This window comes from uncultured Microbacterium sp., assembly GCF_900078385.1.
In the GTDB taxonomy this organism is placed as follows: domain Bacteria; phylum Actinomycetota; class Actinomycetes; order Actinomycetales; family Microbacteriaceae; genus Microbacterium.
In genome coordinates this window covers 393,466-504,303 of the sequence record NZ_FLQR01000001.1, presented here as the reverse complement: position 1 = coordinate 504,303, position 110,838 = coordinate 393,466, and the positions used below count along the sequence as shown (strand labels likewise).

The window sequence follows — 110,838 nt, the reverse complement described above, 5'->3', positions numbered from 1 at the left end:
CCTGGACGGGCCGGACGGGCGCCGCGGGCCCGATCTTGGCGGGGACGGCGGCCTCGACCTCGGTCGTGCCGAGGAGCGCGACGGGCGGACGGACGGCGAGTCGGCGGAGCGCCTCGGAGGCGACCCCGACGTATTCGTCCTCGACGAGGACGAGCGCGGGGTCGGAGCGTTCGAGGGCCTCGCCGAGCTCCCGCGGCGCGAGCCGCCAGGACAGCGGGACGAAGGCGATGCCGGTGCGGGCGCACGCGAAGAACGCGACGACGTGCTCGATCGAGTTGCCGGAGACCGTCGCCAGGCGATCGCCCGGGCCGTACCCCGCGCGGCGCAGGCGGAGGGCGAGCTCGCGCGCGCGGTCGTCGAGTTCGGCATAGCCGATCGTGACGCCGCGGTCGTCGATGGCGGTCCGGTCGGGCGTCGCGGCGGCACGGTCGGCGAGCCATCGCCCGACCGTGTGCGGGCCGTCGCCGCCCTGATCCATCCCCAGGTCGGTCACGCGCGCACCTCCACGGGTGCGTCGGCCTCGGCGGGGGTGTCGCCGAGCTGGCGCAGCTGGGTCCGCGTCCGCTCGCCGCGGCGCCGGCGGATCGCGGCGTCGACGGTGCCCGCGATGCCGCCGGGCAGGAACATCACGACGAGGATGAACAGCACGCCGAGGAGGAACAGCGGCTCGGAGAGCGGGATGCGCAGGACGTCCGGCAACGTCCCGATCCACTCCGCCCGCGCCAGCGCCGTGAGTCGCTGGTCGAGGATCGTGTAGAGCACGCCTCCCACAATCGCACCCCAGCGGAACCCGACGCCACCGAGCACGACCATGACGAGCACCGTGATCGTCAGATCGGCCCCGACCGCGCTCGGCTGCGTCCCGGATTGCAGGAGCATGTAGGCGACGCCGGCCAGAGCGGCGCACCCCGCCGCGACGACGAAGACGATGAGCTTGGCGGTGTACGGGCGCAGCCCCAGCACCTGCACACGCAGCTCGTTCTCCCGCGTCGCCTCGGCGAGGTGTCCCAGGCGCGACCGGTCCACCCACAGCACGACGAGGTAGACGATCACGAGCACGATGAGCGCGAACCAGTACAGGTTCCGCGTGTTCACGACTCCGACGAGCCACTCCGGCACCTGGGCGATGGGAAGCCGCATCCCCTCCTCGCCGCCGGTGACCTGCTGATTGCGCCGGACCAGCACGGAGCCCGCCTGCGCGAAGGCGAGGGTCACCATCGCGAAGGGGATGCCGGCCACGCGCATCGACACGGCGCCCGTGACGACGGCGATGAGGAGGCCCCCCACGAGGGCGATGAGGATGCCGGGCCAGAGCGGCACGTCGAGGTAGCGGAGGGCGATGCCGAGCCCGTACGCACCCGCTCCGAAGTACAGCGCGTGGCCGAACGACAGCATCCCCGCCGTCCCCAGGAGCAGGTTGTACGACAGCGCGAGAGCCGCGAACACCATGCACAGCGACAGCAGCGCGAGGCTCCCGGGCGTGTAGGTCGGGCCCGGGAGGATCCCCGGGAGCGAGATGTTCAGGAGCGGCAGCACCGCCATGACGAGGACCAGGGCCGCACCGACGATGAACGGCAGCGCGACGCCCCTGCGGCCGGGGATGAGCGTCGGAACGCCTGTCGTGACGGTCATGCGGTCCTCCCCATGAGTCCGCGCGGGCGGACGAGCAGCACGAGGGCCAGCAGGACGACGACGATGAAGTCGCCGGTGCCCTCCAGGTAGAAGTTCGCGAACTGCTGGAGCACGGCCACGAGGACGGACGCGATCGCGGCGCCCGTCAGGGAGCCGAGGCCCCCGATGACCGTGACGATGAACGCGAAGATGAGGAGCGTCGCCCCGAGGTGGGCCGACACGAAGGTCGAGTAGTGCATCGCGAGCACGCCGCCGATTCCGGCTGCGGCGCCGCCGATCGCGAAGACGAGGGTGAAGCTCTTCCGCACGTCGATGCCGAGCGCCGTCACCATCGCGCGGTTCTCGACGCCGGCGCGGATGATCATGCCGTACCGCGTCTTCTGCAGGAACAGCACGAGCGCGACCAGCACGATCGCGGCGGCGATCATGAGCACCCAGTAGGTGTTGGGGATCCTGGCACCGAGGACGTCCGTCGTGCCCTTGAGCCACGGGGGTCCGGCGATGTTGATGGCATCCGTCCCCCAGATGCCCTCGAAGAGGGCGACGGCGGCGAAGGAGAGGCCGACCGTGACGAGCACCTGCTCGATGTGCCGCTCGTAGAGCGGGCGGATGAGGATGAGCTCGGTGAGCGTCGCGAAGACCGCGCCGACGGCGGCGCCCGCGAGGATCGAGAGGAGGAAGGATCCCCACGATGCCGTCCCGAGGCCCTGCGCGACCTGCCAGCCGATGAAGGCGCTGAGGGTGAGGAACGCGCCGTGCGCGAAGTTGAGCACGTGCATGAGTCCGTAGATGAGGCTGAGGCCCGAGGCGACCAGGAAGTACAGCGCGCCGAGTCCGATGCCGGTGAGGAGGATGAGCACGAGGCTGCTCATGCGTGCACCTCCGCGCTGACGCCGAGCAGGCGCATCGTGAGGGCACGGTCGTCGAGGATCTCGCGGGCCGGTCCCGTGTGCACGACGCGGCCCCCGGCGATGACGATGGCGTCGTCGGCGAGCTGGCGGACGACGTCGAGGTTCTGCTCCACGAGGAGGATCGGCACGATGGTGGCGGCCTCCTGCAGCGCGTCGGCGACTTCGGCGACGATGCGCGGGGCGAGGCCCTTCGTCGGCTCGTCCACGAGCAGGAGGACGTTCTCGTTGAGGAGCGCGCGGGCGACGGAGACCATCTGCTGCTGGCCGCCGGAGAGCGTCCCGGCCATCTGACCCCGCCGGGCGACGAGGTCCGGGAAGAGCTCCGCGACGAACTCGCGGCGCGGGTTCTTGCCGCGCTCGGCGAGGGCGAGGTTCTCGGCGACCGTGAGCTTCGCGAAGACCTCGCGGTCCTCCGGCACGTAGCCGACGCCGCGCTGCACGATCCGATGGGTCGGGAGGCCGTCGATGCGCTCTCCCGCCAGGGTCACGGCGCCCCGCCGGTGGATGAGTCCGAGGATGCCGCGGAGGGTCGAGGTCTTGCCGACGCCGTTTCGCCCGAGGACGGCCGTGATGCCCGTGGCGGGCACGGAGAAGGTGACGTCCTCCACGACCTGCTGGCCGGCGATGGACGCGGACAGGTGCTCGACCGTGAGGATCGGCGCCGTCATGCCGCGGTCCCGAGGTAGGCGCTCTGCACGGTGGGGTTCTCCATGATCTTCTGGGGCGTGTCGAAGGCGATGATCGACCCGGCGTACATGACCGCGACCTTCTCGACGAGCCCCATGAGCACGTCGATGTGGTGTTCGACCATCAGCACCGTGCACTGCTTGTCGCGCTGCATGTCGCGGATGTTCTCCACGAGGCCCGCGACGTCGCCGGACGCGACACCGGCCATCGGCTCGTCCAGGAGCACGATGGACGCGTCGGTCGCGAGGATCACGGCGATCTCCAGCTTGCGCTTGTCGCCGTGCGACATGTCGCCGGCGGGTGTGTCGAGCCGGTGGGTGAGGCCTACGAGCGTGAGCTTCTCGAGGGCGAGCGCCGTGGCGGCATCGTTCCGGCGCGGGAACCGCAGGAGCGAGTAGTTGCCGCCCAGGGAGACCTGGGCGGCGAGCCGGACGTTCTCCAGCACGCTCAGCCGCGGGAAGAGACTCGAGGTCTGGAAGGTGCGCCCCAGTCCCGCCCGCGCCCGCTGGGGCACGGACGAGCGGGTGACGTCGTCGCCGTTCATCAGGATCCGGCCCGCCGTCGGCTTCGCGACACCGGAGATCACGTTGAAGAGCGTGGTCTTGCCGGCGCCGTTCGGGCCGATCACGCCGACCAGGGAGCCGGGCGCGATGTCGAGCTCGACATCCTTCAGAATGGTCGCTCCGCCGATCTGCAGCCCGAGGCCCTCGATGCGGAGCGCGGACGGGACGGGGCTCACTGCGCCTCGACCGGAGCGACCTCGTCCGCGGCCACGGTGTCCACGAGCTCCGGCACGAAGCCGGCGCCGTCCGCCACGAGCTTGACCTGGTACATCTCCTGGAGCAGGGCGTGGTCGCCGGCGCGCACCGTCATGTCGCCCTTGGGGCCGTCGAACTCGAAGCCCTCCAGCGCCGAGATCATCGCATCCACATCGCCCTTGCCCTCTTCGATGGCGTGCACCAGCATGAGCGCCGCGTTGAACCCGTCCGGGGTGAACAGGTCCGGCGTGCCGCCGGCTTCTTCGACGGCCTCGACCATCGCCGCGTTCACGTCGTTGTCGGGCGCGCCCGCGAAGTAGTGGTTCAGGAAGCTGATCTTCTCGGATGCCTCGCCGTAGGCGCCGAACGTGGCGGTGTCGCCGAGGCCGGTGACCACGGGGATGTCGTCGAGGACGCCCTGCTGGCTCATCGCCTGCCACATCGCACCGGAGGTGGCACCGGCCCACGCGACGAAGACGAGGTCGGGCTCGGCGGCCAGCACCTGCTGGGCGAACGGGGTGAACTCGGTCACGTCCTCCGCGACGAGGACGCTGTTGACCGTCGCGCCCTTGCCGCCGAGGATCGCCTTCACGGCGGCCTCGTTGCCCTGACCGAACGCGTTGTTCTGCGCGAAGACCGTGACGGTCTTGCCGGAGATGTCGTCGAGGAACGTGCCGGCGGTGGCGACGTCCTGCGCGGACTGCCGACCGGTGCGGAAGGTGTAGTCGTTGACGCCCGTGACGGCGTCGGCAGCGGCCGGGCCGGAGAGGAAGAGCACCTGGTTCTGCGCGGCCTGCTCGGCGACCGCCAGCGCGACGCCGGACGACGCGCTGCCGGCCAGGATCGTCACGCCTTCGCCGATGAGCTCCTTCGCAAGGTTGACCGCGGTGTCGGGGTCGCCCGCGTCGTCGCGGTAGTCGATCGTGATGGCGGTGCCGTCGACCTCGTTCGTGCCCTCGGTCGCGTAATCGAGCCCGGCCTTGAAGCCCTCGAGGTACTGCTTCCCATAGCCCGCGAGCGGACCGGTCTCGCTCGTGATGACGCCCACCGTGATCTCCTCGGGGCCGGCGTCGTCCGTGCCGGATCCTCCGGGCGTCGTGGTCGACGGCGCGCAGGCCGCCAGAGCGAGGGCGGCCGTGGCGACCATGGACCCCAGGAGCAACTTCTTCGTAACCCGCATGTGCGTGCCTTTCACCATTGGAAGGGAGTCGTACCTGAGATGTGATTCAGGTATTGCCATCTTGTGGGCGGCCGCAGGTCGCGTCAACTCATACCTAGGGTATATACCTTTGGTATACTTCATCGGTGACCCGCTCCGATGACCTCCTCCGCCTCCTGGTCGGCGCGCACGCCCTCACGCGGATGGCGGCGCTCGACACCCGATCCGAGACACCCGCCGCACAGTGGCGGACGCTGACCCTGCTGCGCGATCACGGTCCGCAGCGCCTCGGCGACCTCGCGCGCCGCAGCCGGATCAGCCAGCCCGGCATGACGCGCCTGGCCGGCCAGATGACGGATGCGGGGCTCCTGGAGCGCTCCCCGGATCCCGCCGATTCCCGCGCGACGGTCCTGTCGGCGACACCGGCCGGCGTGGCGGCGCTCGAGGACTGGCTCGCTCAGCTCGGCGCGGCTCTCGCCCCGCGCTTCGACGACCTGACCGACGACGACTGGGACGCGCTGCGACGCGCGGCCGCCATCCTCGCCGGCAAGACCACGACCCCGGAGGAGAGCCGATGACCACGACCCCGACACCGCCTGCCGCACCCGGCATCTGGCGCCAGCCCGCGCAGGTCTGGGCGGTGGCCTTCGCCTGCGTGGTCGCGTTCATGGGCATCGGGCTCGTCGACCCGATCCTGCCGGCGATCGCCGCATCGCTGGAGGCCTCCCCCGTCGAGACGGAGCTGCTCTTCACGAGCTACCTCGTCGTGACCGGGCTCGCGATGCTCGTCACCAGCTGGCTGTCGAGCCGCATCGGCGCGAAGACGACGCTGCTCGCGGGCCTCGCGCTCGTCATCTTCTTCTCCCTGCTGTGCGCCCTGTCCGGCAGCGTCGACGCCGTCATCGGGTTCCGTGCCGGGTGGGGCCTCGGCAACGCCCTGTTCATCTCGACGGCGCTCGCCACGATCGTGGGCGCAGCCTCCGGGGGCAGCGCCGCCGCGATCGTCCTCTACGAGGCGGCGCTCGGTCTCGGCATCGCGATCGGCCCGCTCGTCGGCGGCATCGTCGGCGAGGTGAGCTGGCGCGGTCCCTTCTTCGGCGTCGTCGCCCTCATGACGATCGCGTTCGTGGCGATCGTGGTCCTCCTCCGGACGCCCGACGAGCAGCGCACCCCCACCCCGCTGTCGGCGCCCTTCCGGGCCCTCCGCCAACCCGCCCTCGCGGTGCTCGCGCTGACCGCCCTGTTCTACAACATCGGCTTCTTCGTGCTGCTGGCCTTCTCACCGTTCCCCTTGGGCTTCGGCGCCATGGGCATCGGGCTCACGTTTTTCGGATGGGGCGTCGCGCTCGCCGTCACGAGCGTCTGGGTCGCCCCGCTGCTTCTGCGCGGCATGCGCCGGACGACCGCCATGCTCGCCGTGCTGCAGCTCCTCGCGATCGATCTCGCGCTCGCCGGCCTGTTCGCCGAGAACGCGGCGGCCCTCGTCGTCTGCATCGTCGCGGGAGGCCTGCTCCTCGGAGTCATGAACACGATCCTCACCGAGTCGGTCATGGAGGCCACGGACCAGCCCCGTGCGGTCGCGAGCGCCGCCTACTCAGCCGTCCGGTTCCTCGGCGGCGCCGCCGCCCCGCCGATCGCCGCGGCCCTGTGGCACGCGTTCAACGTCTCGGTGCCGTTCTTCTTCGCGGCCGGTTCGGTCGTCCTCGCGGCCCTCACGATCCTCATCGGCCGGAAGGCCCTCGCCCGCGTGGATGCGCACGAGGCGGATGCCGCGGAAGAGGTCGAAGCCGTGCTGGTCGGCGACGCCGCCTGAACCCGGCGGCGGCGCCGGCCGCGGCGGGAAAAGAGACAGCCCCGGTGACTGGCGAGAGTCTCCGGGGCTGTTCCGTGCACCCCCTCGGACTTGAACCGAGAACCCACTGATTAAGAGTCAGTTGCTCTGCCGATTGAGCTAGAGGTGCGTGCTGTCCACACGAGGCGAACGAGGATCAACGTTATCATCCCGATGCGGTGGATCGCCAATCGAGGCCACCCCGGCCGTCTATCCTGGATGACGTGACGTCCCCCGCCTCCTCATCGCCCTGGAGCACGCCCTTCGACGGTGATCTGACGGAGGATCTCGCTCTGGCCCTGCGGATCGCGGATGCCGCCGACGCCGTCACGATGAGCCGCTTCGACGCGGCCGACCTCGACATCCGCACGAAGGCGGATGCGACGCACGTCACGGAGGCCGACCTCGCCGCCGAGCGTGCGATCCGCGCTCTCCTGGCGGAGGAGCGACCGGATGACGGCGTCTTCGGCGAGGAGTTCGGGGCCACCGGAAGCACCGCGCGCCAGTGGATCATCGATCCCATCGACGGCACCGCGAACTACCTCAAAGGGATCCCGATGTGGACGACCCTCATCGCCCTCGCGATCGACGGCGTCCCGCGCGTCGGCGTCGCGAGCCAGCCCGCGCTCGGACGGCGCTGGTGGGCGGCGACGGGGCGCGGCGCGTGGACGGACACCCCGGACGGCGCCCCGCGCCGGCTCGGCGTCTCGAGCGTGTCGGAGGTCGGCGAGGCGAGCGTGAGCTTCCAGAGCATCGCGCAGTGGGACGAGGCGGGCCGCAGTGGCGACCTCCTCCGGCTCAGCCGCGCGGTCTGGCGCGACCGCGGCTACGGCGACACCTGGCCGTACATGCTGCTGGCGGAAGGCCGCCTGGAGTTCGTCGCCGAGTTCGGCGTTCAGGAGTACGACATCGCGGCACTCGTCCCCATCGTGACGGAGGCGGGCGGACGGTTCACCGACATCGACGGAGCGGACTCCATCGCGACCCGCTCGTCGCTCGCGACCAACGGCATCCTGCACGATGCGTTCCTCTCCCTCATCCGCACCCCCTGAAGCCGGAGCCCCGTACGCATGCCCTTCCCCCGTCTCGCCCGAGCCGCGCTCCCCCTCGCGATCGGCGCGATCCTGCTCAGTGCGTGCACGGGGGCGCCGGGCGCGCAGCCGACGGAGGTCGTCACCGCGCCGCCGCCGGGTGCCGACCCGAGCCCGTCCGGCCTCCCCACGGCGACTCCGGTCAGTCCCGAGGACCTCACGTGCGAGAACCTCATCGCGGAGGACGCGCTGGCCGGGTTCGAGGCGGAGGGCTGGACCTCCGAGGAGGGCGAGTTCGCCATCAACGACCTCGTGCTCGACGGCATCTCCTGCACATGGGCCCAGTCCGGGGACACGACCGACAATCTCGTCGTCTTCGGCTGGGCGCCGATCACCGCCGACGAGGCACAGCAGACGCAGACGCAGCTCGAATCGGTCGGGTGGACCGCGGAGGAGAGCGCCGACGGGCTCTACCTCAGCGAGGCGGACGCGCAGAATCCGGATGCCGCCGGCATGACCTACCTCTTCGGCGACGGCTGGGTCACGGTGTCCGACACGAAGCCGGGACTGCTGCTGATCGAGCAGCCCGCCCTCTAGCCCATGTAAAGAATCCTTGACATCGCGTCACGACCGACGCACACTAGGGATGTCAAGTTTTCTTTACACGCATGGCACGGAGGTCGACGTGGTCTATCAGGAGCGCAACACCTGGGCGGGGCTCATCGTGACGCTGATCGCCATGACGGTCTATGTCATCGCCCTGCTGGGCACACTCGGAGAGCGAGCGGCATCCGAGATCGACTGGTGGCCGATGATGGCGTGGACGATCGGGATCAGCATCGTCGGCGCCATCGTGCTGAGCATCGTCTGGGGAATCCTCGCGGGCATGCGCGACCCCGACGGCGTCGGCCGATCCGACGACCGCGACCGCGACATCGCACGGATGGGCGACCGCGTCGGGCAGGCGTTCCTCGTGATCGCGGGACTCGGCGTCATCGTGCTGTGCGCCGTCCGGGCCGACTGGTTCTGGGTCGCGCACACGATGTTCTTCGGCTTCGCGCTGTCGGCCTTCGTGGGCGGGGTGGCCCAGGTCATCGCCTACCGCCGCGGACTCGTCTGATGGTCAAGCCGACGCGCGTCACCAACGACATCCGCGCGCACCGCGAAGCGGCGGGGATGACGCAGGCCGAGCTCGCGCGACGGCTCGGCGTGACCCGACAGACCCTCATCGCCATCGAGCAGGGCAAGTACTCGCCCAGCCTCGAGCTGGCGTTCCAGATCGCGCAGGAGTTCGCGCGAGGCCTCGACGACGTCTTCCACTATCCGAAGGAGAGCTCGACATGATCGACACGGACACCATGACGGCGTGGACCCAGCACCGCTACGGCGGACCGGACATCGTCCTCCCGGAGACGGTGCCGGTTCCCTCCCCCGGCCCCGCCGACGTGCTCCTCCGGGTGCAGGCGACGGGCCTCAACTCGGCCGACGTGCGGGTCATGCGCGGGGACCCGCTGCTGCTGCGGCTCGCCTTCGGGCTCCGACGACCGCGCACGGCGGTGCAGGGCCGCGATGTCACCGGCACCGTCACCGCCGTCGGCGCCGACGTCGCCGCCGATCCGAGCGGCCTGCGCGCCGGCGACGACGTGCTGGGCGAGATCACCGGCGGCGCTCTGGCGCCGTGGGTCGCAGCACGCGCGGACCGCCTCGTCCGCCGCCCGGCGGGCCTGGATGCCGTCGTCGCCGCAGCGCTCCCCATGGCCGGCGGCACGGCGTGGCAGGCGCTCGCCCTCGCGGGCATGGGTGCCGATGACGACGTGACGGGCAGGCGCATCCTCATCCTGGGGGCCGGCGGCGGCGTGGGCACCTTCGCCGTCCAGCTCGCAGCACTCCGCGGCGCGGCGGTCACGGCCGTCGCCGGAGAGCGCTCCGCCGGGATCGTCGCGAGCCTCGGCGCCCAGACCGTGCTCCCGCACCGCTCCGTCGAGGTCACGGCGCTGCCCGCGGCATCCTTCGATGCCATCCTGCTCATCGCCGGCGACGACCGTCTGCGGCCGCTGCGGCGCCTCCTCGCTCCGGGCGGCACGCTCGTGCTGGTCAGCGGCGGCTCGCACCGCGTGCTGGGGCCGATCGGCACGATCCTGCGCGGCACGCTGCTCTCCCGGGCGGCCGCCCGCATCAGGCCCCTCGCCGCCACCGCGCGTCCCGAGATCACGGCACGACTCGCCGCACTCGCCGCCGCGGGCGACCTCACACCCCACATCGAGCGCACCTGGACCCTCGATGACGCCGCCGGGGCCCTCGCGCACGTCGACGCCGGCCACACCGTGGGCAAGGTCGTCGTGGTCGCGTAACCGCCTCACCCCACGGGCATCGGGATCCGTCCGAGCCGCATGAGGATCGCGAACCGGTCGGGGACGCCCCAGTGCTCGACGATGCGCCCGTCACGGATCCGCGCGATGTCGATGACGGTGAAGCGCACCGCCCTGCCGGTCGGGGGGCCCAGGAACGGGCCGGTGTTGGTCGCCGTCCCCTCCGCCCGGATCCAGACGACATCGCCGCTCTCCGCCGCATCCTCGATCGTGAACTGCAGATCCGGCATGCCGCGATGCACCTCGGCGATCGCGCGCTTGACCTTCGCGATCGCCTCGGCCCCGACACCCGACAGCCCGAACTGATGCTCGATGAGGTCGGGATGGCAGAGCTCATCGACGATGTCGGTGTCACCCGTCGCGAACCCTTCGTGCAGCATCCGCTCCAGGACGCTCGTCTGCTCGCTCATCCGCTGTTCTCCCTTTCGCTGCACCAATCCCGCAGTCACTGCAGTAGCACTGCATCGAGTGTCGTAGCTACTGTGGACCCCGTGACCTCCGACGTCAAGAGCCCCGGCTCCGCGTACCGTCGCGCGCAGGCCGAGGCGACGCGCGTCCGGATCGCCGAGAGCGCGCGGCGGCTGTTCGCGCGGGACGGGTACGGCTCCACGAGCATGGATGCCATCGCGAAGGAGGCGGGCGTCGGCGACCGCACGGTCTACGCGACGTTCGGCGCGAAGCGGGAGATCCTCACCCTCATCTGCGAGCGGTGGCTCGAACAGGCGGGCGCGCGCGAGATGGCCGCCGCGATCCTCGCCGAGCCGGACCCGCGCGCCCGCCTGCGCGGCGCTGCGCGCTGGCTCACGACGCTCTACTCGACCGACTTCGACGTCGTCCGCATCCTCGACGCGGCGATCGATGAGGACGCCGAGACGCAGGCCCTCCTGCGCGGCAAGCTGCGCGGGAGGAACCGTGTCATGGACGCCCTCATCGCCTCGCTCGGCGACGCGCTCGTGATCGCTCCCGCCGATGCCCAGGCGCTCTTCCGCGCGTACGCGGCGGCCGGCGTCTACGGCGAGCTGGTCGCCGCCTCCGGCTGGCCGCCGGAGCGGTTCGAGGCCTGGCTCGCAGCCACCCTGGAGGGCCAGCTGCTCGGCGGGTGACGGGGCGAGGCAGGCTCAGCGGCGGAGCCAGGGCTGCTCGTCCGCTGTGGTCCGGCGTGGCACGTACCGCTGCCAGGTGCGCCGGAAGGTCAGTCCGCCGTAGGCGAAGAATGCGGCTCCCGTGAGCAGGCCGATCACGGCCCCGACGCCGACCGCCCACCCCCACGATCCGCCGGCCGTGGCGATGATGGCACCCGCGACGAGGCCGACGACGCACGCGTTGACGACGATGATGAGCATCATCGAGCTGCCGAACAGGACGCTCACGCTGCGGGGCCGGAGGAACGAGTAGGTGCGCTCCATTCCGGGGCGATCGTCGGCGACGGCGGCGAGGAAGATGTCCGCCACGGCCGGGTCGAGGTCGACGTAGGCGCCACGCAGCCGGTTCATCGCGACGACGTACATCATGTCCTCCTCCGACACGTTGAGCACGCGCGTCTGCGTCATGACTCCGACGAGGGCGAGGAACACGAGGATCGCGATGGCGGCTCCGCCGAACCATCCCTCGAACGAGGTCGCCTGGCCGAGCAGCCCGATCGTGACGAGGCCGGCGGAGACCAGGGTGAGGAAGATCGTGATGCGCGTGAGCACCTCGCTCTGCGCCGTGCCGCGCGCCGCGAGGAGCCCCCAGTGCTCGGTGGCCAGGATCTGCGCGCGACGGCCGAGTGCCGCATCGGACTCCACGACAGGGGGTGTCTCCGGTGGGATCGGCGCGCTCATAGGGCACATTGTGCACCCGTCGATCCCGGCGCGGAATGCCGGGAGCGCGACCGATCCACCCCCGCGAGGGCCGAATGTCCTGTCCCCTGTCGACGGGGCGCGCTAGCCTCGCCGCGAGGACCGACGAGGCACCGAAGGAGCAGCTCATGGAAATCGACCCGCGCGGCGACGATCAGGACGACGCCTTCGGGCAGCTGCAGCCCGAGGATTTCCACGCGACGCCCGGGGTGGGCGATTGGCGCGTGCTGTTCTGGGGCGCGCACGCGTTCTATCGCACCGGCTCGTTCGCGCATGCCGCCGAGTTCGTCGCCGCGATCGCCGCCGCGGCCGCGGCCGTCGGGCACGAACCCGACGTCGATGTGCGTCCGCAGGGCGTGACGGTGCGGACCTTCACGAGGCAGGATGGGGCGCTCAGCCGGAAGGATGCCGATCTCGCCGCCGCGATCAGCGCCGCCGCGCACCGCCTCGGGTTGGAGCCGGACCCGTCCATGCTCCAGGTCGTCGGGATCGCCGTCGCGCAGGACGCCGGCGCCGATACGCGCCCCTTCTGGGAAGCAGCGTTCGGCTATGTGCGCGTCGGCGACGAGGATCTCATCGACCCGATCCGCCGTGGCCCGCACCTGTGGTTCCACGAACTGACGCCGCCCCGCCCGGGACGAGGTCGCACGCACATCGACGTGTCGGTGCCGGCCGATCAGGCCGAGAAGCGGGTCCGCGCAGCCGTCGCCGCCGGCGGCCGGATCGTCGACGACAACGTGTCCATGAACTCCTGGACGATCGCGTCGCCGGAGAACCACAAGGTCGACATCGCCGGCTGGGCCGACCTCGAAGCCTGACCGACATGCGCGCACGCTTCCTCCGACGCTGGATCCTCCTCGTGTCGATCGGCGAGGCGTCGGGGTTCGCCGTCGCCACGGCCGTCGCGATCCTCACGATCGTGTGGGGTACGCCGGATCCGTGGCGGCTTCTCCTGGTCGTCGCCGCCGGCGCGGTGGAGGGCGCCGCGCTCGCGACCGGGCAGTACGCCGCGATGGGATCGCGACGCCCGCGGCGCGCCCTGTGGGTGGGCGCGACGGCCGGGGCGGCGTCGCTCGCGTGGCTGATCGGGATGCTGCCGAGCAGCCTGGGGCTGGACATCGACCTCGCCGCCGCGGTTCCGCTCCTCGTGGTCGGAGGGCTCGTGCTGCTGGCCACCATCCCCGTCGCCCAATGGCTGGCACTCGGGCGGAAGAAGACGGCGCGGTGGATCCCCGTCACGATGGCTGCCTGGCTCGTGGCGATCGCCTGGACCGCGGCCCCGTCCCCGTTCGTCGACGAGGCCAGCCCGATCGGGCTCGTCGCCGCACTGTACGTCGTCGCGGGGGCGCTCATGGCGGTGACGGTCGCGTCCCTGACGGCGCGCACCGCCTGGTCGCTTTTCGGGCCCGACGCCGAGGCGGTCAGCGGCCCGGAGTCGACCAGTCGAAGCTGAGCTGCTCGGCGTGCAGCCGGTCGCCGTCGAACACACCGGCCTCCTCGTCGCCGGTCATCGGATGGAAGAGGATCCGCTCCCCCTCGACCGTGTACGTGCCGGTGTTGTACGCGTCCTCGGTCTCCACCGCCGCGAAGTCGAACGCGGCGATGTCACCTCCGGGGACGCTCGGCAGCCCCCATCCGCGGTGGAAGCGTCCGTCACCGGAGAGCAGGTAGTAGCGCGTGGCGACGACGCGCTCACCGCTGCCGGGCGGCCCCGTCACGTCGAACACGAACCGGTGGGTGGATGCCAGGAAGAGTCCCTGCATGATCCGTCCTCGTCACCGACACCGGTGCGGGGGCGCGATCGCCACGATCACGCCCCCTGTCCCCAGCATCGTCCTCAGTCGCGGAGCGTCGCCTTCTTGTGCCACTTGCCGTTCACGATCTCCACGATCGTGCCCGGCACCTGCGGAGCGGTCGGGTCGAGCGAGATCGTCGTCCCGGCCCACAGCGAACCGCCCGGACCCGACTCGACGGCGACGACGTTCGTCAGGTCGAGGTAGTGCGACTTCTTGCCGTTCTTGACCACCGAGATGGTGCTCGCGAAGTACTCCGCGACGTAGATCTCGCCGCGCTGGCCGATCGCGAGGTTGGTCGCGCCGAGGAATCCGCTCGCGATCTGCGTCGCCGTGCCGGTCCACGGGTTCACCCTCCACAGCGCACCGCGGGCGCCGAGGACGGGCGACTCGGGGCCGCCCGGCAGCGTCGTGACGTACAGCATCCCGTCACGACCGACCTCGACGTCGGTCGGCACCGCTTCGAACCGGTAGGCCACGCCGACGACGCAGTCCGGCAGGCCGAGCGCGGTCGCCATCGCCGCCGTGATGGTCGTGGGCTGTGCGGGCAGGACGGCGAGGGTGCCGACGTTGCCGCGGCTGTCCACCGTGAGGAGTGCGTTGGCGCCGGCATCCGCGACGACCCACTTCCTTCCCCACTGGGTCACCGAGTACGCGTGCGAGTCGACGAGTCCCGTGTAGCTGACCGGGAACCCGGCGGCCGTCAGCGCCTCGCTGACGCACGCACTCGGGTTCGCGACGCCGTAGGCGATCGTCTGGTCGGGGTTGTTCGCCGTCTCGTACGCGAGGGTGTCGGCGTAGACCTTCGAGCCCCGCGCGCCCCACAGGTTCAGGCCGCTGCCGGTGATCTCCATCTCCCCTTCGGTCGTCGTGAACGCGAGCGTCCTGCCGTCGCGCGAGAGCTCCACGCCCGAGGCGCCGGGAGCCGGGTTCGCGGTCGGCGTGATCGAGCCGTCGGCGGAGAGGGTCCCGACGATGCCGACGAACCCGTCGGCGACGTAGACCTTCTTGCCGGCGAGGTCGAGGTTGAAGGGCGCGACGACCTGCGAGGACTTCACGACCGGGTCGGGAGCCGGCTTCGGCTTCTGACCCGCTGACGCCATGGTCGGCGTGGCGAGGACGAGCGCGAGGGCGGCGAAACCGGCCCAGAGCGCGCGGGACTTCTTCATGACACCTCCGAATTCGGCTCGGCGGTGACGCCGAGCGCCGGGAATCCGGGCGGAAGTCGGTTACCCCCCGTACCGCCGTCCGGTGATGCTGACCATCGTCCGCGACGGCCCGGCGCTCATTCTGGTCCTGTCGCGGGACCGCGTCAATGGGATGCGAGGACAGCGAAACGGCCCGGCCCCCACGCGAATGCGCAGGGGCCGGGCCTCCTCCGTGACAACGGCGTGGTGGAGATGGGGGGAATCGAACCCCCGTCCATCGCTGAGATACTGCGTCTTCTCCGGGCGCAGTCTGTGCAGACGTTCTACTCGGCTCCGACCTTTGTCACAGACACCTAAGTCGACGAGCCCAGCCTGGGAAGAGTCCCACGTGACGTCCAGACGCCGTCACGCAGCAAGATCCCTAGATGACGCCAGGATCCGTAGCGGGATCGCCTACGGTCTGACGGAGTTCAGGCTCGCTTAGGCAGCGAGGGCGAACTCAGTGCGCTTGGATTCGGCACTTATAGTTTTGCAGAGATCGTTTACGAGATAACCCTGCATCCTCGGCCCGCTTCCCGCAGATTCACAGGCGATGTCGAAACCGATCATCCCCGTGGACCTTCGCATGAAGGCGGCCGTTGTCACGCTGTGGAGTTGTGCTCCCGGGAGCCGAAGCACCCGAGCATTACAGCGTACAACGGATGCCGGACAGCCGCCATTCCCGGTGGTCGCGGAAGCGGCCGGATACACTCGCGACATGAGCGAGGTCACCATCACGGTCCGCGGCGAGCACGAGGCGCGCATCGCGCCGGAGCGCGCCGTCGCCCACGTCTCCGCGTCCGTCGACGGTCCCGAGCGCGGCGCCGTCGTGGAGAGGATCGCGGCGCTCGTCGCCCCGATCCGCGACGATCTGACGGCGCGCAAGACGTCCGGGGCGATCGCGGACTGGGCGAGCCAGCGCGTCGCGGTGTGGGCGGACCGTCCGTGGAACAACGAGGGCCGTCAGCTCGACCTGGTCCACCACGCGTCCGTCGAACTCACGGCGACGTTCACCGACTTCATGCTCCTCTCCGACTGGCTGAGCGACATCGCGGCGCGCGAGGGCGTGCAGGTGGGCTCGGTGTCGTGGGAGCTCACCCCCGAGACCCGCGCACGCGTCGAGCGCGAGGTCGCGACGCAGGCGGTGTCGGTCGCCGTCGAGCGCGCGACGGCGTATGCCGGCGCGATCGGCCGCGCGACGCTCACCCCCGTCGAGATCGCGGACCTCGGTCTCCTGACCGACGGCGAGCCGCCGGTGGGCGGGGCCATGCGGATGATGAAGGCCTCGATGGAGATGGATGCCGCGGGGTCCGCGATGGCGGAGTTCCACCCGGACGAGATCGTCATCGCCGCCGGCGTCGAGGCGCGCTTCCGCGCGAGCTGAACGGACCTCAGTCGCCGAGGCGGTTCTTGGACCGCATGGCGCGCTCGGCCTCGCGCTTGTCCTCGCGCTCGCGGATCGTCTGCCGCTTCTCGAACTCGCGCTTGCCCTTCGCGACCGCGATCTCGACCTTGGCGCGACCGTCGGAGAAGTAGAGCTTGAGCGGGACGAGCGTGTAGCCGCCCGCGCTGACCGCGTGGGAGATCTTCACGATCTCGTCCTTGTGGAGGAGGAGCTTCCGGGTCCGCTTGGTGGCGTGATTGGTCCAATGCCCTTGCGAGTACTCCGGGATGTGGACGGCATCGAGGTACGCCTCGCCGCCGTCGATGTACGCGTAGCCGTCGCTGAGGTTCGCGCGGCCCTGGCGCAGCGACTTGACCTCGGTTCCGGTGAGCACGAGCCCTGCCTCGTAGGTCTTCTCGATGGCGTACTCGTGGCGCGCGCGACGGTTGGTCGCAACGACCTTCTCGCCGCGTTCCTTGACCATGACTTCTCCTCGGATGAGCCGCGGATCACCCGGACGGGCGCGCGGCAGCCTGTCAGTCTATCCCGAGAGCGGGCTCAGGCGCGAAGCCAGCGCCGGATCGCGAAGCCGGCCGACACGGCGGCGAGGAGGAGCCCGATCCCGATGACGAGCGGGATCACGACCGCGGCGTCCCGGACGTCGACCCAGTCCGTCACGAAGTCCACCCGGCCGCGCAGATACTGCTGCACGCCGAACTCCACCCCCGCGAGGATCGCGCCGCTCGCGAGCACCGAGCCGATGAACGCGGCGAAGACGCCTTCCAGGATGAACGGGGTCTGGATGAACCTGTTCGACGCCCCGACGAGGCGCATGATGCCGAGCTCTTTCCGGCGCGCATACGCGGACAGCCGGATCGTCGTGGCGATGAGCAGGACCGCAGCGATGAGCATCAGCCCCGCGATCCCCACCGCGATGTAGGTCGCGATCGTGAGGGCGGAGAAGAGCGGATCCAGATACTGCATCTGGTCCTTCACCTCCTCGACGCCGTCCATGCCGCCGAACGCCTCCGCGATGACATCGGTCTGGCCGGGGTCCACGAGGTTGACCCAGAACGTCTCGTTGAGCTGCTCGGGGGTGATGAAGTCGGCGTAGTCCTCCCCCATCAGATCGAGGACGTTCTGGTACGCCTCGTCGCGGGTCTCGAAGCGGATGTCGCGGACGACACCCTCGAGCGCGGGGCTCTCGAGCTTGTCGCGGACCTGGTCCACCTGGTCCTCCGTGGCGACGCCGTTGACGCACGTCGTCGTCGCGGCGTCCGCGCGGCACATGAAGACCGCGACCTGCGCGCGGTCGACCCAGTAGTCCCGCATCTTGCCGATCTGCATCTGCATGAGCATCGCGGCGCCGACGAAGGTCAGCGAGACGAACGTGACGAGCACGACGGAGATCACCATCGAGGCGTTGCGCCGCAGTCCCGACAGGGCCTCGGCGAGGATGAGCCGGAATCTCATGTCGTCGGGCCCACTTCGTCGTCGTGGCCTTCGAGTCCGAGCTTGCCGGTCACGTCGATCCCCTTCAGGCCCAGGTCGTCGAGGTCGACCTCGGGCGCGTCGATCATGATCGGCCGGGTGTGCGGCTGCGGCTCGTCGACGGGCGCGGACGCGGTGACGACGGGAGGGGTGGATGCCGACGGGTCCGGGACGGGCCCCGCCTCCGCGATCTCCCGCTGCAGCTCGAGCACCGCGGTGAGGGCGGCGACGGCGGCCGCGCCCTTCTCCGGCTCCGGCGCGAGGCTCGGCAGCGAGGAGGTGTCGCCGTAGCCGCCATGCCGGTCATCGCGCACCATGACGCCGCCGCGGAGCTCGATGACGCGGCGCTGCATCTGGTCGACGAAGCCGGCCTCGTGCGTGGCCATGACGACGGTCGTCCCGCCCGCGTTGATGCGTGCGAGCAGCTGCATGATGTCGACGGATGTCGCGGGGTCGAGGTTTCCGGTGGGCTCGTCGGCGAGGAGGATCTGCGGACGGTTCACGAGAGCGCGGGCGATCGCGACGCGCTGCTGCTCACCGCCGGACAGCTCGTGCGGGAAGCGCTTGTGCTTCCCCTCGAGCCCGACGAGCGCGAGCACCTCCGGCACGGCCTGCTGGATGAAGGCGCGCGAGGAGCCGATGACCTGCAGCGTGAAGGCGACGTTCTGGAAGACCGTCTTGTTCGGGAGCAGCCGGAAGTCCTGGAAGACCGACCCGATGTGGCGCCGGAAGTACGGCACCTTGCGGCTCGAGAGGGTGCGCAGGTCGCGGCCGAGGACGACGACGCGCCCTTCGGTGGGTGCGTCCTCGCGCAGGATGAGGCGCAGGCAGGAGGACTTGCCGGACCCCGAGGCGCCGACGAGGAACACGAACTCGCCGCGCTGCACCTCGAAATCGACGTCGCTGAGGGCCGGCTTGTTCGTCCCGCGGAATCGCTTGCTGACGTGCTCGAACCGGATCATGACCTGACGAGCCTAAGCGCGCGCTCTTGGCGTGCGCCGAGCGACACCCGCGCGCCGTGGCATCCGCGGGCGTGCCGGCGCCTCACGCGGGGGTGAGCTCCCCGCGCACGATCGAGTCCCCCGAGTGCCCGGGGTCCCCGCCGGTCTCCTCCTGCGAGATGTCGACGAGCGTGAACTTCGACAGATCGACGTCGTCGGGCACCGCGAAGGCGCCCGTCGTGCCGTCGAGCACGCCGAGGCTCACGAGAGCGGAGCCGTCGGAGGCGATGAGCCACACTTCGCGGTAGCCCTCGGCGGGGATCGAGGCGTCGAGCGTCACGAGGACCCGCCGGTGGCCGTCGACCTTCTCGAGCACGGCTTCGCCCTCGGCGCCCTGCCAGGCGGGGAAGCCGTCGAGCGTCGCTTCGGAGACGATGTCGGGTCGCGGGGTCAGCAGATTCGCGGTGGTCCACACCCCCGCGACGATCGCGACGGCGGCGACGGCGCCCGCGAGGGCGAGCACGAGGCGACGGCGGGGCCGGCTGCCGCGCCGCACGGCGTGCGGCGGCGCCGGGGTCGCGGGGGTCTCGTCGAAGCCCAGCTCGGAGCTGATGGCATCCCACACGCGCGGCGGCGGGGTGAGGAGCGCGGCGTCGCCGACGGCCGAGCGGCCCACGGAGACGGTGCGCGCGAGCGAGGCCACCTCGGCGGTGCAGACGGCGCATTCGGCGAGGTGCGCACGCTCGGCCGCCGTGGCGACCGGCTCGCCCATCGCGACGAGCGCCGCGACGTCGGGGTCAATATGCGACATGAGCGGCCTCCAATCGGGATCGCAGACGGGTGAGACTTCGGCGGATGTGACTCTTCACGGTACCCAGTGGCATCGCCAGCTGCTCGGCGATCTGGGCGTGCGTCAGGTCCTGGTAGAAGGCCAGCGTCACCACGGCACGCGCGTCGGGTTCGAGCTGCTCGATCTCGTGCGCCAGGACGATCGCATCGCTCACGTCGACGGGTTCGGCGACCGGCTCCTCGGCGACGGACCGCATCGCCTCCTCGATCCGCGCCGTGCGGGACCGGGCTTCGTGCGCGTCGGCGATCCTGCGCCGCGCGATCGCGACGAGCCACCCGCCGAGCGAACCCCTCGCGGGCTGGAAGGAGCCTCGCGAGGTCCATGCCGACACGAAGGTGCGCTGGGTCACGTCCTCCGCTTCGGCCCGATCGCCGAGAGAGCGCACGGCGAGGGTGTAGACGAGCCGCGACCAGCGGTCGTACATCTCCTTCAGCGCGCGCTCATCGCCCGCGCTGAAGCGCTCGGCGAGTTCGACATCGTCCTCGATGACAGGCTCCTTCCGGGAAGCGACGGGGGGCGGGGCGACGAGGGTCATCACGCCTCCCGGGCGACGAGCACCACGTTATCGCTGTAGCTGCGGGTGCGCTCGTCGAATGAGCCGCCGCACGTGATGACGACGAGGGTCGGGGGGCCCTCGCGGGCGAAGAGCTCGTCCACGGGAAGCTGGGCCCGCGGGATGTACGTGACGCGCTCCACGATGTACCGCGTCCGGGTGCCCGCCTCATCGGTCACGAAGACCTCCTGACCGGGCTGCGCATCGCGGAGCCGCGCCAGCGGACCGAGTCCGTACACCCGGGAGTCGACGTGCGCCGCGATGACCGTGGCCCCCTCGCCGTCCGCCGGAGCCGGGCCGAACCGATACCACCCGGCGGAGGCGGGGTTCTTGGGGATCTGCATGGCCCCGTCATCCTGCACGCCGACCGCGTCGACCGGCATGTCGACACCCAGGTCGGGCAGGGCAAGGGCCGTCGGCTCCGGTGCCGGCGCGGCCGGAGGCGTCGGTGTCGCCCGGACGACCGGCACCGACACCGACGCGGTCGGTGCCGGTGCGGCGGACGCCGACGCGGAGGGCGGGATGGGGGTCCCGCCCTCCGTGTCGGGGGTGGTGCAGGCCGCGAGGGTCCCGATCATCGCCGCGGCGACGAGGACGAGGAGCAGACGCGACATGGCGGTCGGCCGTCAGCGACGGGCGTTCACCGCGCGGACGGAGAGCACCGAGCCGGCCGCGACCGCGAGGAGCAGCGCAGCACCGGCGCCGAAGAGCCACCCGGTGGAGCCGTTCTCGGCGGCCAGTCCGGCCTCACCGGTGTTCACACCATCCGGGTTGGAGTGCAGGCCCGAGACGGTCTGGACGGCGAGGGCGAGGTTCGCGTCCTCGGCGCTGCCCCACGCGTACACGATGGTGAGGACGCCCTCCTCGATCGTGACGTCGGCCGGACCGATGACCGGGTCGGTCGTGCCCGCGAGCGCGACGGCCGCCGACACCGTGCCGGCCGCGAGGTCGAGCGAGGCCTCATCGGGGTTCTCGAGACCCGACACGACGGCCTCGCCGCCGGCCAGGATGTCCACGGCCGGAGCCGCGGCGACGTGACGGACCGTGAGTCGGCCCTGGCCCGCGTCGGTGGTCGAGATGTCGTTCGTGAAGAGCTTCGCGGTGGCTTCCCCGTCGGCATCCAGGTGCGCGACGGCGGTGTAGCTCGTGTTCGCCTCGAGCGTCAGCGTGATGGGTCCGAGGACCGGCGCCGAGTCGTCGGCGGCGTCCGGAGCCGTGAGGGCGACCTCGTAGTCGCCGGCGGGCAGATCGAGCGGGCCGGCGAGATCGCCCGGCTGGAAGTCGTCGAGCGTCAGCTCGCCGTTGACGTAGACGTCGACGGGTGTGTCCGGGATCCCGTGCAGGACCGACAGGTCGGCGGTGCTGTCCGAGATGGCATGGGCGGGAGCGAAGGCGGCGAGAGCGGCGACGGCGCCGACGGCGATGCCCGCAGAGAGTGTCTTGCGCACGGGGAACTCCTTTTCGATGGGGCGCGACCTGTTTCGCGCTTCATCAAGGGATTCCCCCGCACACCGTCATTTGGATGCAGGCGAATGAGAAAAACTCAGTCGTCGTCCTTGCGCTTGCGCCAGCGGATGCCGGCCGCGATGAGGCCGTCGAGGTCGCCGTCGAAGACGGCGGCCGGGTTGCCGACTTCGTAGCCGGTGCGGAGGTCCTTCACGAGCTGCTGCCCGTACAGGAAGTACGAGCGCATCTGGTCGCCCCAGCTGGCGGTGATGGTGCCGGCCAGTTCCTTCTTCTTCGCCGCTTCCTCCTCGCGCTTGAGGAGGAGCAGGCGGGTCTGGAGGACCCGCATGGCGGCGGCGCGGTTCTGGATCTGCGACTTCTCGTTCTGCATCGAGACGACGAGGCCGGTGGGCAGGTGGGTGATGCGGACGGCGGAGTCGGTCGTGTTGACGGACTGCCCGCCGGGGCCGGAGGAGCGGAACACGTCGACGCGGATGTCGCCCTCGGGGACCTCGACCTCGACGGCCTCCTCCATGACCGGGATGACCTCGACGGCGGCGAAGCTCGTCTGACGCTTGTCCGCCGAGCCGAACGGGCTGATGCGGGCGAGGCGATGCGTGCCGGCCTCGACCGAGAGGGTGCCGTAGGCGTAGGGCGCGTCGACCTCGAAGGTGGCCGACTTGATGCCCGCGCCCTCGGCGTAGGAGGTGTCCATCACCTTGACGGGGTACTTGTGGCGCTCGGCCCAGCGCAGATACATGCGCAGCAGCATGTCGGCGAAGTCGGTGGCGTCGTCGCCGCCGGCGCCGGAGCGGATCGTGACGACGGCGGACCGCGGGTCGTACTCGCCGTCGAGCAGCGTCTGCACCTCGAGCTGGCCGATGACCTTCTCGAGGTCGGCGAGCTCGGTGCGCGCCTCGGCGGCCGAGTCCTCGTCCTCCATCTCGACCGCGAGCTCGATGAGCACGTCGAGGTCGTCGAGGCGCTGCTCAATCTCGGTGATGCGGCGCAGCTCGGTCTGCCGGTGGCTGAGGGCGCTCGTCACCTTCTGCGCCTTGTCGACGTCGTCCCAGAGGTCGGGGGCGCCGGCCTCCTCGGAGAGGCGTGCGATCTCCGCCTGGAGCCCCTCGACGTCGACCACCGCCTGGATGTCGGCAAAGGTGGAGCGCAAGGCCTGGATGTCGGCGGAGAGATCGAGTTCGAGCATGACACTCCAGACTAACGTGGATGGGATGACCGCCGCCGCCGACTCCGCGCCGATCGGGCGGATGCTGTGGCGCTTCGCCCCCATGATCTACGGGCCGACGCTGCTCTTCGCGCTCGGCGAGGGCGCCGTCATCCCGCTCCTCCCGGTGATCGCGGCCGACCTCGGCGCCGACGTCGCGACCGCGGCGCTCATCGCGTCGGCGCTCGTCGTCGGCCAGCTGTGCGGCAACATCCCTGCGGGCTGGTCGGTCGCGCGGTTCGGCGAGCGGATCACGATGGCGATCGGGGGCACCCTGGCCGTCGCCGGTGTCGCGGGCCTGCTCGCCGCGCCGAGCCTGCCCGTGCTCGCGGCCTCCGTCTTCCTCATCGGTTTCTGCGCGGCCGTGTTCGGACTAGCCCGGCACTCCTTCATGACGACGCGCGTGCCGCTGGGCTTCCGCGCCCGCGCCCTGTCGCTCTTGGGGGGCACGTTCCGCCTCGGCATGTTCATCGGCCCGTTCGTCGCGGCCGGGCTGCTCGCCGTGTTCGCGGAGGAGCACGCCGCGGTGTGGTTCTTCGGCGGATGCCTCGTCGCGACGGTCGTCCTCGTGCTCGTCGGCACCGACCCCGAGACCCAGCTGGCGACGGTACGGGAGCCGGCCTCGGCGGGCGACTCGCGCTTCGCCGAGGACACCGGCGAGGCCGTGACGGGCTCGATCCCGACGAGCGAGCGCGCCGGGGTGTTCCGCACCATGTGGCGGCATCGTGGCGTGCTGTCGCGCCTCGGGCTGGCGGCTGCGTCGCTGTCCGCCGTCCGGTCGACGCGGCAGCTCGTCCTTCCGCTGTGGGGCGTGTCCATCGGGCTGGACGCGCAGAGCATCGCCCTCATCGTCGGCATCTCCGGCGCGATCGACTTCGCGCTCTTCTACGCGAGCGGACAGGTCATGGACCGGTTCGGGCGGCTGTGGGCGGCGCTTCCGGCCATGCTCCTCATGGGCGCCGGCTTCCTCGCCCTGTCGGTGACGCACGACCTCGGCTCCGCCGCGATGTGGTTCGCGATGTTCGCCGCTGTCCTGGGCGTCGGCAACGGGCTCTCCAGCGGGATCCTGCTGACACTGGGCGCCGATGTCGCCCCGCCCGCCGACCCCGCGCCGTTCCTCGGGTCATGGCGCACGCTGACGGATGCCGGCGGTGCCATCGCGCCGCTCCTCGTCTCGGGGATCGCGGCCGTCTCGACGCTCGGCATCGCGACCGCTGTCATGGGCGTCGTCGGACTGCTCGGCGCGGGCGCGTTCCTGCGCTGGGTGCCGCGGTTCGTGCCGCGCGGGTGACCCCGGGGGCGCGACTCAGCTCAGCGCAGCGCGTTGCGACTCGTGGCGGTCGCGCGGAGCGCAACCCCCTCCGGGACGAAGAGCGCGAGGATCGGCGGATGCCACGTCGCGGTGACCGTCACGCGCGCCGACACGCCGTCGGGGGTCTCCGCGGACACGAGCGTCGCCGTGCCGAGCGCCGCGACGAGGTCCGCGGCCTGGGCACGCACGCCGTCGTCGGTCAGCGTGGCCGCGGCCCCCGCGCCGTCCACCGTCACGGTGAATCCGTCCGCGCCGGCGAGCGCGGCGGCATCGGCGACGGCATCCACTCGCTTCTGGGCGAGGTAGAGGCTCGTGGCGTCGACGCAGACGAACACGAGCGCGAGGGCGAGGACCGCGTAGCCGATGGTCAGGAGCAGGATGCTCCCCTCGTCGTCCGATCGGCGCGCCGTCATCCGGTCCCCCAGAAGCGCGACACCTTCTGCGCGGTCACGGCCTCCACGGGCACCCGCACCGTGCGGTCGAGGTCCAGCACGGGCGGCACGAGCGGCAGCGGGACGGCCGCGGTCAGGGTCACGAGCAGCGTCGAACCGGCCGACGGGCACGCGGCGCCTGCGGGTCGGCAGCCGATCGAGACGTGCACGGCACCCGGATCGATGCCGTACTCCTCGGTCACCGACGCGAGGATGGCCTGCGCACGGGCGTCGGCGGTGACGGCATCCGGCGCCGTCGCGATCGCCCGCGCGATGTGCCGCGACCCCGCCTCGACGCCGAGGGCGTGCGCCTGGATCGCTCCGAGCGCGACGATCAGGTAGACGACCGGCACGAGCAGGACGAGGCCCACGAGGATGAACTCGAGCGCGGCCGCGCCGACGTCGTCGTCAGTCGAGGCTCTCGGCGGGTGCATGTCCGGTCACCTCCAGCCCGCCGATCATCCCCAGCAGCCCGACGAGGGGCAGCGTCGCCGTCACGGTCACCGCGATGACCGGCTGCCCGCCGCGCGCGCCCTCCTGCCCCGGGATCTCCTGCGCGGTCACCTGCTGCACGAATGCGTCCCCGACCGTGCGCGCGATGATCGCGGTCGTGCGCGCCGCCCCGTCGCGGAGCGAGGTGTCGGCGAGCGCCGCGTGGTACGCGCCCTCGACCGCGGCGTCGTGGACGACGTTGCGGACGTAGACGGCGAGCCCGAGCTGCAGGACCGCGAGCGTCAGCACCGTGAGCAGCGCCCCGACCAGGACGAACTCCACGGGGCTCGAGCCGCGCTCGTCCATGGCGTGCCTCAGAAGCCGGAGACGCGGCTGATCGCCTGCTCGAACAGGTCGGCGAGCGCGGGACCCGCGAGCGCCCAGATCGCGACGACCAGTCCCGCCGTCATGAGCGTCACGAGCACCCAGCCCGGCACGTCGCCGCGTTCGTCCCCGAGCGTGTCGTCCCATGCCGCGGTCACACGGCCCCAGCTTGTGCGGATCATCCTCCGCCTCCTTTCCGACCGTCGCCGGTCATCCGATCACTGTCAGGTCACAGTCGGGCACGACGCGTCATCCGATACCGAGGCGCAGCATCACGACACCGGGGAAGACGGCGAACAGCACGGAGAGCGGGAGGATGAGGAACACCAGCGGCAGGAGCATCGCGATCTCCTTGCGTCCCGCCTGCTCGATGAGGGTGCGCTTGGAGTCCTCGCGCGCGTCCGCCGCCTGCGCCTGCAGCACCTGTGCGAGCGGCGCGCCGCGTTCGAGGGCGGCGATGAGCTGGTCCAGGGCGCGTGACAGGGCGGGGACGTCGAGGGTCCGCGACAGGTCGCCCAGGGCATCCGTGAGGCTTGAGCCCGTGCCGGTCGCCAGCACGGCCCGCCGGATCTCCGCCGTGAGGTCGCCCGACCCGACCTCGCCGATCCGTCTCAGGGCATCCAGCAGGCTCTCCCCTGCGGCGAGGCACAGTGCGAGGAACTCCAGCACCGTCGGGAGCTGCTCGTCGACGCGCGCGACCCGACGCCGCGCCGCGCCGGTCAGGTGCACGTCGCACAGCACCGCTCCCGCGCACCCGAGGATCGGCGGGGCGAGCGCCGCAGCCGCGGGCGCTCCCGCCGTCAGCACGACCATCACCGCCAGCGCTCCCCCGACCGTGACCCCGATCACCGCCCACGCGAGCTGCCGGGCGCGGAACGCGACGGCATCCTGCGCCCATCCCGCCTGTCTCAGCCGACGGTTCAGCGCTTCGGCCCCACCCAGTCCCGCGATGAGCCGGTCGCGTCGGACACGCCAGGCGCCGAACGCGAGCGGCGCGAGCGGGGTGAGCCCGCGCGGATCCGCCACGTCCCGGACATACGGGGCGATGCGCCGCGCGAGACTCGGCGCCGACCAGCGCGGAACCCGCTGGGCCGCCAGCAGCACGCCGGCGGCGAACGCCGCGCCGAGCACGATCGCGAGGGCGGCCTGCGTGATCACCCGAACCACCGCCGAGGTTCGGACAGCCGGCCCACCCGGAGCATGAGGCGGTACGCGAGGACCGAGACCGCCGCGCCGCCGAGGATCACGACGACACCCTGCGCGCTCGCGTATGCGGCCGCACCCTCCGGCCGCATCGACAGCAGGATGAGGACGATCCACGGCGCGACGACGCCCAGCACCGCGGCGCCGCGGATCCACGACTGGCGCGCCTCGACCTCGGCCCGCAGCGCCGCGTCGGCACGGACGGAGGACGACAGGGCGCGCAGGACGGTCGTGAGCTCCGTGCCACCGACCTGCCGCGCCATCCGCAGCGTCTCGATGATGCGGTCGCCGACCGGGTCGCCGAGGGCGGATTTCAACCGCAGCGCGCTGGAGTCGAAGTGACCCGATGCCGCGAGGTCCCCGGCGAATGCGGAGAAGGCGGGACGCAGCGGGCCCGGCGCCGACGTCGCGAGTGCCGCGACGGCATCCGGCAGCGACATGCCCGATCGCACCGACGCGACGAGCAGGTCGCAGACGTCCGGCCACAGCGCCCGGCGCGAGCGTCGGAGCCGGCGGGCTCGACCCCGCAGCCACACGGTGGGCGCCGCCGCCCCGACGAGCGCGGCGACGAGCGCGACGGCCGGGAGGGCGGTGACGAGCCACGCGACGGCGGCCGCGAACACAGCACCGCCGGCGGAGAAGACGAACAGGCGACCCGACGGGGTGTGCGCGAAGCCGGCGGCCTCCAGCATCCGGGAGACCCGGCCCGCGGGGCGCGGCGTCGGCGGCGTCGCCCGCGGCGGCCAGAGCCACGGGGACAGGGTCAGGAGGATCCCCGCGCCGAGCGTCGCGCCCCACACGATCGTCATCTCCGCGCCCAGACGGTCTCGGTCTGGACGGCGCCGTCGGCGACGCGGCCCGTGGGCGCGATCACCTCCGACACGAAGCGCCGGCCGTCGGCACTCCGCCCGCAGTGCACGACGAGGTGGACGGACGAGGCGATCGCGGGAACGACGAACCCCGCGTCGATGTTCCGTCCGGCCAGCAGCGGCAGCGCGGAGAGCTTCCGCAGCGCCTCCACGGCCGAGTTCGCGTGCAGGGTCGCGGCACCCGGGACGCCCGTGTTGAGGGCGAGCAGGAGGTCGAGTGCCTCGGCGTCGCGCACCTCCCCGACGACGAGCCGGTCGGGTCGCATCCGCAGCGCCTCCTTCACGAGGCGCCGGAGGGTCACCTCGCCGGTCCCCTCGAGGCTCGGCTGCCGCCCCTGCATCGCGACGATGTCGGGCGCCCGCACGCCGAGCTCGAACGTCTCCTCGACCGTGACGATGCGGTGGTGCGCGGGACACGCCGCGATGAGCGCCCCGAGAAGCGTCGTCTTGCCCGCCGCCGTCGCGCCGGACACCAGCACCGTGCGCCCGTCCGCCATCGCCGCCTGCAGCAGGTCGGCGACCTCGGAGGTCACCGAGCCGATCGCGACGAGGTCGTCCAGCGCGCGATACGCGGGGAGGAACTTGCGGATGTTGACGGCCCAATGGCGTCGGGTGATGTCCGGGATCACGACGTGCAGCCGACTGCCGTCCGGCAGCGACGCGTCGACGAACGGCTGGCTGAGGTCGACGCGGCGGCCGGTGGCGTGCAGCATCCGCTCCACGAGATCGCGGACGGCGTCGTCGGTGAGCACCACGGGGGCGCGTTCGCTGCGTCCGTCGCGTGCGACGTACACACGATCCGGCGCGTTGATCCACACCTCCTCGACGCTCGGGTCGTCGAGGAGGGCCTGCAGCGGCCCGTACCCCGCGACGCTCGCGAGCACGTCGCGGACGCAGGCCGCCTCGTCGTCGATGAGCTCCCCACCACGACCGAGTGCGTAGTCGTTGTGTCGGCGCACCTCGGCGCGGGCGATGAGCGCCGCCCGGTCGGGGTCCCGCGCCGGGTCGACCTGATCCGCCCGCAGGCGCTCCCGCACGCGCTCGGCGACGGTCCGGGTCGCCGGCGCGACGTTGGCAGACAGCGACGCCAGGCTCACCCCACGCATCCTGACGACCGCGCGCGGCTCCGGCGCAAGTTATCCACAGCCGGCTGTCCGGGGGCTTGCGCTGTGGTCCGACCACAGAGCACAATGGAGTGTGCTCACCGTTCCGCAAACCCTGACGGCGCAGGCCGACGCCGCGATCCACAAGACCGAGGTCCTGCGCACCCCCGTGCGCTTCCTCGTGTCCGGAATGCTCGCCGGCGCCTACGTCGGCGTCGCCGTCGTCCTCATGGTCAGTGCCGCGGGGCCGTTCGCGGCCGCAGGGGAACCCGCCGTCAAGCTCGTGAGCGGCCTCGTCTTCGGCGTCGCGCTGACCCTCGTCGTCTTCGCGGGCGCCGAGCTCGTGACCTCCGCGATGATGATCCTCACGCAGGGCGCGCTCATGCGTGCAGTCCGGCCCCTCCCCGCCGCCGGCGCCATGCTGTTCACGTTCGGCGCGAACATCCTCGGCTCCGCCGTCTTCGGCGCTCTGGTGGTCTTCTCCGGTGTCCTGCACTCCAACGCCGCCGCCGGCGAGATGATCCAGGGCCTGCTCGCCGCGAAGGCGACCGAGACGCCCGCCGAGCTGTTCGTCCGCGGCATCCTCTGCAACGTCCTGGTGTGCCTGGCCATCTGGATGTGCAATCGCCTGACCACCGACGGGCCGAAGCTCGCCGTCATCTTCTGGGCCCTCCTCGCCTTCATCACCTCGGGCTTCGAGCATGTCGTGGCGAACATGACGACCTACTCCATCGGCCTGTTCGGCGGGTACGACGACGCGACATGGCAGCTCTTCGGGGGGAACCTCCTGTGGGTGGGGCTCGGAAACCTCATCGGCGGGGCGCTGTTCATCGGCGCGGCGTACTGGTTCGTCGGGGGCTCCCCGCGCTGGGACCGGCAGCTCGAGATGGCGCTCCCCCGCCCTGACGACGCCGAGATCGGCGCATGACGGCCTCGCTAGACTGAGCCTTCCGCGGGAGTGGTGAAATCGGCAGACACGCAGGATTTAGGTTCCTGTGCCTTCGGGCGTGTGGGTTCAAGTCCCACCTTCCGCACGAGCCGGTTAGGCTGAGATCCGCTGACCGCCGACCGCACGCACGACCGACGGGACCCCTGTGCACTCCATCGCTCTCATCCCCTGGCTCGACCCCGAACTGATCATCACGACGGCCGGTCCCTGGGCCCTCGTCGTGGTGTGCTTCATCATCTTCGCCGAGACGGGTCTGCTGATCGGATTCCTGCTGCCCGGCGACACGCTGCTCGTCATCTCGGGACTGCTCTCGCATCCCCAGGACTATGCGCCCAACGGCGTCTTCGGCATCAGCGTGTGGTGGGTCGCGCTGCTGATCGGCCTGGCGGCCTTCCTCGGCGGTGAGGTCGGGTTCTACATCGGCCACAAGGGCGGCCCGGCGATCTTCGAGCGCAAAGAGTCGGGGCTGTTCAGCCGGAAGAACGTCGAGCGCACGAACGCGTTCTTCGAGCGGTACGGCGGCCTCACGATCATCCTGGCGCGCTTCGTGCCGATCGTCCGCACGTTCGCGCCCGTCGCCGCCGGCGTCGGCCACATGCACAAGGGCAAGTACACCCTCTACAACCTCATCGGCGCGATCATCTGGGGCTTCGGTCTCACGATGTTCGGGTACCTGATCGGGTTCATTCCGCCGGTGGCATGGTTCGTGTCGGAGTACATCGACCTGATCCTGCTCACCGCCGTCGGCGGCACCGCGCTCATCACGATCTGGCACTACTTCTCCGAGCGCTACAAGACCCGGAAGGCCGCGGCCGCAGGCGAGGACGTCGTCGTCGACCACGACGAGGCCGAGGCGCTGGTCCTGGACCCCGAGGTCTTCGACAAGGAGCCCGAGTTCGGCGGCCACGACGGCGACGGCACCGAGCCGCCGCGCGCGCAGGCCTGACTCAGGACGCCTTCGCCTTCTTCGCCGGCGCGCTCTTCTTGGCGGACGCCGTCGCGCCATCCGAGGTCGCGGCCGGCGTCTTCGCCGCAGGCTTCTTCGCGGCAGGCTTCTTCGCCGACTTCTTCTCGTCCGATGCCGACGGCTTTCCCGTGTCGGACGTGCCCGCAGCCTCCCCGCGCGCCGCGCGACTGCGCTCCACGCTCGCTCGGAGCGCCGCCATGAGATCGATGACCTCGCCGCCCGTGTCGGCCTCCTCCCGCTCGCCGAAGGTCTCCGATGTGTCCAGCGCGTCGCCCTGCTCGAGCTTCGCGTCGATGAGGGTGCGGAGCTCTTTCTGGTACTCGTCGACGAATTCGCCCGGATCGAAATCGCTCGAGAAGCTCTCCACGAGGGATGCCGACAGCTCGAGCTCCTTCTCCGAGATCTTCACGGGCGCGTCGAGGCCCGGGAAGGCGGCTTCGCGCACCTCGTCCGCCCAGAGCAGCGTCTGCAGCACGAGCACGTCGCCGCGGACGCGGAGGGCCGCGAGGCGCGTCTTCTGCCGCAGCGAGAAGCGCACGACCGCGGTGCGGTCGGTCTGCTCGAGGGTCTTCCGCAGCAGGACGTACGCCTTCGGCGAGGCCGAGTCGGGTTCCAGGTAGTAGGCGCGGTCGAGGGTCAGCAGGTCGATCTGCTCGCTCGGCACGAACTCGACCACCTCGATCTCGCGCGTGCGCTCCGACGGGAGCGATGCGAGGTCGTCGGAGGTGAGGACAACGGTGCGCTCCCCGTCGTCGTAGGCCTTGTCGATCTCGGCGTACGGCACGACCTCGCCGTCGATCTCGCAGATCCGCTGGTACCGGATGCGGCCGCCGTCGGCCGCATGCACCTGGTGCAGCGACACGTCGTGGTCTTCCGTGGCGGAGTAGACCTTGACCGGCACGTTCACAAGGCCGAAGGTCAGGGCGCCCTTCCAGATCGCTCTCATTCCCCCAGTACACACCGCGCACGCCGATGAGTGCCAGAGGTTGCGCACTAGCCTTTCGTCATGGCAGGTGAGGGGCAGCTCGTGCGCGTCGGCGATCGCCGCCTGCGGCTGACGAACCTCGACAAGGTCCTCTACCCCGAGACCGGGACGACCAAGGGCGAGGTGATCGACTATGTCACCCGCATCGCTCCGCTGCTGATCCCGCACGTGAGCGGCCGCCCCGTCACCCGCAAGCGCTGGCCGGAGGGAGTGGATGCTCCCCCGTTCTTCGCCAAGGACCTGGAGCGCGGTGCACCGGACTGGATCCCCCGGCATCCGATCGATCACTCGACGGGCGCGAAGGACTATCCGCTCGTCGAGGATCTGCCGACCCTCGTCTACCTCGCGCAGGTCGCGAGTCTCGAGCTGCACGTGCCGCAGTGGCAGTTCGACGCGCACGGTGCCAGGAGCAATCCGGATCGGATCGTCCTGGACCTCGACCCCGGCCCCGGCGTCGGCCTCGTGGAGTGCGCCGCGGTCGCCCGCTGGGCGCGCGCGATCCTCACCGACATGGGCCTCGAGCCCTTCCCCGTCACCAGCGGCAGCAAGGGCATCCACCTCTACGCGCATCTGGACGGCACGCGGACGAGCGACGAGATCTCCGCGTTCGCGAAGGAGCTCGCCCGGCTCCTCGAGGCCGATCACCCCGACCTCGTCATCAGCCAGATGGCGAAGACCGCCCGGCCCGGCAAGGTGTTCCTGGACTGGAGCCAGAACAACGGCTCGAAGACGACCATCGCGCCGTACTCGCTGCGGGGTCGCGCGGAGCCGACGGTCGCGGCGCCGCGCACGTGGGACGAACTCGAGGACCCCGACCTCCGCCACCTGCGCTTCGACGAGATGCTGGATCGGGCAGCTCAGCTCGGCGACGTGCTGGCTCCGCTCACCCCGGCCGCGCCGGTCGGCGCGGCCGGGGTGAGCCTCGCCTCGTACATCGCGAAGCGCGATGCCGGACGGACCCCCGAGCCGGTCCCGGACTCCGCGTCGCCCGCCGGCGCTCCCGGGGCCGGCGCCGCGCGCTTCGTCATCCAGGAGCACCACGCGAGCAGACTGCACTGGGACCTCCGTCTCGAGCGCGACGGCGTGCTCGTGAGCTGGGCCGTGCCGCGCGGCATCCCGGAGACGACGGAGAAGAACAACCTCGCCGTCATGACGGAGCCGCATCCGCTCAGCTACCTCGACTTCTCCGGCGAGATCCCGAAGGGCGAGTACGGCGCCGGCACGATGACAATCTGGGACCGCGGCGTGTACGACGCGGAGAAGTGGCGCGACGACGAGGTGATCTTCACCGCGACCGGCGCGGGTGACGGGCCGCTCGGCACGGCGCGGCTGGCACTCATCCGGACGCAGGGCGCCGGCGAGAAGTCGCAATGGCTGCTGCACCGGATGAAGGATGCCGCCGGCGCGGCGCTGGCGGAGCCACCGCCGGCGCGACCGCCCGGGGCGCGCGCGGCGCCGCGGTCGCGGGGCGCGATCGAGGACGCCTCGCCCATGCTCGCGACACCGTCGACTCCCGCCCTGGCCGCGCGGGCGGCGCGGCGCTGGGGCGCGCCGTGGGTGGAGTTCAAGTGGGACGGGATCCGCGCGATCGGCGTGTGGGATGGCGAGCGCCTGCGGATGCGGGCCAGGAGCGGCACCGACATCACGGCCCGCTACCCCGAGCTCACCTCCGGTGATGCCGGACTCGGACCGTCGCCCGCCGTCGTCGACGGCGAGGTCGTCGCGTACGACGAGCGGGGCCGCCCGAGTTTCCACCGGCTGCAGAGCCGCATGCACCTCACGAAGCCGCGCGACATCGAGCGCGAGGCCCGTCACACGCCCGTGACCTACATCCTGTTCGACGTGCTGTCGGTGGGCGGGTCGGATGCCACGGCACTCCCCCTCGCCGAGCGGCGTGCGCTGCTGGAGGACCTCGCCCAGGGAGCGATCCCGCAGCTGGTCGTGCCGCCCGTGGCGGACGACCTCGACGCGGCGCTGACGACGGCGACCGCGCTCGAGCTCGAGGGCGTCGTCGTGAAGGATCCGCGGTCGCGCTACCGCCCCGGCATCCGGTCGGACGAGTGGCTCAAGGTCAAGCTCACCCGTACGCAGGACGTCGTGATCGGCGCCATCCGGCCGGGCAAGGGCGGCCGCACCGGCGCGATCGGCTCGCTGCTGCTCGGGATCCCCGGGGCGGACGGGCTGCAGTACGTCGGCCGCGTCGGCTCGGGATTCAGCGAGGCGACCCTGCGGATGCTGGAGTCCCAGCTCCGGCCGCTGCGCACCGACGAGAACCCGATGGTGGGCGTCCCGCGCGCCGACGCCTCGGACGCTCTGTGGGTGCGCCCCGAGCTCGTCGCCGAGGTCGAGTTCGCCGAGTTCACGCCGGGCGGCACGCTGCGTCACGCGCGGTGGCGCGGGCTTCGGCCGGACGTGCGCCCCGAGGACGTGACGCGCGACGAGGGGTGACGCCGCGGCGGTGGCTCAGAACGGCGGCGGATCGTGGTCGATGGTGGCGGTGTCCGGCACGAAGCGCACGGTCGCCGGGGCTTTGTCGCGGTAGCGACGCCCGGTCGGCCCGCGCCACTCGATGACGCCGCCGGGGAGCTGTCGCACGCGCCAGGCGGTGGCGTGCTTGTCCGTGTGGTGTCGGCGGCAGAAGGTGGCGAGGTTGCCGACCGCGGTGGGACCGCCCAGGGCGGCGTCGACCGTGTGGTCGAGGTCGCAGCGGTGCGCGGCACGTCGGCATCCGGGCGTCCGGCAGCGTTCGTCCCGCGCGGCGTGGTACCTCCGCAGCTCCGCGGATGGTCGGTACCGGTCGACGGCCAGGACGGCTCCGGTGTGCGGGTCGGTGAACACGCGGTCCCAGCCCGGTGCCGCGAACGCCAGCCGGCGCGCCAGCGCCGGATCGATGGGACCGTAGCCGGCCAGGAGAGCCGGCTCGCTGCCGACGCCGGCCAGCGTGAGCGCCGGCACGGTGACCTGAATGCGCGCCGCGATCGCTCCGATCTCGCTTCCGTGCGCCACAGGGGTGCCGCCGAGCAGCAGGTCGGCGAGGACGTCGGCGCGCGTCTGGTCCATCGTCCGCGGATCGGAGCCCCTGTCTGCGTCGGGCCCCGGGTGCCGACTCCGGCCGTCGGGGCCGGTGCGCAGGCACTCGGGTGCGAGCTCAGGCTCAGGGGCGCGCAGATCGGCGATGCCCGGAGCCGTCTGGTCCGCGTCGTGCCCCTCGTTCCCGAGCACCGCACGGGCCATCTCGGTCAGCCGGTCGCGGATGCCGTAGGCCAGCGGCGCGGGGAGGTCGGCGATGAGGCGCGCCATCCCCCTCGTCGAGATCGTAGACGCGCACGGAGCGGTCCGCGGCGGCCGACGTCAGTCGATCCTGGAACGTCTCGGGGTCGACGGCGGCCGCGAGCGCCCGCACGATCGGGACGAGCCGCCCCGGCGACTCGCTCTCGGCGGCCGTGACGGCGAGGTCCTCGTAGCGTGCCAGCCGGTCGGGGTCTCCGATGGCCATGCCGGCCCGAACGATCGCCCAGGCGTGCGGCGCGTCGATCCGGCCGTCCTCCCATGCGGCGAGAGTCCGCGGCATCCGCCCGACGAGGATCGCGGCGTCGCCCATCCGCCCCTGGACGGTCCGGTCGCTGGCCCGCATCGCCATGCCGAGCTCGAGCGCGACCTCCCGGAGCGGCAGATCGGCCTGCGAACGCTCTCGTGACCTGAGGTCGGCCGTCCGGGCGATGACCAGGTCGGTCGCATCGGCGAGCAGCCGCGCCTCCGCGGCCTGCAGCGCCGCGACCCGGCGCCGCGTGTCGATCAGGGTCGAGACGAGCGCCTCCAGCGCCGGCCAGCAGAGCGGATCGTCGCGCGGATCGTCGAGCGGATCGTGGTCCTGATCACTGTCGTGCCCCATGGAGACCTCCTGCGAGCAGCGCTCGCGTCGTCGGCTCCCGCGGAGTGGGCACGTGCGGGATGTTCTGGTTCCAGGGTACGGACCCCCTCCGACATCCGGCCACCACCCGCTCTCACCCGTGCGCGTCGTGGTCCTCGTGTCCCGCGGGCTCGAGCTGGAACGTGGAGTGCTCGACGTCGAAGTGCTCGGCCAGGCAGGTCTGCAGGCTCGTGAGCAGCTCCCCCGAGCGCCCCTCCGCGATGATGTACGGCGCCACGACGACGTGCGCCGTGAACACCGGCGCCCCGCGCGTCAGCTGCCAGACGTGGACGTCGTGCGCGTCGACGACGCCGGGCGTGCCGAGGAGGTGCGACCGGATGAGGGCGGGGTCGGTGTCCTTCGGGGCGCGCTCCCCCAGCACCTCGAACACCTCGCGCAGCAGCACGACCGCGCGCGGCAGGATCATCGCGGCGATCACGAGCGAAGCCAGCGCGTCCGCCGTCATCCACCCGGTCAGCTGGATGACGATCGCCGCGACGATCACGACGGCCGAGCCGATGAGGTCGCCGAGCACCTCGAGGTAGGCGCCCCGCACGTTGATGCTGCGCCGTTGCGCCGCGCTCAGGAGGTACATCGAGACGGCGTTCGCGATGAGGCCGACCGCCGCGACGACGAGCATGAGGCCGCCGTCGACGACCACGTCGTCCGCGCGGACCAGCCGCCCGACGGCCTCGACGACGATCCACGCGCACAGCACGATGAGGATGACGGCGTTCGCGAGCGCGCCGAACACCTCGGCGCGCTGGAACCCGTAGGTGTGCCGGTCATCGGCCGGGCGCGCCGCGATGAGACTCGCGATGAGCGCGATGACGAGCGCGGAGCTGTCGGTGAACATGTGCGCCGCATCGGCCAGCAGCGCGAGCGAACCGGTCAGCACGGCGCCGACGATCTGCACGACCATGACGGTCGCGGTGAGCGCGAGCGAGATCGCGAGGAGCCGCTGATTGCTCGCCCCGCGGATGCCGCTCGGCGCGTGGTCGTGCATGCTTCGAGGCTATGCCCGCAGCCCACCCCGCGAGCGCAGTGCGCGCCAGTCGGGAATGAGTCCGGTTCTCAGCTGGAGCGCGTCAGCAGGTCGTCTACAGCTCGCCGAGCAGCGGCGTGAGCGCGGCGAACGCGCGGGCGCGGTGGGATGCCGCGTTCTTCTCCTCCGCCGACCACTCGGCGACGGTGCGCTCCGGCTCCCGCTGGCCGTCGGGGATGAAGACGGGGTCGTAGCCGAAGCCGCCCTCGCCGGCCGGTGCGGTGGCGAGCCGGCCGGGCCAGATGCCCTCGACGACCTGTTCGGCGTCGCCGTGCACGAGCGCGATCGTGGAGACGAACTGCGCCGTGCGGTTCGGGTCGGCGATGTCGGAGAGCTGGTCGAGCAGCAGCTCGAGGTTCGCGGCCGCATCCTTCCGGTGCCCCGCCCAGTACGCCGAGAACGGGCCCGGTGCTCCGCCGAGGACATCGACGCAGATGCCGGAGTCGTCGGCGAGGGCGGGAAGGCCGGTGTGCGCGGCCGCCGCCCGGGCCTTGATGAGCGCGTTCTGCGCGAAGGTCACGCCGTCCTCCACGGGCTCCGGCCCGTCGTAGCCGATGACCTCGAAGTCGGGCCGGGTCGCGGCGACGATCGCCTGGAACTCGGCGACCTTGTGCATGTTGTGCGTCGCGAGGACGATCTGGCGTCCCGCCGTGGCATCCAGCGACGTCACGCCGCGTCCTCGGCGAGAGCGGCGGTCTGCAGGTCGCGGAGCGTCGCGCAGCCGGCGACGCCGAGCTCCAGGAGCGCGTCGAGCTCGCGCTTGTCGAACGGCGCACCCTCGGCGGTCCCCTGCACCTCGACGAAGAGGCCGCGACCGGTCACGACGACGTTCATGTCGGTCTCGGCGCGGACGTCCTCGACGTACGCGAGGTCGAGCATGGGCTCGCCGTCGATGACCCCGACGGACACGGCGGCGACCGAGTCGATGAGGGCCTTCGCGTTCTTGCCGACGAAGCCCTTCGCGCGGCCCCACTCGATCGCGTCTGCCAGAGCGACGTAGGCACCCGTGATCGCGGCGGTGCGCGTGCCGCCGTCGGCCTGCAGCACATCGCAGTCGATGACGATCGTGTTCTCGCCGAGCGCCTTGGTGTCCACGACCACGCGGAGAGCCCGGCCGATGAGGCGGGAGATCTCGTGCGTGCGCCCGCCGATCCGCCCCTTGACCGACTCGCGGTCGTTGCGGGAGTTCGTGGCCCGCGGGAGCATCGCGTACTCCGCCGTGACCCAGCCCTTGCCCTTGCCGGTGAGCCAGCGCGGGACGCCGTTGGTGAACGATGCTGTGCACAGCACCTTCGTCCCGCCGAACGAGATGAGGGCGGACCCCTCCGCCTGGGCGCTCCAGCCGCGCTCGATCGTGATGGGGCGGAGCTCGTCGACGGCGCGGCCGTCGGCGCGGGTGATCTCGGTCATGGTTTCCTCTCAGGCCCGGGCGGGCGGCAGGTCGATGGCACCGGTCTGCACGAGGCGGACGGCGGAGACCTCGCGCCCCATGAGGCGGTGCGCGAGGCTCAGGAAGTCGTCGGCGGAGTCGCCGGTGGCCTCGTAGACGTGGGTGGGCACGGAGGCGGGGCCGGCGAGCAGGTCGCGCGAGACGAGCTGGCGGTACACGTCCTTCGCCGTCTCGGTGTCGCTGGAGACCAGCGACACATCGGGGCCCATGACGTAGCTGATGGCACCCTCGAGGAACGGGTAGTGCGTGCAGCCGAGCACGAGCGTGTCGACACCGGCGTGCCGCAGCGGCGCGAGGTACTCCTCCGCCACGGCGAGCACCTCGGGCGACCCGGTGACACCGGCCTCGACGAACTCGACGAACCGCGGGCACGCCTGCGCGAAGACGGTGAGGGTCTGATCGACGCCGAGCATGTCCTGGTACACGCCGGAGCCGATCGTGCCCTCCGTGCCGATCACGCCGATGCGCCGGTTACGGGTCGTCGAGACGGCGGTGCGGACGGCGGGGCCGATGACCTCGACGACGGGCACGTCGTAGCGCTCCCGCGCGTCGCGCAGCATCGCGGCGGATGCCGTGTTGCACGCGATCACGAGCATCTTCACGCCCTCGTCCACGAGCGTGTCGAGCACCTCGAGCGCGTAGCGGCGGACGTCGGCGATGGGCTTCGGACCGTACGGCGAATGGGCCGTGTCGCCGATGTAGAGCACCGACTCGCTCGGCAGCAGCTGGGAGACCGCGCGCGCCACCGTGAGCCCGCCGACACCGGAGTCGAAGATCCCGATCGGCGCGTCATCCACGATCGTCCACCCTACCCGCCCTCGATAGAGTGACCCGCATGAGCGCCGACGGCTTCGCGAGCACCGCCCTGTTCACCGACCGCTACGAGCTGACGATGATCGACGCGGCGCTCCGCGACGGCACCGCGCAGCGTCGCTGCGTGTTCGAGCTGTTCGGCCGCCGCCTCCCCGGTGCGCGCCGCTTCGGCGTCGTCGCCGGCACGGGGCGGCTGCTGGAGCTGCTCCGGGACTTCCGCTTCGGCGACGACGAACTGCGCTACCTGCGCGATCACCGGGTCGTGGATGCCGAGACGCTGACCTTCCTGGAGGGCTACCGGTTCACCGGGACCATCACCGGCTACCGCGAGGGCGAGCTGTACTTCCCGGGCTCGCCGATCCTCACGGTCGAAGGCACCTTCGCCGAGGCCGTGGTCCTGGAGACCCTGGCCCTCAGCGTCCTGAACCACGACTCCGCGGTCGCGAACGCCGCGACCCGCATGAGCATCGCGGCCGGCGACCGCCCGCTGGCCGAGATGGGCTCGCGGCGTGCGGCCGAGCACTCCGCCGTCGCCGCCGCGCGCGCCGCCTACATCGTCGGGTTCGGCGCGACGAGCAACCTCGAGGCGGGGCGGCTCTGGGGCATCCCCACTATGGGAACGGCCGCGCACGCCTGGACGCTCCTGCACGACACCGAGGAGGAGGCGTTCCGCAGCCAGATCGAGGCGTTCGGCCTCGACACGACGCTCCTCATCGACACGTACGGCATCGAGGAGGGGGTCGCCACCGCGATCCGCGTCGCCGGGACGGGGCTCGGCGGTGTCCGCATCGACTCCGGCGACCTGCCGACCGTCGCCGCCGAGGTGCGCGCCCAGCTCGACGCGCTCGGTGCGACCGCGACGAAGATCACCGTCACGAGCGACCTCGACGAGTTCGCGATCGCCGCCCTCGCGGCATCCCCCGTGGACGCGTACGGGGTCGGCACGTCCGTCGTGACGGGCTCCGGCGCCCCGACGGCCGGCATGGTCTACAAACTCGTCGCGCGGCAGGGATCGGACGGCGGGTGGGTGTCGGTTGCGAAGTCGTCCACCGACAAGGCGTCCAAGGGCGGCCGGAAGGCCGCGTTCCGGACCCTGCAGCACGGCACGGCGACCCGAGAGCTCGTCGTCGTCTCCGACGGGTTCGAGGAGGTGCAGACGGCGGGCGACCAGCCCGACGCGCGTGCCCTGCAGGTGACGCTCGTCGAGGGCGGCGAGGTGGATGCCGCGGCCCTGGGCCCCGCGGGTGTCCAGACGGCCCGTGCGCACCACCTGCGGGCGCGGGAGGAGCTCCCCGTGCGGGCGCTCGCGCTCAGCCGGTCCGACCCGGCGATCCCCACGGTCTTCGTCGACGTCGAGGGGTGAGCCGTCAGGCCATCATCGAGTCGTAGATCTCCTTGCACGTCGGGCACACCGGGAACTTCTCCGGATCGCGGCCCGGCGTCCACTTCTTCCCGCACAGGGCGCGGACCGGCTTGCCGGTGAGCGCCGACTCGAGGATCTTGTCCTTCTTGACGTAGTGCGAGAAGCGCTCATGGTCGCCCGGCTCGAAATGCTCCTCTTTGAGGAGTTCCTCGAGCTCGCGGTCGAGGGTCGCGAGACCCCCCTGGTCGGGGCTGTCGAGAGGCGTGCTCATGCCTGCGAGTGTAGCCGGGGCGGGTCCGGGCCGGGGCCGTCAGACCGACTCCGCGAACTCCATGAGGCGTCCGCTGCCGCGCTCGAAGATCCAGCCGCCGAGGAGGATCCCGACGATCAGCACGAAGGCGCCGACACCCGTCCCGGCCCACAGCGCGGTCCGCGCCTCGGTCGGGTCCTCGGTCAGCGCGAGCCATGCGAACCACATGGCCGGGGCGCTCAGCACGACGGCGCCGACGAGCACGAGGCCCTGCGTGAGCCCGCCGCCGGTGCGCTGCGGCTGCTGGAACGGACTGTCCCCCGGCCGGGAGACCGGGTAGGGCGCCGCGGCGGACGAGATCGAGGACAGCCCGAGACCGCAGAGGAACAGGCTCGCGCACACGCCGATCATCGCCGGCAGGATCTCCGGCGTCCCGTGCAGCCGGACGGCGACCGGGATGGCGACCGCGAGGAGCGGCACCGCGACGAGACTGACCGGCACGAGCCTCCCGACGCGGTCGGCGGCGCCGCGCACGGCGCCCGCGACGTGCATCCAGAGCGCCGTCGAGTCGTAGGCCAGGTCGTTGTGGGCGAGCCAGCCGAAGAAGAGCGCCATGATCGGCACCGGCACGAGCGCGACGATGTCCGCCGGCACGCCCACGAGGAGGAGCGGCACCACGGTGATGAGCGCGGCGACCGGCACGATGACGACGTTCGCGATGTACCGCGCGTCGCGCGACCAGTAGGTGAGGCTCCGCGCCGCGATCGCGCCGGCGGGGGTGCCCGGGGTCAGCGCGAACCAGCCGAGCCCGCCGCGCACGCGAGTCGGACGCGGACGGGGCGTCGTGGTGAGCAGGCGCCGGACGAGCCAGAGCCACAGCGCCCCCAGCACGAGGACGGTGACGCCGGCGACGGTGAGCGGAGCGAGCGCCGCGTCGTCGACCGCGAGCGGGGGGACCGCGAACGCCGCCCCGAGCGGGGTCACGGCGAGGATGTCGACCGCCTTCTCCACCGCCGCGGGAACGCGCCCTCGCCACTGCAGGGATGCCAGGAACCCGACGACCGGGACGACGACGACGAGCACGCCGACCAGGAAGACGCCCGTGAGCTCACGTGGGCGCCGTGAGCGGAAGAGGCCCGCGAGGGCCAGGGAGAGCTTGCCGAGCAGGATGCAGATCGCACTGCCGAGGACGACGGCGAGGACGGCGACACCCGTCGGCGCGCCGTGCGCGTCCCACAGGATGACGAGGCACACCGCGATCGCCGCGAGCGCGAGCACCGGCACGCTGATGAGGCTCGCGAGGAGGATCGCGCCCGCGAGGCGCAGCGGGTCCGCACCGAAGACCGCGAAGCGGCGCGGGTCGAGCGGATCGGCGACGCCCGCGGCGAGCGGCGCGACGAGGAACGCGAGGGTGACGGCCGCTCCGCCGAGGACGGTGACGGCGCGGGCGACGTCGTCGGGGGCGTCCCGGAGCCCCAGGGCGCCGACGCACACCACGGCGACGAGGGCGAGGAATGCGACGGTGCCGACCACCGTCCGGGTCACGTGACGGGCGTCACCGCGAAGGGCGCCGAGCAGCAGATCGAGTCTCAGCCGGAGAACGTGTGCAGCCACTCGAGGCCCTCCACGTCGCTGAGGCCTCCGGCCAGCTCCACGAAGCGCTGCTCGAGCGTCAGCTCGCCCCGCACCTGCGCGACGGTGCCCTCCGCGAGCACCTGCCCGCCGACGATGACCGCGATGCCGGTGCAGACGCGTTCGACGAGCTCCATCCCGTGGCTGGAGAGCACGACGGTCCCGCCGTGGCGGACGTACGTCGACAGGATGTCCAGGATGACTGCGCTGGAGACGGGGTCGACGGCTTCGAACGGCTCGTCGAGGATGAGCACCCGCGGCGAATGGATCATCGCGCCGGCGAGCATGACCTTCTTCGTCATGCCGGCCGAGTAGTCCGAGACGGCGCGCCCGAGCGCATCCGTCAAATCGAACGCGCGCGCGAGGTCGGCCGTGCGGCTCGCGACGACGTCCGGTTTCAGGCCCCGCAGCACGCCGTAGTAGTGCAGAAGCTGGCGTCCGGTCAGGCGGTCGAATGTGCGCAGGCGGTCCGGGAGCACGCCCATGAGCCGCTTCGCCCGCGCGGGGTGCCGGGCGAGGTCGACGCCGCCGACCTCGATCCGGCCGTGGTCGGGGCGGAGGAGTCCCGCGATCATCGACAGCGTCGTCGTCTTGCCGGCCCCGTTCGGTCCGACGAGGCCGTAGAAGGTGCCCGTCGGGATGGTGAGGTCGATGGCGTCCACGGCGCAGGTCGCGCCGAACACCTTCGTGATGCTCGTGAGCCGGACGGCGGGCGCGGCGGCCTCCGCGTCCGTCTCCCCCGCGACGTCCGGTTCGAAGACGATCGGGGGCTCGGGCTCGGGCTCGGGTTGCGGGAGCGGCTCCGGGAGCACCGGGAGCGGCGGGACGGGCGGGACGATGGTCTCGGCCGCGACGAACTGCGCGGCGGCGACCGACGCCGGCACCGGCGGTTTGGGCGGGGTCGTGGCGCGCGGCTTCGCGGCACGCGGCGTCGCGGGGGTGAGCGGCGCGGCCTTCACCGGCGCCGCCGCGGCAGCCTCCGCGGCGGGGATCGCCGGCAGCGGCGGCACGAGACCGGAGACGCCGGGAGCGCGGTCCCGATCGTCCTCGGGCAGGGGCAGCGAGGCGGTCACGCGACCCAACCTAGCAAGGCCTCCGGATCGCCGGTCGCGAAAGATCATGCGGCGTCACGGCCGGCGGGATTGTCACGAATCAACAACGGAGGAGCGCCATCCTGCACCCTCCCAGGTGGCTTCGCTACCATTTGACGAGGCACGAAGGAGTGTCATGTCGTCTAACGGACAGTGAACACCTTTCAGGAGCACCCTTTGACTCTTCAGACCGTCATCCTCGCGGCCGGTATGGGCTCGCGCCTCGGGCGCAGCCTCCCGAAGCCCCTCACCGAGCTCAGCGACGGTCGCTCCATCATGCGTCAGCAGCACGACAACATCCGGGCCGCGTTCGGCTCCGACGCGCGCATCACGGCCGTCGTCGGCTACCGCGCCGAGACCATCGTCGAGGCGTTCCCCGAGGCGGAGTACGTCTACAACGACCGCTACGACCAGACCAACACCTCCAAGAGCCTGCTGCGCGCCCTCAAGGCGACCGGCAAGCGCGCGGTCCTGTGGATGAACGGCGACGTCGTCTTCGACCCCCGCGTCCTCGGGCGCGCCATCGAGCTCATCGAGCGCGACCAGTCCTTCGTCTCGGTCAACACGGCCAAGGTCAGCGACGAAGAGGTCAAGTACACCGTCGACGCGGAGGGCTTCATCAAGGAGCTGTCCAAGACCGTCGTGGGCGGCATCGGCGAGGCCGTCGGGATCAACTACATCTCGCGCGCCGACAAGCCGGCCCTCATCGCCCAGCTCGGGCGCGTCGACGACCAGGACTACTTCGAGCGCGGCCTCGAGCTCGCGATCGTCGAGAACGGCCTGCGCCTGGAGCCCATGGACATCTCCGACCTGTACGCCGTCGAGGTCGACTTCGCCGAAGACCTCGAGCGGGCCAACCTCTTCGTCTGATCCCGCCCGTCCTCAGGCCCCGCTCAGCGGCCACGCCTAGGATCGACGCTGTCATGGCAAAGGTGCACCGGATCCACTCCCTTCCCGCCGACGCGCCGTGGGAGGGCCCGCTCCCCCCACCCGGCGCAGCGGAGCACCCGTTCGCCGTGCGCGCGCTCGATCGGGTCCTGGCCATCCAGCGTCCCGCGGTCGTCGCGCACCTGCGGAGCATCCGCCTCCGCCATCCCGACGCCACGGCGGCCGAGGTCGTCCGCATCCTCGAGCGTCGCTACCTCGCCACGGTGACCACCGGCGGCGCGGCCGTCGGTGCCACGGCCGTCGTCCCGGGCATCGGCACGGCGGTCACCCTCGTGCTCAGCGGCGCGGAGACGGTGGCCTTCCTCGAGGCGACGGCCCTGTACGCGCAGTCGATCGCCGAGGTGCACGGCATCCCGATGACCGATCCCGACCGCGCCCGCGCGCTCGTGCTGACCCTCATGCTCGGCAAGGAGGGCGTCGACCTCGTGTCGCAGCTCGCCCGGCAGGCGTCGGGCAAGGGCGCGTCCCGCGACAAGTACTGGGGCGAGCTGGTGACGAAGTCGCTCCCCCGCGCCGCGATGGGGCCGCTCGTGGATCGACTCAAGTCCGCGTTCGTGCGGCAGTTCGCCGCGCGCGGCGGCGCCTCGTTCTTCGGCAAGGCGCTCCCCTTCGGCATCGGCGCGGCCGTCGGCGGCGCCGGCAACCACGTGCTGGGCCGCCGCGTGCTCGTGAACTCCCGGCGCGCGTTCGGGGTGCCCCCGGTCGCCTACCCCGTCGAACTCGAGCCGAAGCCCGGCGCGAGTCGCCTCGAGCACACCGCGCTGTCCGGCGTCCGCCGTGTCGGCGACGTCATCGCGTCGACTCTCACGCGGCGTCGCGGCGGGCGCGTGCTGCCGGCGTCGGAGGCCCCCGTGTCGGAGGCCCCGGAGGCGCACGACCTCGGCGACGACTGACCCTGTCGCGGGCGTGCCCCGCGGCGTACGCTCTGCCTCGGGAAGATCCATCCGGGGGACGGCGGGGAGGGTGTATCACCGCGGGGCCACGGCGCTCCTCTGGGTGATCGGATGCGCTCGCTCTGACCCCTGCAGGAGGTTGCCGTGCCTCACCAGCTCTCCGACTCCACCGACGTCCTCGTGGTGGGCTCCGGCTTCGGCGCGTCCGTCGCCGCGTATCGACTGGCCGACGCCGGCAAGGACGTCGTGGTCATGGAGCGCGGGCGGGCGTGGGGCCCCGGGGACTTCGCGCGCACGCCCACCGAGATGGCGGGCAACTTCTGGGATCCGAGCGCCGGCATGTACGGCCTCTTCGACGCCTGGACCTTCCGGGGTCTGGAGGGACTCGTCTCGAGCGGCCTCGGCGGCGGGTCGCTCATCTACGCCAACGTGCTGCTGCGGAAGGACCCCGCCTGGTTCGTGAAGGACTCCCCGCTGCCGGGCGGCGGGTACGAGAACTGGCCCGTGGGCTACGACGACCTCGAGCCGCACTACGAGGCCGTCGAGCAGATGATGGGTGCGACGCCGTACCCGTACCAGGACACCGCGAAGACCGCCGCGTTCGAGCGGGCCGCGGTGAACATCGGGATGCCGGCGTTCCGCCCGCCGCTCGCCGTCACCTTCGCCCGTCCGGGCGAGGAGCCCGAGCCCGGCGCCGAGCTGCCCACGCCCGCCTACGGCAACGTGCACGGGCGCCGCCGCGTGACCTGCACGCTGTGCGCCGAGTGCGACGTGGGCTGCAACACCGGCGCGAAGAACAGCCTCGACCACACCTACCTCTCGGCGGCGCGTCATCACGGCGCCGAGATCCGCACACTGCACGAGGTGCGCGGCATCCGTCCCGACGCCGGCGGCGGGTACGTCGTCAGCTACGTCGTCCACGAGCCGGGCGCCACCGGGGACACGTCGACGAGTACGCTTCCCGTCCACACGATCCGGGCGAACCGCGTCATCCTCGGCGCCGGGAGCTTCGGCACGACGTACCTGCTGCTGCGGAGCCGCGCCGCGCTCGGCGGCCTCGGCACGGCGCTCGGGTCGCGGTTCAGCGGCAACGGCGACCTCCTCACCTTCCTCATGGGCTGCGCCCAGGACGGCGCGCCCCTGCCGATCGACGGCGGGCGCGGCACGGTCATCACCTCCGCCATCCGGATGCCCGACGGCCACGACGGCGACGGGGCGCGCGGGCGCGGCTTCTACATCCAGGATGCCGGGTTCCCGGCCTTCCTCACGTGGCTCGTCGAGGTCGCGCAGCTGCGTGCGATGGCGCGGCGCGGAGCGCGGTTCGGGTGGGAGTCGGTGCGCAACCGGCTCTTCACCGAGGGGCGCTCGAACCTCTCCGCCAGCATCGCGCAGCTGCTCGGCGACGGACACCTCTCCGGCAGCTCGCTGCCGCTCCTCGGCATGGGTCGGGACACGCCGGACGGGCACATGTCGCTGCGCCGCGGTCGTCTCGCCGTGGACTGGACCGTCGCGACCTCCCGTCCCTACTTCGCGCGGATGCGCGACACGATGCGACGGATCGGCGACCAGCTCGGCGCCGACGTGAGCGACAACCCGCTGTGGTGGCTGGGCCGCGTCATCACGGTGCACCCGGTCGGCGGCGCGCCGATCGGACGCCACCCCGGCGAGGGGGTGTGCGATGCGTACGGCGAGGTGTTCGGGCACCCGGGCCTGCACGTCCTGGACGGCGCGGCGCTTCCCGGCCCGGTCGGCGCGAACCCGTCGCTGACCATCGCCGCACTCGCCGACCGCGCGTGCACGCGGATGCTGGAACAGCCGTGGCCGCAGCGTGCGCCGCAGGCCGCACCGTCGCGCGCCGAGACCGCTGTCGCCGCCCCGCCGATGCCCGCGGTCCGCGCCGATGCCACGTCCGTGTCGTTCACCGAGCGGATGGTCGGCCACGTCGGCCTCGGCGAGACCGATCCCCGGCGCGGGGCGGAACGCGCCCGCTACCGCGGGGACAGCCTCGAGTTCGTCCTGACGATCACGGCGCCCGACGTCGACGCCTTCGCGGCGGACCCCCTGCACGAGGGCACGGCGAGCGGCTACGTCGAAGCGACCGCCCTGGGCGGGCGCAGCGAGGTCGAGCGCGGCTGGTTCCACCTCTTCGTCGACCCGCCCGACCGGCCCGGCCGCCGCATGCTCTACCGGCTGTGGCTCCGGGACGGCGCCGGCGACCCCGTGACGCTCGTGGGCCACAAAGACGTCGCGGACGACGGCGGCCTCGACGTCTGGGGGGACACCTCGACCCTGTACGTCCGCCTGCTCGCCGGGCACATCCCGCCGCCGCGCGCCGAGACCCCCGCCGAGCGCACCGCGGCCCGCGCGGTCGCCGCCGGAGACCTCCCCGCCGACACGGACGTCCGCGGCGCCGGCGTGCTGGTGATCCGGCCGCTCGACTTCGCCAAGCAGCTGACGACGTTCCGCACCGACGGCCCCGCCGGGGCGGCGGCCCTCGCCGCGTTCGGGCGGCTCTTCCTCGGCGAGCTGTGGCAGGTCTACCTCGCCGGCGATCGCGACGGGGCGCGCCGATGAAGCGCCGCGAGCTCCTGGGCCTGGAGAGCGTGCTGGGATTCGCGCCGGCCGGCATGACGCGCTGGCTCGATCCCCCCGCGCTCGCGCGCACGGCCATGAAGGCCGGCATGGCGAAGGTGTTCGCCGACTACGGCGACAAGCGCGAGGTCCAGGCGGTCCTGCCGAGCGCGCCGGCGCAGCTGGCATCCCCCGTCGACGGGGACGTGTGGATCGACTTCGCCGCCGACCTCGGCGACGGGTTCGACGCGACGACGACGATCGCGACGCTGCTGGCCGCACCGACCCTGTTCGTCGACACCCCGGGCGGGGTGGACCTCGAGCTGCCGCGCGGTGACGTGCTGGTGCTGGGCGGGGACGAGGTCTATCCGGCCGGCTCGGCGCGCGCGTACGAGAACCGCACGATCGGCCCGTATGCCACGGCCTTCCCCGCCGAGGCGGGCGCGCAGCAGCCGACGATGCTCGCGGTGCCCGGCAACCACGACTGGTACGACGGCCTCACCTCCTTCCTCCGCGTCTTCGCGCGGGGCGCGAGGATCGGCGGGTGGCAGACCACGCAGACGCGGAGCTACTTCGTCGTCGCGATCGCGCCCGGCTGGTGGCTCGTGGGGCTCGACTCCCAGCTCGGCGAGTACATCGACGAGCCGCAGCTGGCCTACTTCCGGCAGCACCTGACGGCGCACCTGCGGCCCGGCGACGGCGTCATCGTCTGCACGGCCGCGCCCGCATGGGTGCACACCGCCACGAAGGGACCCGACGGCTTCAACCAGCTGCACTTCTTCGACCGCACGATCGTCCGCACCCGCGAGACCGCGGGGACGGCGGAGCCGACCGGCGCCGCCGTCCGGCTCTGGCTGACCGGCGACCAGCATCACTACTCGCGCTACGTCCAGCTGGGGCCGGACGGCGAGCCGGACGAGGAGCACGGCGTCCAGGCGATCACCTGCGGACTGGGCGGCGCGTACCTCGCCGAGACCCACCGGCTCCCGGAGACCCTCGAGCTGCCGCCGGCGACGTCCCGTATGCGCAGCAAGGACGTCCCGGGCATGCCGATGCGACGTGTGGGACCCACCTATCCCGACACGGCGACGTCGCGGCGGCTGTACCGCCGTGTCGCGAACCCGTTCTCCCGGTGGTGGCTGGGCTGGCGGAACCCGGGGCTCATGGTCGGGATCGGGTGGGTGCAGTTCGTGCTCGCCTGGCTTCTCGGCGCCGTCGTCGGCCTCGTGCAGACCGCCCCGGACAGCATCGGCGCGGTCCTGCGCGGTCCCGTCCCCACGACGGCGAGCGCGCTGGGCGTCGTCGTCGCCATCGCGCTCGGGAGCTGGCTCCTGCACTGGCTGATGAGCCTCCTGTTCGGGTGGGGCGGCGTCGTGGCGACCCTGGCGATCGTGTTCCAGCTCGTCGCCGGCTGCCTGACGCTCCTCGCGCTCGTGGGCCTCCTCCTGGCCGCGCGGTCACTCGGGATGCCGCCGCTTCCCGGCATCGTGCTGCTCGGGGTCGCCGCGATCGGGTCGTGGGGCCTCGGCGCGCTCCTGGGCACCGCGATGTTCGGCTTCTTCCTCCTGACGCAGCCGAACGGCACGGTGGCGTCCTGGCGGATGTCCGCGCAGGCGATCGCCGACCACAAGGGCTTCCTCCGGATGCGGCTGCAGCCGAACGGGAGCATCCAGATCCATGCGATCGTGATCGACCGCATCTGCACCGACTGGGCGACGACGACGGCGGCGGACGGCGGCATGCGGGTCGTGCCCGCGGCGCGCATCACCGGCGTCCGGCTGCTCGACGGACCCATCACCATCACCCGGAACCGCGGGGCGACGCCGGCCCCGGACAGCGGAAAGGCACCCGCATGACCGACACCCTGACCGCGCCCCCGACGGGCACCGCGACCGTTACGAGGGACGACCACCGCACCGAGGTGCTGCCGCTCACGGCCAGGGACGGCCGCCCGCTCACGCTCGTGCACGTGCGGGGACCCCACGAGCCGCACCGGGGGCCCGTGCTGCTCGTCCACGGCGCCGGGGTGCGCGCCGAGATCTTCCGCCCGCCCATCCCCCGCACCCTCGTCGACATGCTGCTGGAGGCCGGCTGGGACGTGTGGATGCTGAACTGGCGGGCATCGATCGACCTCGAGCCGACCGACTGGACGCTGTGCGACGCCGCCGCATACGACCACCCCGCGGCCGTCGAACGCGTGCTCCAGGAGACCGGCGCGCCGACGCTCGCCGCCGTCGTGCACTGCCAGGGCTCGACCTCCTTCGCGATGGCCGCCGTCGCCGGCCTCCTGCCGCGCGTGGACCGCATCGTCAGCAACGCCGTGTCGCTGCATCCCGTCATCCCGGCGTTCTCCGAGTTCAAGATCCACCGGCTCACGCCGGTCATCTCCCGCGTGACGCCTTACCTGTCGCCCGCCTGGGCGTACCGCTCGGACGGCTACTTCTCCCGGCTCGTCCGCCGGACCGTCGACATCACGCATCCGGAGTGCCGGAACCTCGTCTGCCGCATGGTGAGCTTCACCTACGGCTCGGGGCATCCGGCGCTGTGGGCGCACCGCAACATCGACAAGGCGACGCACGACTGGATCACGGGCGAATTCGCCCGCGTGCCGATGAGCTTCTTCGCGCAGATGAGCCGCTGCGTCCAGGCAGGCCACCTCGTGCCCGTGCGGGAGCACCCGGACCTCCCGGAGGACCTCGCGACGGCGCCGCCGCAGACGCACGCGCGGTTCGCCCTCCTCGCGGGAAAGGACAACCGGTGCTTCCTGCCGGAGAGCCAGGCGCTCACCTATGCGCACCTGGACCACCACCAGCCCGGCCGCCACGCTCTGCACGTCATCCCGGGCTACGGGCACCTCGACGTGTTCTGGGCGCGGAACGCGTGGCGTGACACGTATCCGATCATCCTGAAGGAGCTGGCCTCATGACCGTGCTGTGGGCGCCCGTGCGCGCCGTCCTCTCCCTGCTGCCCTCGCCCGTGCCGGGCCGCCAGAAGCGCCTCCGCGGCAGTCATGCCCGCGTCGACGGCATCCCCTACCGGATGCCGGTGGACACCGCGGACGCCTCCTGCCTCATGGCGGCGTTCCCGATCTCCGCCGCCGCCGCGAAGCGGCTGCTGCCGGGATCCGAACTGCACCCCGCGACGATCGGCTTCGGCGTCGGCGTGCTCCTCATCACCGTCGTCGACTACCGCAAGACCGACATCGGCGCGTACATCGAGTACTCGATCGCGATCGCCGTCACGCACGGGCATCGTCCCCGGCTGCCGATCCTGCCGCTCGTGCTGCAGCGCGCCGTCGGGCTCGGCCAGTACGTCGTCGACCTCCCGGTGAGCACCGAGGTCTCCGTCAAGGGCGGCAAGGGGATCTGGGGGATGCCCAAGCATCAGGACAGCCTGGACTTCCGCGTCTCCGAACAGGCCGTCTCCGCGCTCTACGACCACGACGGGCAGACCGCGTGCCTCGTGGAGATCGCCCGGCCCCCGCGCACGGCGCTTCCGCTCGGTCTCGCCGCCGACAACTACTGCACTTACCGCGGGATGCTGATGAAGTCGACCATCTACTTCTCCGGGGCGGCCGACATCGCCGTGGGCAGGGCGGCGCGCGGACGGCTCGTCCTCGGAGGCGAGCTCGCCCAGCGTCTGGCGCATCTGAAGATCGGCCGGAAGCCGATCGCGACGGTGTGGATCCCCAAGGCCACCGGCGTGCTGGACGACCATTTCGAGTCGTGGTTCCTCACCGCCCCGACGCAGCACGCGGCCGACGCCGTGCCCATGGAGGGCCTCGAGACCGTCGTCGACCTCGGTCGCGGCGAGGTGTGGCCGGCGCCGCCGGACCGCTCGCGCGTGCCCGAGGGGGTGTGACATGGGGTGGGTGACGCTCATCGCGGCGCTGTACTTCGCGTTCGGCGCGTCGCTGTACATGGGCACGATGTGGACGCTGCGCCTGTTCCTCTTCCCCACCTGGCGGGCGCTCACGCCCGACCAGGTGGACGTGCACTTCGGCATCCCGACGCGCCTCGCCACCGTCTTCTTCACGTGGATCGTGCCGGTGATGTTCCTCGCCTCGATCTGGCTCATCGTCGCCGAGTGGGGTACGCCCCTCGTGTGGTTCGGCGTGGGGTGCCTGCTCGGGATCTTCGTCCTGACCTTCGTCGGCCAGGGCCTCATCATCCCGATCAACAAGCGGGTGCGCAGCGGCGAGGTCACCGACGTCGCGGAGCTGCAGGAGCTGCTGCGGCGGTGGATGGCGCTGAACAGCGTGCGCTTCTACGGCGCGACGGCGACGTGGCTCGTGATCATCGGGTACCTCGTGGTGCGCGGTGACCTCGTGGGGGCGCTGACATGACGCTCCGGGGTGTGCTGACCGCCATCGGCTGGGGCACGGTCGGCACGGGCGCGCTGCAGGTCGTGGCGCCCGGCTTCGTGCTGCGGGCGATCGGCGGGGCGGATGAGAGATCGACGCGGCATCTGTTCGGCACGGTGGGCATGTTCATGGTCGTCGTGGGCGGACTCGTCGTCGGGACGCTCCGCTCCGCGTCGCCGGACACGGCAGCGCTCGGCTGGGGAGCCGCGCAGAAGGCCGGTGCCGCCGTCGCCGTGGGTCTGGGGGTCGCTCGGCGGGTGTTCTCGCCGATCGCCCTGCTCGTCGCGGCGTTCGACGCTGTGACCGCCGTGCTGCTGGCGGTCCACCGGAACCGGCTCCGCTGATGCGCTCGCTCGTGCTCGCCGGCGGAGGGATGCGCGTCGCGTGGCAGGCGGGCGTCATCCGCGCACTCGAGGAGGAGGACCTCACGTTCGACCACGTCGACGGCGCCTCCGGCGGCATCATGACGGCCGCCATGATGCTCTCCGGCGTCTCGGGGGTGGAGATGTGCGACCGCTGGCGCGGGCTGTCGGCATCCGCCTTCACGTCGCTGCTGCCGCTGCACGAGTACCTCACCGGGCCGTGGTCGCTGCCGGCGATCGGCGACGCGGACGCGATCGTCCAGACCGTCCTCCCCCGTCTCGGGATCGACGTCGAGCGGATGCGGCGGAGCGAGATCGCCGGCACGTTCCAGGTCGTCGAGTTCACGACGAAGGAGTGCCGGTCGCTCGAGCCCGGCGATCTCGATCTGGAGCTGCTCGCGGCGGGGATGTCGCTGCCGGGCTGGCTCACCCCGCTGCGCCGCGGCGACGAGGTGTTCACGGATGCCGTGTGGGTCCGTGACGCCGGCGTCGCCGAGGCCGTGCGCCGCGGAGCGGACGAGATCTGGCTCGTGTGGTGCATCGGGAACACGCCGTACTTCGGCGACGGTCCGCTCGAGCAGTACGTGCACATGATCGAGATGAGCGCGATGGGGGCCCTCCTGGCCGATTTCGAGCTCGCGCGCGCGCTCGGGCGGGACTTCACCCTGCACGTCGTCGCGCCGCGCCACCCGCTGCCGCTGGATCCGGAGTTCTACCTCGGCCGGATCTCGTCCGACGCCCTGCTGGCGATGGGGTACCGGGACGCCCGCGCGTACCTCGACGGGCGCTCGGGGGCGGGGGTGCCGAAGGATGCGACCTGCACGCGGATGACGGATCCGCCGGTCTCGGTGCGGATCACCGACCGCCTCCGCGGGCGGGTCGGCGCGGACGAGGTCGACGCGACGTTCACCGTCGAGGTTCCGCTCGATGCGGCCGCGCCCGCGTCCGTGTCAGCGCCCGCGTCGGAGGGGTCGCTCGTGGGGGCGGTCACGATCCCCGGCGAGGGCACCGTCTACCTCGCCGGCGGCGAGGTGACGCTGGTCGACGGGGCACTGACGTATACGGGCACCGTGCGGCGCGGCGGGCGGGATGTGGCGCTGCGGTGCGTGCGGACCCTGCGGGACGACCCGGGCCCGGACGCGTGGGGCGACTTCACGGAGGCCACGCTGACGATCGGCGGGGATGCCGGGACGGTGTCCGCGGGGATCGGCGGTGTCGCGCATCTCATCGCCTCGATCGAGCCGGTCGGAGCGCACGGGCTGCTGCAGCGGGCGGACGCCGTGCGCCGGTTCCTGGGGCTGCTGTCGTCGGTACGCGTCTGACCCGGCGCCGGCCAGGTGACGGGGCGCGGATTCGGGCGCAGAATGGGCGCATGGGAATCTTCCAGACCCGCCCCGAAGAGCCGACCGAGTGGACCGGGCTCCCCTCCGAGCCGTGGCAGCCCCGCTCCCCCGTCGAGCAGCTGGGCGATGCGCCCAACGTCGAGTACACGATCTACGGCGACCCGGTCGGCGTCGAGACGATCGCGATCGCGCTGACGCCTGCCGCGCCCGCCGCCGTGGAGTCCGGCGACGCCGGCGGCGACGGGGACTGAGCGCCGCGGCCGACGCCGCTCAATCCTCCGGGTCGTCCTCTTCGCTGTCGGCGTCGACGAACGACTCGACCTCTTCATCGTCGATGCCCTGCGCGCCGGCCCGCGCGTGCCAGACCTCCCACTCCGCGACGAGTCGCCCGACGGCGTCCTCGAACCGGGCGGTGGCGGCGCCGGGCGTCGTGTCGCCGAAGTAGTGCTGCGACCACTGCGCGAGCCGCGCCGTGACATCGGGCTGCTGCGCGCGGGTCACGAGCGCGCCGACGTCGGCGGCATCCCGCGCGTCCAGCCACTCGCACTCCGACAGGTACCCCTCGTCGTCGATGACGGCGGCCGGGTCGACGGGGCGCGTGACGAACAGCGCCTTCCCGGTCGCGAGCCGGTCGTAGACCATCGCGGAGACGTCCATGACGGCGATGTCGGGGGCCAGCAGCTGCCAGTCGAGGTCGGGCGACTCGTCGAACACGTGGTGCGCCGTCGGGTCGGCCGCGTTGGCCGCGCCGATCGCCGCGACGATGCGGCGCAGCGCCACGCCGTACTCCCGGTCGGAGACCCCCGAGCGCGGGTGCGGACGGAACACGAGCCGCAGAGTCGGGTCGGCGAGCACGGCGGCGGCGAGCGCTTCGCCGTGCGTGACGATCGAGCCGTACGACATCGAGGCGCGATCGCCCTCCCACGTCGGTGCGTAGAAGACGGTCACCCGCCCGTCAGCCGGGTACGGAGCCGGCCGCGCCCCGAAGTAGTCCGCCTGGGGGCGACCGATCGGGAGGGCGCGGCGGTCGATGTCGTAGTCCCACAGCGCGCCGCGCAGGCGCGCGATCGCGGCATCCCCCGCCACGAACGCGTAGTCGTACGCGCCGATCTGGTTGCTGCGCATGTAGACCTTGTCGCTCTCGCCGTGGCTGATGAAGACGTGCCAGCGGTGGCCGTACCGGAACATCTGGAAGTTGCGCGTGTTCTGGTTGACGTACAGCACGACGCGGATCTGCTGGGATGCCAGGAGGCTCTCGACGTCGTCGATCGTCCGGGCGTAGACGACCGGCAGCGGCGATTCCTTCAGCAGCGCCGCCGCACCGCTCGCCGCGCGCGCGATCACCACGACGGGCCGCGTCTCGGCCAGCTTCACGAGCGGGGCGTACCACTGGCGCATCTGGTACAGGTTCACGGGACCGTCGGCGAAGTACACCGCGACCTGGAAGTGCCGCGGCGGCAGCGGCCCGCGCTGGCGGTCCAGTCGCTCGGCCTCCGCGATCGCGGCGCGCGAGCTCAGCGCCCCGGAGAAGAGTCGGACGACTTTGCGCGCATCCCCGAGAATCGACATCCTCCCAGGGTATCGGGGCCGTGGCATGATCGACGGGTGCACGACGTCGAGCCCGCGGACCGGGACGCCCCCGTCCCGGCGCCCGGCTCCGGCGTCTCGTTCGTCATGCCGGTTCTCAACGAGCACGACTACCTCGAGCGGGCCGTCGCGACCGTCCTCGCACAGGAGCACGACGGGCCCGGCGAGCTCATCCTCGCGATCGGACCCTCGAGCGACGGCACGACCGAACTCGCCCACCGGCTCGCGGGGGCCGACCCGCGCATCCGCATCGTGGACAACCCGGCGGCCGACATCCCGGTGGGTCTGAACCTGGCGATCCGCGCCGCCCGCCACCCCACGATCGTGCGTGTCGACGCGCACTCCGAGCTCGTCCCGGGCTACACCCGTCGCGCGATGCAGACGCTGGCCCGCGTGCGGGCGGGGAACGTCGGGGGCGTCATGCGCGCCGACGGGCGGACGGCGTTCCAGCGCGCCGTCGCGCGGTGGTACAACTCCCCCATCGGCCTCGGCGGCGGCGCCTACCACTCCGGCGGCGCCGAGGGACCGGCGGAGTCCGCCTACCTCGGCGTCATGCGCCGGAGCGTGCTGGAGGAGGTCGGCCTCTTCGACGAGACGATCCGCCGGGGCGAGGACTGGGAGCTGAACCTCCGCATCCGCCGCGCCGGCTACCGCGTGTGGTTCGACCCCGCGCTCGCGGTGACCTATTGGCCGCGGGAGAGCTGGGTGCGCCTCGTCCGCCAGTTCCGCTCGACCGGAACGTGGCGCGGCGAGCTCGTCCGACGCTACGGACGGCGCAACGCCCTGCGGTTCTTCGCGCCGCCGCTGCTCGTCCTCGCCGTCGCGGCCTCCCTGGTCGTGGCGGTGCTGCGGCTGAGCGGCATCCTGACCGGGACGTCCGCGCTCGTGGCCGCCGTCGTGCACCTGCCCGTCGCGGCCTACCTCGTCCTCGTGATCGTCGTCTCCCTCGCCCCGGCCGGTGCGCCGGGCTTCCGCGAACGCCTCTGGAGCCTCGTGGTGCTCCCGTCGATGCACCTCGCGTGGGGGGTCGGCTTCCTCGTCGGCATCACGCGGGGCGCGAAGGAGAACGTCGACACGTCGCGGCTGGGGCGGAACACGCCGCTGCCCTGACCGGCCTCACCCCTGACCGGCCTCGCCTCAGGCGCGGTCGACGAAACCCTGGTCGAGGATGCGGGCGACCACGCGCTCGGCCGCGTGCCCGTCGTCGTGCGTGTTGAACCGCGCCTGCCAGCTCCGGTACGCGGGTGCGAACCGCGCCGGCACCTCGGGGTCCGCGAGAGCGGCGACGAGCTCGTCCTGCGTCGTCACGAGCGGCCCGGGCGCGTGCGCGGCGAGGTCGAAGTAGAAGCCGCGCAGCTCCCCGCGGTAGTGCTCGACGTCGGGGGTCAGGAAGTAGATCGCCTTCCCCGTCGCGGTGAAATCGAACATGACCGACGAATAGTCGGTGATGAGGACGTCGGCGACGAGGAGGAGCTGCGCGATGTCGGGGAACGTCGTGACGTCGAGCACCCGCGGACCGGCCGCATCGGCTCCCGCGGCGAGCGTCCGGGAGTGCCCGCGCACGAGCACGACGGCGTCGGTCTCGGCGGCGAGGGCGGCCGGGTCGAGGAAGTCGACCATTTCGGCGCGGTCGTCGCGCCAGGTGGGGGCGTAGAGGAGGACGCGCTCCTCCGCGCCGATCCCGAGCGCCCTGCGCGCGGCGGCGCCGTCCCCGGTCACGAGCACGTCGTTGCGCGGGTAGCCCTCCACCCACACCGGGCGGCGGAGGAACGCGTATGCCTTCCGGAGGATCCGCGCCGCGTACGGGTTCTGGGCCAGGAGCACGTCCCAGCGGCGGCTCTCCTTGAACACGGCCGCCGCCCGCCGCGGGTCGAAGCCCGGACGGTGCAGAGCGAGGCGCTTCAGGGGGCTCCCGTGCCACGTCTGCAGCACGACCTGCCCGCGGCGGCGCGCGAAGCGGCGGCGGAGCCAGTCGTTGACGACGAGGAGACGCGCCGAGCCGCGCGCGCGCCACCACTCCGGGCTCCCCTCGACGACGCCGATCGCGCCGGTGGGCACGACGACCGAGCGATCCACGACGCTCCAGTACCGGGTGACCCCGGGTGCGACCCGCGCGAGCTCCCGGTCGATGGCGAGCGGATTGCAGCTCGCGTTGCGCCCGTAGAAGCTCTCGAAGAAGACGGCGTTCTCCAGCCCCCCGGGCCGGGTCGCGTAGCGGCGCTCGAGCGCCGCCTGGCCGTCGCCCGAGTCGTAGGCGGGATCGATGGGCGGACCGACGCGCAGCGTCTCGCCGTCCAGTCCGGCGCGGAGGAGCGGGAACATCGTCAGGGGGACGGATGCCGTCACCGCGCTCGGACTCCCGTCGGCGCCGGTCACCGCGACGCGGTAGTCGCCGGCCGGCAGCGGCAGCTCGTCCCCGCCCCAGCGCGCGGCGCGCAACGGCAGGACGGCGCGCCATGCGGCGCCCTCGGCGGTGATCTCGGCAGTGGTCCGCGCGCGCGGACCCACGGCGACCACGGCCGCGGGGGCGGCGCCCGTCCCGCTGAGGACCAGCGCACCGCCCACCACGTCGAACTCGGCGTTCACGTCGTCCTCCCTCGCGCCAGGCCGGCGCGCACGGCCTCGTACACGCGCTCGGTGTTGCGCCCGTCGCGATGCGCGTGCATGCGCGCGCTCAGCGCCTCCGCACGGTCCCGCCGGCGCGCATGCTCGTGCGGATCGGCCCACAGCTGCTCGAGCTGGGCGGTCGCCTCCGTCCACGACGGGGCGACCTCGTCTCCGGCGAGCTCGGCGTACGTGCCGTAGAAGCCGCGGCGCGCACGGTACGCGTCCACGTCGGGGGCGAGGAACAGGCACGGCAGCGGCACGAGGGCCGCGTCGAACGCGAGCGAGGAGTAGTCGGTGACGAGGGCGTCGAGCCCCGGCAGCAGCGGAGTGACGTCCGCGACGAGATCGCTGGCCAGCAGCCGGACCCGGTCGGTCGCCGCGGGCGGCGTGTAGTCGCCGGCGCCGAGCGGATGCGAGCGGATCAGCAGCACGCCGTCCCCGGCCGTCAGCACCTCGGTCAGCCGCGCCCACTGCGCCGCGGTCGGGACGGCCGGGTCGGGAGCGCCGTCGCGCCACGTCGGTGCATAGAGGACGAGACGGGAGGCGGCGCCGAACGGGCCGACGAGGTCGTCGAGGCGCGTGCGCGCCGCCGCGCGCCGCTCCTCCGCCGTGCCGCGGGAGAGGACGTCCACGCGCGGCTCGCCGGTCACCGGCACCCGCTCGTGGTCCAGCCCGAACGCCGACTCGAGGCGACCGCGGACGAGCTCGGAGGCGGCGGGGAGCACGCGGATGCCCCGCTGCGCGCGGCGGTACAGGAGGGCGAGGAGCCGGCTCACCGCGGCGGAGCCGATCGGCAGGGGGCTGCGCGTGGTCTCCGGGGAGTCCAGCCCGATGCGCTTGAGCGGGATCCCGTGCCACAGCTGCACCACGAAGGCGCCCGCGACGGCGTAGCGGTTGACGTCGCCGAGCCCGTGCGTCACGACGACGACGCGAGCGCGCGCCGTCCGCCAGAACCCGCGCGCCGAGTGCTTCGGGACGTGCGGGATGCCGCGGGCCTCCGCCGCGGCGGCATCGCGGTCGCCGCCGGTGAGCCACACGGCATCCTCGCCGGCGAATGCGGCGCGGTCCCACAGGGCGAGCGCGCCGTCGGCGACGCCCACGGCACAGCCGAAGACCCACTCATCCCGGGACCGCGGGATGAGGAACGTGGCGAGGCGTCCGAGGAGGTACAGCGGGATGCGCACGAGCTTCCCGGCGTTGCCCGCGCCGAACGAGAAGGACGCCACCCCGCGAGCCTATCGCGGGGTGGCGTCCTGGTCCGGGAGCCGCTACTGGCTGAGCTCGCCCAGCGTGACCTCGACCGAGGCGGCCTTGCCGTCCCGGAGGTACACGACCGTCGCGGAGCTGCCGGCTGCGAGGGCGCGCACCTGGGCCGTCAGATCGGTGGCGTCCGAGATCGGCACGCCGTCGAACTGGGTGACGATGTCGCCGGCCTTCAGCCCCGCCTCGTCGGCGGCGCCGCCGCCGGTGACCTCGCTGATGTAGGCGCCGGCCGTCGTCGCATCCTCCTGGCTCGCCGCGTCGCCGACCATGGCCCCGAGAAGCCCGTGGGTGGCCTCCCCGTCGGCGATGATCTCGTCGGTCACGCGCTGGACGATGTTCGACGGGATGGAGAACCCGACGCCGATGGAGCCGGACTGGCTGGAGGACGATCCGCCGGCCGTCGCGATCGCGACGTTGATGCCGATGAGCTTGCCCTCGTCGTCCACGAGTGCGCCGCCGGAGTTGCCCGGGTTGATCGCGGCGTCGGTCTGGATGACCGCGATCGAGATCGTGCCGGTGGAGCCGGACTGCTGCTCGCCCTGGCCGAAGTCGAACTGGAACGGGCCGTTCCCGTCATCCGGGTTCTGCTCGGTGTCCTGCTCGGTCTCCGGCACGGCCGACGAGGCGATCTGGATGGAGCGGTTCAGCGCGCTGACGATGCCGGTCGTGACGGTGTTGGACAGCCCCAGCGGGGCGCCGATGGCGATGGTGCCGTCACCGACGTTGAGATCGCCGGAGTCGCCGATCTCGATCGGCGTGAGGTCTTCTGCCCCGTCGAGCTTGATGACGGCGAGGTCGTACATCGGGTCGAGCCCGACGACGTCGGCCGTGTAGACCTTGCCGTCACTGGTCGTGACCTTCAGGTCCGCGCCCCCCGTCGCGCCGTCGAGCGTCACGACGTGCGTGTTGGTGACCACGTAACCGTCGGCGGAGAGCACGACGCCGGAGCCGGTGCCGCCCGCCGACGACGAACTCGCCGAGATGGTGACGACGCTCGGGAGCACCTTGGTCGCGATCGCGGTCGTCTGGTTGACCGAGGCGCTGTCGTTGACGGTGACCGTGGACGGCCCGCTCTGGACGACGGTCTGCGAGGACGGGAACAGGGAGCCGCCGGCCGCCGCGGCGCCGAGGCCGGATGCTCCGCCCACGAGGGCCGCGGCGACCATGATGGCCACGATCTTGCCGGCGCCGACCTTCCCGCCCTCGGGGGGTGCCTCGGCGATCGGCTCGGCGGACGTCTCGCCGTACGGCTGCGTCGGCTGGGTCGGGTAGACGGGCGCTGCGGCCTGGTCGGCGGCGGTCGGCGCGTAGGCGGGCGCCTGCGGCGCGGTGTACGGCTGCTGCGCAGCGTAGTCCGGCGCCTGCGGAGGCAGGGGCGGGCGCGGCGGGATCCCGGCCGCGGCCGGAGCGCTCTCGAGAGCCGGCTCCTGCGCGGGGTTCTGCGGTTCGTTGGTGGATGCGGCGTTGTCGCTCATGATGCTCCTCTTTCCCAAGCCCCTTCAGGATGCCCCGGGTTTCTGTGCGTTTCTTATGCCGGAACCCCGGTGACCCTATGCGTGTAACCTGAGCGCGATGCGAGCGATTCCGGGTGCCTGGCAGCGCACCGCCCGTGGGGCAGGGCTCCTGGGCGCCGACGGGTCGGCGGCGCCGACGATCTTCGCCGAGATGAGTGCCCTCGCCGCCCGCACCGGCGCCATCAATCTGGGGCAGGGGTTCCCCGACGAGGACGGCCCCGTCGAGGTGCTCGAGGCCGCGCGGGACGCCATCGCAGCGGGCGTCAACCAGTACCCGCCCGGGCGCGGCATGCCCGATCTCCGCGCCGCGATCGCCGAGCATCAGGACCGCTTCTACGGTCTTCGCCCCGACCCGGAGACCGAGGTGCTCGTCACCGCCGGTGCCACCGAGGCCCTCGCCGCCGCCATCCTGGCCCTCGTCGACTCCCCGGACGACGAGGTCGTCGTCTTCGAGCCGTACTACGACGAGTACGCGGCGTGCGTCGCCCTCGCCGGCGCCCGGCTCGTCGCCGTCCCGCTCCGCTGGCCCGATTTCCAGCCCGACCTCGACGACCTCCGCCGGGCGGTCTCCGACCGGACGCGCCTCATCCTCGTCAACGACCCGCACAACCCCACCGGTGCCGTCTTCACGCGCGACGTCCTCGAGCTCGTCGTGGAGCTCGCGGAGCGCCACGACGCGATCATCGTGACCGACGAGGTCTACGAGCACCTCGTCTTCGAGGGACCGCACACGGCCCTCGCGACGCTCCCCGGCGCCGCGGAGCGGACGCTGTCGATCTCCTCGGGCGGGAAGACCTTCTCCACGACCGGCTGGAAGATCGGCTGGGTGACCGGTCCCGCGGACCTCGTGCAGGCGGTCCTCACGGTCAAGCAGTACCTCACCTACGTCGGTGGCGCGCCCTTCCAGCCGGCGATCGCCGCCGGCCTGCGCCTCCCGGATGCCTTCTTCACAGGCATCGCCGCGACCATGCGGCACAAGAGCGACCTGCTCGGCGACGGCCTGCGCGCGGCGGGCTTCGCCGTCTCGCGTCCCGCCGGCTCGTACTTCACCGTCGCCGATGCGGGCCCGCTCGGCGCGGAGGACGCGGCGGAGTTCTGCCGGACGCTGCCCGCGCGGGCCGGCGTCGTCGCGATCCCGCTGACCGCGTTCGCGACACCGGAGCGCCAGGGCGACTACGCCACGCTCGTGCGGTTCGCCGCCTGCAAGCGCGTCGACGTGCTCGAGGAGGCGGCCGCGCGCCTGGCCGCCCTGCCGCGCTGACGACGCGCCGTGCGGCCGTCAGTCGCGCGGCGTGACGCGGAAGCGACGGAGCGCCAGCGACGGGTTCACGCGGCGCACACGCGCGACGGCGTCCGCGTCGACGTGCGCCACCGCGACGTCGCTCGTCGTGCCGACGCCGGCGATCTCCACGCCCTGCGGGTCGACGATCATCGAGGCGCCCACGCCGAGCGGCGGCGGGTGGTCGGCCGCAGCGACGAAGACCGTGTTCTCGATGGCGCGGGCGTGCAGGAGCGTCCGCCAGTGGTGCTCCTTCAGGGGACCGCGCACCCATTCCGCCGCCACGAGGAGGACGTGCGCGCCCGTGTCGGCGAGGAGCCGGCCCACCTCCGGGAAGCGGAGGTCGTAGCAGGTCATCAGGGCGAAGCGGACGCCGTCGACCTCGAAGGTCTCGGGCGCCGCGATCACGCCGGGTTCCACCCAGTCCGACTCGCGCTGACCGAACGCGTCGTACAGGTGCAGTTTGCGGTACGTCGCGCGGACGCCGTCCTCGGCGACCGCGACGACGGTGTTGCGCACCCGCCGGCCGTCGCCGGCGCGCTCGAGGAGTCCCGCGACGACCACGACGCCGTGGCGCCGGGCGAGCGCGGTCAGCGCCTGCACGAACGGTCCGTCGACATCCTGGGCGTGCGCGGCGAGGGACTCGTCGAACGGGTCGGTGAAGTAGCTGGAGTACTCCGGGAAGAGCACGACCCGCGCGCCGCGATCCGCTGCGCGCGCGACGAGCTCCTCGATGAGCGCGAGATTTGCGGCGACATCCGCCGTCGGGGCGAACTGCGCGACGGCGACGGGCACGGCGGGCCCGCTCACGCGTCGCGTCCCGTCTGCGCGCGGAACATCAGCGGGAGGGCGACCCACAGGACCGCGATGATGACGCCGAGGACGATTCCCGCGGTCCACGAGGCGGCATCCCCGACGACGACCTCGAAGATGAAGGCCACGACCCCGACGAGCAGGAGGGACACGGTCACGAGCGCCGTGATGAGTGCCGCGTGCCCGTAGGCGACGACGGTCTGCTTGGCACGGTGCTGGAAGAGGAACCGGTGCAGCGCGACGGGCGCGAGCGCGACGATCGCGCTGAGGGCGGAGCCGACGACCAGGGTGAGGTAGAACGTGCGCTGGCCCGCGGTCAGGTCGGCGAAGGCCGGCTGGAAGGCGAGGGCGAGGAGGAACCCGGTGATGATCTGCGTGCCCGTCTGGAGGACCCGCAGCTCCTGCAGGACGTCGTTCCAGTTGCGGTCGGCACGCTCGTTCGGCGTCTCCGCACGGCCGTCGGCCGCGTCGTCGCGTGACCGGGCCTCGCGCGCGTGGGACTGCGATGACATGCCCTCATCCTCTCCCGCCGGGGCCCCGGCGGGCAACGCGTGCATCCGGTCCCCGGAAGGCATGTTAGGCTTTTCGTGTGCCGCGGGGTGGAGCAGCTCGGTAGCTCGCTGGGCTCATAACCCAGAGGTCGTAGGTTCAAATCCTGCCCCCGCAACCAGATGAAGAAGGCGTCCCGGATGGGGCGCCTTCTTCGTTTCCCCGGGCGCGTCGCCCCGTCACCTGCCGACGAGGGCCTCCTCCATCTCGGAGAGGAACCGGACGACGACCTTGAGCTCCTCGACGTCGTAGCCGGACATCGCGCCCCGCATCTTCCGCATCCGCTCGCCGAAGCGCTGATAGAACTCCGCCCGCGCCTGATCCGTCAGCACGACGATCCGCGCCCGACGATCGGTGGGATGCGGAAGGCGCTCGAGGTGTCCGCTCTCCTCGAGCCGCTCGAGCAGCTTCGTCGTGGATGCCGACGTGATGGAGAGGTGCTTCGCGATGTCGTGGGGCTTGACGAGTTCGCCGCGCTGCTCGCGGAGGATGAGCATCCGCATCGCCGCGAGGTCGCTCGCGTTCATGCCCATGTCGCCGCGCAGATCACCGTGCATGCGGTCCATGGCATCGCTGAAGGCGCGCACGGCCTTCATCGCCTCCAGCATGAGGTGATCGTGAGCGGTCTGCGGGACCCACCGCTGCGTCACGTGGACACCTCCGGGTCGGTTTGGGTATGCTCAATCGAAATCGCTAGCTAAACTAGCAAAAATCGAGGCGAGATGTCAGACACAGAACACGTCGTCCTGCTGGACGAAGACGGCCGCGAGATCGGCACGGCCCCCAAGTCGAGCGTGCACGGCACGGATACGGCCCTCCACCTGGCGTTCTCCTGCCACGTCTACAACCGGGCCGGCGAGCTCCTCGTGACCCGGCGCGCGCTCGGCAAGACCGCGTGGCCGGGGGTGTGGACGAACTCGTTCTGCGGCCACCCGAAGCCCGCCGAGCCGGTGCTGAGCGCCGTGCACCGCCGCGCGGAGTACGAGCTCGGCATCACGCTGCAGGACGTGCGGCTCGCCCTGCCACTGTTCCGCTACCGTGCCGTGGACGCCTCCGGGATCGTCGAGCACGAGATCTGCCCCGTCTACACGGCCGTGACCGACGACGAGCTCGTCCTGAATCCGCTCGAGGTCGTCGAGTCCCGCTGGGTCGACCCCGCCGACCTCGGCTCGTCGCTCGTCACGACGCCGTGGGCGTTCAGCCCGTGGCTCGTCCTGCAGGCCGAGCAGCTGCACCTCTTCCAGACGCCGGCCGTCCGCCGCGCATCATGATCGCCGTCTCCCCCGCCGCCCGCGAGGCCGTCGACGTCGAGATCGACGCGTCGCTGTCGCGACTGCGGGCCCGCACCGCCCGGCGCGGGCCCTCGGCGCGCGCGCTCGCCGATGCGACGGCGCGCGCCGCCGCCGGCGGCAAACGGCTGCGCCCCGCGCTCGTGGTCGCCTCCTTCGAAGCGTTCGGCGGCAGCGCCGCCGACACGCGGGGCGTATCGCAGGTGGCCGCCGCCTTCGAGCTGCTGCACACCGCGTTCGTCGTGCACGACGACCTCATCGACCGCGACACGCAGCGCCGCGGTGCCCCCAACGTCGGCGGCGAGTTCCGTGGCCGCGCCCGCGACGGCGGGGCCACCGCCGACGGCGCCGACCTCCTCGGCGACGCGGCCGCCGTGCTCGCCGGCGACCTCCTGCTCTTCGAGGCGACCCGCATGATCGCCACGGCCGCCCTCCCGGACGCCACCCGCGCCGCACTGCTCGAACTCCTCGACGACGCGATCCTCGTCTCGGCCCTGGGCGAGCTCGCCGACGTCGAGCATGCCGTGCTTCCGGACTACCCGGACACCCCGGCGCTCCTCGGCGCCGCACACGACAAGACGGCCGCGTACTCGTTCCGGGCGCCGCTGGCAGCCGGTGCCCTCATGGCCGATGCGACGGCGGCAGAACGCACCGCCGTCGAGACGATCGGCGGGCTCCTGGGCCTCGCCTTCCAGCTCGTGGACGACCTCATCGGCACCTTCGGGACGGCCGAGCAGGCCGGCCGGGAGCCGGGCGCCGACCTGCGTGAGGCCAAGCGGACCCCGCTCATCGCGCTCGCGCAGCACTCCCCCGCGTGGCCGCGGGTCAGCTCCGCCCTCGCCGTCGCCCACACGGGACCCATCGCGCTGCGGGCGGCGCAGCGCGAGCTGGACGCGAGCGGGGCCCGCGAGGAGCTCATCGTCCTGGTGCACGACACCCTCGCGCAGGCGCGCCGGCTGGCCGCCGAGACGTCGCTGGGCGCGCCCGTCGTGAGCCTGCTCGCCCAGCTCGCCACCGCGATCGACGAGCGTATCCCGTGAGCGCGGAGATCCCCGACCTCGACCGCTACGACCGCGTCGCGCGCGACGCCGCCGCGACCGTCATCACCGCCTACTCGACCTCGTTCGGCCTGGCCTCGCGTCTCCTCGGGCCGCGCGTGCGCCCGCACGTGCGGAACGTCTACGCCCTCGTGCGGATCGCGGACGAGGTCGTCGACGGGACGGCGGCGGCCGCGGGCCTGCCGCCCGCGACCCAGCGCCTCGTCCTCGACGAGCTCGAGGCCGAGACCCTCACCGCGATCGCCCGCGGCTTCAGCGTGAACCTCGTCGTGCACGCGTTCGCCCGGACCGCGCGCGAGTGCGGCATCGGAGGCGAGCTCGTGCGCCCCTTCTTCGCGTCCATGCGCACGGATCTGGAACGCAGCGTCCACGACGCCCAGTCGCACGAGGCCTACGTGTACGGGTCCGCCGAGGTGGTGGGGCTCATGTGCCTGCAGGTGTTCGTCTCCGCCGGTGCCCCCGCGCCCGTGACGCCCGCACCGGCCCTCATCAGCGGCGCGCGCCGACTGGGCGCGGCGTTCCAGGACATCAACTTCCTCCGCGACCACGCCGACGACGCGCACCGGCTCGGCCGCGACTACCTCGGGGTCGAGGCGGGCACGACGTCGCGGGCGCAGGTGCTCGAGCGCATCGACGGCGACCTCGCCGCCGCGGCCGCCGTCATCCCGGACCTGCCGGCGGATTGCCGCCGCGCCGTCACGACGGCCCACGACCTCTTCGCCGAGCTGGCGAAGCGGCTCCGGCAGGAGCCCGATCCGGACGCGCGCGTCCGCGTCCCGAACGCCCGGAAGGCGGGCATCGCCGTGCGCGCCGCGGCGTTCGGCCGGCCCCGGCGGTCGGACTCGTGACGCGGACCGCCGCCGTCGTCGGCGCCGGCATCGCCGGGCTCGCGACGGCCGCACTCCTGGCCGAAGAGGGCTACGACGTCACCGTCGTCGAAGCCCGCGACGTCACGGGCGGACGGGCCGGGTCGTGGGAGAGCGACGGGTTCCGGTTCGACACGGGGCCCAGCTGGTACCTCATGCCGGAGGTCTTCGACCACTTCTTCCGCCTCCTCGGGACGACCGCGGACGCCGAGCTCGACCTCGTGCCGCTGACACCGGCCTACCGCGTGTACGGGCAGCCGCAGGGCACCGGCGCCGGTGAGCACGTCGACGTCGTGTCGGGTCGCACGCACGCCCGCGCGCTGTTCGAGTCCCGCGAGCCGGGCGCCGGCGCGCGACTGGACGCCTACCTCGACTCTGCGGCGGACGCGTATGACCTCGCCGTCACGCGGTTCCTCTACGACACGTACGAGAGCACCGCGGGGCTCCGCGATCGGACGCTCCTGCGCCGGCTCCCGACCCTCGCTCCGCTGCTGACCCGCTCCCTGCAGTCGGTCATCGACAAGCGGTTCCGCGACCCGCTGCTGCGCCGCATCCTCGGCTATCCGGGAGTCTTCCTCGGCACCTCTCCGTACGAGGCGCCGAGCCTGTACCACCTCATGAGCCACCTCGACCTCGACGAGGGCGTCCTCTATCCGCGGGGCGGGTTCACCGAGGTCATCGCGGCCGTTCAGCGCCTCGCCGAGGCGCGCGGGGTGCGGGTGCGCACGGGCACGCCGGTCACGCAGATCCGCACGCAGAACGGCCGCGCGACCGGCCTGCGCCTGGGCGACGGCGAGGTCCTCGAGGCCGACGTCGTCGTCTCCACGGCCGACCTGCACCACACCGAGACGAAGCTCCTGCCGGACGACGAGCGCACCTACCCGGAATCCTGGTGGCGCAAGCGCACCGCGGGACCCGGCGCGCTCCTGCTCCTCCTCGGCGTCGACGGCGAGCTGCCCGAGCTCGCGCATCACACCCTGCTGTTCACGGACGCCTGGAAGGAGAACTTCCAGGCGATCTTCGACACGAAGACGGTGCCCGACCCCGCCTCGCTGTACATCTGCAAGCCGAGCGCGACCGACAGCACCGTCGCGCCGGCCAACGCGGAGAACCTCTTCGTCCTGGTCCCGGTGCCCGCCGACCCGGGCCTCGGCCACGGCGGGGTCGACGGCGACGGCGACGCCCGGATCGAGAAGCTCGCCGACGCCGCCATCGCGCAGATCGCGCAGTGGACCGGCGTCCCCGACCTCGCCGCGCGCATCCGGGTGCGCCGCACGATCGCCCCCGGCGACTTCGCCGACGACTTCGGCGCCTGGCAGGGCACGGCGCTCGGTCTCGCGCACACCCTCCGCCAGAGCGCCGTCTTCCGTCCCCGCAACGCCTCCGCGAAGGTCGACGGCCTGCTGTACGCGGGCGGATCGGCGCTGCCGGGGATCGGACTGCCCATGTGCCTCATCTCCGCCGAGCTCGTCGTCAAGCGGCTCCGCGGCGACCGCAGCACGGGTCCGCTCGCCGAGCCCGAGCGAACGGACGACTGACGTGCCCGGCGCGTACCTCCTCGCGCTGCTGGTCTCGGCCGCGGGCGTCGCGGCCCTCGACGCGCGCGGCCGGCTGGTGTTCTGGCGCCGCCCCCGCCGCGCCACGCTCGCGATCCTCGTGGGGACGGCGTTCTTCCTGCTCTGGGATGCCGTCGGGATCGCCGCCGGGGTGTTCGTCAAAGGCGGGAGCCCGCTCCTCCTCGGCGTCGACCTCGCGCCGCACCTGCCGTTGGAGGAGCCCGTCTTCCTCGCGTTCCTCTGCTATCTCGCCCTCGTCGTGCACGCGGCCGCGCTCCGCCGGCTGCACACGCGGGCCACCCGGGGACGCCGCGCATGACCTACGTCTGGATCGTCCTGCCGTTCCTCGCGCTCACCGCGGCCGTGACCCTCGCGACCCTGCGGCGCCCGCGCTTCGCGCGACGGATGGGCGCGTCCGGGATCACGGCCGTGATCCTCGGCATCCTGACCGCCGTCTTCGACAACGTCATGATCGCCGCGGGGCTGTTCACCTATCCCGCCGACCGGATCAGCGGGATCCGGATCGGCCTCGCACCCGTGGAGGACTTCGCCTACCCGCTGTGCGCGGCGTTCCTGCTGCCGGCGCTCTGGGTGCTGCTGAGCCCACGGGAGGCCGAGTGAACGCGCTGTCCGTCGGCCGCGAGCTCCTCGTGTCGTCGCGCCCGGTGAGCTGGATCAACACCGCGTACCCGTTCGCCGCGGCCTATCTCCTGACGACCCGCGGGATCGACGTGACTCTCATCGTCGGGACGCTGTTCTTCCTCATCCCGTACAACCTCGCGATGTACGGGATCAACGACGTCTTCGACTACGAGTCCGATCTCCGCAACCCGCGGAAGGGCGGGGCGCACGGCGCCGTGCTGGATCGGAGCATGCATCCCGTCACGCTGTGGGCGGCCGGCCTGTCGTGCCTGCCGTTCGTGGTCTTCCTCGTCGTCGTCGGCCCGCCGGTGACCTGGCCGATCCTCGCGGCGAGCCTGTTCTTCGTCGTCTTCTACAGTGCCCCGCCGCTCCGGCTGAAGGAGCGGCCGTTCGCGGACTCCGTGACCAGCAGCATCCACTTCTTCTCCCCCGCCGTGTACGGCCTGGCCCTCGCGGGCGCGACCTGGACCTGGCAGCTGGGCCTCATCGTCCTCGCGTTCGCCCTGTGGGGAGTCGCCTCGCACGCGTTCGGCGCCGTGCAGGACGTCGTCGCCGACCGGGAGGCGGGGATCGCCTCGATCGCGACGGCGCGGGGCGCCGCCTGGACGTCGCGGTTCGCGCTCGTCTGCTATGCCGCCGCGGGCATCGCGATGCTCGGGACGGCGTGGCCCGGGCCGCTCGCGGCCATCGCGGTGCTCCCCTACCTCGCCGCGGTCTGGCCGTTCCGCAGCATCCCGGATGCCGACTCCGCGTCCGCGACAGCGGGCTGGCGCCGGTTCCTCTGGATCAACCAGCTGGCCGGCTTCCTCGTGACGCTGCTGCTGATCTGGTGGTGGATGCTCACCGCGTGAGCACCCACCCCCAGGGGATCGATCGCGTCAGTCCTCGAGGGCCAGGAGCTTCTCGATCGCGGCGGTGAGGCGCTCGTCGGCCTCACCGTACGCGGCCCAGTCGCCGTCCCGGAGCGCCGCCTCGCGGTCGAGCATGGCCTGGCGCGCCTCGTCCAGTGCCGCCTGGAGCTCGTCCACGGGAACGCCGGGATCGCTCGGGTCGGGTGTCTCGGTCGGGTTCGGTGTCGGGGTGACCCCGCCGTCACCGGTGCTGGCGCCGGAGTCGCCGCCGAACAGCTCGTCGAGCGCGTCCTGCAGGGTGTCCTCGAAGGCCACTTCGTCGCCGAACGCGACGAGGATCTTCCGCAGCGTGGGCAGCTGCGTGCCGCTGGAGGCCTGCACGAAGACCGGCTGCACGTACAGGAGACCGCCGCCGACCGGGAGGGTCAGCAGGTTGCCGTTGAGCACCTCGGACTGGCCCTGCTTCAGCAGGTTCAGCTGCGAGGAGATCGTGTCGTCCGAGTTGAAGATGTTCTGCACCTGACCGGGGCCCGGCACGCTCACGTCGGCGCTGATCTCCAGCATCCGCAGCTTCCCGTAGCCCTCTGCCCGCGTGCCGTCCTCGCTGCCCGCGTTGGAGTCGACGGCGAGGTACCCCATCAGGACGTTCCGCGAGTTGTCGCCCACCGAGGCGGGGATGAACGAGGTGAACATCGAGAAGCTCGGGGCATCCTGACCGGGCATCTGCATCGTCAGGTAGTACGGCGGCTGCAGGACGTTCGCCTTGGACACGGGATCGTTCGGCGTCTTCCACGCGTTGTCGCGGGCGTAGAACGAGGCCGCGTCATCGACGTGGTAGGTGCCGAGCATGGCGCGCTGCACCTTGAACAGATCGGTGGGGTAGCGCACGTGGCTCATGAGGTCGCCGGACATCTCCGAGATCGGCTTGACCGTGTTCGGGTAGATGTTCTGCCACGCCTGCAGCAGCGGGTCCTCGTCGTCCCAGGCGTAGAGCGTGACCGAGCCGTCGTACGCGTCGACCGTCGCCTTCACCGAGTTGCGGATGTAGTTGATGTCGTCGAGGGCCACGCGCGGGGCCGTGTTCGTCGTGTCGCTGATCGCGTCGCGGAGGCTCACGATCGAGGAGTACGGGTAGTTGGCGCTGAGCGTGTAGCCGTCCACGATCCAGACGATCCGGCCGTCGACGACCGACGGGTAGGGGTCGTTGTCGAGCTCGAGGTACGGCGCGGCCTTCTGCACCCGCGTGACGGGATCGCGGTCGTAGAGGATCTGCGAGTCGTCGTTGATGGCGTCGGAGAAGAGGATGTCGGTGGACTGGAACTTCATCGAGTAGATGAGGCGGTTCAGGACACTGCCGACCTCGGGTCCGCCGTCGCCGTCGAAGGTGGTCTTCGTCTGCGCGGCGCCGTCGGTGCCGCGCGGATAGTCCAGCTCGATGTCCTCGGTGCTGTCCGGCGCCCCCACGATCGAGTACACCGGCGAGCTCTCGCCGAAGTAGACGCGCGGCTCGTACTCCGCGCCGTCGGTCAGCTCGCCGGCCGTCGGGATGCCGCGTTCGAGGAACTGCGGGTTGCCGTCGGCGGTGCGGGCGTTGCCCTTGGCGGCGACCATGCCGTAACCGTGGGTGTAGACGAGCGTCGTGTTGTACCAGGAGGCGGCCTGACCGAGCTGGGTCATGTCCAGTTCTCGCACCGACACGACGGCATCCTGCGACGTGCCGTCGATCTCGTAGCGGTCGACGTCCATGGGGTCGGTGAACTGGTAGTAGCCGCGGTACTGCTCGAGCTGGCGGATCGTGGGGCTGATGATCGCCGGGTCCATGATGCGGATGGATGCGGTCGTCTCCGCGTCGGCGCGCAGCTGGCCGGGCTCGGCGTCGGTCACGGCCTGGAAGTCGCTCTTCTCCAGCCCGTCGATGCCGTACGCGAGCTTCGTGGCGTCGATGTTGCGCTGGTAGTACTCGCTCTCCAGGTTCTGCTGGTTCGGCCGCACCTGGATGTTGAACAGCACCCACGGGTAGGCGACGCCGACGACGAGCGAGGAGACGATGAGGAGGCCGGTCGCGATGAGCGGGAAGCGCCACCGGCCGATGACGGCGGTCACGAAGAACAGCAGCGCGACGATCGCGGCGGCGATCGCGAGGATCGTCTGGCCGGGGATGATCGCGTTGACCTCGACGTAGGCGGCGCCGGTGATCCGGTCGCCTTCGGAGAGGAGCGTCTTGAACCGGTCCAGCCACAGGCTCGCGGCCTGGACGAGCAGGTAGACGCCGGCGATGATGGCGAGCTGGATGCGCGCGGCCTTCGAGATCCGGAGCTCTCGCTGGCCGATCCGCACCGAGCCGTACAGGTAGGCCACGAGCGCGGTCACGACGAGGCACACCAGCAGCACGGCGGACGCGAAGCCGAGGGCGGCGCTGTAGGCGGGGAGCTGGAAGAGGTAGAAGCCCGTGTCGAGGCCGAACTCCGGGTCCTTGTCGCCCGTCGGGACGGCGCTCCGCCACAGCCAGAACGTCTCCCACTGCGCGGAGGCGGCGAAGCCGGCGAAGAAGCCGAAGAAGATCGGGATGCCCCACATCGCGAGGCGGCGGAGCGGCTCGACGACCTCCTGGTAGTGGTCGAGCTGCGAGCTCAGCCGCGCGTAGACGGGGCGCAGGCGGTACGCGAGCTGGATGGCCGCGAACACCGGGAGCGCCATCGAGACGAAGCCCACGAGGAACATCACGATGCGCGCGGCCCACTGCGTCACGAGCACGCCGTCGAAGCCGAGCTGGCGGTACCACAGCCAGTCGGCGAAGAGGCTCGAGAAGACGAAGAAGGCCACTACGAGCGCGGCGATCACGACGAGCGTGATCGTCACTGCACGGCGGAACGGACTCGGCGTGGCCTGGGTCGGCGCGGAGGTCGTGGTCACCCGTCCATCCTAGGCGGGGGCCCGGAGTGCGGGCGCCGCGCCCGGCGAACGCTCAGCCGGCGTCGCAGGTGGGCAGCGCCGCGAGATCGCCGTCGTCGCGGATGGCCTCCAGGACGTCCTGCGCGTCGTCGAGCGTCGCGACCGCGAACACCCGCAGATCGGCCGGGACGTGCCCGACGACCTCGTCGCAGTTGTCGCTGGGGGCGAGGAACCACTCGGCCCCGGCGTCGCGCGCGCCGTAGAGCTTCTGCCGGATGCCGCCGATGGGCCCGACCGTGCCGGCCGCGTCGATCGTGCCGGTGCCGGCGACGTCCGCGCCGCCGTTGAGCTCGCCCGGGGTGAGGGTGTCGATGATCCCGAGGGCGAACATCATGCCGGCGCTCGGGCCGCCCACGTTGTTGAGCTGGATGGTCACGTCGATCGGGAAGTCGTAGTCGTGCAGCGTGCTCACGCCGATGAGCCAGCTCGTCTTGCCCTCGATCTCGCCCTCGCGCGGGGTGACCGACTCGGTCAGCTCCTCGCCGTCCCGCTCGATCGTGAGCTCGACGGGGGCGCCGTCACCGGCGTTGATGATCTTCCGGAGCGTCTCGGTGTCGGTGAGCGGCGTGCCCTCGGCGGCCCGGATGATGTCGTCGGGCTGGAGGATCCCCTGCGCTGCGGAGTCGTCCGTGAGGGAGTAGACGCGGACCATCGGGTTCACGTCGTAGCCGAGCTCCACGAGCGCCGCGGCCGTGGCCTCCTTCTGCGAGTCGACCATCTGCACGGCGCTCTGCTCGTTGCGCTCCTCGGTGGACTGGCCCTCCGGGAAGACCTCCTCGAGGGGCAGCACGGCGCGGGACGAGTCGAACCAGGCGGCGGCGAGCTCGAACCAGGACGGGGTCCGCTCGCGGTTGCCGACGACCTGGACGGTCAGCAGGTCCAGCGAGCCCGCGGTCGGGAAGGTCTCCGCGCCGTCGACGGAGATGAGCGGCACCTCGTCGCCGTCCGAGCCGGTCGCCGTCCCCAGCGTGTTGAAGACGGGGCCGGGTCGCTGGATGACGTAGGTGGTCGGCAGGACGGTGAGGGCGAGGAGCGCGATCAGGGCCACCGTGAGCGCCCAGATCCCGGCGGTCACCGAGCGCGCCATGCGCCGGCGCGGCGCGGGGGTGATCGTCACGTTCTCGTCGAACAGTGCCACGGGTGACCTTCCTGAGCCGGTCGTTCGCGGCCGGCGTAAGCGCGACGTCCCGCGCGCGGGCTGCGCGGCGAAGACCCCGACTAGCGTAGAGCGAGACGCCTGCTTCCTGCTGAAAGGCCCCTGCACATGGCTGAGGACGACCGCTCCCCCGAGGACGAATTCCAGGAGCTGCTGCGCAATCTCCTGGGTGGTCAGGGGGGCCTGGACCCCGAGCAGCTGGAGCGCCTCTCCGGTCTCGGGGTCGACCCGGCGATGCTGCAGCAGATGATGCGGCAGATGCAGGGCGCCTTCGCCTCCGGCGCCGACGGCATCGACTGGAACGCGGCGAAGACGCAGGCCCTGCACCTCGCCAACAAGGACGCCCTGAGCATCTCCGGCGGCGACCGGCAGGACTTCGACCAGGCCTTCGCGCTCGCGACCCTGTGGCTGAGCGAGGCCACCACGATCTCCGATCTCGGGGCGCCGCCGCGCGCGCTCACCCGCGGGCAGTGGGTGGAGGCGACGCTCCCGGTGTGGCAGGAGCTCGCCGAGCCGGTCGCCAACTCGATCGCCGACGCCATGACGGCGGCGATCGACGCGCAGACGCCCGAGGAGATGAAGGGCATCGTCGCGGGAGCCGGCCGGCTCATGCGGACCGTCGGCGGGTCGCTCTTCGCGGCGCAGCTCGGCGCCGTGATCGGCCGCCTCTCGCTCGAGGTGGTCTCCGGCGGCGACGTCGGCATCCCCGTCATGCCCGACGGCGAGGCGGCCATCCTGCCGCAGAACTTCGCGGACTTCGGTCGCGATCTCGAGATCGACGAGGAGCAGCTCGCGCTCTCGCTCGCGACCCGTGAACTCGCGCACGCGCGCCTGTTCCGTCACGCGCGCTGGCTGCGGCTGCACGTCATCTCGCAGGTGACGGACTTCGCCCGCGGCATCCACGTCGACATGGACGCGCTCGAGGAGCTCGCGTCGCGCTTCGACCCCTCCGCCCCCGAGGAGCTCAAGGCGGCGCTGGAGAGCGGCGCCCTGCTGCCGCAGCGCTCCGATTCCCAGACCACGGCCCTCACGCGCCTGGAGAACCTGCTCGCCACGATCGAGGGCTGGGTCGACGTCGTCACGACCGACGCGACGCAGCGCCTCCCCGCGGCCGACCGCATCGCCGAGGCCGTGCGTCGCCGGCGCGCCGTCGGCGGTCCCGCGGAGCAGGCGATGGGGTCCCTCGTCGGCCTCGAGCTGCGCCCGCGTCGCCTCCGCGAGGCCGCGGCGATGTGGCGTGCCGTCACGGATGCCGTCGGCACCGAGGTGCGCGACAGCCTGTGGGACTACCCCGACCTCATGCCGACCGCCGAGGACATCGACGACCCCGCCGCCCTGGTCGCCCGGCTGCAGGCGCGCGCGCGAGGCGAGGAGCCGGTCCGGGACGCCTTCGACGACGCGCTGGATGCGCTGCTGGACGAAGCGGCCGCGGAGCGCGACGGGGACGCGGACTCCGGCGACCCCGCACCCGAGGACCCCCGCCCGGTCTGAGCCCGGCGTCTCCTCCCCACCCCGCCCTGGAACGCGGCGGACCGAGCGCACTGTGGAGGGCCGGCGCGCGGCGGCGCCGCCGCGCGCACAATCGGGACATGCTGCGCCTCGCCCCCTCGCACCCCCCGCTGTGGCGGAGCCCCTCCAGCATCCAGCTGGGCCCCGAGGCCGTCGCCCGCGTCGACGACGTCGCGGTGTGGCAGGAGCGGCTCCTCGACGCGCTCGTCGACGGCATCCCGGATGCCATGCTGCTGCCGCTCGCGGCGAGCTTCGGCGCGTCGGCGGGTGACGCCACCGCCTTCGTCCGCCGGATCTCCGGGGCGCTCGGGCGCGCACCGGAGGCCCCGCCGCGGGTGCGCGTCGAGGTGCCCGCCGAGCTCGGGCACGCCGAGACGACGACCCTGCTCGCGGGACTGCGCGGCGGCGGGCTCGACGTCGCCGGCTGCACGGCGTGGCCCGTCGACGCCGCCGCGTCGCGCCTCCCCGTCGTCGCGGTCGCGCATCGGCTGCTCGATCCCCTCCGCGCCGCGCGGCTCGTCGCGGCGGACACGCCGCACGTCCCGATCGAACTCTGCGGAGACCGCGTGACGATCGGCCCGCTCGTGGTCCCGGGCGTGACCGCCTGCCTCGCGTGCCTGCACGCCCACCGTCGCGCGGCCGATCCGACCTGGCCGCTCGTGGCGGCCCAGCTGCTGTCCCGGGGGGCCGTGCCCACCGAGCCCGCCCTGCTCCTGGAGGCCGCGCTGCTGGCGGCCCGGCTCGTGGCGGGCGGCGTCCTGGGGGCGTCGGTGGCCCTCAGCGCCGGGAGCGTGCGCCGGACGTGGCGCGCCCATCGACCGCACGCAGCGTGCCTGTGCCGATCTCCCGCAGGAAGCGCGACGGCTGACGCTCGCGATGACCGCTCGTCCGCGCCCACGACAGCGACAGCGTTCGCGCGGCCCGCGTGACCCCGACGTAGGCGAGGCGACGCTCCTCGTCGACCTGCTCGAAGGTCGTCGCGTAGGAGATCGGCAGGAGCCCCTCGGCGAGGCCGACGAGGTGGACGTGGTCCCACTCGAGACCCTTCGCGGCGTGCAGGGTCGCGAGCGTGACGGTGCGCATGGACGGCTCGTGCTGGTCCTTGGCCCGGGCCGTGAGGGTGTCGGTGAAGCTCCGGAGCGTCGTGCCCTCCGGCGCCTCCTCCGCGAGCCGCAGCAGCGCGGCGCGGGCCTCCCACGCATCACGGAGCGCACCGCCCGCGGGCGGCGGGTCATCCGTGAGCCCCAGCGAGCGCAGCACGTCGCGGACGGCCGCGACGAACGTCGTCTCGACCGGCGCGACCGACGCGCCGCGGAGGGCCAGCAGGCCTTGGCGCACCTCGGGGAGGTCGAAGAAGCGCTTGCCGCCGAGCACCGTCGCCGACACGCCCCGCGATGCGAGCGCCGCGAGCAGCGGCGCGGACTGCGCGTTGGCGCGGTACAGCACGGCGATGCGCCGGGGATCGACGCCCGCTGCGGTCTGCGCGGCGACGGCGGCGGCGACCCCGTCGGCCTCCGCGGCGTCGTCATCGTAGCCGCGGACCTCCGGCGCCGGTCCCGGCGGGGCGCCGGAGACGAGCTCCAGCGCGCCGGGACGTCCGCGCATGAGCTCGTTGGCGACGGCGAGCACGGCGGCATCCGACCGATAGTTGCGCTCGAGCCGCACGACGTGCGCGTCGTCGTGCCGGTCGGCGAACTCGAGGAGGTACCGCGGGTCGGCGCCCGCGAACGAGTAGACCGTCTGGCTGGCGTCGCCCACCGCGCAGATGTCCTGCCGCTCCCCGAGCCAGAGCTCGAGGAGGCGGTGCTGCAGCGGCGAGATGTCCTGGAACTCGTCGACGGTGAAGTGCCGATACTGCTCGTGCACGGCGGCCTGCACGCGGGGCTCGGACTCCAGCATCCCGGCGCACGCGAGGAGGACATCCTCGAAGTCCAGCTGACGACGCTGGTCCTTGAGCTTCTCGTACGCGCGCTGCAGGTCCACGAGGGCGCCGAGCTCGACGCGGCCGAGCCCCTGGGGCCGCGCCACCGCGTCCTGCTCGATCGTGCGCATCGTCACCTTGCGCGACTCGATGCGGCTCGCGACGTCGCGCAGGGTCGCGCCGTCCAGCCGCAGCCTCAGCGCGTCGGCGGCCTGGCCGAGGAGGCGCACCTTGTTGTCGACGATGCTGGGCGCCGTGTCGCCGGCGACCTGCGGCCAGAAGAAGTTCAGCTGCGCGAGCGCCGCCGCGTGGAACGTGCGCGCGGCGACGCCCTCGACGCCGAGCGCGCGAAGGCGCCCGCGCATCTCCCCGGCCGCCTTCGCCGTGAAGGTCACCGCCATGACGCGGCCCGGCGAGTACGCACCGGTGTCGACGCCGTGCGCGATGCGGTGGGTGATGACGCGGGTCTTGCCGGTGCCGGCACCCGCGAGGACGCACACAGGCCCGCGGAGGACGGATGCCGCCTCCCGCTGTCGTTCGTCGAGCCCCTCGAGAGCGCGATCGCTCATCCGGCATGCCAATCGAGGATGAGGCGGTGCGCGATGGACGCGGTGCCCGGCAGCCCGAAGTCGGCGGCGCCGCGCAGCGCCGCGCCGATCTCATCGCGGGTGAACCAGCGCACGTCGACGATCTCCTCGCCGTCCGCGCGCGCGGCGGCGTCGTTGACGACGGTCGCATGGAAGCCGAGCATGAGCGAGCGGGGGTAGGGCCACGCCTGCGAGCCGAGGTAGCGCAGTCCCGTGAGGGTGACGCCGGCCTCCTCGAAGACCTCCCGCCCGACGGCGGATTCGAGCGACTCCCCCGCCTCGACGAAGCCGGCGAACGTCGAGTAGCGGTTCTGCGCCGCCCACATCGCGTTCTTGCCCAGCAGGATGCGGTCGCCGTCGGCGCTCAGGACCGCGACGATGACGGCGGGATCGGTGCGCGGGAAGTGCTCGCGCCCGCACGCCGGGCATGTGCGCGCCCAGCCCGCCGAGCGGATGACGGTGCGCGTGCCGCACGCCGGACAGAACGGGGCGTCGAGCAGCCAGCGCCCGAGGCTCAGCGCCTCGACGAAGGCGCCCGCGTCGGCCGCGGGCAGCTCTCCGCCGATGACCCGCAGCGACTCCCATGCCTCGTCGTCGACGGGGGCAGGGTCACCTGCCGCGGTCGCCGCGACGAGGACGGGAGCGCCGGCGTCGTCGCGGCCGAGGAAGGCCCACTCCGCACCGCCGCGCACCTCCGCGGGGCCGACGTAGTGCAGCGCGGCGCCGCGGACGGGCGCCCGGTCGCCGTGCACGACGAGCACGCGGGTGTCCGCCGCCGCGCGCAGCCGGGCGACGAGTCCGTCCTCGAGCCGCTCATCGGCGGCCCGGTCCAGGCTCGCCCGAGCCAGAGCGGGCGGCGGAAAAGCCTCCTGCGACGTCATCGAGGACCTTCCTTGCCGGGCGTGGCGCGTGGGCGCCGGGGCGTGCCCCGCCTACCCTGGGGGCATGGCACGCTCACCCCTCACTCTAGCCGCGTCGGTGACGTCCGCCCTCCCCCGGATCGGGGTCGTGAGGGTCGGCGCGCTCACCGAAGGCTCGTCGGGACGCTACGACAGTGCCGTGGCCACGCTCGACGACGGCCGCCGCGTCGTGGTGCGCGTTCCGGTGGACGTCGACGCCGACGGCGACCTGCGGGCCGAGGCGCGGGCCTTGCGCGCCCTGTCGGCCGGCGTCCGCGGCGTCCTGCCCTTCCACGCCCCCGATGTGCTGGGCGAGACGACGGTGGACGGCATGCACGCCCTCGTCCAGACCATGCTGCCCGGCTACCGCGTCGACGCGGCGCACATCCCCGCCGGCCCCGGCGTCGCGACCGCGATCGGCCTGGCGCTGGCCGCCGTCCACGACCTCCCGGTCACCGTCGTCCGCGACGCGGGTCTCGCGGTCCTCACCTCGACCCAGGTGCGCGACGAGGCCGAGCGCCTGCTCGACCGCGCGGAGGCCACCGGCCGCCTGCCGTTCGGGCTGCTGCGCCGCTGGAGCACCGCGATCGGCGCGGACGCGCTGTGGCGGTTCGAGACCACCGTCGTGCTGGGCGGCGTCGAACCGGCGTCCTTCGTCCTCGAGGACGACGAGGACGGCGTCCCCGCCGTCACGGGACTCCTCACCTGGGGCGGGCTGAGCGCGGGCGACCCCGCGGTCGACCTCCGCTGGCTCGCGTCGGCGACGGCCGGTCGTGCGGACGTCCTGGACGCCTACACGCACGCCTCGCACCGCGCCCCCGACGCCCTCATCGCCGAGCGCGCGCGCCTGCACGCCGAACTGGAGTTCGCGAAGTGGCTCGTGCACGGCCACACCGTCGGCGCCGACTCGGTCGTCGACGACGCCGTCGCGCTGCTGGAGGCGCTCGCGGAGAACGTGCGCGACGAGCCGCCGCTGACGCAGGCCCGCGTGACGGTCGACGACGCGTTCGCAGCGATCCGCCGCGTCCCGGATGCGTCCGGCGACGTGGACACGTCGATGCACACCGACACCTACGATGCCCGCACGATGTCGGCGTTCGCTGCGGACGACGAAGACGGCGACGCGGACGACGAGGAGCAGGTCGACCTCGAGACCGTCCCGATCGAGCTGTCCGACTGGTCGCCGCAGCGTGCGGCCGCGGAGACCGGCGACGCGACCCGCGTAGACGCTGCCCGCACGGCGGAGGCGCGTCCGGCGGAGTCCGAGGACGACGGCGACGACCCGGACGCCGCGGCGCGCAACGCCCTGCGACGCTGGACCGGCACCGCCTGAGCGCCCGCCCCGATCAGCCGCGCAGCACGAGGTCGTCCGCGACGTAGTAGAGCGCGACGTCGATCTCCTCCACCGGGACACCGTGCTTCGCGTGGTACGCGCGCCGGTACAGCTCGAGCTGGATCATCCGCTCGCGGCGCTCCTGCGGCGTCCGCGGCGGCCGGCCGGTCTTCCAGTCGACGATCTCGATCCGGCCGTCCGCCCGGCGGTAGACGGCATCCAGCTTGCAGATGATGACGTGCGGCCGCCCGTCGCCGAGGGCGTCCGGGTCGGCGAAGTCGATCTCGGTCTCCACCTCGATCGGCTGCAGCGACGCCCACTCCGATCCCAGGAAGTTCGCGATGAGCCCGTCGAGCGCCGCGGCGTCGGGATGCGCGCCCCCCGGGGCCTCCTCGTCCCCCTCCCACAGCGCGTCGTCGAGGGACGCTCCGAGTCCCGTGAGGCCGGAGCGCTGCTCCACCCACGCGTGGAAGAGCGTGCCGAGCCGCGTCTGGCGGTACGGGCGCTCCGGCAGCGGCCGGGTCGACGCGGCGACGGCGGCGGCGTAGTCGGTCGCGAAGTCCTTGAACCGCGACGCGGGGATGCGGGTGGGCGCGCGCCCGGCGGTCCCGGCGGCGCGGGCGGCGCGCTCGGCGAGCAGGAGCTCGAGGTCTCGCGAGGGCTCCGCGGCGGGCCCGGCCTGCGCGTCGGCGACGACCGCGGCGGCGCGCTCCACTCCGGGGCGGCGCGCGCCGAGGGCGTCCAGGGGCCACTGCAGCAGGCGCCGCTCCCCCTCGAAGGGGTTCTCGCCCGCCTCGATCTCCGGCAGCGGCGCGCCGAGCGCCGCGGCGATCTCGCGCAGGAACGGACTCGCGTCGCGCGGCTTCTTCGTCCCCGACCAGCTCGAGGCGGTCAGCAGCAGGTGGTCGCGCGCCCTCGTGACGGCGACGTACGCGAGGCGGCGCTCCTCCTCCACCTGGCGCGCGCGGTTCTGCGCCGCGAAGTCCGCGAGGGCGTCCTTCAGGTGCTGCTGCGTCGGGGAGTCGTGCGCCTCCCAGGCCAGTCGCGGCAGCCAGCGGGCATCGCCGCGGAAGGCGTAGGGCAGGACGCCGAAGCCGAGCCATCCCTGCGTGTCCTTCGCGCGGGTGGGCAGCTCGTCCTCGACGAACCGCACGACGGCGACGGCATCCCACTCCAGTCCCTTGCTGCCGTGGATGGTGAGCAGCTGCACGACATCGTCCTCGGGCGGCTCGGTGCGCGGGGCGAACTCGTCGAGGCGCTCGGCATGGTCGAGCCAGGCGAGCAGGCTCGTGAGCGACCCGTTCTCATCGGTCGCGAGGAACCCGTGCAGCTCGTCGACGAAGGCCCGCAGCTGGTCGCCGGCGATCCGGGCGGGGCCACGCGCCTCGTTCGCGGCGAGCTCGACGTCCAGGCGCAGCTCCAGCTCGATGAGCCGGACGAGCTCGGGGATCGGCATCCCGGCGGCGCGGCGGAGCCCCGCGAAGACGGCGCCCGCCTCCCGGAGGCGCTCGCGCGCCGCCGGAGTGAGTTCGGCGAGCCAGCCGTGGTCGGCGCCATGGCGCAGCACGAAGTCGAGTGCGTCGATGAGGGAGCCCTCCTCGTCGCCGGCCGACGCCCGCATCCGTTCGGCGATCTCGGGCTCGAGGGGCTGCAGCGCGGCGTCGTGCCGCGCGATGCGCCGCCCGAGCTGGGCCAGCGCGCGCAGGTCGGCGAGGCCGATCGCCCAGCGGGGGCCGGCGAGGAGACGCAGGAGCGCCGACCCCGCGCGCGGGTCGCTGATGACCCGCAGCGCCGCGACGACGTCGACGACCTCGGGTGTGCTCAGGAGGCCGCCGAGGCCCAGGATCCGGTGCGGGATCGCCAGCCGGCCGAGCGCGTCGCCGAAGCGGACCATGTGCTTCTTGCTGCGGAAGAGGATCGCGCCGGTCGTCGCCTCGCCGCTGCGCTGCGCGCGGATGTCGGCGAACCACGCCGCGACCCGGTCGGCCTCGGCGTCGATGTCGGCCTCGACGGCGATGTCCACGCGGCCGCGGGGTGCGCCGGGGCGAGGCCGGAGCGCCTCGACGGGGACCGGCGAGGAGTCGGCGAGGGGCGCGAGGACCGCCGCCGCGGCGGTGAGGACCTCGTCGCTGTTGCGCCAGCTCGTCATGAGCGAGAACCGCGCGCTCGTCCCGCCCGAGGAGAAGGCGGCGGCGAAGTCTCCGAGGTTGCCGGCGCTCGCCCCGCGCCACCCGTAGATCGACTGATGCGGGTCGCCGACGGCCATGACGGCGGTGTCACGGAACGCGGTGCCGAGGAGGTCGGTCTGCACGACCGAGGTGTCCTGGTACTCGTCGAGCAGGACCACGCGGTACCGGTCGCGGAGGTCGTCGCGCACGGCGGCGTGCCCGCGGACGACATCCACGGCCCCGGCGACCTGGTCGGAGAAGTCGATGACGCCGAGGCGGCGCTTCTGCGCGGCGTACTCGCGGGCGAGGTCGACCAGGACGGCCAACCCGCCGACCGCGGTCGCGGCCTTGGCGACGTCGGCGTAGACGCTCACACGGGCCGACGTCGATTCCCGCTCGCACACGGTGGCGAACCGGGCCGGGAACGCCGCGACCTCGTCGAGGTCGACGAGGTTGTCGGTCGCGTCGCGCGCGATCCGCAGTGCGGCGTCGATGACGGTCCGCAGCGCCTCCTCCCGGTCCTCCAGACGCGGGTCGTCGGAGTCGAGCACGACGCGGCGCATGAGCAGCCAGGCGGCGGATTCGCTCAGGACCGCGACCTCGGCGTCGCGGCCGACGCGGACGGCGTTCTCCCGCACGATCTGGTCGGCGAACGCGTTGTAGGTCGCGACCGTGGGCCGGTGCAGGAGCGCGTCGGCATCGGGCGCCGCGGGCGCGTGGCCGCCCAGCTCATCGAGGGCGAGGCGGCGCGACGACGCGCCGGCTCCGGCGCGCTCGAGGCGGGCGAAGACCTCGAGCCGTCCGGTCGCGTGCAGGTCGGGCAGGAGCGGCAGGAGCCCCCGCGCCTCGAACTCGGCGAGGCGCTGCAGCCGCAGGTGGATGCGCTCGGCGAGCTCCCCCGCGGCCTTCCGGGTGAAGGTGAGGCCCAGCACCTGGTCGCGGCGGACGAGGCCGTTGGCGACGAGCCACACGACGCGTCCCGCCATCGTCTCGGTCTTCCCGCTTCCCGCCCCCGCGACGACGAGCGCGGGATCCAGGGGCGCCGCGATGACCCGGGCCTGCTCCGCCGTCGGCGGGAACTGTCCGAGCGCGGCGGCGATCGTCTCCGGCGAGAGTGTGCGGGAAGAGGCCGTCACGAGCTGCTCACCGCCCCGATCGTGTGGATGCGGCACAGCCCGTAGGAGTGATCGTCACGGCAGTGCTCCTCGTACGGCGCCGCGAAGGTCGTGCCGCGCATGACGCGGACGGCATCCTGCACCCTGCCGAGGAACGCCGCGCGGGTCTCGTCGGTGAACGGCGCCTGCCGCGGCTCCGCATAGTCCTTCTTCGTCGCCGTGGGACGCAGCACGAGCAGCTTCGCGCCGCCGCCGGGGTGGCCGGCGGCCTCCGGGATCGCACCGGACTCGAAGGCGAGCTGGTACGCCGCGAGCTGCGGGTGGTCGCCGACCTTCTCGTCGGTCTGCGGCTCGCGCTTGCCGGTCTTGAGGTCCACGATCACGACGTCGCCGTCGCCGGTGAGCTCCACGCGGTCGATGTAGCCGCTGAGGATGGCGCCGTGCGGGGCGCCCTCGTCGACCGGGATCGGGATCTCGAAGTGCGGCTCGACGCCGAGGAGGCGCCCGCCGGAGGCCTCGAAGCGGCGCAGGTACACGGCCAGGCGGCGGACGAGGTCTCTGGCGCGCGTGCGCTCGGCGCGGTCGCGCCACGCGGACTCGAAGTCCAGCTCGCCCCAGCGCGCCTCCACGACGGCCCACAGCGACTCCTCGTCGATGCCCTCGGCGTGCTCGAGGGCGGCGTGCACGATCGTCCCGAGGCCCGCCACCGCGCCGCCGCTGTCGCCGCCGAGGTCGCCGATCACCCAGTTGAGCTCGCACTCGTCGAGCGTGTGCAGGCGGGACGGCGACACGCGCACGTCCTCGCGTTCGAGGTCTCGCAACGGCGCCGTGGAGGTCGGTGGCCGGATGCCGAACCATTCGGCCGGGTCGGCGCCGGAGACGCCCGCGGCGGCCAGGAGCGCGAGCTGGCCCGCGGCGTGGGCCTGTGCCGCGCTGCTCGCGCGCGGCTCGGTGAGGAGGCGGCGGTGCTGGGCGACGAGGCCGCGCAGCGACAGCGGATGCTCGGGCCCGACGCCGTCTGCCGGGGGCAGCAGCTCGAACAGCGCGCTGGGCCCCGTGTCGTCGTCGTCGACGGCCGTGATGACCAGGAGGGACCGGGCGCGGGAGATCGCCCGGGCGAAGAGCCGCAGCTCGTCGTGGAGCACGCCCCGCCGGCGGTCGACGGCATCCGCGTCGCCCGACGCCGACAGCCGCCACGTCTCGAGAAGGCTCCCGCGCGCGCGCAGGTTCGGCCACACGCCGTCCTGCACACCGGCCACGACGACCGTGTCGAACTCGGTTCCGAGCGCCGCGGCGGGGGTCAGCACCTGCACGACTCCGTCGGGGGCGGGGCCGCCCAAGCGGTCCTCGGCGACGTCGGAGTCGAGGATGCCGCGGAGGAACGTCAGGGGCGCCGTGCCGTCGGCCCGCTCGCCGTGCCGTTTGGCGGCCTGGAACAGCGCGACGACGGCATCGAGCTCGCGGCCCGCCTGCTCCGCGAGCGGACCGTGCCCCGCGGCGGCGGCCTGCCACGTCCGCTGCCCGTCGAGGCTCTCCCACGCCGTCCACAGGAGCTCGTGGGCCGTCGCCTCGGCGGCGAGCTGCGCGCGGAGCGCCGCGATGGCCGTGCCGATGCGCGCGGCGCGGCGCGCCTCGCGCGTGTCGACGAGGGCGAACTCGGCGGGGTGGGCGAGCGCGGATGCCAGCAGGGCCGCCCCGGTCGGCTCTGCGGCGCCGGGGACGCCATCCTCCTCCGCCGCCTGCCGCAGGGTCTGATGACGCAGCGCCGTCCGCAGCCGGCGGAGCTCGACGGGATCGAGCCCCGCGCCGCGCAGCGCGTCGCCGACCTCGTCGTTCGTCCACTCCGCGCTCTCCCGCGCGGCGAGCAGCACGATCCGCAGCAGGTCGCGGACGGCGCGGGCGCCGGCCAGCGGCGCCCCCTGCCCGGTCGCGCGTGTGGGGACCTCGCGCGCCGCGAGCTCGGCCTCGAGGGTCAGCACCTGCCGCGTGTCGTGCGCGATGACGACGCACTCCGACCACGGAACGCCGCCGTGCACATGCCGTTCGCGGAGGAGCCGGGCGATGGCGTCGTGCTCCTCCGCCGGTGAGCGCAGGGCCAGCGCCCGCACCGTGCCGTCCGGTGCCGCCGCCGTGGGGCGCTGGCGGTGCGCGACGATCCCCGCCGCGCCGATCCGCGAGGTGACCTCGGCGGTCAGGTCCCGCTGCGGGGCCGTGCCGCGGTGCACCGCCGGCAGGACGTGCACGGGGCCGGATGCCGCGAGCCGGGCGAAGTTCTCCGGCGTCGCGCCGCGGAAGGCGCCGGACCCGACGTCGGGGTCGCCGAACGCGAGCACGGCGACGCCCCGGGCGCGGCACGCCTCGAGCAGCTCGACGCCGCCGAAAGTCAGCTCCTGGGCGTCGTCGACGAGGACCGCGCGGAGCTGCGCGAACGCGCCCTGTGCGGCCTGGCCCTGCCGGACGAGTCCCACGGCCTCGCGGACGAGCCCGGCCGCGTCGCGGTGCGCGCCGCGCATGTCGGCGCGGACACGGTGGTACTCCCGGGCGAACGAGGCCATCGACGCCCAGACCGGACGCTCCTCCGCGGCGGCCCGCGCCGCGAGGCCGGCCGGCTCGATGCCGAGCGTCGTGCACTCGGCGAGGAACGCCCGCACCTCGGTGCGGAAGCCCCGGGTCGCGCGGACCTCGGCGGGCAGCCACTCCGGCCAGCGGGACGGCCCCGCCGCCTCGTCCTCGGCGTCGCCGGCGAGGAGGTCGGCCACGAGCTGATCCTCGTCGGGCCCCGTGAGCAGCTGCGGCGGCTCCGCCGCAGTACGGACCGCCTCGGCGCGCACGAGCTGATAGGCGAAGGCCGCGACGGAGCGGGCGAGCGGACCCGTCGTCGCGACGCCGACCGCGAGGGCGAGGCGGTCGCGCAGCGACGTGGCCGCCTGCCGCGTCGGAGTGAGCACGAGGAGCGCCTCGGGCGGCATCCCGTCGGCGACGAGACGCGCGACACGGTCGACGATCGTGCGGGTCTTGCCCGTGCCCGGGGCGCCCACGACGACGCCGGACGCGTCGGAGGGAAGCATCAGCACGCTGCGCTGCGCTGCGTCCACCATGAGGTCGCCCGTCAGGTCGCCCGCGGTGTCGCCGGGGGCGGGGAACGGCGGATGACCCATGCCCTTCACGCTAGCGGCCGTCGCGGACACCGTTCGCCGACAGCGTTCAGGCAGCGCCCCGCCGCGCGTCGACCCCCGTTCGCCGTGTCGTAGCATCGAGATGCGCCCGCCCTGCGGGCCGGAAAGGCAGTCATCCGTGGACATCCGCATCGGCATCACGAACACCGCACGAGAGCTCAACTTCGAGTCCGACCAGTCGGCCGACATCCTGAAGAAGACCGTCGCCGACGCGTTCGCCGAGGGCGCGGCCATCGTGACCTTCGCCGACACCAAGGGCAACAGCTACGTCGTCCCGACGGCCGGCATCGCCTTCATCGAGATCGGGACCGAGGAGTCCCGCCGCATCGGCTTCGTGGCCTGACGTGCTGATCCTGCTGGCCTTCATCTTCGGGGCCGTGTACGGGGCGGTGCTGCACTTCACGATGCGCGGCCGCGCCTCCCGCGGGGTCGCGGTCGCCCCCGCCCTCGGCGCGCTGGTCGCCGGGGCGGTTTACTCCGTCCTCACGTGGGCGGGTCTGGCGGACACCCCGTGGATCTGGCTGGGCGCCCTCGCGGTGCCGGTCGTCGTCGTGCCCCTCGTGCTGGGCGTCCTGGCGACGCGGCGCACCGCGCACGACGCGCGCGAGCGCACCCGCCTCCGCCTGACCTGAGCGCCCGGGGCGGCCCCGCGCGTCAGGCGTCGAGGCCCATCTGCGCCATGCGGCGGGAATGGGCGGCCAGCAGGTCGGTGAACACCGGCTCGACCTTCTTCTCCTCCGCGGCGTCCAGCGACACCGGGCGCAGTGCCGCACGGGCGATGAGCAGCGTGTCGCCGACGAGCCGTCGACCCCACATGCTCAGGAGCGACTTCCACTCGGCATCCGCCGCGAGTGCGGCCGTGACGATCTCCACGATCGTCTGCCGGTCATCGTCCCCGCGGAGGATGCCGGCGACCCGGCTTCCCGTCGAGCCGTAGCTCGCCGAGAGGGCGAGGTAGAAGTCGTCGAGCATGCCGGCGGTGATGTGGACCGACAGCATCGTCTCCAGCTGGCGCGCGCCGTGCGTCGCGCGGCGGAAGGCGTCCAGCGGCTCCCGGAACGGCAGCATGAGGCCGAGCGGGTCGTCGCCGCGGTCGCGGATGAGGCGGACGAGCTCCCGGTGCTTGATGAGGGCGGCGCCGGCCGCAAGGGACAGCGACTCCTTCTGGGAGAGCTCCGGCGTCGGGGCGATCAGCTCGCTGAGGGTCTCGAAGTAGCCGAGCTGCAGGTACGCGGCCTGCCCGAGGAAGGTGTCGATGTCCGGCGCGAGCTCTTCGAAGTCGACGCGGCGGACATCCCCGTAGTCCCCCCGGGAGCGCACCTTCAACGTGCGTGCGGCGGGCGAGCTGCGCTGCCAGAACCAGGTGACCACGCCCCCAGCCTAGAGCCGAGGGAACCGGCAGCCGGGATGCCGGGGTGCGCTCGGGTAGTCTGGTCAGGTCCCGGCGACGGATCGGGATCACCGCGCCTGTGGCTGAGTAAAGGGCGTGGACCCTCTCACCCCGGCGGCTCTCACCGCCAGACAGGCTTTCATCGTGACGACTTTCACCGATCTCGGAGTCGATCAGGACATCGTCGACGCGCTCGCCGCCAAGGGCATCGTCGACTCGTTCCCCATCCAGGAGCAGACGATCCCGCTGGGCCTTCCCGGCCAGGACATCATCGGGCAGGCCAAGACCGGCACCGGCAAGACCTTCGGGTTCGGCATCCCGGTCGTCCAGCGCCTGGGCCCGAACCCCGAGCACGGCGTCAAGGCGCTCATCGTCGTCCCCACGCGCGAGCTCGCCGTCCAGGTCTACGAGGACATGGACATGCTCACCTCGAACCGCTCCACGAGCGTCGTCGCCATCTACGGCGGCAAGGCGTACGAGGGGCAGATCGACCAGCTGAAGGCCGGCGCGCAGATCGTCGTCGGCACGCCGGGTCGCCTCATCGACCTGGCCAACCAGCGCCTCCTCGACCTCTCCCACGCGACCCAGGTGGTCCTGGACGAGGCCGACAAGATGCTCGACCTCGGCTTCCTCCCCGACATCGAGAAGATCTTCTCCAAGCTTCCGCCCGTCCGGCACACGCAGCTGTTCTCGGCGACGATGCCCGGACCCATCGTCGCGCTCGCGCGCCGGTTCATGTCCAACCCGATCCACATCCGCGCGACCGACCCCGATGAGGGGCTCACGCAGGCGAACATCAAGCACCTCGTCTACCGCGCGCACTCGATGGACAAGGACGAGGTCATCGCCCGCATCCTGCAGGCCGAAGGCCGCGGCAAGACCGTCGTCTTCACGCGCACCAAGCGCGCCGCGCAGAAGCTCGTCGACGAGCTGAACGACCGCGGCTTCAACGCCGGCGCCGTGCACGGCGACATGAGCCAGGAGGCGCGCGAGCGTTCGATGGCCGGGTTCAAGGCCGGCAAGAAGGACGTCCTCATCGCGACCGACGTCGCCGCGCGCGGCATCGACGTCGACGACGTCACCCACGTCATCAACCACACCATCCCCGACGACGACCACGCGTACCTGCACCGCGCGGGCCGCACCGGCCGCGCCGGCAAGACCGGCATCGCCGTGACGTTCGTCGACTGGGACGACATGCACAAGTGGGCGCTCATCAATCGCGCCCTCGAGTTCGGCCAGCCCGAGCCGGTCGAGACGTACTCGTCGAGCCCGCACCTCTACGAGGACCTCGACATCCCGGCCGGCACGAAGGGCCGCGTCGCGACGGCCCCGAAGACGCAGGCCGTCCGCACGCAGCAGCCCGCCCGCGCGGCGGAGGTCGCCGAGGGCGACACGACCGAGGGCGGCACGCGCCGTCGTCGCCGTCGCCGCACCGGCGAGGACCGCGTCGGCGCGACCTTCGCCGACGGCGCGGAGGGTGCCGGGACATCGGCCGCCGGTCACTCCGACGGCGGCGCCGAGTCGCGTGACGCCGACGGCGCCGGCACGCACGACGGCGCCGGTCGTGAGCACCACGACGGCAAGCCGGCACCGGCCCGCCGTCGCCGTCGCCGCCGCGGCGGCTCCGGCGCCGGCGCTCCCGTCACGGGCGCCTGAGCCGAGCGCCCGCGCAGATCACGGGTAGACGGGCTCGCTGCCCGTCGCCCGCGCGATGATGCGGGCGACCATGTCGGGGCTCGTGGTGTTCTCCCCCGGCACGTTCGGCTTGCCGAGCCCGTGGTAGTCGCTCGAGCCGGTCGCGATGAGATCGCGGCGCCGCACGAGGCGCTCCAGCGTCCCGAGCGCGGGCTCCACGTTCTCGCGGTGCCCCAGCTCGAAGCCCGCGAGGTCGGCCTCCAGCATCCGCGTCACCAGCCGGTCCGGGAGGAGCCCCGCGCGCCCCGCGGGGTGCGCGATGATCGGCACGCCGCCGGCGTCCGCGATCGCCGCGACCGCCGTCACGGGGTCGGGGGCATACAGGGCGACGTAGTAGTCGCTGTGCGGGCTCAGGATGCCGGCGAACGCCTCGCCCCGGTCGCGCACGACCCCCTTCTGCACGAGCGCGTCCGCGATGTGCGGACGGCCGACGGTCGCACCGACCGCCGTCTGCGCCACGATGTCCTCCCACTGCAGGTCGTAGTCGCGCCCGATCCGGTCCGCCATCGTCCGTGCCCGCGTGACCCGCGATGACCGGATGCGGTCGGTGAGGGCGCGCAGGCCCGCATCGTCCGGATCGAAGAGGTAGCCGAGCACGTGCACGCTCCGCCACTCGTACTTCGCGGAGAGCTCCATGCCGGGCAGAAGCGTCATGCCGAGGGAGGATGCCGCCTCGGCGGCCTCCGTCCACCCCGACGTCGTGTCGTGGTCGGTGAGGGCGACGGTGCGGAGGCCGTGCCGGTGCGCGGCGGCCATGACCATGGCGGGCGGTTCGGTGCCGTCGGAATGGTCCGAATGCAGGTGCAGATCGGCCACTGCCCCGGGTCCGTCTGCACGCGCCGCCATGGTCAGAGAGTAGCGCCGAGAACTCCCAGCCTGCTGTCATAGAGTCGCCGACGTGCTGCGTCTGCTGGGGATCCTCGTCACCATCCTGGTGGCGATCGCGAGCGCCGTCGTGACGTGGCCGCAGTTCTTCCGGCTCGAGCGCACGTTCCCGATCGCCCAGGCGGTCTCTCTCCGCGGCGTCGTGGTCCTCGCCTTCCTGACGCTGCTCCTCCTGGCCCTCCTGCTGTGCCTCATCCGCCCGCTCCGCGCCTTCGCGGCATCCCTCGCGGTCATCGCCCTCCTCGCGGCCGCCGCCAACGCGGGGACCCTCGCGGTGCGCGGGCTCGGCACCGACACGCTCCCCACCAAGACGGCATCCGCCGTGCGGGTCATGACCTGGAACACCGCCGGCGAGGCGACCGATCCGGAGCTGATCGCCCGGACCGCCGTCGCGATGCAGACCGACATCGTCGCGCTGCCGGAGACGACGATCGAGACCGGCGAGCAGGTCGCGATCGCGATGCGCGAGATGGGGCGGCCGATGTGGGCCATCGACGAGGACTACCAGGGGTGGGACGCCAACTCCACGACGCTGCTGATCTCCCCCGACCTCGGCGAGTACGCCGTCGTCGAATCCAACGCCGCCGGCACCACGAACACCTCGACGGTGCCGAGCGTCGTCGCGATGCCCGTCGACGGGACGGGGCCGGTCGTCGTGGCGGTGCACGCGGTCGCGCCGCGGCGGAGCTACATGGCCGACTGGCGCGGCGACCTCCGGTGGCTCGCGGACCAGTGCGCCGCGGACAGCGTCATCATGGCCGGCGACTTCAACGCGACGGTGGACAACATGGGGCGACTGGGCCTGGACGGGGCCACGCTCGGCCGGTGCCACGATGCCGCGGCCGCCACCGGGAACGGCGCCGTCGGCACGTGGTCGAGCGCGTACCCCGCCCTCCTCGGCACCCCCATCGACCACGTCATGACGACCGACGCGTGGCGCGCCACGGGCTCGGTCGTGCTGCGCTCCCTCGACGGCGCCGCCGGCGACCACCGTCCGCTCGTGGTCCAGCTCGAACCGGCCGACTGAGGGGCGACGCCGCGCCGCGACGGTGCGAGACTGGTCTCATGAGCACGAGCGACAGCGACACGATCGCCGCGACCGAGGCGTCCGCGACCACCAACCGCAAGCAGCCCTTCCCGCAGGGCTTCCTCGACACGATCTCCACGGGGTGGGCCGAGCGACCGGGGCACCATCCCCCGCAGCGTGAGGCCGCGCCCTACGCCGCGGCGCGGCGCGAGGTCGTGTCCGCGGCTTTCCCGGGCCGCCGCCTCGTGTTCCCCGCGGGGTCGTACAAGCAGCGCTCGAACGACACCGACTACCCGTTCCGCGCGCACTCGGCCTTCTCGCACCTGACCGGTTGGGCCGGCGACACCGTGCCCGATTCCGTGCTGGTGTTCGAACCGACCGCGACGGGTCACGACGTCACGCTCTACCTGCGGGAACGCGCCGACCGGACGACGGCGGAGTTCTACGGTGACGCGTCGATCGGCGAGTTCTGGATCGGCCCGCGTCCGGCGCTGGCCGGCGTCGCCGCCGAAGTGGGCGTCGCGACCGCGCACATCGACGCTTTCGCGCACGTCGAAGGCGAACTGGTCCTCGACGAGGACGCCGACCTGACGCGGTTCGTGTCGGAGATGCGGCTCGTGAAGGACGAGTACGAGATCGCGCAGATGCGCCTCGCCGTCGAGGTGACGGCCCGCGGGTTCGACGACATCGTCGCCGACCTGCCGCGCATCATCGACACGCCGCGCGGGGAGCGGGCCGTCGAGGGCGTCTTCCACCTGCGCGCCCGCACCGACGGCAACGGCGAGGGCTACGACACGATCGCCGCGTCCGGGCCGCACGCCTGCTACCTGCACTGGACCCGCAACGACGGGGCCGTCGTCCCCGGTGACCTCATCCTCATCGACGCCGGCGTCGAGATGGACAGCCTCTACACCGCCGACATCACGCGGACCCTGCCGGTCTCCGGCACGTTCACCGACATCCAGCGGAAGATCTACGAGACGGTCCGCGAAGCGGCCGACGCCGCGCTGGCCGCCGCCCATCCGGGCGTGAAGTTCCGCGCCGTGCACGAGGCCGCCATGGCGGTCATCGCGCAGCGGACCGCGGAGTGGGGCCTGCTGCCGGTCACGGCCGACGAGGCGCTGGATGCCGACAACGGCGGGCAGCATCGCCGGTACATGGTCCACGGCACGAGCCACCACCTCGGCCTCGACGTGCACGACTGCGCGCAGGCGCGACGGGAGATGTACTACGACGGTCTCCTCGAGCCCGGGATGGTGTTCACGATCGAGCCGGGGCTGTACTTCCAGATCGACGACCTCACGGTCCCCGAGGAGTACCGCGGCATCGGCGTCCGCATCGAAGACGACATCCTCATGACGGCGGACGGCCCCGTGAACCTCTCGGCGGACATCCCGCGGACGGCGGACGAGGTCGAGGCCTGGATCGCGCGTCGCGCGCAGTGACGGATTTCACTCCGCCGCCGGCGTTCACGACGCGCCCGCAGCTGACCGGCACGTTCGGCATGGCGGCCTCGACGCACGCGACGGCGACGGCGGTCGCGCAGGCGGTGCTCGAGCGGGGCGGCAACGCGTTCGACGCGGTCGTGGCGGGCGGCTTCGTCCTGCACATCGTCGAGCCGCACCTCAACGGCCCGGGCGGCGACCTCGTCGGCCTCTTCCAGGCCGCCGGCGGACCCGCGACGGTGCTCGCCGGGCAGGGGCCGGCGCCCGCCGGCGCGACGATCGCGCACCTCCGCGCGGAGGGCCTCGACCTCGTTCCGGGTGCCGGGGGACTGGCCGCCGCCGTGCCGGGCGCCGTGGACGCGTGGCTCCTGCTCCTCCGCGACCACGGCACGTGGGAGCTGGCCGACGTCCTCGACTATGCGATCGGCTACGCGCGGGGCGGGCACCCGCTCCTCGCGTCCGCCGCCCTCACGATCGGCCGGGTCGAGGACCTCTTCCGTGACGCGTGGCCCTCGTCGGCGGCCCTGTGGATGCCGGACGGCGACGTGCCGGCCGCGGGCACGCTCGTGCGCAACCCCGCCTACGCCGCCGTGCTGGACGGCCTCGTGGCGGCCGGCGCCGGCGCGCCCACCCGCGCGGAGCGGATCGACGCGGCGCGCACCGAATGGAAGACCGGCCTCGTGGCGCGCGCGTCCGCGGACTTCCTCTCCCGCCCGCACCGGCACGCGACGGGCACCGACCACGCCGGTGTCATCACGGCGGCGGACTTCACGGCGTTCGACGCCGGCTACGAGGAGCCGATGACCGTGCCGTTCCGCGGCCACACCGTCGCGAAGGCCGGCGCCTGGAGTCAGGGCCCGGCGCTGTTGGAGGCGCTGCGCATCCTCGAGCCCTTCGACGACGCGCACCTCGACCCGCAGACCCCGCTCGGCGCGCACACGATCATCGAGACGCTCAAGCTCGTGCTCGCCGACCGGGACGCGTACTTCGGCGACGGGGCCGATGTCGCACCGCTCCTGACCGCGGAGTACGCGGCGGAGCGCCGTGCCGAGATCGGCGCCACGGCCTCCCGCGCATGGCGACCCGGATCGCTCGCCGACCGAACGCCGTTCCGCCCGCCGCTGCGGGTCGACACGGCGGCGCCGGTGGCCGGCACCGGAGAGCCGACCGTGAGCCGCACGGGCCGGACGCGCGGCGACACGTGCCACATCGACGTCGTCGACCGCTGGGGCAACATCGTCTCGGTGACCCCGTCCGGCGGCTGGCTGCAGTCCTCGCCGACGATCCCGGAGCTGGGCTTCTGCCTCGGCACGCGACTGCAGATGTGCTGGCTCGACGAGGCGGCGCCCGCGGCCCTGCGCCCGGGCGTCCGCCCCCGCACGACCCTCAGTCCCACGCTCGTGCTCCGGGGCGGGGCCGCCGTCTTCGCGATGGGGACGCCGGGCGGCGACCAGCAGGATCAGTGGCAGCTGCCGATGCTGCTGCGGATGCTCGCGGGGGGCTACTCCGCGCAGGAGGCCGTCGACGCCCCGACCCTGCACACGACGGCGCTCATCGACTCGTTCTGGCCGCGGACGTGGACGCCGGCGGGCGTCGTCGCCGAGGCGCGCCTGGGCGCCGACGTCATCGCGGACCTCCGCGCCCGCGGGCACGAGGTGACGGCAGCGGGCGACTGGTCGCTCGGGCGCCTGTCGGCCGTCGGCATCGACGGCGACACGGTGTGGGCCGCCGCGAACCCGCGCGGGATGCAGGGCTACGCGGCCGGGCGCTGAATCACGCCGCGCATCCACTCCGCCAGGAGGGGGGCGAGACCCGCGCCGACCTCGTCGGCAGGGCGCTTGGCTCCCTTGATCTCGAACGAGTGGCCGCCGCCGGTGATCCAGGCGATCTCGGCGTCCTGGCAGGACTGCACGGCCTCCTCCAGCTGCGCGAGCGGGTGGATGAAGGGGTCGCCTGTGCCCGCGACGAAGAGCTGCGGCGCCACGACGTGCGGGAGGTGCGCCGTGCGGGCCTTGTCCGGCTCCCCCGGCGGGTGCAGCGGGTAGCCGAGGTAGACGAGCCCGGCCGGACCGATCATGGCGGCCGCGGCCGCCATCGACGCCATCCGTCCCCCGTAGGACTTGCCGGCGGCGAAGTGCGCGAGGCCGGGGGCGCGCCGTCCGAGGTCCGCCATGACGGCGCCCCACGTCGCGATCGCGTGCGGCGCGGGTCCCGGCATCCGCCGACCCGCCTCCAGGTAGGGGAAGTTGAACCGCAGCGTCGCGATGCCGGCCGCCGCGAGGCCGCCGGCGAGGCCGACGAGGAACGGGTGATCCATCCCGGCGCCGGCGCCGTGGGCCACCGCGACCGCCGCCCAGGGCTCGTCCGGGGTGTCGAACGCGGCCGAGACCTCGACGTCCCCGGCGGGCAGCGCGACGCGGATGCCGCTCATGGTCGGGCGTCGAGAGGAGGCTCTGGTTCGGAACCGGGGTCCGGCGCCGGGTCGACCCGCTCGCCGTAGCGCGGGGGCTCGGTCGGGGTGACGTGCGGCGGCGCCGCGGGCGGGATGACCGCCGTGCCGGCGACCGGCGCCGGCGGTGCCGGCGCGGGCGCCGCGCCGCGGCCCGACGCCTCGCGGGCCTTCTGCAGACTCCGCGGCAGGACCGTCACCTCGTAGTGGTCGGCGATGACCTGCGTGACTGAGGTGTAGTCGCGGCGGCGGCGGAGGATCGAGTAGCTGATGATGCTCATCAGCATCCCGATCGCGATGCCCACGAGCATGACGCCGATGAAGAGCTGGATGACGGCGCTCGGGTTTCCGAGCACGAAGATCGCGGAGAACAGCAGACCGAGCAGGATGCCGTTGATCGCGCCCGTGCGCGCCGCGGCGGCGTAGCCGAGCCGGCCCGTGATCGTCTCGACCGAGCGCAGACCACGCCCCACGATCGCGATGTCCTTCGCGGGGATCTCGGCCTCGATGAGCTTCGACACCGCCTTCTGGGCGCCCTCGTAGGAGGGGTAGTCCGCGATCGTCTCGCCGTGCTGCTGCGGGGTTCCGCCCATCATGCTCACGGGGTACATCTTGTCACGCGCCCCGCCCGTGCTCACCGGGTAGGGCGGTCTACGCTGGACAGGTGAGTACGCAGAGGGTTTTCGTGGCGCGCCTGACCGGCTGCACCGTCTTCGACCCCGCGGGCGACCGGCTCGGCAAGGTCCGCGACGTCGTGGTGATCTACCGACGGGACGATCCGCCGCGCGTCGTCGGGCTCGTCGTCGAGATCCCCGGCCGGCGGCACGTGTTCCTCTCGATCGGACGGGTCACCTCGATCGCCACGGGCCAGGTCATCACGACCGGTCTCATCAACGTGCGCCGGTTCCAGCAGCGCGGCGGCGAGGTGCGGGTCATGTCCGAGCTGCTCGGGCGCCGCGTCTACTTCACCGACGGATCCGGCGAGGCCGTCATCGAGGACGTCGGGATCGAGCGCGACCGCCTGGGCGAGTGGGACATCGGCCAGCTGTTCCTGCGCAAGCCCAAGACGAGCGCCTCCCCCTTCGCGAAGGGCCCCACCACGTTCGCCGCATGGTCGGACGTCCGCGAGAGCCAGGTGCCCGGCGAGGCGCAGTCCGCCGAGCAGCTCGTCGCGACCTACTCCGAGCTCAAGCCCGCCGACCTCGCCAACACGCTGCTGGACCTCCCCGACGAGCGCCTGCTCGAAGTCGCCGAGGAGCTGTCCGACGACCGTCTGGCCGACGCCCTCGAGGAGATGCCCGAGGACGAGCAGGTCCACATCCTCGAGGCACTCGGCGAGGAGCGGGCGGCCGACATCCTCGACGCCATGGAGCCCGACGACGCCGCCGACGTGCTCGCCCAGCTCACCGAGGAGCAGCGCGAGGAGCTTCTCGAGCTCATGGAGCCCGAAGAGGCGGAGGATGTCCGCGCCCTCCTGAAGTACGCACCGGAGACCGCCGGCGGCCTCATGACGAGCGAGCCCATCGTGCTCTCCGCCGACGCCACGGTCGCCGAGGCGCTCGCCCTCATCCGCCGGCACGAGCTGCATCCCGCCCTGGCCGCCGCCGTCTTCGTCACGCTCCCGCCCTACGAGACGCCCACGGGGCGCCTGCTCGGCACGGTGCACTTCCAGAAGATGCTGCGCTATCCCCCGCACGAGCGCCTCGGCGCCATCATCGACGACACGCTCGACGCGGTGCCCTCGACGGCGTCCGCCGCGGAAGTGGCGCGCCTGCTCGCGAGCTACAACCTCGTCTCGGTGCCGGTCGTCGACCCCGCGCACCGCCTCGTCGGCGCGGTCAGCGTCGACGACGTGCTGGACTACCTGCTGCCCGAGGACTGGCGTTCGCACGACGGTGATGACGACGGCCGCGTCCCGGTGACGACGTCGCCGGCCAAGGCGACGCCGACGAAGACGAGGAGGCGCTGATGGCACGCAACACCCGCCAGGTGTCGCTCGACGCGCCCCGCGGACGCACCGGGATGCTGACGAGGTCCTCGCAGCCCTCCCGCGACCGTTTCGGGCGCTTCTCGGAGGCGTTCGCCCGCGGGATGGGCACGTCGGGATTCCTCATCGGGATGACGGTCTTCGTCCTGGTGTGGCTCGCGTGGAACGTCCTCATGCCGCGGGCGTACCAGTTCGACCCCGCCGAGACGAACTTCACGCTGCTGACCCTCATCCTCTCGCTGCAGGCCTCCTACGCCGCGCCCCTCATCCTCCTCGCGCAGAACCGCCAGGACGACCGCGACCGCGTGCAGATCGAGCAGGACCGCCAGCGCGCCGAGCGCAACCTCGCCGACACGGAGTACCTGGCCCGCGAGGTCGTGGCGCTGCGCATGGGTCTCAGCGACCTCACGAACGAGCTCGTCACGAAGGACACCCTGCGGCAGGAGCTGCGGAGCCTGCTCGAGCAGCTCGACGCCCGCGACGCGGCGACGGAACGCCCCGAACGCTCATGACGGCGTCCGGCGACGCCGTCCGGCGCGCGGTGGCCGCGGTGATCGACCCGGAGCTGCGGCGTCCGCTCGGCGACCTCGACATGATCCGCGGCGTCGCCGTCACCGGCGCCCTCGCGCGCGTCGAGGTCGCGCTGACGATCGTCGGCTGCCCGGCCTCGGACCGGATCGAGCGCGACGTGCACGCCGCAGCGGCCGCGGTGCCCGGGATCGACGCCGTCGAGGTGACCCTGGGCGTCATGACCCCGGCCGAGCGCGCCGCGCTCACGGAGCGCCTGCGCGGCGGCCGCGCGGCACGGGAGATGCCGTTCGGCCCGGAATCCCTGACCCGCGTCCTCGCGGTCACGAGCGGCAAGGGCGGCGTCGGCAAGTCGACCCTCACCGCGAACCTCGCCGTCGCCCTCGCGGCGCGCGGGCTCGCGGTCGGCCTCATCGACGCCGACCTGCACGGCTTCTCGATCCCCGCCCTCCTCGGCCTCGTCGACGCCGAGGGGCGGCCCCCGCAGCCCACGCGCATCGACGACCTCATGCTCCCGCCGGTGGCCTACGGCGTGAAGACGATCTCGATCGGGATGTTCCTGCCGCGCGACGCGGCGCCCGGCGCCGTCGCGTGGCGCGGTCCCATGCTGCACCGCACGGTGAACCAGTTCCTCACGGACGTCTTCTTCGGCGACCTCGACATCCTCCTGCTGGACATGCCGCCCGGCACGGGTGATGTGGCCATCTCGGTGGGTCAGCTGCTCCCGCACGCCGACGTCCTCGTCGTAACGACACCGCAGGCCGCGGCCGCCGATGTCGCCGTGCGGAGCGGTCTCGTCGCCCGTCAGACCGGACAGCGCGTCGTGGGGGTCGTGGAGAACATGGCCGCCCTGACACTTCCGGACGGCTCGCGCCTGGAGCTCTTCGGCTCCGGCGGCGGGGATGCCGTCGCCGCGGCGCTGTCGGCGGATGCCGCGGCGGTGCCGCTGCTGGGGTCGGTGCCCCTCAGCCCCGCCCTGCGGGCCGGCGGCGACGCCGGGCGCCCCGTCGTCATCGCCGACCCCGACGACCCGGCGGCCCGGGAGATCGCCCGCATCGCGGCGATGATCGCCACGATGCCGCGGGGGCTCGCGGGTCGACCGCTGCCGGTCGCACCCCGCTGATCAGGCGCCGATCAGGCGCCGATCAGGTCGCTTCGGTGTCGAACGGCACGTCCGCGGGGTCGCCGGTCGGCGTCCGCAGCGGGGCCGTGCCCACGATCGCGGCGCCGGCGCTGACGGCCTTCACGGTCGCGACGGGTGCGTCCTCGAGGAGGGCGTCGCGGATGATGCGTCGCGGGTCGTACTGCCGCGGGTCGAGCTTGCGCCATTCGACGTCGTCGAAGTCCTCGCCCATCTCCTCCTTGACCCGCGACTTCGCGCCCTGCAGCCATTCCCGCACGCGCATCGTCAGCCGCGCGAGGGCCTCGGCGTAGCGCGGGAGCCGCTCGGGACCCACCAGGAGCGCGGCGACGACCAGGATGAGGAGGAACTTCTCCCAGTCGAGCCCGAAGAACATGCGTCCAGGTTACCCGTGCGCCTCTCGGTCCGAGCGCCGCGGGAGCCATAGGCTGAACGCGGAGGTCCAGGCATGGCCGAGAACGACGCGATCCGCAGGTTCGCCGAAGAGGCGACGATCGAACCCGACGCGATCGGGCGGGCGCGCGCGCACGCCCTCGAGATCGGCGCCGACCCCATCAGCGCACCCGTCGGCGCTCAGATCGCCGTCATCGCGGCGGCGACGAACGCCCTGAACATCGTCGAGATCGGGACCGGCGGCGGGGTGTCCGGGCTCTGGCTCCTGCACGGCTCGCCGCGTGCGACCCTCACGACGATCGACAAGGAGCCCGAGCATCTGGCGCTGGCGCGAGCTGCCTTCGCCGACGCGAAGATCGCCGCGGCCCGCGCACGGTTCATCACCGGTCGCGCGGCGGATGTCCTCCCGCGCATGAACGAGGCGTCCTACGACATCGTCCTGGTCGACGCCGACGCGGACGGGGTCATCGAGTACGTCGAGCACGGCCTGCGGCTCGTGCGTGCCGGCGGCACCGTGCTGGTCCCCCGTGTCCTGGCCGGCGGCGCCGTCGCCGATCCGGTGAAGCGCGATGCGCTCACGAGCGCCTATCGCTCGCTCATCCAGGAGACGCAGTCCTCGCCTGCGGTCCTCGGCGCGCTCTCGATCGTCGGCGAGGGTCTCCTCCAGCTGACGACCACGACGCCGCGCTGACCGCGAGAGCGGCCCCCTAACGACGAAACGGCCGGTCCGAGGACCGACCGTTTCGTGCGGATTCTGTCAGACGGCTCCGACGACGCCACCCAGCACGCCATGGAGCTCCCGGGCCTCTTCGTCGTTCACCGACACGACCAGACGCCCGCCGCCTTCGAGCGGGACGCGCACGATGATGAGGCGTCCCTCCTTCACGGCCTCCATCGGTCCGTCACCGGTTCGCGGCTTCATGGCTGCCATTGCGGCTCCCTTTCGTCGTAGGACTACCCACCCAAGTTTAGCCGGTATGCCGGACCCCGGCCGCGCACGGTACCCGGGGAGCGTCTCCGCCGCCCGTCACGGGATCTGGTAATACGTGTTCCCGAGCGCCAGCATGTTGTAGATCCACCACCACTGTCCCGCGACGCCGAGCGTCAGCATCGCGACCCGCCACGCGAGCGATCGCGGGGCGGCGAGGGCGCCGTACAGCGGCGCGAGCGGCAGGAGCAGCCGGAAGAGGCTCGACTGCGGGAAGAACACCGCGAGCAGGTAGAGCAGGTACGCGGCCGACCACAGCCGGACCTCGACCCCGAGCCGGCGCACCTGCGGGGAGAACAGCAACGCGGCCGCCACCGCGACGACGCATGCCGCAAGTGCGATCCATCCCCACCATTCCGGCATGCCCCACAGCCGGAACCAGAGCGCGGAGGCCTGGACGAAGCCGTCGAAGGGCAGGAACGGCGCCTCCGGATCCCCCGTCCAGCTGCGGCGCCAGGACAGTTCGGTCTCCAGGTACGCGCCCGGCTCCCCCGTGGCGATGCCCGCGATCACCTGCCAGGACAAGCCCACGCCGGCGGCGAGGAGACCCAGGGCGACGATGTGCACGATCTCTCGGACGGGGAGCGGGTCGTGCCGGCGCCGCACCCACCGCACGATCCCGTAGAGGGCGAGCAGGAGCGCGAACGCGAGCACACCGGGGCGGGTGTATCCCATCAGCGGAATGAGCAGGTAGAGCCAGCCGAAGCGGCGCCGTTGCAGGAGGCGGAGAGCGAGGAGCAGCCAGAGCAGGAAGAGCGACTCGGCGTACCCCATCTGGAAGAGGGCCGCGAGCGGCCCGGTGGCGAAGAGGACGACGGCCCACATCGCGGCGGGCCCGTCGAGGCGGTCGCGGAGAAGCGCGTGCAGTGCGAGGCAGGAGAGGTAGCCGGCGACGAGGGCGAGGGCGACGGCCGCGATCGGATAGCCGGTGAGGAGGCCGAGGGTGCGAACCAGCACGGGGTACAGCGGCATGAACGCCCACGCGTTCTCCGCGACCGCGCCGGAGTCGCCGCGCGGCAGCTCGGTCGGGTAGCCACCGGTGCCGACGAGCCAGTACCACTGCGCATCCCAGCCCATCGAGAGGGAACCCACCGTCGCATCCGCCCCGAAGCGCGACGTCGGTCCGGACAGCTCCGCGGCGAGGACGAGGAAGAGGGTCGTCAGCGCACGGGCCGCGAGGTAGACGATCGCGATGCGCAGCGCGGCCGGGAGCCTCCCGGCGGGGGGCGACGCCGTCAGGGCGCCGTCAGCCACGCCCGGAGACCCCGCTCGACGTCCTCGATCTGCGCGAGCGGCACGCGCTCCTGATCGTGGTGGGCGAGGTGCGGATCGCCCGGTCCGTAGTTGACGGCGGGCACGCCCATCGCGGAGAACCGTGCGACGTCGGTCCAGCCGTACTTCGGGCGCGGCTCGGCGCCCACGGCGGCCACGAACTCCTGTGCGAGAGGCGCGTCCAGGCCCGGGCGGGCGCCGACGGCGAGGTCGGTGATCTCGACGTCGAAACCGGCGAACACGTCGCGAACGTGCTGCTCGGCCTCCGCGCCGCTGCGGCTCGGGGCGAACCGGTAGTTCACCTCCACCTCGCACAGGTCCGGGATGACGTTGCCGGCTACGCCGCCGGAGATGCGCACGGCGTTCAGGCCCTCGCGGTACACGAGGCCCTCGACCTCCACCTCGCGCGGCCGGTACTCTGCGAGCCGGGTGAGGACGGGGGCGGCCTTGTGGATGGCGTTCTCGCCGATCCACGCGCGGGCACTGTGCGAGCGGACCCCCTGCGTGCGCACGAGGGCACGGAGGTTCCCGTTGCAGCCGCCTTCCACCTGGCCGTTCGACGGCTCGCCGAGGATCGCGAAGTCGCCCGCGAACAGGTCGGGACGCGTCCGCGCGAGGCGCGTCAGGCCGTTGAGGTCCGCATCCACCTCCTCATGGTCATACCACATCCAGGTGAGGTCGACACGGGGCGCCGCGAGCTCGGCGGCGAGCTTCAGCTGCACGGCGACGCCCGCCTTCATGTCGACGGTGCCGCGGCCCCAGAGGTACGCCGTCCCGTCCTCCTCCACGTCGCGGGTCGGGACGTTGGCGTTGATCGGGACGGTGTCGATATGACCGGCGATCACGACCCGCTGAGCCCTGCCCAGATGCGTGCGCGCGACGATCGTGTCGCCGTCGCGGAAGACCTCGAGGTGTCCGAGCGCGCTGACGGCCTCGAAGATCGCGTCGGCGAGGACGGTCTCCTCCCCCGAGACGCTCGGGATGTCGCAGATCGTGCGGGTGAGGTCGACGGACGAGGCGGTGAGGTCGAGCCGGGGCATGGCGTCGAGTCTACCGAGCGCGCCGGGCGCCGCCCCTCGGGCCGATACCCTGGAGGGATGAGCGACGAGCGATGGGTGTGGGGCGCAGGACTGGCGACGATCGGTGCGAACGGCACCGTGCTGGACACGTGGTTCCCCGAGCCCGCCGCCGGTCGCGCGCCCGACGACGTCGACACGGCGGACCTCGCCGCCCTCGCGGGGCCGGACGAGCGCCGGGGCGTGGTCACCGAGGTCGTCCTCGTGGAGATCGACCTCGACGCCGCCCCCGCGGGCACGAGCGACGCCTACCTGCGGCTGCACGCCCTGTCGCACCTCCTCGTGCAGCCCAACGACCTGAACCTCGACGGGATCTTCGGACACCTGCCCAACATCGCGTGGACGAATGCCGGTCCCGTGCACCCGGAGGATGCCGCACGCCTGCGCCCGCAGCTGCAGCGCGCCGGCATCCAGGTGCAGGGGCTGGACAAGTTCCCGCGCCTCACCGACTACGTCACGCCCCCGGGCGTCCGCATCGCGGACGCGTCGCGCGTGCGCCTGGGCGCCTACCTCTCCCCCGGCACGACCGTCATGCACGAGGGCTTCGTCAACTTCAACGCCGGGACGCTCGGCGCGTCGATGGTCGAGGGGCGCATCTCGCAGGGCGTCGTCGTCGGCGACGGCAGCGACATCGGCGGCGGCGCGTCGATCATGGGGACCCTGTCCGGCGGCGGCGCGCACCGCGTGTCCATCGGCGCGCGGACGCTCCTGGGAGCGAACGCGGGCATCGGCATCTCGCTCGGCGACGACTGCGTCGTGGAGGCCGGGCTGTACGTCACGGCCGGCACGAAGATCGTGCTGAGCGCCGAGGCGCCGCTGCACGACGGCTCCCGGCCCGTGGTCAAGGGTGCCCAGCTGTCGGGGCAGAACGGTCTGCTGTTCCGTCGGAACTCGCTGACCGGCGCCGTCGAGGCCGTCCGGCGCCAGGGCGTGGGCGTCACGCTCAACGAGGCCCTCCACGCCTGAGCCCGCCCGCCCTATGCTCGGGGCATGACCGGACGCCTGCCCAAGCGACTCTACGAGGCGGAGCTGGCGCGCCTGCAGGCCCGGCTCGTCGACATGCAGGCGTGGGTGCAGGACACCGGCGCGCGCATCGTCGTGATCTTCGAAGGACGCGACGCCGCCGGCAAGGGGTCGACGATCAGCCGCGTCGCGCAGTACCTCAACCCCCGCGTCACCCGGATCGTCGCGCTTCCGACGCCGACCGAGCGCGAGCGCACGCAGTGGTACTTCCAGCGCTACATCGCCCATCTCCCCGCGGCCGGCGAGATCGTGCTGATGGACCGGTCCTGGTACAACCGGGCCGGCGTCGAGCGCGTCATGGGGTTCTGCACCGACGCCGAATACCACCGGTTCCTGCACCAGGCGCCGCTGTTCGAGCGGATGCTCGTCGAGGACGGCATCCTGCTGCTGAAGTACTGGTTCAGCGTGTCGGACGTCGAGCAGGAGCGCCGGTTCCGCTCACGCAACGACGATCCGATGCGCCGGTGGAAGCTCAGCCCCAACGACGTCCTGTCCATCACGAAATGGGAGGACTACTCGCGCGCGAAGGATGCCATGTTCATCCACACCGACATCCCCGAGGCGCCGTGGCACGAGGTCGACAACGAGGACAAGCGGCGCGGGCGGATCAACATGATCACCCATCTGCTCGCCCAGATCCCCTATCGGGAGGTCACGCGGGCCCCGATCGACATCCCGCCGCGACCGGAGCCGCACGGCTACGTCAGGCCGCCCATCGAGCTGTCGGACTACGTCCCCGACCGTGCGGCGCGCCTGCAGGACGGCGCCGCGGCGGACTGAGTCGGCCGTGCGCGATCAGCTCGCGCCGGGGTAGTCCCGGGCGGGCGCGCCGACGTACAGCTGCTGCGGCCGGCCGATCTTCGTCTGCGGGTCGTACTGCATCTCGCGCCAGTGCGCGAGCCAGCCCGGAAGACGGCCGATCGCGAAGAGCACCGTGAACATCCGGGTGGGGAAGCCCATCGCCTTGTAGATGACGCCGGTGTAGAAGTCGACGTTCGGGTACAGCCGGCGCTCCTTGAAGTAGTCGTCGCTGAGCGCGAGCTCCTCGAGCTCCTTCGCGAGGTCCAGCAGCGGGTCGTTCACCCCGAGCGCCTCGAGCACCTCGTCGGCGGATTCCTTCACGAGCTTGGCGCGCGGGTCGTAGTTCTTGTAGACGCGGTGGCCGAAGCCCATGAGCTTGACCCCGTCCTCCTTGTTCTTGACCCGCTCGACGAAGCGCTGGACGCTCTCGCCCGAGTCGCGGATCCGCGCGAGCATGTCGAGGACGGCCTCGTTGGCGCCGCCGTGCAGCGGTCCGTACAGCGCGTTGATGCCGGCCGAGACGGAGGAGAACTGGTTCGCGCCGGTGGACCCGACGAGCCGCACCGTCGAGGTCGAGGCGTTCTGCTCGTGGTCCTCGTGCAGGATGAGGAGGCGCTCGAGCGCGCGGGACATGACGGGGTCGACCTCGTACGGCTCGGCGAGGACGCCGAAGTTGAGCTTGAGGAAGTTGTCCACGAAGCTCATCGAGTTGTCCGGGTACAGGAAGGCCTGTCCGATGCTCTTCTTGTGCGCGTACGCCGCGATGACCGGCAGCTTCGCGAGCAGCCGGATGGTGTTCAGCTCGACGTGCTCGGGGTTGTTCGGGTCGGACTGGCCCTCGTAGTAGGTCGAGAGGGCGGCGGTCGCGGCGGAGAGCATCGACATGGGGTGCGCGGTGTGCGGCAGCGCCGAGAAGAACCGCTTCAGGTCCTCGTGCAGCAGCGTGTGACGACGGATCTTCTCGTCGAACTCGCCCAGCTGGTCGGCCGTCGGCAGTTCGCCGTACAGCAGCAGCCACGCGATCTCAAGGTAGGTCGAGTTCTTCGCGAGCTGCTCGATCGGGTACCCGCGGTAGCGCAGGATCCCCTGGTCGCCGTCGATGTAGGTGATCGCGGACTTCGTGGCGGAGGTGTTGACGAACCCGTAGTCGAGGGTCGTGTGCCCGGTCTGCTTCGTGAAGGTGGAGAAGTCGACGCTCGGGACACCCGCGGTACCCGGCAGGACCGGCAGCTGCGCGGTCCGGTCACCGACGGTGACGGTGGCCATCTGAGGGGTGTCCGCGTCGCTCACGCAGCCTCCTTGGATCGTCCGATGGGGTTCTTTACAGCCTAGTCCGCCTGCGGGCCTACTCCGTTCGGCGCCAAAGGAACCTCGATTGCGTAGTGGATGTCCTACGAATCCTGCGGGCGTGCCGCGCGCAGCCGCGACGCCGCCGCCGCGATCCGCTCGTCGCTCGCCGTGAGCGAGAAGCGCACGTGCTGCGGGAAGTGCGCGCCGTAGAAGTGGCCGGGGCCGGCGAGGATGCCGAGCTCGGCGAGGCGCCCCATGGTCGTCCAGGCATCCTCCCCCGCCGTGGCCCACAGGTAGAGCCCGCCCTCGCTGTGGTCGACGCGCAGACCCGCCGCCTCCACAGCGGGTCGCAGCACGGCGCGACGGGCGCGGTAGAGCTCCTTCTGCGCCGCGACGTGCGCGTCATCGCCGAGCGCGACCGTCATGGCCTCCTGCACGGGCGCCGGCAGCATGAGGCCGAGGTGCTTCCGGGCGGTCAGGAGGCGCGCGACCACGTCGCGGTCGCCGGCGAGGAACGCGGCGCGATAGCCGGCCAGGTTCGACTGCTTGCTGAGCGAGTACACCGACAGGATGCCGGTGGCATCGCCCTCCGTGACGCGCGGATCGAGGGCGCTGGGGACGGCGGTGCTCGCCCACTCCCCCTCCCAGCCGAGTTCGGCGTAGCACTCGTCGGAGGCGAGCACGGCGCCGAGCTCCCGCGCCCGGCGGACGGCGGCCCGGAGCTCCTGGACGCCGAGGACCCGGCCGTCCGGGTTGCCGGGCGAGTTGATCCACACGAGGCGCGTGCCGGCGGGCCATTCGGCGGGGTCGTCGCTCGCGAGGGGGACGGCCCCCACGAGGCGCGCCCCGACCTCGTAGGTCGGATAGGCGGCCCGGGGGTGCACGACGACGTCGCCGGCACCGACCCCGAGGAGGAGGGGCAGCAGCGCGACGAGCTCCTTCGAACCGACGGTGGGGAGGATCTGGTCGACGCTCAGTCCCGTGACGCCGCGGCGCCGGGCGTACCAGGCGGCGATCGCCTCACGCAGAGCCGGCGTGCCGACGGTCTGCGGATAGGCGTGCGCGTCGGTGGCGGCGCGGAGGGCGTCCGCGACGACGGCGGGTGTCGGGTCGACGGGCGAGCCGATGGAGAGGTCGACGATCCCGTCCGGGTGCGAGCGCGCCGCGGCGGCGTAGGGGGCGACGGCATCCCACGGGTAGTCGGCGAGATCGCTGACGGCCACGGCGGGGCTCAGTGACTCTGCGGAGGCAGTGCGGAGATCACGGGGTGATCCTTCGCGATGACGCCGACCTTGGCGGCGCCGCCCGGCGAGCCGATGTCCTCGAAGAACTCGACGTTCGCGGTGTAGTAGTCCTGCCACTCGTCCGGCAGGTCGTCCTCGTAGTAGATCGCCTCGACGGGGCACACGGGCTCGCAGGCTCCGCAGTCGACGCACTCGTCGGGGTGGATGTACAGCGACCGTTCGCCTTCGTAGATGCAGTCGACGGGACACTCGTCGATGCAGGCTCGGTCCTTCACATCCACGCACGGGAGGGCGATCACATACGTCACGTCGACCAGTCTAGTTCGTGGTCGAGGGGCGGGCCGTCGACGGCCACGCGACGACGATCGCGACGACGATGGGCACGGCCAGGCTCCAGATGATGCCGGTGGAGAGCTGCCCGTCCTCGGGCGCCGGGACGACGACCGAACCCCCGGGACCGCGTCCGGAGAAGATGAGCGTCGCGAGCATCGCGCCGAGGCCCGTCGCCAGCGCCGCCCAGCGGTCCGAGGTCAGCAGGCGCACCGCGAGGACGAGCGCGCCGGTGCCGAGCAGGGCGACGAGGAGCCCGACCGGGAGGACGCCCCAGTGCGCGGCCTGTCCGACCGTGCCGGCGACGCCGTACACGACGCCGATGAGGAGGGCGACGACCCATGTCCCCACGCGCGCCACCGAAAAACCCACCGCCGTTCCCACCGGGCCAGTCTAGGCGGCGCTCAGGCCGCCCATCCCCACAGCCGCAGGAGCGCCGCGACCCCCGCGGCGGCGACCACGACGACGAGGAACGGCGCGCGCAGCAGAAGGAGGCCGGCGGCAGCCAGCAGCGCGGGGACGCGGGCATCGACGACGACGTCCTGGCCCGCGCCGAGCGTCTGCACGGCCACGAGTGCCGCGAGGAGCGCGACCGTGAGCAGGTCGGTGATCCGCGAGGGCGTCGGCGCCTCGAACCAGCGCGGCGGGATGAGGTAGCCGAGCGTCTTCAGCGCGACGCAGACGATGGCCGCCACCAGGACGGCGTTCCACAGGGTCACGGCAGTCCCTCCCGCTCCGGCACATCGTCCGGCTCGGGGGCGGGTCGCTCCCCCGCACCCAGCCAGTTCGTCCAGCCGACGAGGGCGGCGACCACGGCGGCGACGAGCACGGGGAGTCCGGGCATGAGGACCGGCGTGAGACTCGTGGCGACGACGGCCGCCGCGATCCCGACGGCGATCGCCTGGCGGCGGCGCAGGCGCGGCCACAGCAGCGCGAGGAAGGCCGCCGCGGCGGCGGCATCCAATCCGTACGCGCGGACGTCGCCCAGCACGTCGCCCAGCAGCGCGCCGGCGAGCGTCGAGAGGTTCCAGCCCAGGTAGATGCCGATGCCGGTGACCCAGAACCCGATCCGCCGGGCATGGAGCGACTCCTGCGCGAGCGAGACCGCCGTGGATTCGTCGATCGTGAACTGCGCGGCGGCCGCGCGCCGCCAGAAGCCCTCCCCGACGACCGGCGACATCCGGAGTCCGTAGGCGACATTGCGGACGCCGAGGAGACCCGCGGACGCGATCGCCGCGGGCACGGCCGCGAGGCCGCCCGCGCCGATCACGCCGACGAACGCGAACTGCGAGCCGCCCGTGAACATCAGGAGGCTCAGGACGCCGGTCTGCCAGACATCGAGTCCGGAGGCCACCGCGAGCGCGCCGAACGACACGCCGTACGCGCTCGTGGCGAGCGCGACGCCGAGGCCGTCACGCCACGCGCGCCGTGCCTCGTCGTGTTCGTCGGGCATGCCCGATCAGGCGTTCGCGTCCTGGCGCTTCAGGCGCGCGGTCGCGCGGGCGCGCTCGGTCGCGTCGAGGTTCACCTTGCGGATGCGCACGATCTCCGGCGTCACCTCGACGCATTCGTCGTCGCGGGCGAACTCGAGGCTCTCCTCGAGGGACAGCTGGCGCGGGGGCGTCATCGACTCGAAGGAGTCCGAGGTCGAAGAGCGCATGTTGGTGAGCTTCTTCTCCTTCGTGATGTTGACGTCCATGTCGTCGGCGCGGGAGTTCTCGCCGATGACCATGCCCTCGTAGACCTCCTGCGTGGGCTGCACGAAGAACGACATGCGCTCCTGCAGGGCGATGATCGCGAACGGCGTCACGACGCCCGTGCGGTCGGCGACGATCGAGCCGTTCTGACGCGTCACGATGTGACCGGCCCACGGCTCGTAGCCGTGCGAGATCGCGTTGGCGATGCCGGTGCCGCGGGTCGTGGTCAGGAACTCGGTGCGGAAGCCGATGAGTCCGCGGGAGGGGACGACGAACTCCATGCGCACCCAGCCGGTGCCGTGGTTCGTCATGTTCTCCATGCGGCCCTTGCGCGCCGCGAGGAGCTGCGTGATGGCGCCGAGGTACTCCTCGGGAGCGTCGATCGTGAGGTGCTCGAACGGCTCGTACGTCTTGCCGTCGACCTTCTTCGTGACGACCTGGGGCTTGCCGACGGTCAGCTCGAAGCCTTCGCGACGCATGTTCTCGACGAGGATCGCGAGCGCGAGCTCGCCGCGGCCCTGCACCTCCCACGCGTCCGGACGCCCGATGTCGACGACCTTGAGCGAGACGTTTCCGATGAGCTCGCGGTCCAGACGGTCCTTGACCATGCGCGCCGTGAGCTTGTGGCCCTTCACCTTGCCGACGAGCGGCGACGTGTTCGTCCCGATCGTCATGGAGATGGCCGGGTCGTCGACCGTGATGGCCGGGAGGGGGCGGATGTCGTCGGGGTCGGCGATCGTCTCGCCGATCGTGATGTCCTCGAAGCCGGCGATCGCGACGATGTCGCCGGGGCCGGCGCTCTCGGCCGGGTAGCGGTCGAGCGCGCGGGTCTTCAGCAGCTCGGTGATGCGGGCGTTGCTCGTGGTGCCGTCCGCGCGCACCCAGGCCACGGTCTGGCCCTTCTTCAGCGTGCCGTTGAAGACGCGCAGCAGCGCGAGGCGACCGAGGAACGGCGAGGAGTCGAGGTTCGTGACCCATGCCTGCAGCGGGGCCTCGTCGTCGTAGGCGGGGGCCGGGACGTGCTGCAGGATGGCCGCGAAGAGCGGCTCGAGGTCGTCGTTGTCGGGCAGCGTGCCGTTCTCCGGTCGGTTGCCCGACGCGGCGCCGGCACGGCCGGACGCGTAGACCACGGGGACGTCGAGCAGCGCGTCGACGTCGAGGTCGGGCACGTCGTCGACGAGGTCGGAGGCGAGGCCCAGGAGCAGGTCGTGCGCCTCCTCCTCGACCTCCGCGATGCGGGCGTCGGGGCGGTCGGTCTTGTTGACCAGCAGGATGACGGGGAGCTTGGCCTCGAGCGCCTTGCGGAGCACGAAACGCGTCTGCGGCAGCGGACCCTCGCTCGCGTCGACGAGCAGGACGACGCCGTCGACCATCGACAGGCCGCGCTCGACCTCGCCGCCGAAGTCGGCGTGGCCGGGCGTGTCGATCACGTTGATCGTGACGGGGCCGTCGGTCGCGTGGACGCCGGAGTAGGTGATCGCCGTGTTCTTGGCGAGGATCGTGATGCCCTTTTCGCGCTCGAGGTCGTTCGAGTCCATCGCGCGCTCCTCCATGTGCTCGTGCGAGCCGAAGGAGCCGGTCTGGCGCAGCATGGCGTCCACCAGGGTCGTCTTGCCGTGGTCGACGTGCGCCACGATTGCGACGTTGCGGAGGTCCGGACGGAGGGCATGCGCCATGAAGATGTTCCTAAGCAGAATGGGGGTGCGCCGGGATGCCGACGGTCCAT

Annotated in this window: 112 protein-coding genes, 3 tRNA genes and 1 other RNA gene (1 of these 116 only partly in view); 51 read left to right on the top strand and 65 right to left on the bottom strand. The window is 72.5% G+C overall.

Annotation, left to right across the window (positions count from 1 at the left end):
• The 6 genes in view from QZL85_RS02470 to QZL85_RS02445 are tightly spaced (at most 11 nt apart) and all read right to left on the bottom strand, a layout consistent with a single transcriptional unit that may run on beyond the window.
• On the bottom strand, nucleotides 1-478 hold the beginning of the coding sequence (locus tag QZL85_RS02470) for a class I adenylate-forming enzyme family protein (protein WP_295573926.1). The gene continues 1,079 nt to the left of window position 1, outside the view; only the first 478 of its 1,557 coding nucleotides appear in the window; it begins with the start codon at nucleotides 476-478; its stop codon lies off the left edge, out of view.
• 11 nt (nucleotides 479-489) lie between these two features.
• Entirely contained in the window at nucleotides 490-1,632 is a 1,143-nt protein-coding gene (locus QZL85_RS02465; RefSeq protein ID WP_295573165.1) for a branched-chain amino acid ABC transporter permease, read from the bottom strand.
• Entirely contained in the window at nucleotides 1,629-2,504 is an 876-nt protein-coding gene (locus QZL85_RS02460) for a branched-chain amino acid ABC transporter permease (RefSeq protein ID WP_295573162.1), read from the bottom strand. The genes QZL85_RS02465 and QZL85_RS02460 overlap by 4 nt, the downstream gene beginning before the upstream one ends.
• Entirely contained in the window at nucleotides 2,501-3,211 is a 711-nt protein-coding gene (locus QZL85_RS02455) for an ABC transporter ATP-binding protein (RefSeq protein ID WP_295573159.1), read from the bottom strand. Before QZL85_RS02455 ends, QZL85_RS02460 begins: the two co-directional genes overlap by 4 nt.
• Nucleotides 3,208-3,969, bottom strand: coding sequence for an ABC transporter ATP-binding protein (locus tag QZL85_RS02450; protein ID WP_295573156.1), 762 nt, complete (start codon nucleotides 3,967-3,969; stop codon nucleotides 3,208-3,210). The genes QZL85_RS02455 and QZL85_RS02450 overlap by 4 nt, the downstream gene beginning before the upstream one ends.
• On the bottom strand, nucleotides 3,966-5,168 hold the full coding sequence (locus QZL85_RS02445; protein WP_295573154.1) for a substrate-binding domain-containing protein: 1,203 nt from the start codon (nucleotides 5,166-5,168) through the stop codon (nucleotides 3,966-3,968). Before QZL85_RS02445 ends, QZL85_RS02450 begins: the two co-directional genes overlap by 4 nt.
• Nucleotides 5,169-5,293: 125 nt before the next feature.
• Here QZL85_RS02445 and QZL85_RS02440 point away from each other — a divergent pair, with 125 nt between their 5' ends.
• Nucleotides 5,294-5,725, top strand: coding sequence for a MarR family winged helix-turn-helix transcriptional regulator (locus QZL85_RS02440; RefSeq protein WP_295573152.1), 432 nt, complete (start codon nucleotides 5,294-5,296; stop codon nucleotides 5,723-5,725).
• A complete protein-coding gene (locus QZL85_RS02435; protein WP_295573149.1) occupies nucleotides 5,722-6,960 on the top strand; it encodes an MFS transporter in 1,239 nt (412 codons plus the stop codon). The genes QZL85_RS02440 and QZL85_RS02435 overlap by 4 nt, the downstream gene beginning before the upstream one ends.
• A 75-nt stretch (nucleotides 6,961-7,035) precedes the next feature.
• On the opposite strand, the gene QZL85_RS02430 is transcribed toward QZL85_RS02435, so the two are convergent.
• Nucleotides 7,036-7,108, bottom strand: a tRNA-Lys gene (locus QZL85_RS02430).
• A 94-nt stretch (nucleotides 7,109-7,202) separates the two neighbouring features.
• On the opposite strand from QZL85_RS02430, the gene QZL85_RS02425 reads away from it, so the two are divergent.
• From QZL85_RS02425 to QZL85_RS02405, 5 genes are read left to right on the top strand one after another with little or no spacing between them, the layout of a single operon-like run.
• Nucleotides 7,203-8,030, top strand: coding sequence for an inositol monophosphatase family protein (locus tag QZL85_RS02425; protein WP_295573148.1), 828 nt, complete (start codon nucleotides 7,203-7,205; stop codon nucleotides 8,028-8,030).
• 18 nt (nucleotides 8,031-8,048) lie between these two features.
• Nucleotides 8,049-8,606, top strand: a complete 558-nt coding sequence (locus QZL85_RS02420; protein WP_295573145.1) for a hypothetical protein — start codon at nucleotides 8,049-8,051, stop codon at nucleotides 8,604-8,606.
• A 49-nt stretch (nucleotides 8,607-8,655) separates the two neighbouring features.
• Nucleotides 8,656-9,129, top strand: a complete 474-nt coding sequence (locus QZL85_RS02415; RefSeq protein WP_295573142.1) for a hypothetical protein — start codon at nucleotides 8,656-8,658, stop codon at nucleotides 9,127-9,129.
• The gene (locus QZL85_RS02410; protein ID WP_295573139.1) at nucleotides 9,129-9,353 is read left to right on the top strand and encodes a helix-turn-helix transcriptional regulator; all 225 of its coding nucleotides are present in this window, start codon (nucleotides 9,129-9,131) and stop codon (nucleotides 9,351-9,353) included. Before QZL85_RS02415 ends, QZL85_RS02410 begins: the two co-directional genes overlap by 1 nt.
• On the top strand, nucleotides 9,350-10,360 hold the full coding sequence (locus QZL85_RS02405) for an NAD(P)-dependent alcohol dehydrogenase (protein ID WP_295573137.1): 1,011 nt from the start codon (nucleotides 9,350-9,352) through the stop codon (nucleotides 10,358-10,360). Before QZL85_RS02410 ends, QZL85_RS02405 begins: the two co-directional genes overlap by 4 nt.
• A 5-nt stretch (nucleotides 10,361-10,365) precedes the next feature.
• Here the strand turns inward: QZL85_RS02405 and QZL85_RS02400 are convergent, their stop codons facing one another.
• The gene (locus QZL85_RS02400) at nucleotides 10,366-10,788 is read right to left on the bottom strand and encodes an ester cyclase (protein ID WP_295573135.1); all 423 of its coding nucleotides are present in this window, start codon (nucleotides 10,786-10,788) and stop codon (nucleotides 10,366-10,368) included.
• An 81-nt stretch (nucleotides 10,789-10,869) separates the two neighbouring features.
• On the opposite strand from QZL85_RS02400, the gene QZL85_RS02395 reads away from it, so the two are divergent.
• Entirely contained in the window at nucleotides 10,870-11,481 is a 612-nt protein-coding gene (locus QZL85_RS02395) for a TetR/AcrR family transcriptional regulator (RefSeq protein ID WP_295573133.1), read from the top strand.
• Nucleotides 11,482-11,496: 15 nt separating this feature from the next.
• On the opposite strand, the gene QZL85_RS02390 is transcribed toward QZL85_RS02395, so the two are convergent.
• Nucleotides 11,497-12,201, bottom strand: coding sequence for a hypothetical protein (locus QZL85_RS02390; protein ID WP_295573130.1), 705 nt, complete (start codon nucleotides 12,199-12,201; stop codon nucleotides 11,497-11,499).
• Nucleotides 12,202-12,347: 146 nt separating this feature from the next.
• Between QZL85_RS02390 and QZL85_RS02385 the strand changes: the two genes are divergently transcribed.
• Nucleotides 12,348-13,037: a VOC family protein gene (locus QZL85_RS02385; protein WP_295573127.1), complete on the top strand. Its 690-nt coding sequence runs from the start codon at nucleotides 12,348-12,350 to the stop codon at nucleotides 13,035-13,037.
• 5 nt (nucleotides 13,038-13,042) lie between these two features.
• Complete coding sequence (locus tag QZL85_RS02380; RefSeq protein ID WP_295573124.1) at nucleotides 13,043-13,672, top strand: hypothetical protein; 630 nt, start codon at nucleotides 13,043-13,045, stop codon at nucleotides 13,670-13,672.
• On the opposite strand, the gene QZL85_RS02375 is transcribed toward QZL85_RS02380, so the two are convergent.
• The 3 genes from QZL85_RS02375 to ssrA form a co-directional block, all read right to left on the bottom strand.
• The gene (locus QZL85_RS02375) at nucleotides 13,641-13,982 is read right to left on the bottom strand and encodes a hypothetical protein (protein ID WP_295573122.1); all 342 of its coding nucleotides are present in this window, start codon (nucleotides 13,980-13,982) and stop codon (nucleotides 13,641-13,643) included. The two genes, QZL85_RS02380 and QZL85_RS02375, sit on opposite strands and share 32 nt — an antisense overlap.
• 74 nt (nucleotides 13,983-14,056) lie before the next feature.
• Nucleotides 14,057-15,181 carry a ScyD/ScyE family protein gene (locus tag QZL85_RS02370; RefSeq protein ID WP_295573120.1) on the bottom strand — a complete coding sequence of 375 codons (1,125 nt, stop codon included), beginning with the start codon at nucleotides 15,179-15,181 and terminating at the stop codon, nucleotides 14,057-14,059.
• A gap of 223 nt (nucleotides 15,182-15,404) precedes the next feature.
• Nucleotides 15,405-15,773, bottom strand: a transfer-messenger RNA (tmRNA) gene (gene ssrA / locus QZL85_RS02365).
• A 144-nt stretch (nucleotides 15,774-15,917) separates the two neighbouring features.
• On the opposite strand from ssrA, the gene QZL85_RS02360 reads away from it, so the two are divergent.
• Complete coding sequence (locus tag QZL85_RS02360; protein WP_295573118.1) at nucleotides 15,918-16,583, top strand: SIMPL domain-containing protein; 666 nt, start codon at nucleotides 15,918-15,920, stop codon at nucleotides 16,581-16,583.
• 7 nt (nucleotides 16,584-16,590) lie between these two features.
• Here QZL85_RS02360 and smpB read toward each other — a convergent pair whose 3' ends face one another.
• From smpB to prfB, 8 genes are all read right to left on the bottom strand, one after another.
• Nucleotides 16,591-17,067, bottom strand: coding sequence for an SsrA-binding protein SmpB (gene smpB, locus QZL85_RS02355; protein WP_295573116.1), 477 nt, complete (start codon nucleotides 17,065-17,067; stop codon nucleotides 16,591-16,593).
• A 74-nt stretch (nucleotides 17,068-17,141) separates the two neighbouring features.
• Nucleotides 17,142-18,056, bottom strand: a complete 915-nt coding sequence (ftsX, locus tag QZL85_RS02350) for a permease-like cell division protein FtsX (protein ID WP_295573114.1) — start codon at nucleotides 18,054-18,056, stop codon at nucleotides 17,142-17,144.
• Entirely contained in the window at nucleotides 18,053-19,036 is a 984-nt protein-coding gene (gene ftsE, locus QZL85_RS02345; protein ID WP_295573112.1) for a cell division ATP-binding protein FtsE, read from the bottom strand. The genes ftsX and ftsE overlap by 4 nt, the downstream gene beginning before the upstream one ends.
• Nucleotides 19,037-19,118: 82 nt before the next feature.
• Nucleotides 19,119-19,826, bottom strand: coding sequence for an anti-sigma factor (locus QZL85_RS02340; protein ID WP_295573110.1), 708 nt, complete (start codon nucleotides 19,824-19,826; stop codon nucleotides 19,119-19,121).
• Nucleotides 19,813-20,400 carry an RNA polymerase sigma factor gene (locus tag QZL85_RS02335; RefSeq protein ID WP_295573108.1) on the bottom strand — a complete coding sequence of 196 codons (588 nt, stop codon included), beginning with the start codon at nucleotides 20,398-20,400 and terminating at the stop codon, nucleotides 19,813-19,815. Before QZL85_RS02335 ends, QZL85_RS02340 begins: the two co-directional genes overlap by 14 nt.
• Nucleotides 20,400-21,032 carry a class F sortase gene (locus QZL85_RS02330; protein ID WP_295573106.1) on the bottom strand — a complete coding sequence of 211 codons (633 nt, stop codon included), beginning with the start codon at nucleotides 21,030-21,032 and terminating at the stop codon, nucleotides 20,400-20,402. The genes QZL85_RS02335 and QZL85_RS02330 overlap by 1 nt, the downstream gene beginning before the upstream one ends.
• Nucleotides 21,033-21,044: 12 nt before the next feature.
• On the bottom strand, nucleotides 21,045-21,866 hold the full coding sequence (locus QZL85_RS02325) for a DUF4397 domain-containing protein (RefSeq protein WP_295573104.1): 822 nt from the start codon (nucleotides 21,864-21,866) through the stop codon (nucleotides 21,045-21,047).
• Nucleotides 21,867-21,961: 95 nt separating this feature from the next.
• Nucleotides 21,962-23,071: a peptide chain release factor 2 gene (gene prfB / locus QZL85_RS02320; protein WP_295573103.1), complete on the bottom strand. Its 1,110-nt coding sequence runs from the start codon at nucleotides 23,069-23,071 to the stop codon at nucleotides 21,962-21,964.
• Between the two features lie 61 nt (nucleotides 23,072-23,132).
• On the opposite strand from prfB, the gene QZL85_RS02315 reads away from it, so the two are divergent.
• Entirely contained in the window at nucleotides 23,133-24,380 is a 1,248-nt protein-coding gene (locus QZL85_RS02315; RefSeq protein WP_295573923.1) for an MFS transporter, read from the top strand.
• Between the two features lie 20 nt (nucleotides 24,381-24,400).
• Here the strand turns inward: QZL85_RS02315 and QZL85_RS02310 are convergent, their stop codons facing one another.
• From QZL85_RS02310 to QZL85_RS02280, 7 genes are all read right to left on the bottom strand, one after another.
• Nucleotides 24,401-24,814 (bottom strand): pilus assembly protein TadG-related protein, encoded by a 414-nt coding sequence (locus QZL85_RS02310; protein ID WP_295573101.1) that lies wholly within the window; start codon nucleotides 24,812-24,814, stop codon nucleotides 24,401-24,403.
• On the bottom strand, nucleotides 24,811-25,266 hold the full coding sequence (locus QZL85_RS02305; RefSeq protein ID WP_295573099.1) for a TadE family protein: 456 nt from the start codon (nucleotides 25,264-25,266) through the stop codon (nucleotides 24,811-24,813). Before QZL85_RS02305 ends, QZL85_RS02310 begins: the two co-directional genes overlap by 4 nt.
• On the bottom strand, nucleotides 25,241-25,630 hold the full coding sequence (locus QZL85_RS02300) for a TadE/TadG family type IV pilus assembly protein (RefSeq protein ID WP_295573098.1): 390 nt from the start codon (nucleotides 25,628-25,630) through the stop codon (nucleotides 25,241-25,243). Before QZL85_RS02300 ends, QZL85_RS02305 begins: the two co-directional genes overlap by 26 nt.
• Nucleotides 25,631-25,638: 8 nt before the next feature.
• Nucleotides 25,639-25,830: a hypothetical protein gene (locus QZL85_RS02295; RefSeq protein WP_295573095.1), complete on the bottom strand. Its 192-nt coding sequence runs from the start codon at nucleotides 25,828-25,830 to the stop codon at nucleotides 25,639-25,641.
• A gap of 67 nt (nucleotides 25,831-25,897) precedes the next feature.
• Nucleotides 25,898-26,806 (bottom strand): type II secretion system F family protein, encoded by a 909-nt coding sequence (locus tag QZL85_RS02290; protein ID WP_295573093.1) that lies wholly within the window; start codon nucleotides 26,804-26,806, stop codon nucleotides 25,898-25,900.
• Nucleotides 26,803-27,660: a type II secretion system F family protein gene (locus QZL85_RS02285; RefSeq protein ID WP_295573091.1), complete on the bottom strand. Its 858-nt coding sequence runs from the start codon at nucleotides 27,658-27,660 to the stop codon at nucleotides 26,803-26,805. The genes QZL85_RS02290 and QZL85_RS02285 overlap by 4 nt, the downstream gene beginning before the upstream one ends.
• Entirely contained in the window at nucleotides 27,657-28,817 is a 1,161-nt protein-coding gene (locus tag QZL85_RS02280) for a CpaF family protein (RefSeq protein WP_295573088.1), read from the bottom strand. The genes QZL85_RS02285 and QZL85_RS02280 overlap by 4 nt, the downstream gene beginning before the upstream one ends.
• Nucleotides 28,818-28,917: 100 nt before the next feature.
• Between QZL85_RS02280 and QZL85_RS02275 the strand changes: the two genes are divergently transcribed.
• From QZL85_RS02275 to QZL85_RS02265, 3 genes are all read left to right on the top strand, one after another.
• Nucleotides 28,918-29,751: a formate/nitrite transporter family protein gene (locus tag QZL85_RS02275; protein WP_295573086.1), complete on the top strand. Its 834-nt coding sequence runs from the start codon at nucleotides 28,918-28,920 to the stop codon at nucleotides 29,749-29,751.
• Nucleotides 29,752-29,775: 24 nt separating this feature from the next.
• A tRNA-Leu gene (locus QZL85_RS02270) sits at nucleotides 29,776-29,857 on the top strand.
• 60 nt (nucleotides 29,858-29,917) lie between these two features.
• Nucleotides 29,918-30,718 carry a DedA family protein gene (locus QZL85_RS02265; protein WP_295573083.1) on the top strand — a complete coding sequence of 267 codons (801 nt, stop codon included), beginning with the start codon at nucleotides 29,918-29,920 and terminating at the stop codon, nucleotides 30,716-30,718.
• A 1-nt stretch (nucleotide 30,719) separates the two neighbouring features.
• Here QZL85_RS02265 and QZL85_RS02260 read toward each other — a convergent pair whose 3' ends face one another.
• Nucleotides 30,720-31,685: a Ku protein gene (locus QZL85_RS02260; RefSeq protein WP_295573081.1), complete on the bottom strand. Its 966-nt coding sequence runs from the start codon at nucleotides 31,683-31,685 to the stop codon at nucleotides 30,720-30,722.
• Between the two features lie 60 nt (nucleotides 31,686-31,745).
• Between QZL85_RS02260 and QZL85_RS02255 the strand changes: the two genes are divergently transcribed.
• Nucleotides 31,746-34,172: an ATP-dependent DNA ligase gene (locus tag QZL85_RS02255; protein WP_295573079.1), complete on the top strand. Its 2,427-nt coding sequence runs from the start codon at nucleotides 31,746-31,748 to the stop codon at nucleotides 34,170-34,172.
• Nucleotides 34,173-34,187: 15 nt separating this feature from the next.
• Here the strand turns inward: QZL85_RS02255 and QZL85_RS02250 are convergent, their stop codons facing one another.
• From QZL85_RS02250 to murI, 6 genes are all read right to left on the bottom strand, one after another.
• Nucleotides 34,188-34,979, bottom strand: coding sequence for an HNH endonuclease signature motif containing protein (locus QZL85_RS02250; protein WP_295573922.1), 792 nt, complete (start codon nucleotides 34,977-34,979; stop codon nucleotides 34,188-34,190).
• Nucleotides 34,879-35,616 (bottom strand): DUF222 domain-containing protein, encoded by a 738-nt coding sequence (locus QZL85_RS02245; protein ID WP_295573077.1) that lies wholly within the window; start codon nucleotides 35,614-35,616, stop codon nucleotides 34,879-34,881. Before QZL85_RS02245 ends, QZL85_RS02250 begins: the two co-directional genes overlap by 101 nt.
• Nucleotides 35,617-35,728: 112 nt before the next feature.
• Nucleotides 35,729-36,640, bottom strand: coding sequence for a cation diffusion facilitator family transporter (locus tag QZL85_RS02240; RefSeq protein ID WP_295573075.1), 912 nt, complete (start codon nucleotides 36,638-36,640; stop codon nucleotides 35,729-35,731).
• A 94-nt stretch (nucleotides 36,641-36,734) separates the two neighbouring features.
• A complete protein-coding gene (gene rdgB, locus QZL85_RS02235) occupies nucleotides 36,735-37,349 on the bottom strand; it encodes an RdgB/HAM1 family non-canonical purine NTP pyrophosphatase (protein ID WP_295573073.1) in 615 nt (204 codons plus the stop codon).
• Nucleotides 37,346-38,089 carry a ribonuclease PH gene (gene rph / locus QZL85_RS02230; RefSeq protein ID WP_295573070.1) on the bottom strand — a complete coding sequence of 248 codons (744 nt, stop codon included), beginning with the start codon at nucleotides 38,087-38,089 and terminating at the stop codon, nucleotides 37,346-37,348. The genes rdgB and rph overlap by 4 nt, the downstream gene beginning before the upstream one ends.
• Before the next feature lie 9 nt (nucleotides 38,090-38,098).
• The gene (gene murI / locus QZL85_RS02225; protein ID WP_295573067.1) at nucleotides 38,099-38,926 is read right to left on the bottom strand and encodes a glutamate racemase; all 828 of its coding nucleotides are present in this window, start codon (nucleotides 38,924-38,926) and stop codon (nucleotides 38,099-38,101) included.
• Nucleotides 38,927-38,964: 38 nt separating this feature from the next.
• On the opposite strand from murI, the gene QZL85_RS02220 reads away from it, so the two are divergent.
• Complete coding sequence (locus tag QZL85_RS02220) at nucleotides 38,965-40,305, top strand: nicotinate phosphoribosyltransferase (protein WP_295573065.1); 1,341 nt, start codon at nucleotides 38,965-38,967, stop codon at nucleotides 40,303-40,305.
• A gap of 4 nt (nucleotides 40,306-40,309) precedes the next feature.
• Here the strand turns inward: QZL85_RS02220 and QZL85_RS02215 are convergent, their stop codons facing one another.
• The 3 genes from QZL85_RS02215 to QZL85_RS02205 are packed head-to-tail and all read right to left on the bottom strand — an operon-like array spanning nucleotide 40,310 to nucleotide 43,260.
• Nucleotides 40,310-40,576: a DUF3039 domain-containing protein gene (locus QZL85_RS02215; RefSeq protein WP_028495305.1), complete on the bottom strand. Its 267-nt coding sequence runs from the start codon at nucleotides 40,574-40,576 to the stop codon at nucleotides 40,310-40,312.
• 39 nt (nucleotides 40,577-40,615) lie between these two features.
• The gene (locus tag QZL85_RS02210) at nucleotides 40,616-42,169 is read right to left on the bottom strand and encodes a hypothetical protein (protein ID WP_295573063.1); all 1,554 of its coding nucleotides are present in this window, start codon (nucleotides 42,167-42,169) and stop codon (nucleotides 40,616-40,618) included.
• A complete protein-coding gene (locus QZL85_RS02205; protein ID WP_295573060.1) occupies nucleotides 42,145-43,260 on the bottom strand; it encodes an ABC transporter ATP-binding protein in 1,116 nt (371 codons plus the stop codon). The genes QZL85_RS02210 and QZL85_RS02205 overlap by 25 nt, the downstream gene beginning before the upstream one ends.
• A gap of 195 nt (nucleotides 43,261-43,455) precedes the next feature.
• Here QZL85_RS02205 and QZL85_RS02200 point away from each other — a divergent pair, with 195 nt between their 5' ends.
• The 10 genes from QZL85_RS02200 to QZL85_RS02155 all read left to right on the top strand — a co-directional run bounded on the left by QZL85_RS02200 (nucleotide 43,456) and on the right by QZL85_RS02155 (nucleotide 54,009).
• Nucleotides 43,456-44,148 carry a phosphocholine cytidylyltransferase family protein gene (locus QZL85_RS02200; RefSeq protein ID WP_295573058.1) on the top strand — a complete coding sequence of 231 codons (693 nt, stop codon included), beginning with the start codon at nucleotides 43,456-43,458 and terminating at the stop codon, nucleotides 44,146-44,148.
• 53 nt (nucleotides 44,149-44,201) lie between these two features.
• Nucleotides 44,202-45,119, top strand: coding sequence for a hypothetical protein (locus tag QZL85_RS02195; RefSeq protein ID WP_295573056.1), 918 nt, complete (start codon nucleotides 44,202-44,204; stop codon nucleotides 45,117-45,119).
• A gap of 144 nt (nucleotides 45,120-45,263) precedes the next feature.
• A complete protein-coding gene (locus QZL85_RS02190) occupies nucleotides 45,264-47,693 on the top strand; it encodes a GMC oxidoreductase (RefSeq protein ID WP_295573054.1) in 2,430 nt (809 codons plus the stop codon).
• The gene (locus QZL85_RS02185; RefSeq protein ID WP_295573051.1) at nucleotides 47,690-49,546 is read left to right on the top strand and encodes a metallophosphoesterase; all 1,857 of its coding nucleotides are present in this window, start codon (nucleotides 47,690-47,692) and stop codon (nucleotides 49,544-49,546) included. The genes QZL85_RS02190 and QZL85_RS02185 overlap by 4 nt, the downstream gene beginning before the upstream one ends.
• Nucleotides 49,543-50,616, top strand: a complete 1,074-nt coding sequence (locus QZL85_RS02180) for an alpha/beta hydrolase (protein ID WP_295573049.1) — start codon at nucleotides 49,543-49,545, stop codon at nucleotides 50,614-50,616. The genes QZL85_RS02185 and QZL85_RS02180 overlap by 4 nt, the downstream gene beginning before the upstream one ends.
• A complete protein-coding gene (locus QZL85_RS02175) occupies nucleotides 50,613-51,551 on the top strand; it encodes an acetoacetate decarboxylase family protein (protein WP_295573047.1) in 939 nt (312 codons plus the stop codon). The genes QZL85_RS02180 and QZL85_RS02175 overlap by 4 nt, the downstream gene beginning before the upstream one ends.
• Nucleotide 51,552: 1 nt before the next feature.
• On the top strand, nucleotides 51,553-52,035 hold the full coding sequence (locus tag QZL85_RS02170; RefSeq protein ID WP_295573044.1) for a DUF1772 domain-containing protein: 483 nt from the start codon (nucleotides 51,553-51,555) through the stop codon (nucleotides 52,033-52,035).
• A complete protein-coding gene (locus QZL85_RS02165; protein ID WP_295573042.1) occupies nucleotides 52,032-52,397 on the top strand; it encodes a hypothetical protein in 366 nt (121 codons plus the stop codon). The genes QZL85_RS02170 and QZL85_RS02165 overlap by 4 nt, the downstream gene beginning before the upstream one ends.
• Nucleotides 52,397-53,737, top strand: coding sequence for a patatin-like phospholipase family protein (locus QZL85_RS02160; RefSeq protein WP_295573039.1), 1,341 nt, complete (start codon nucleotides 52,397-52,399; stop codon nucleotides 53,735-53,737). Before QZL85_RS02165 ends, QZL85_RS02160 begins: the two co-directional genes overlap by 1 nt.
• 50 nt (nucleotides 53,738-53,787) lie before the next feature.
• Nucleotides 53,788-54,009, top strand: a complete 222-nt coding sequence (locus QZL85_RS02155; RefSeq protein ID WP_295573036.1) for a hypothetical protein — start codon at nucleotides 53,788-53,790, stop codon at nucleotides 54,007-54,009.
• A 19-nt stretch (nucleotides 54,010-54,028) separates the two neighbouring features.
• On the opposite strand, the gene QZL85_RS02150 is transcribed toward QZL85_RS02155, so the two are convergent.
• Entirely contained in the window at nucleotides 54,029-55,327 is a 1,299-nt protein-coding gene (locus QZL85_RS02150) for a hypothetical protein (RefSeq protein ID WP_295573034.1), read from the bottom strand.
• A 105-nt stretch (nucleotides 55,328-55,432) separates the two neighbouring features.
• On the opposite strand from QZL85_RS02150, the gene QZL85_RS02145 reads away from it, so the two are divergent.
• Nucleotides 55,433-56,455 (top strand): glycosyltransferase family 2 protein, encoded by a 1,023-nt coding sequence (locus QZL85_RS02145; protein WP_295573920.1) that lies wholly within the window; start codon nucleotides 55,433-55,435, stop codon nucleotides 56,453-56,455.
• A 27-nt stretch (nucleotides 56,456-56,482) separates the two neighbouring features.
• On the opposite strand, the gene QZL85_RS02140 is transcribed toward QZL85_RS02145, so the two are convergent.
• Genes QZL85_RS02140 through QZL85_RS02130 form a run of 3 tightly spaced genes read right to left on the bottom strand, consistent with a single transcriptional unit; the run spans nucleotide 56,483 to nucleotide 60,690 of the window.
• Nucleotides 56,483-57,931: a CDP-glycerol glycerophosphotransferase family protein gene (locus tag QZL85_RS02140; protein WP_295573033.1), complete on the bottom strand. Its 1,449-nt coding sequence runs from the start codon at nucleotides 57,929-57,931 to the stop codon at nucleotides 56,483-56,485.
• Nucleotides 57,928-59,178, bottom strand: a complete 1,251-nt coding sequence (locus tag QZL85_RS02135; protein WP_295573031.1) for a CDP-glycerol glycerophosphotransferase family protein — start codon at nucleotides 59,176-59,178, stop codon at nucleotides 57,928-57,930. Before QZL85_RS02135 ends, QZL85_RS02140 begins: the two co-directional genes overlap by 4 nt.
• 42 nt (nucleotides 59,179-59,220) lie before the next feature.
• On the bottom strand, nucleotides 59,221-60,690 hold the full coding sequence (locus QZL85_RS02130) for a S1C family serine protease (RefSeq protein ID WP_295573029.1): 1,470 nt from the start codon (nucleotides 60,688-60,690) through the stop codon (nucleotides 59,221-59,223).
• A gap of 97 nt (nucleotides 60,691-60,787) precedes the next feature.
• On the opposite strand from QZL85_RS02130, the gene QZL85_RS02125 reads away from it, so the two are divergent.
• Nucleotides 60,788-61,990, top strand: a complete 1,203-nt coding sequence (locus tag QZL85_RS02125; RefSeq protein ID WP_295573027.1) for a pyridoxal phosphate-dependent aminotransferase — start codon at nucleotides 60,788-60,790, stop codon at nucleotides 61,988-61,990.
• Between the two features lie 18 nt (nucleotides 61,991-62,008).
• Here QZL85_RS02125 and QZL85_RS02120 read toward each other — a convergent pair whose 3' ends face one another.
• Together QZL85_RS02120 and QZL85_RS02115 are read right to left on the bottom strand one after the other, a co-directional pair.
• Nucleotides 62,009-62,818: a carbon-nitrogen hydrolase family protein gene (locus QZL85_RS02120; protein ID WP_295573025.1), complete on the bottom strand. Its 810-nt coding sequence runs from the start codon at nucleotides 62,816-62,818 to the stop codon at nucleotides 62,009-62,011.
• Entirely contained in the window at nucleotides 62,815-63,333 is a 519-nt protein-coding gene (locus tag QZL85_RS02115) for a DUF6328 family protein (RefSeq protein WP_295573023.1), read from the bottom strand. The genes QZL85_RS02120 and QZL85_RS02115 overlap by 4 nt, the downstream gene beginning before the upstream one ends.
• An 81-nt stretch (nucleotides 63,334-63,414) precedes the next feature.
• Between QZL85_RS02115 and QZL85_RS02110 the strand changes: the two genes are divergently transcribed.
• Nucleotides 63,415-63,491, top strand: a tRNA-Met gene (locus tag QZL85_RS02110).
• 58 nt (nucleotides 63,492-63,549) lie between these two features.
• Here QZL85_RS02110 and QZL85_RS02105 read toward each other — a convergent pair.
• Nucleotides 63,550-64,020: a MarR family winged helix-turn-helix transcriptional regulator gene (locus QZL85_RS02105; protein WP_295573022.1), complete on the bottom strand. Its 471-nt coding sequence runs from the start codon at nucleotides 64,018-64,020 to the stop codon at nucleotides 63,550-63,552.
• A 72-nt stretch (nucleotides 64,021-64,092) separates the two neighbouring features.
• Here QZL85_RS02105 and idi point away from each other — a divergent pair, with 72 nt between their 5' ends.
• The 7 genes from idi to QZL85_RS02070 are packed head-to-tail and all read left to right on the top strand — an operon-like array spanning nucleotide 64,093 to nucleotide 69,632.
• A complete protein-coding gene (gene idi / locus QZL85_RS02100; RefSeq protein WP_295573020.1) occupies nucleotides 64,093-64,641 on the top strand; it encodes an isopentenyl-diphosphate Delta-isomerase in 549 nt (182 codons plus the stop codon).
• Nucleotides 64,638-65,699, top strand: a complete 1,062-nt coding sequence (locus tag QZL85_RS02095; protein ID WP_295573018.1) for a polyprenyl synthetase family protein — start codon at nucleotides 64,638-64,640, stop codon at nucleotides 65,697-65,699. The genes idi and QZL85_RS02095 overlap by 4 nt, the downstream gene beginning before the upstream one ends.
• The gene (locus QZL85_RS02090) at nucleotides 65,696-66,565 is read left to right on the top strand and encodes a squalene/phytoene synthase family protein (RefSeq protein WP_295573016.1); all 870 of its coding nucleotides are present in this window, start codon (nucleotides 65,696-65,698) and stop codon (nucleotides 66,563-66,565) included. Before QZL85_RS02095 ends, QZL85_RS02090 begins: the two co-directional genes overlap by 4 nt.
• On the top strand, nucleotides 66,562-68,121 hold the full coding sequence (gene crtI, locus QZL85_RS02085; protein WP_295573013.1) for a phytoene desaturase family protein: 1,560 nt from the start codon (nucleotides 66,562-66,564) through the stop codon (nucleotides 68,119-68,121). The genes QZL85_RS02090 and crtI overlap by 4 nt, the downstream gene beginning before the upstream one ends.
• Before the next feature lies 1 nt (nucleotide 68,122).
• Entirely contained in the window at nucleotides 68,123-68,458 is a 336-nt protein-coding gene (locus QZL85_RS02080; protein ID WP_295573008.1) for a lycopene cyclase domain-containing protein, read from the top strand.
• On the top strand, nucleotides 68,455-68,760 hold the full coding sequence (locus tag QZL85_RS02075) for a lycopene cyclase domain-containing protein (RefSeq protein WP_295573006.1): 306 nt from the start codon (nucleotides 68,455-68,457) through the stop codon (nucleotides 68,758-68,760). Before QZL85_RS02080 ends, QZL85_RS02075 begins: the two co-directional genes overlap by 4 nt.
• Nucleotides 68,757-69,632: a prenyltransferase gene (locus tag QZL85_RS02070; RefSeq protein ID WP_295573004.1), complete on the top strand. Its 876-nt coding sequence runs from the start codon at nucleotides 68,757-68,759 to the stop codon at nucleotides 69,630-69,632. Before QZL85_RS02075 ends, QZL85_RS02070 begins: the two co-directional genes overlap by 4 nt.
• A 27-nt stretch (nucleotides 69,633-69,659) precedes the next feature.
• Here QZL85_RS02070 and QZL85_RS02065 read toward each other — a convergent pair whose 3' ends face one another.
• On the bottom strand, nucleotides 69,660-72,545 hold the full coding sequence (locus QZL85_RS02065) for a UPF0182 family protein (RefSeq protein WP_295573001.1): 2,886 nt from the start codon (nucleotides 72,543-72,545) through the stop codon (nucleotides 69,660-69,662).
• Between the two features lie 52 nt (nucleotides 72,546-72,597).
• A complete protein-coding gene (locus QZL85_RS02060; protein ID WP_295572998.1) occupies nucleotides 72,598-73,722 on the bottom strand; it encodes a PDZ domain-containing protein in 1,125 nt (374 codons plus the stop codon).
• A 126-nt stretch (nucleotides 73,723-73,848) separates the two neighbouring features.
• Here QZL85_RS02060 and QZL85_RS02055 point away from each other — a divergent pair, with 126 nt between their 5' ends.
• Nucleotides 73,849-75,231: a zinc-dependent metalloprotease gene (locus QZL85_RS02055; RefSeq protein WP_295572996.1), complete on the top strand. Its 1,383-nt coding sequence runs from the start codon at nucleotides 73,849-73,851 to the stop codon at nucleotides 75,229-75,231.
• A gap of 795 nt (nucleotides 75,232-76,026) precedes the next feature.
• Here QZL85_RS02055 and QZL85_RS02050 read toward each other — a convergent pair.
• Nucleotides 76,027-77,739: an ATP-dependent helicase gene (locus QZL85_RS02050; protein ID WP_295572993.1), complete on the bottom strand. Its 1,713-nt coding sequence runs from the start codon at nucleotides 77,737-77,739 to the stop codon at nucleotides 76,027-76,029.
• On the bottom strand, nucleotides 77,736-78,638 hold the full coding sequence (gene nudC, locus QZL85_RS02045; protein WP_295572991.1) for an NAD(+) diphosphatase: 903 nt from the start codon (nucleotides 78,636-78,638) through the stop codon (nucleotides 77,736-77,738). The genes QZL85_RS02050 and nudC overlap by 4 nt, the downstream gene beginning before the upstream one ends.
• Nucleotides 78,639-78,702: 64 nt before the next feature.
• Between nudC and QZL85_RS02040 the strand changes: the two genes are divergently transcribed.
• Entirely contained in the window at nucleotides 78,703-79,989 is a 1,287-nt protein-coding gene (locus tag QZL85_RS02040; protein ID WP_295572990.1) for a phosphotransferase, read from the top strand.
• 13 nt (nucleotides 79,990-80,002) lie between these two features.
• Here the strand turns inward: QZL85_RS02040 and QZL85_RS02035 are convergent, their stop codons facing one another.
• Together QZL85_RS02035 and QZL85_RS02030 are read right to left on the bottom strand one after the other, a co-directional pair.
• Nucleotides 80,003-83,293: an ATP-dependent DNA helicase gene (locus tag QZL85_RS02035; RefSeq protein WP_295572987.1), complete on the bottom strand. Its 3,291-nt coding sequence runs from the start codon at nucleotides 83,291-83,293 to the stop codon at nucleotides 80,003-80,005.
• Nucleotides 83,290-86,430 (bottom strand): ATP-dependent DNA helicase, encoded by a 3,141-nt coding sequence (locus QZL85_RS02030; protein ID WP_295572985.1) that lies wholly within the window; start codon nucleotides 86,428-86,430, stop codon nucleotides 83,290-83,292. The genes QZL85_RS02035 and QZL85_RS02030 overlap by 4 nt, the downstream gene beginning before the upstream one ends.
• Nucleotides 86,431-86,566: 136 nt before the next feature.
• Here QZL85_RS02030 and QZL85_RS02025 point away from each other — a divergent pair, with 136 nt between their 5' ends.
• Both QZL85_RS02025 and QZL85_RS02020 read left to right on the top strand, forming a co-directional pair.
• The gene (locus QZL85_RS02025) at nucleotides 86,567-86,791 is read left to right on the top strand and encodes a DUF3107 domain-containing protein (RefSeq protein WP_028495273.1); all 225 of its coding nucleotides are present in this window, start codon (nucleotides 86,567-86,569) and stop codon (nucleotides 86,789-86,791) included.
• Between the two features lies 1 nt (nucleotide 86,792).
• Nucleotides 86,793-87,080, top strand: a complete 288-nt coding sequence (locus tag QZL85_RS02020) for a hypothetical protein (protein WP_295572983.1) — start codon at nucleotides 86,793-86,795, stop codon at nucleotides 87,078-87,080.
• 22 nt (nucleotides 87,081-87,102) lie between these two features.
• On the opposite strand, the gene QZL85_RS02015 is transcribed toward QZL85_RS02020, so the two are convergent.
• Entirely contained in the window at nucleotides 87,103-87,819 is a 717-nt protein-coding gene (locus QZL85_RS02015; protein WP_295572981.1) for a ferritin-like fold-containing protein, read from the bottom strand.
• 163 nt (nucleotides 87,820-87,982) lie between these two features.
• Between QZL85_RS02015 and QZL85_RS02010 the strand changes: the two genes are divergently transcribed.
• Complete coding sequence (locus tag QZL85_RS02010; RefSeq protein ID WP_295572980.1) at nucleotides 87,983-89,497, top strand: DEAD/DEAH box helicase; 1,515 nt, start codon at nucleotides 87,983-87,985, stop codon at nucleotides 89,495-89,497.
• A gap of 18 nt (nucleotides 89,498-89,515) precedes the next feature.
• Here the strand turns inward: QZL85_RS02010 and QZL85_RS02005 are convergent, their stop codons facing one another.
• On the bottom strand, nucleotides 89,516-90,382 hold the full coding sequence (locus QZL85_RS02005; protein WP_295572978.1) for a PHP domain-containing protein: 867 nt from the start codon (nucleotides 90,380-90,382) through the stop codon (nucleotides 89,516-89,518).
• A gap of 52 nt (nucleotides 90,383-90,434) precedes the next feature.
• Here QZL85_RS02005 and QZL85_RS02000 point away from each other — a divergent pair, with 52 nt between their 5' ends.
• From QZL85_RS02000 to QZL85_RS01990, 3 genes are read left to right on the top strand one after another with little or no spacing between them, the layout of a single operon-like run.
• A complete protein-coding gene (locus QZL85_RS02000) occupies nucleotides 90,435-91,448 on the top strand; it encodes an endonuclease/exonuclease/phosphatase family protein (RefSeq protein WP_295572976.1) in 1,014 nt (337 codons plus the stop codon).
• Between the two features lie 38 nt (nucleotides 91,449-91,486).
• Nucleotides 91,487-92,893, top strand: a complete 1,407-nt coding sequence (locus QZL85_RS01995; RefSeq protein ID WP_295572972.1) for an aminopeptidase P family protein — start codon at nucleotides 91,487-91,489, stop codon at nucleotides 92,891-92,893.
• Between the two features lie 59 nt (nucleotides 92,894-92,952).
• Nucleotides 92,953-94,665: a gamma-glutamyltransferase family protein gene (locus tag QZL85_RS01990; protein WP_295573918.1), complete on the top strand. Its 1,713-nt coding sequence runs from the start codon at nucleotides 92,953-92,955 to the stop codon at nucleotides 94,663-94,665.
• On the opposite strand, the gene QZL85_RS01985 is transcribed toward QZL85_RS01990, so the two are convergent.
• Nucleotides 94,647-95,324: an alpha/beta family hydrolase gene (locus QZL85_RS01985; RefSeq protein WP_295572969.1), complete on the bottom strand. Its 678-nt coding sequence runs from the start codon at nucleotides 95,322-95,324 to the stop codon at nucleotides 94,647-94,649. The genes QZL85_RS01990 and QZL85_RS01985 overlap by 19 nt on opposite strands.
• Nucleotides 95,321-95,938 carry a general stress protein gene (locus tag QZL85_RS01980; RefSeq protein WP_295572963.1) on the bottom strand — a complete coding sequence of 206 codons (618 nt, stop codon included), beginning with the start codon at nucleotides 95,936-95,938 and terminating at the stop codon, nucleotides 95,321-95,323. Before QZL85_RS01980 ends, QZL85_RS01985 begins: the two co-directional genes overlap by 4 nt.
• Nucleotides 95,939-96,006: 68 nt before the next feature.
• Between QZL85_RS01980 and QZL85_RS01975 the strand changes: the two genes are divergently transcribed.
• Genes QZL85_RS01975 through QZL85_RS01965 form a run of 3 tightly spaced genes read left to right on the top strand, consistent with a single transcriptional unit; the run spans nucleotide 96,007 to nucleotide 98,980 of the window.
• On the top strand, nucleotides 96,007-97,311 hold the full coding sequence (locus QZL85_RS01975) for a magnesium transporter MgtE N-terminal domain-containing protein (RefSeq protein ID WP_295572961.1): 1,305 nt from the start codon (nucleotides 96,007-96,009) through the stop codon (nucleotides 97,309-97,311).
• The gene (locus QZL85_RS01970) at nucleotides 97,311-97,841 is read left to right on the top strand and encodes a DUF1003 domain-containing protein (RefSeq protein WP_295572960.1); all 531 of its coding nucleotides are present in this window, start codon (nucleotides 97,311-97,313) and stop codon (nucleotides 97,839-97,841) included. The genes QZL85_RS01975 and QZL85_RS01970 overlap by 1 nt, the downstream gene beginning before the upstream one ends.
• The gene (locus QZL85_RS01965) at nucleotides 97,838-98,980 is read left to right on the top strand and encodes an Mrp/NBP35 family ATP-binding protein (RefSeq protein ID WP_295572957.1); all 1,143 of its coding nucleotides are present in this window, start codon (nucleotides 97,838-97,840) and stop codon (nucleotides 98,978-98,980) included. The genes QZL85_RS01970 and QZL85_RS01965 overlap by 4 nt, the downstream gene beginning before the upstream one ends.
• Nucleotides 98,981-99,002: 22 nt before the next feature.
• Here QZL85_RS01965 and QZL85_RS01960 read toward each other — a convergent pair whose 3' ends face one another.
• Nucleotides 99,003-99,374, bottom strand: coding sequence for a Sec-independent protein translocase TatB (locus tag QZL85_RS01960; RefSeq protein WP_295572954.1), 372 nt, complete (start codon nucleotides 99,372-99,374; stop codon nucleotides 99,003-99,005).
• A 72-nt stretch (nucleotides 99,375-99,446) separates the two neighbouring features.
• Here QZL85_RS01960 and QZL85_RS01955 point away from each other — a divergent pair, with 72 nt between their 5' ends.
• A complete protein-coding gene (locus tag QZL85_RS01955) occupies nucleotides 99,447-100,082 on the top strand; it encodes an O-methyltransferase (protein ID WP_295572951.1) in 636 nt (211 codons plus the stop codon).
• Nucleotides 100,083-100,148: 66 nt separating this feature from the next.
• Here QZL85_RS01955 and QZL85_RS01950 read toward each other — a convergent pair whose 3' ends face one another.
• The 3 genes from QZL85_RS01950 to dapE form a co-directional block, all read right to left on the bottom strand.
• Nucleotides 100,149-100,322: a DUF3117 domain-containing protein gene (locus QZL85_RS01950; RefSeq protein ID WP_081782650.1), complete on the bottom strand. Its 174-nt coding sequence runs from the start codon at nucleotides 100,320-100,322 to the stop codon at nucleotides 100,149-100,151.
• 96 nt (nucleotides 100,323-100,418) lie between these two features.
• Nucleotides 100,419-101,633, bottom strand: coding sequence for a hypothetical protein (locus QZL85_RS01945; protein WP_295572948.1), 1,215 nt, complete (start codon nucleotides 101,631-101,633; stop codon nucleotides 100,419-100,421).
• The gene (dapE, locus tag QZL85_RS01940; protein ID WP_295572945.1) at nucleotides 101,615-102,691 is read right to left on the bottom strand and encodes a succinyl-diaminopimelate desuccinylase; all 1,077 of its coding nucleotides are present in this window, start codon (nucleotides 102,689-102,691) and stop codon (nucleotides 101,615-101,617) included. Before dapE ends, QZL85_RS01945 begins: the two co-directional genes overlap by 19 nt.
• A gap of 57 nt (nucleotides 102,692-102,748) precedes the next feature.
• Between dapE and dapD the strand changes: the two genes are divergently transcribed.
• Both dapD and ppk2 read left to right on the top strand, forming a co-directional pair.
• A complete protein-coding gene (dapD, locus tag QZL85_RS01935) occupies nucleotides 102,749-103,693 on the top strand; it encodes a 2,3,4,5-tetrahydropyridine-2,6-dicarboxylate N-succinyltransferase (RefSeq protein ID WP_295572942.1) in 945 nt (314 codons plus the stop codon).
• A gap of 24 nt (nucleotides 103,694-103,717) precedes the next feature.
• Complete coding sequence (gene ppk2, locus QZL85_RS01930; RefSeq protein WP_295572940.1) at nucleotides 103,718-104,530, top strand: polyphosphate kinase 2; 813 nt, start codon at nucleotides 103,718-103,720, stop codon at nucleotides 104,528-104,530.
• Nucleotides 104,531-104,545: 15 nt separating this feature from the next.
• Here ppk2 and QZL85_RS01925 read toward each other — a convergent pair whose 3' ends face one another.
• The 7 genes from QZL85_RS01925 to typA form a co-directional block, all read right to left on the bottom strand.
• Nucleotides 104,546-105,841 (bottom strand): citrate synthase, encoded by a 1,296-nt coding sequence (locus QZL85_RS01925; RefSeq protein ID WP_295572937.1) that lies wholly within the window; start codon nucleotides 105,839-105,841, stop codon nucleotides 104,546-104,548.
• A 101-nt stretch (nucleotides 105,842-105,942) separates the two neighbouring features.
• Entirely contained in the window at nucleotides 105,943-107,064 is a 1,122-nt protein-coding gene (gene dapC, locus QZL85_RS01920) for a succinyldiaminopimelate transaminase (RefSeq protein WP_295572934.1), read from the bottom strand.
• Between the two features lie 8 nt (nucleotides 107,065-107,072).
• The gene (gene fdxA, locus QZL85_RS01915) at nucleotides 107,073-107,393 is read right to left on the bottom strand and encodes a ferredoxin (RefSeq protein WP_204963914.1); all 321 of its coding nucleotides are present in this window, start codon (nucleotides 107,391-107,393) and stop codon (nucleotides 107,073-107,075) included.
• A gap of 10 nt (nucleotides 107,394-107,403) precedes the next feature.
• Nucleotides 107,404-107,799: a DUF6113 family protein gene (locus tag QZL85_RS01910; RefSeq protein ID WP_295572931.1), complete on the bottom strand. Its 396-nt coding sequence runs from the start codon at nucleotides 107,797-107,799 to the stop codon at nucleotides 107,404-107,406.
• A 20-nt stretch (nucleotides 107,800-107,819) separates the two neighbouring features.
• A complete protein-coding gene (locus QZL85_RS01905; RefSeq protein ID WP_295572928.1) occupies nucleotides 107,820-108,134 on the bottom strand; it encodes an AzlD domain-containing protein in 315 nt (104 codons plus the stop codon).
• Nucleotides 108,131-108,868: an AzlC family ABC transporter permease gene (locus QZL85_RS01900; RefSeq protein ID WP_295572926.1), complete on the bottom strand. Its 738-nt coding sequence runs from the start codon at nucleotides 108,866-108,868 to the stop codon at nucleotides 108,131-108,133. Before QZL85_RS01900 ends, QZL85_RS01905 begins: the two co-directional genes overlap by 4 nt.
• A 6-nt stretch (nucleotides 108,869-108,874) precedes the next feature.
• The gene (gene typA, locus QZL85_RS01895) at nucleotides 108,875-110,788 is read right to left on the bottom strand and encodes a translational GTPase TypA (RefSeq protein ID WP_295572923.1); all 1,914 of its coding nucleotides are present in this window, start codon (nucleotides 110,786-110,788) and stop codon (nucleotides 108,875-108,877) included.
• Between the last annotated feature and the right edge of the window lie 50 nt (nucleotides 110,789-110,838).

Coding starts and splice junctions, on each gene's coding strand:
- QZL85_RS02465 (WP_295573165.1), bottom strand. CDS start 1,632: ATGACCGTCACGACAGGCGTTCCGACGCTCATCCCCGGCCGCAGGGGC.
- QZL85_RS02460 (WP_295573162.1), bottom strand. CDS start 2,504: ATGAGCAGCCTCGTGCTCATCCTCCTCACCGGCATCGGACTCGGCGCG.
- QZL85_RS02455 (WP_295573159.1), bottom strand. CDS start 3,211: ATGACGGCGCCGATCCTCACGGTCGAGCACCTGTCCGCGTCCATCGCC.
- QZL85_RS02445 (WP_295573154.1), bottom strand. CDS start 5,168: ATGCGGGTTACGAAGAAGTTGCTCCTGGGGTCCATGGTCGCCACGGCC.
- QZL85_RS02435 (WP_295573149.1), top strand. CDS start 5,722: ATGACCACGACCCCGACACCGCCTGCCGCACCCGGCATCTGGCGCCAG.
- QZL85_RS02420 (WP_295573145.1), top strand. CDS start 8,049: ATGCCCTTCCCCCGTCTCGCCCGAGCCGCGCTCCCCCTCGCGATCGGC.
- QZL85_RS02415 (WP_295573142.1), top strand. CDS start 8,656: ATGTCAAGTTTTCTTTACACGCATGGCACGGAGGTCGACGTGGTCTAT.
- QZL85_RS02410 (WP_295573139.1), top strand. CDS start 9,129: ATGGTCAAGCCGACGCGCGTCACCAACGACATCCGCGCGCACCGCGAA.
- QZL85_RS02405 (WP_295573137.1), top strand. CDS start 9,350: ATGATCGACACGGACACCATGACGGCGTGGACCCAGCACCGCTACGGC.
- QZL85_RS02400 (WP_295573135.1), bottom strand. CDS start 10,788: ATGAGCGAGCAGACGAGCGTCCTGGAGCGGATGCTGCACGAAGGGTTC.
- QZL85_RS02390 (WP_295573130.1), bottom strand. CDS start 12,201: ATGAGCGCGCCGATCCCACCGGAGACACCCCCTGTCGTGGAGTCCGAT.
- QZL85_RS02385 (WP_295573127.1), top strand. CDS start 12,348: ATGGAAATCGACCCGCGCGGCGACGATCAGGACGACGCCTTCGGGCAG.
- QZL85_RS02380 (WP_295573124.1), top strand. CDS start 13,043: ATGCGCGCACGCTTCCTCCGACGCTGGATCCTCCTCGTGTCGATCGGC.
- QZL85_RS02375 (WP_295573122.1), bottom strand. CDS start 13,982: ATGCAGGGACTCTTCCTGGCATCCACCCACCGGTTCGTGTTCGACGTG.
- QZL85_RS02370 (WP_295573120.1), bottom strand. CDS start 15,181: ATGAAGAAGTCCCGCGCGCTCTGGGCCGGTTTCGCCGCCCTCGCGCTC.
- QZL85_RS02360 (WP_295573118.1), top strand. CDS start 15,918: ATGAGCGAGGTCACCATCACGGTCCGCGGCGAGCACGAGGCGCGCATC.
- smpB (WP_295573116.1), bottom strand. CDS start 17,067: ATGGTCAAGGAACGCGGCGAGAAGGTCGTTGCGACCAACCGTCGCGCG.
- ftsX (WP_295573114.1), bottom strand. CDS start 18,056: ATGAGATTCCGGCTCATCCTCGCCGAGGCCCTGTCGGGACTGCGGCGC.
- ftsE (WP_295573112.1), bottom strand. CDS start 19,036: ATGATCCGGTTCGAGCACGTCAGCAAGCGATTCCGCGGGACGAACAAG.
- QZL85_RS02340 (WP_295573110.1), bottom strand. CDS start 19,826: ATGTCGCATATTGACCCCGACGTCGCGGCGCTCGTCGCGATGGGCGAG.
- QZL85_RS02335 (WP_295573108.1), bottom strand. CDS start 20,400: ATGACCCTCGTCGCCCCGCCCCCCGTCGCTTCCCGGAAGGAGCCTGTC.
- QZL85_RS02330 (WP_295573106.1), bottom strand. CDS start 21,032: ATGTCGCGTCTGCTCCTCGTCCTCGTCGCCGCGGCGATGATCGGGACC.
- prfB (WP_295573103.1), bottom strand. CDS start 23,071: ATGCTCGAACTCGATCTCTCCGCCGACATCCAGGCCTTGCGCTCCACC.
- QZL85_RS02315 (WP_295573923.1), top strand. CDS start 23,133: ATGCTGTGGCGCTTCGCCCCCATGATCTACGGGCCGACGCTGCTCTTC.
- QZL85_RS02310 (WP_295573101.1), bottom strand. CDS start 24,814: ATGACGGCGCGCCGATCGGACGACGAGGGGAGCATCCTGCTCCTGACC.
- QZL85_RS02305 (WP_295573099.1), bottom strand. CDS start 25,266: ATGCACCCGCCGAGAGCCTCGACTGACGACGACGTCGGCGCGGCCGCG.
- QZL85_RS02300 (WP_295573098.1), bottom strand. CDS start 25,630: ATGGACGAGCGCGGCTCGAGCCCCGTGGAGTTCGTCCTGGTCGGGGCG.
- QZL85_RS02295 (WP_295573095.1), bottom strand. CDS start 25,830: ATGATCCGCACAAGCTGGGGCCGTGTGACCGCGGCATGGGACGACACG.
- QZL85_RS02285 (WP_295573091.1), bottom strand. CDS start 27,660: ATGACGATCGTGTGGGGCGCGACGCTCGGCGCGGGGATCCTCCTGACC.
- QZL85_RS02260 (WP_295573081.1), bottom strand. CDS start 31,685: ATGAGAGCGATCTGGAAGGGCGCCCTGACCTTCGGCCTTGTGAACGTG.
- QZL85_RS02255 (WP_295573079.1), top strand. CDS start 31,746: ATGGCAGGTGAGGGGCAGCTCGTGCGCGTCGGCGATCGCCGCCTGCGG.
- QZL85_RS02245 (WP_295573077.1), bottom strand. CDS start 35,616: ATGGGGCACGACAGTGATCAGGACCACGATCCGCTCGACGATCCGCGC.
- QZL85_RS02240 (WP_295573075.1), bottom strand. CDS start 36,640: ATGCACGACCACGCGCCGAGCGGCATCCGCGGGGCGAGCAATCAGCGG.
- rph (WP_295573070.1), bottom strand. CDS start 38,089: ATGACCGAGATCACCCGCGCCGACGGCCGCGCCGTCGACGAGCTCCGC.
- QZL85_RS02220 (WP_295573065.1), top strand. CDS start 38,965: ATGAGCGCCGACGGCTTCGCGAGCACCGCCCTGTTCACCGACCGCTAC.
- QZL85_RS02215 (WP_028495305.1), bottom strand. CDS start 40,576: ATGAGCACGCCTCTCGACAGCCCCGACCAGGGGGGTCTCGCGACCCTC.
- QZL85_RS02195 (WP_295573056.1), top strand. CDS start 44,202: ATGGCAAAGGTGCACCGGATCCACTCCCTTCCCGCCGACGCGCCGTGG.
- QZL85_RS02185 (WP_295573051.1), top strand. CDS start 47,690: ATGAAGCGCCGCGAGCTCCTGGGCCTGGAGAGCGTGCTGGGATTCGCG.
- QZL85_RS02180 (WP_295573049.1), top strand. CDS start 49,543: ATGACCGACACCCTGACCGCGCCCCCGACGGGCACCGCGACCGTTACG.
- QZL85_RS02175 (WP_295573047.1), top strand. CDS start 50,613: ATGACCGTGCTGTGGGCGCCCGTGCGCGCCGTCCTCTCCCTGCTGCCC.
- QZL85_RS02170 (WP_295573044.1), top strand. CDS start 51,553: ATGGGGTGGGTGACGCTCATCGCGGCGCTGTACTTCGCGTTCGGCGCG.
- QZL85_RS02165 (WP_295573042.1), top strand. CDS start 52,032: ATGACGCTCCGGGGTGTGCTGACCGCCATCGGCTGGGGCACGGTCGGC.
- QZL85_RS02160 (WP_295573039.1), top strand. CDS start 52,397: ATGCGCTCGCTCGTGCTCGCCGGCGGAGGGATGCGCGTCGCGTGGCAG.
- QZL85_RS02155 (WP_295573036.1), top strand. CDS start 53,788: ATGGGAATCTTCCAGACCCGCCCCGAAGAGCCGACCGAGTGGACCGGG.
- QZL85_RS02150 (WP_295573034.1), bottom strand. CDS start 55,327: ATGTCGATTCTCGGGGATGCGCGCAAAGTCGTCCGACTCTTCTCCGGG.
- QZL85_RS02145 (WP_295573920.1), top strand. CDS start 55,433: ATGCCGGTTCTCAACGAGCACGACTACCTCGAGCGGGCCGTCGCGACC.
- QZL85_RS02130 (WP_295573029.1), bottom strand. CDS start 60,690: ATGAGCGACAACGCCGCATCCACCAACGAACCGCAGAACCCCGCGCAG.
- QZL85_RS02125 (WP_295573027.1), top strand. CDS start 60,788: ATGCGAGCGATTCCGGGTGCCTGGCAGCGCACCGCCCGTGGGGCAGGG.
- QZL85_RS02115 (WP_295573023.1), bottom strand. CDS start 63,333: ATGTCATCGCAGTCCCACGCGCGCGAGGCCCGGTCACGCGACGACGCG.
- idi (WP_295573020.1), top strand. CDS start 64,093: ATGTCAGACACAGAACACGTCGTCCTGCTGGACGAAGACGGCCGCGAG.
- QZL85_RS02095 (WP_295573018.1), top strand. CDS start 64,638: ATGATCGCCGTCTCCCCCGCCGCCCGCGAGGCCGTCGACGTCGAGATC.
- QZL85_RS02075 (WP_295573006.1), top strand. CDS start 68,455: ATGACCTACGTCTGGATCGTCCTGCCGTTCCTCGCGCTCACCGCGGCC.
- QZL85_RS02055 (WP_295572996.1), top strand. CDS start 73,849: ATGGCTGAGGACGACCGCTCCCCCGAGGACGAATTCCAGGAGCTGCTG.
- QZL85_RS02050 (WP_295572993.1), bottom strand. CDS start 77,739: ATGAGCGATCGCGCTCTCGAGGGGCTCGACGAACGACAGCGGGAGGCG.
- nudC (WP_295572991.1), bottom strand. CDS start 78,638: ATGACGTCGCAGGAGGCTTTTCCGCCGCCCGCTCTGGCTCGGGCGAGC.
- QZL85_RS02040 (WP_295572990.1), top strand. CDS start 78,703: ATGGCACGCTCACCCCTCACTCTAGCCGCGTCGGTGACGTCCGCCCTC.
- QZL85_RS02030 (WP_295572985.1), bottom strand. CDS start 86,430: ATGGGTCATCCGCCGTTCCCCGCCCCCGGCGACACCGCGGGCGACCTG.
- QZL85_RS02005 (WP_295572978.1), bottom strand. CDS start 90,382: ATGGCGGCGCGTGCAGACGGACCCGGGGCAGTGGCCGATCTGCACCTG.
- QZL85_RS01995 (WP_295572972.1), top strand. CDS start 91,487: ATGAGCACGAGCGACAGCGACACGATCGCCGCGACCGAGGCGTCCGCG.
- QZL85_RS01990 (WP_295573918.1), top strand. CDS start 92,953: ATGGCGGCCTCGACGCACGCGACGGCGACGGCGGTCGCGCAGGCGGTG.
- QZL85_RS01985 (WP_295572969.1), bottom strand. CDS start 95,324: ATGAGCGGCATCCGCGTCGCGCTGCCCGCCGGGGACGTCGAGGTCTCG.
- QZL85_RS01980 (WP_295572963.1), bottom strand. CDS start 95,938: ATGATGGGCGGAACCCCGCAGCAGCACGGCGAGACGATCGCGGACTAC.
- QZL85_RS01970 (WP_295572960.1), top strand. CDS start 97,311: ATGGCACGCAACACCCGCCAGGTGTCGCTCGACGCGCCCCGCGGACGC.
- QZL85_RS01965 (WP_295572957.1), top strand. CDS start 97,838: ATGACGGCGTCCGGCGACGCCGTCCGGCGCGCGGTGGCCGCGGTGATC.
- QZL85_RS01960 (WP_295572954.1), bottom strand. CDS start 99,374: ATGTTCTTCGGGCTCGACTGGGAGAAGTTCCTCCTCATCCTGGTCGTC.
- QZL85_RS01955 (WP_295572951.1), top strand. CDS start 99,447: ATGGCCGAGAACGACGCGATCCGCAGGTTCGCCGAAGAGGCGACGATC.
- QZL85_RS01950 (WP_081782650.1), bottom strand. CDS start 100,322: ATGGCAGCCATGAAGCCGCGAACCGGTGACGGACCGATGGAGGCCGTG.
- dapE (WP_295572945.1), bottom strand. CDS start 102,691: ATGCCCCGGCTCGACCTCACCGCCTCGTCCGTCGACCTCACCCGCACG.
- dapD (WP_295572942.1), top strand. CDS start 102,749: ATGAGCGACGAGCGATGGGTGTGGGGCGCAGGACTGGCGACGATCGGT.
- ppk2 (WP_295572940.1), top strand. CDS start 103,718: ATGACCGGACGCCTGCCCAAGCGACTCTACGAGGCGGAGCTGGCGCGC.
- QZL85_RS01900 (WP_295572926.1), bottom strand. CDS start 108,868: ATGCCCGACGAACACGACGAGGCACGGCGCGCGTGGCGTGACGGCCTC.
- typA (WP_295572923.1), bottom strand. CDS start 110,788: ATGGCGCATGCCCTCCGTCCGGACCTCCGCAACGTCGCAATCGTGGCG.